This is a genomic window from Psychrobacter sp. UBA3068 (assembly GCF_002366815.1).
Taxonomy (GTDB): Bacteria; Pseudomonadota; Gammaproteobacteria; order Pseudomonadales; family Moraxellaceae; genus Psychrobacter; species Psychrobacter namhaensis.
The window spans coordinates 402-112,379 of sequence record NZ_DFBY01000022.1; the positions used below are offsets into that span (position 1 = coordinate 402).

Annotated in this window: 110 protein-coding genes and 2 tRNA genes; 77 read left to right on the forward strand and 35 right to left on the reverse strand. The window is 44.9% G+C overall.

All coding sequences use genetic code 11. The features are described from left to right. Positions 1–161: 161 nt before the first annotated feature. On the forward strand, positions 162–656 hold the full coding sequence (gene rimI, locus B2P60_RS05165; RefSeq protein WP_286739838.1) for a ribosomal protein S18-alanine N-acetyltransferase: 495 nt from the start codon (positions 162–164) through the stop codon (positions 654–656). A gap of 20 nt (positions 657–676) precedes the next feature. On the opposite strand, the gene B2P60_RS05170 is transcribed toward rimI, so the two are convergent. The 3 genes from B2P60_RS05170 to trxB form a co-directional block, all read right to left on the reverse strand. Then, positions 677–1,111 carry a MerR family transcriptional regulator gene (locus B2P60_RS05170; RefSeq protein ID WP_198335227.1) on the reverse strand — a complete coding sequence of 145 codons (435 nt, stop codon included), beginning with the start codon at positions 1,109–1,111 and terminating at the stop codon, positions 677–679. Between the two features lie 79 nt (positions 1,112–1,190). Next, positions 1,191–1,988: a leucyl/phenylalanyl-tRNA--protein transferase gene (aat, locus tag B2P60_RS05175; RefSeq protein WP_286739839.1), complete on the reverse strand. Its 798-nt coding sequence runs from the start codon at positions 1,986–1,988 to the stop codon at positions 1,191–1,193. Then, positions 1,989–3,011, reverse strand: a complete 1,023-nt coding sequence (gene trxB, locus B2P60_RS05180) for a thioredoxin-disulfide reductase (protein WP_286739840.1) — start codon at positions 3,009–3,011, stop codon at positions 1,989–1,991. A 573-nt stretch (positions 3,012–3,584) separates the two neighbouring features. Between trxB and B2P60_RS05185 the strand changes: the two genes are divergently transcribed. Both B2P60_RS05185 and B2P60_RS05190 read left to right on the forward strand, forming a co-directional pair. Beyond that, on the forward strand, positions 3,585–6,986 hold the full coding sequence (locus tag B2P60_RS05185; protein WP_286739841.1) for a DNA translocase FtsK: 3,402 nt from the start codon (positions 3,585–3,587) through the stop codon (positions 6,984–6,986). 163 nt (positions 6,987–7,149) lie between these two features. Next, entirely contained in the window at positions 7,150–8,643 is a 1,494-nt protein-coding gene (locus B2P60_RS05190) for an amidase (RefSeq protein WP_286739843.1), read from the forward strand. Positions 8,644–8,661: 18 nt separating this feature from the next. Here B2P60_RS05190 and B2P60_RS05195 read toward each other — a convergent pair whose 3' ends face one another. After that, positions 8,662–9,423 carry a DODA-type extradiol aromatic ring-opening family dioxygenase gene (locus tag B2P60_RS05195; RefSeq protein WP_286739947.1) on the reverse strand — a complete coding sequence of 254 codons (762 nt, stop codon included), beginning with the start codon at positions 9,421–9,423 and terminating at the stop codon, positions 8,662–8,664. Positions 9,424–9,651: 228 nt separating this feature from the next. Then, the gene (rlmH, locus tag B2P60_RS05200; RefSeq protein WP_286739844.1) at positions 9,652–10,140 is read right to left on the reverse strand and encodes a 23S rRNA (pseudouridine(1915)-N(3))-methyltransferase RlmH; all 489 of its coding nucleotides are present in this window, start codon (positions 10,138–10,140) and stop codon (positions 9,652–9,654) included. 260 nt (positions 10,141–10,400) lie between these two features. On the opposite strand from rlmH, the gene B2P60_RS05205 reads away from it, so the two are divergent. Beyond that, positions 10,401–10,847, forward strand: coding sequence for a DUF2147 domain-containing protein (locus B2P60_RS05205; RefSeq protein ID WP_198335233.1), 447 nt, complete (start codon positions 10,401–10,403; stop codon positions 10,845–10,847). A 188-nt stretch (positions 10,848–11,035) separates the two neighbouring features. On the opposite strand, the gene B2P60_RS05210 is transcribed toward B2P60_RS05205, so the two are convergent. From B2P60_RS05210 to dapC, 6 genes are all read right to left on the reverse strand, one after another. Further along, a complete protein-coding gene (locus B2P60_RS05210) occupies positions 11,036–11,584 on the reverse strand; it encodes a DUF421 domain-containing protein (protein ID WP_286739845.1) in 549 nt (182 codons plus the stop codon). A 135-nt stretch (positions 11,585–11,719) separates the two neighbouring features. Further along, complete coding sequence (locus B2P60_RS05215) at positions 11,720–12,235, reverse strand: ABZJ_00895 family protein (protein WP_230709124.1); 516 nt, start codon at positions 12,233–12,235, stop codon at positions 11,720–11,722. Positions 12,236–12,312: 77 nt separating this feature from the next. Continuing rightward, complete coding sequence (locus B2P60_RS05220) at positions 12,313–14,394, reverse strand: D-alanyl-D-alanine carboxypeptidase/D-alanyl-D-alanine-endopeptidase (protein WP_286739849.1); 2,082 nt, start codon at positions 14,392–14,394, stop codon at positions 12,313–12,315. Positions 14,395–14,492: 98 nt separating this feature from the next. Beyond that, complete coding sequence (locus tag B2P60_RS05225; protein ID WP_286739851.1) at positions 14,493–15,107, reverse strand: 3'-5' exonuclease; 615 nt, start codon at positions 15,105–15,107, stop codon at positions 14,493–14,495. Between the two features lie 34 nt (positions 15,108–15,141). Beyond that, positions 15,142–17,103, reverse strand: coding sequence for a DUF294 nucleotidyltransferase-like domain-containing protein (locus tag B2P60_RS05230; RefSeq protein ID WP_286739853.1), 1,962 nt, complete (start codon positions 17,101–17,103; stop codon positions 15,142–15,144). A 141-nt stretch (positions 17,104–17,244) separates the two neighbouring features. Continuing rightward, a complete protein-coding gene (gene dapC, locus B2P60_RS05235) occupies positions 17,245–18,477 on the reverse strand; it encodes a succinyldiaminopimelate transaminase (RefSeq protein ID WP_286739854.1) in 1,233 nt (410 codons plus the stop codon). Between the two features lie 266 nt (positions 18,478–18,743). Here dapC and B2P60_RS05240 point away from each other — a divergent pair, with 266 nt between their 5' ends. Further along, positions 18,744–19,445: a hypothetical protein gene (locus tag B2P60_RS05240; RefSeq protein WP_286739856.1), complete on the forward strand. Its 702-nt coding sequence runs from the start codon at positions 18,744–18,746 to the stop codon at positions 19,443–19,445. Positions 19,446–19,697: 252 nt separating this feature from the next. On the opposite strand, the gene glnD is transcribed toward B2P60_RS05240, so the two are convergent. Both glnD and map read right to left on the reverse strand, forming a co-directional pair. Then, positions 19,698–22,445: a [protein-PII] uridylyltransferase gene (glnD, locus tag B2P60_RS05245; RefSeq protein ID WP_286739858.1), complete on the reverse strand. Its 2,748-nt coding sequence runs from the start codon at positions 22,443–22,445 to the stop codon at positions 19,698–19,700. A 262-nt stretch (positions 22,446–22,707) separates the two neighbouring features. After that, positions 22,708–23,499, reverse strand: a complete 792-nt coding sequence (gene map, locus B2P60_RS05250; RefSeq protein WP_404672265.1) for a type I methionyl aminopeptidase — start codon at positions 23,497–23,499, stop codon at positions 22,708–22,710. Between the two features lie 328 nt (positions 23,500–23,827). Here map and B2P60_RS05255 point away from each other — a divergent pair, with 328 nt between their 5' ends. The 8 genes from B2P60_RS05255 (at position 23,828) to B2P60_RS05290 (ending at position 29,587) form a co-directional block, all read left to right on the forward strand. Next, positions 23,828–24,916, forward strand: coding sequence for a lipase family alpha/beta hydrolase (locus tag B2P60_RS05255; protein WP_286739861.1), 1,089 nt, complete (start codon positions 23,828–23,830; stop codon positions 24,914–24,916). A 120-nt stretch (positions 24,917–25,036) separates the two neighbouring features. Beyond that, positions 25,037–26,140, forward strand: coding sequence for a lipase secretion chaperone (locus tag B2P60_RS05260; RefSeq protein WP_286739863.1), 1,104 nt, complete (start codon positions 25,037–25,039; stop codon positions 26,138–26,140). Between the two features lie 173 nt (positions 26,141–26,313). Then, positions 26,314–26,445 carry a hypothetical protein gene (locus tag B2P60_RS05265; RefSeq protein ID WP_286739864.1) on the forward strand — a complete coding sequence of 44 codons (132 nt, stop codon included), beginning with the start codon at positions 26,314–26,316 and terminating at the stop codon, positions 26,443–26,445. 415 nt (positions 26,446–26,860) lie between these two features. After that, on the forward strand, positions 26,861–27,349 hold the full coding sequence (locus tag B2P60_RS05270; protein ID WP_286739866.1) for an META domain-containing protein: 489 nt from the start codon (positions 26,861–26,863) through the stop codon (positions 27,347–27,349). A 195-nt stretch (positions 27,350–27,544) separates the two neighbouring features. After that, positions 27,545–28,549, forward strand: a complete 1,005-nt coding sequence (locus B2P60_RS05275) for a Xaa-Pro aminopeptidase (protein ID WP_286739868.1) — start codon at positions 27,545–27,547, stop codon at positions 28,547–28,549. 55 nt (positions 28,550–28,604) lie between these two features. Then, a complete protein-coding gene (locus tag B2P60_RS05280) occupies positions 28,605–28,766 on the forward strand; it encodes a DUF2256 domain-containing protein (protein WP_193005733.1) in 162 nt (53 codons plus the stop codon). Positions 28,767–28,913: 147 nt separating this feature from the next. Continuing rightward, positions 28,914–29,060 carry a DUF2256 domain-containing protein gene (locus B2P60_RS05285; protein WP_286739870.1) on the forward strand — a complete coding sequence of 49 codons (147 nt, stop codon included), beginning with the start codon at positions 28,914–28,916 and terminating at the stop codon, positions 29,058–29,060. Positions 29,061–29,086: 26 nt separating this feature from the next. Continuing rightward, positions 29,087–29,587: a hypothetical protein gene (locus tag B2P60_RS05290; RefSeq protein WP_286739871.1), complete on the forward strand. Its 501-nt coding sequence runs from the start codon at positions 29,087–29,089 to the stop codon at positions 29,585–29,587. Between the two features lie 252 nt (positions 29,588–29,839). Here B2P60_RS05290 and metH read toward each other — a convergent pair whose 3' ends face one another. Next, positions 29,840–33,526 carry a methionine synthase gene (gene metH, locus B2P60_RS05295; protein WP_414706628.1) on the reverse strand — a complete coding sequence of 1,229 codons (3,687 nt, stop codon included), beginning with the start codon at positions 33,524–33,526 and terminating at the stop codon, positions 29,840–29,842. A gap of 670 nt (positions 33,527–34,196) precedes the next feature. Here metH and B2P60_RS05300 point away from each other — a divergent pair. Continuing rightward, entirely contained in the window at positions 34,197–34,751 is a 555-nt protein-coding gene (locus B2P60_RS05300; RefSeq protein WP_193005729.1) for a fasciclin domain-containing protein, read from the forward strand. Between the two features lie 430 nt (positions 34,752–35,181). Then, entirely contained in the window at positions 35,182–35,796 is a 615-nt protein-coding gene (locus B2P60_RS05305) for a fasciclin domain-containing protein (protein WP_193005728.1), read from the forward strand. 305 nt (positions 35,797–36,101) lie between these two features. Here the strand turns inward: B2P60_RS05305 and B2P60_RS05310 are convergent, their stop codons facing one another. Next, a complete protein-coding gene (locus B2P60_RS05310; RefSeq protein WP_193005727.1) occupies positions 36,102–37,649 on the reverse strand; it encodes an alanine/glycine:cation symporter family protein in 1,548 nt (515 codons plus the stop codon). A gap of 1,067 nt (positions 37,650–38,716) precedes the next feature. On the opposite strand from B2P60_RS05310, the gene B2P60_RS05315 reads away from it, so the two are divergent. From B2P60_RS05315 to B2P60_RS05330, 4 genes are all read left to right on the forward strand, one after another. Further along, on the forward strand, positions 38,717–39,349 hold the full coding sequence (locus tag B2P60_RS05315; RefSeq protein WP_193005726.1) for a LemA family protein: 633 nt from the start codon (positions 38,717–38,719) through the stop codon (positions 39,347–39,349). A 139-nt stretch (positions 39,350–39,488) separates the two neighbouring features. Continuing rightward, the gene (locus B2P60_RS05320; RefSeq protein ID WP_286739877.1) at positions 39,489–40,634 is read left to right on the forward strand and encodes a TPM domain-containing protein; all 1,146 of its coding nucleotides are present in this window, start codon (positions 39,489–39,491) and stop codon (positions 40,632–40,634) included. 51 nt (positions 40,635–40,685) lie between these two features. Further along, a complete protein-coding gene (locus B2P60_RS05325) occupies positions 40,686–41,210 on the forward strand; it encodes a TPM domain-containing protein (RefSeq protein WP_198335083.1) in 525 nt (174 codons plus the stop codon). A 201-nt stretch (positions 41,211–41,411) separates the two neighbouring features. Then, complete coding sequence (locus B2P60_RS05330) at positions 41,412–42,410, forward strand: adenosine deaminase (protein ID WP_286739880.1); 999 nt, start codon at positions 41,412–41,414, stop codon at positions 42,408–42,410. A gap of 137 nt (positions 42,411–42,547) precedes the next feature. Here B2P60_RS05330 and B2P60_RS05335 read toward each other — a convergent pair whose 3' ends face one another. Beyond that, the gene (locus B2P60_RS05335) at positions 42,548–43,348 is read right to left on the reverse strand and encodes an SIR2 family NAD-dependent protein deacylase (RefSeq protein WP_286739882.1); all 801 of its coding nucleotides are present in this window, start codon (positions 43,346–43,348) and stop codon (positions 42,548–42,550) included. Between the two features lie 34 nt (positions 43,349–43,382). Here B2P60_RS05335 and B2P60_RS05340 point away from each other — a divergent pair, with 34 nt between their 5' ends. Continuing rightward, positions 43,383–43,745 carry a hypothetical protein gene (locus B2P60_RS05340; protein ID WP_286739885.1) on the forward strand — a complete coding sequence of 121 codons (363 nt, stop codon included), beginning with the start codon at positions 43,383–43,385 and terminating at the stop codon, positions 43,743–43,745. A gap of 513 nt (positions 43,746–44,258) precedes the next feature. Here the strand turns inward: B2P60_RS05340 and B2P60_RS05345 are convergent. Continuing rightward, positions 44,259–45,431 carry a Fic family protein gene (locus tag B2P60_RS05345; protein WP_286739888.1) on the reverse strand — a complete coding sequence of 391 codons (1,173 nt, stop codon included), beginning with the start codon at positions 45,429–45,431 and terminating at the stop codon, positions 44,259–44,261. Between the two features lie 796 nt (positions 45,432–46,227). Between B2P60_RS05345 and B2P60_RS05350 the strand changes: the two genes are divergently transcribed. From B2P60_RS05350 to B2P60_RS05375, 6 genes are all read left to right on the forward strand, one after another. Continuing rightward, positions 46,228–48,636, forward strand: a complete 2,409-nt coding sequence (locus B2P60_RS05350; RefSeq protein WP_286739890.1) for a type I restriction-modification system subunit M — start codon at positions 46,228–46,230, stop codon at positions 48,634–48,636. Next, the gene (locus tag B2P60_RS05355; RefSeq protein WP_286739893.1) at positions 48,636–49,952 is read left to right on the forward strand and encodes a restriction endonuclease subunit S; all 1,317 of its coding nucleotides are present in this window, start codon (positions 48,636–48,638) and stop codon (positions 49,950–49,952) included. Before B2P60_RS05350 ends, B2P60_RS05355 begins: the two co-directional genes overlap by 1 nt. A gap of 92 nt (positions 49,953–50,044) precedes the next feature. Continuing rightward, positions 50,045–50,803: an abortive infection family protein gene (locus B2P60_RS05360; protein ID WP_286739895.1), complete on the forward strand. Its 759-nt coding sequence runs from the start codon at positions 50,045–50,047 to the stop codon at positions 50,801–50,803. A gap of 246 nt (positions 50,804–51,049) precedes the next feature. Then, a complete protein-coding gene (locus B2P60_RS05365) occupies positions 51,050–51,652 on the forward strand; it encodes a hypothetical protein (RefSeq protein ID WP_286739898.1) in 603 nt (200 codons plus the stop codon). Between the two features lie 4 nt (positions 51,653–51,656). Then, complete coding sequence (locus tag B2P60_RS05370) at positions 51,657–52,277, forward strand: hypothetical protein (RefSeq protein ID WP_286739901.1); 621 nt, start codon at positions 51,657–51,659, stop codon at positions 52,275–52,277. 34 nt (positions 52,278–52,311) lie between these two features. Next, positions 52,312–55,611 carry a type I restriction endonuclease subunit R gene (locus B2P60_RS05375; RefSeq protein WP_286739903.1) on the forward strand — a complete coding sequence of 1,100 codons (3,300 nt, stop codon included), beginning with the start codon at positions 52,312–52,314 and terminating at the stop codon, positions 55,609–55,611. Between the two features lie 813 nt (positions 55,612–56,424). On the opposite strand, the gene B2P60_RS05380 is transcribed toward B2P60_RS05375, so the two are convergent. The 9 genes from B2P60_RS05380 to B2P60_RS05420 form a co-directional block, all read right to left on the reverse strand. Continuing rightward, positions 56,425–58,566: a DUF3987 domain-containing protein gene (locus B2P60_RS05380; protein WP_286739905.1), complete on the reverse strand. Its 2,142-nt coding sequence runs from the start codon at positions 58,564–58,566 to the stop codon at positions 56,425–56,427. A 64-nt stretch (positions 58,567–58,630) separates the two neighbouring features. After that, positions 58,631–58,825 carry a hypothetical protein gene (locus B2P60_RS05385; protein WP_286739908.1) on the reverse strand — a complete coding sequence of 65 codons (195 nt, stop codon included), beginning with the start codon at positions 58,823–58,825 and terminating at the stop codon, positions 58,631–58,633. After that, on the reverse strand, positions 58,818–59,066 hold the full coding sequence (locus B2P60_RS05390) for a hypothetical protein (protein ID WP_286739910.1): 249 nt from the start codon (positions 59,064–59,066) through the stop codon (positions 58,818–58,820). Before B2P60_RS05390 ends, B2P60_RS05385 begins: the two co-directional genes overlap by 8 nt. After that, a complete protein-coding gene (locus tag B2P60_RS05395; RefSeq protein WP_286739912.1) occupies positions 59,059–59,337 on the reverse strand; it encodes a hypothetical protein in 279 nt (92 codons plus the stop codon). The genes B2P60_RS05390 and B2P60_RS05395 overlap by 8 nt, the downstream gene beginning before the upstream one ends. Beyond that, positions 59,338–59,589, reverse strand: a complete 252-nt coding sequence (locus tag B2P60_RS05400) for a helix-turn-helix domain-containing protein (protein WP_286739913.1) — start codon at positions 59,587–59,589, stop codon at positions 59,338–59,340. Positions 59,590–59,592: 3 nt separating this feature from the next. After that, entirely contained in the window at positions 59,593–59,868 is a 276-nt protein-coding gene (locus B2P60_RS05405; RefSeq protein WP_286739914.1) for a helix-turn-helix transcriptional regulator, read from the reverse strand. Positions 59,869–60,016: 148 nt separating this feature from the next. Continuing rightward, positions 60,017–60,928, reverse strand: coding sequence for a hypothetical protein (locus B2P60_RS05410; RefSeq protein ID WP_286739917.1), 912 nt, complete (start codon positions 60,926–60,928; stop codon positions 60,017–60,019). A gap of 187 nt (positions 60,929–61,115) precedes the next feature. Beyond that, positions 61,116–62,579, reverse strand: coding sequence for a tyrosine-type recombinase/integrase (locus B2P60_RS05415; RefSeq protein WP_286739920.1), 1,464 nt, complete (start codon positions 62,577–62,579; stop codon positions 61,116–61,118). Between the two features lie 158 nt (positions 62,580–62,737). Continuing rightward, positions 62,738–62,814 (reverse strand) — tRNA-Arg (locus B2P60_RS05420). Positions 62,815–63,172: 358 nt separating this feature from the next. Between B2P60_RS05420 and B2P60_RS05425 the strand changes: the two genes are divergently transcribed. From B2P60_RS05425 to queF, 4 genes are all read left to right on the forward strand, one after another. Beyond that, entirely contained in the window at positions 63,173–63,838 is a 666-nt protein-coding gene (locus B2P60_RS05425; protein ID WP_286739922.1) for a c-type cytochrome, read from the forward strand. A gap of 271 nt (positions 63,839–64,109) precedes the next feature. After that, the gene (locus B2P60_RS05430; protein WP_230709181.1) at positions 64,110–65,072 is read left to right on the forward strand and encodes an ABC transporter ATP-binding protein; all 963 of its coding nucleotides are present in this window, start codon (positions 64,110–64,112) and stop codon (positions 65,070–65,072) included. Positions 65,073–65,116: 44 nt separating this feature from the next. Continuing rightward, entirely contained in the window at positions 65,117–65,890 is a 774-nt protein-coding gene (locus B2P60_RS05435) for an ABC transporter permease (RefSeq protein WP_193006081.1), read from the forward strand. A gap of 120 nt (positions 65,891–66,010) precedes the next feature. After that, entirely contained in the window at positions 66,011–66,895 is an 885-nt protein-coding gene (queF, locus tag B2P60_RS05440) for an NADPH-dependent 7-cyano-7-deazaguanine reductase QueF (RefSeq protein WP_286739925.1), read from the forward strand. Positions 66,896–67,011: 116 nt separating this feature from the next. Here the strand turns inward: queF and B2P60_RS05445 are convergent, their stop codons facing one another. Further along, positions 67,012–68,730 (reverse strand): proline--tRNA ligase, encoded by a 1,719-nt coding sequence (locus B2P60_RS05445; protein ID WP_193006068.1) that lies wholly within the window; start codon positions 68,728–68,730, stop codon positions 67,012–67,014. Positions 68,731–69,322: 592 nt separating this feature from the next. Between B2P60_RS05445 and B2P60_RS05450 the strand changes: the two genes are divergently transcribed. Further along, a complete protein-coding gene (locus tag B2P60_RS05450) occupies positions 69,323–70,084 on the forward strand; it encodes a DUF4230 domain-containing protein (protein ID WP_286739926.1) in 762 nt (253 codons plus the stop codon). 47 nt (positions 70,085–70,131) lie between these two features. On the opposite strand, the gene B2P60_RS05455 is transcribed toward B2P60_RS05450, so the two are convergent. Further along, the gene (locus B2P60_RS05455; protein ID WP_286739927.1) at positions 70,132–71,760 is read right to left on the reverse strand and encodes a cryptochrome/photolyase family protein; all 1,629 of its coding nucleotides are present in this window, start codon (positions 71,758–71,760) and stop codon (positions 70,132–70,134) included. 186 nt (positions 71,761–71,946) lie between these two features. Between B2P60_RS05455 and B2P60_RS05460 the strand changes: the two genes are divergently transcribed. From B2P60_RS05460 to B2P60_RS05490, 7 genes are all read left to right on the forward strand, one after another. Beyond that, positions 71,947–72,630 carry a phosphoribosylanthranilate isomerase gene (locus tag B2P60_RS05460; RefSeq protein WP_286739929.1) on the forward strand — a complete coding sequence of 228 codons (684 nt, stop codon included), beginning with the start codon at positions 71,947–71,949 and terminating at the stop codon, positions 72,628–72,630. Between the two features lie 89 nt (positions 72,631–72,719). Then, positions 72,720–73,994, forward strand: a complete 1,275-nt coding sequence (gene trpB / locus B2P60_RS05465; RefSeq protein ID WP_286739931.1) for a tryptophan synthase subunit beta — start codon at positions 72,720–72,722, stop codon at positions 73,992–73,994. A gap of 120 nt (positions 73,995–74,114) precedes the next feature. Further along, on the forward strand, positions 74,115–74,939 hold the full coding sequence (trpA, locus tag B2P60_RS05470; RefSeq protein ID WP_286739932.1) for a tryptophan synthase subunit alpha: 825 nt from the start codon (positions 74,115–74,117) through the stop codon (positions 74,937–74,939). 300 nt (positions 74,940–75,239) lie between these two features. Further along, complete coding sequence (gene accD, locus B2P60_RS05475; RefSeq protein ID WP_286739948.1) at positions 75,240–76,193, forward strand: acetyl-CoA carboxylase, carboxyltransferase subunit beta; 954 nt, start codon at positions 75,240–75,242, stop codon at positions 76,191–76,193. 195 nt (positions 76,194–76,388) lie between these two features. Further along, positions 76,389–77,750, forward strand: coding sequence for a bifunctional tetrahydrofolate synthase/dihydrofolate synthase (gene folC / locus B2P60_RS05480; RefSeq protein ID WP_286739933.1), 1,362 nt, complete (start codon positions 76,389–76,391; stop codon positions 77,748–77,750). Between the two features lie 245 nt (positions 77,751–77,995). Further along, the gene (locus tag B2P60_RS05485; protein ID WP_193006059.1) at positions 77,996–79,180 is read left to right on the forward strand and encodes an SPOR domain-containing protein; all 1,185 of its coding nucleotides are present in this window, start codon (positions 77,996–77,998) and stop codon (positions 79,178–79,180) included. Between the two features lie 292 nt (positions 79,181–79,472). Continuing rightward, positions 79,473–80,003 carry a DUF2726 domain-containing protein gene (locus B2P60_RS05490; protein WP_198335097.1) on the forward strand — a complete coding sequence of 177 codons (531 nt, stop codon included), beginning with the start codon at positions 79,473–79,475 and terminating at the stop codon, positions 80,001–80,003. An 18-nt stretch (positions 80,004–80,021) separates the two neighbouring features. Here B2P60_RS05490 and B2P60_RS05495 read toward each other — a convergent pair whose 3' ends face one another. The 5 genes from B2P60_RS05495 to gatC all read right to left on the reverse strand — a co-directional run bounded on the left by B2P60_RS05495 (position 80,022) and on the right by gatC (position 84,752). Next, entirely contained in the window at positions 80,022–80,993 is a 972-nt protein-coding gene (locus tag B2P60_RS05495) for a DUF1853 family protein (RefSeq protein WP_286739934.1), read from the reverse strand. A gap of 173 nt (positions 80,994–81,166) precedes the next feature. Continuing rightward, positions 81,167–81,243 (reverse strand) — tRNA-Pro (locus B2P60_RS05500). Between the two features lie 114 nt (positions 81,244–81,357). Further along, entirely contained in the window at positions 81,358–82,872 is a 1,515-nt protein-coding gene (gatB, locus tag B2P60_RS05505; RefSeq protein ID WP_286739935.1) for an Asp-tRNA(Asn)/Glu-tRNA(Gln) amidotransferase subunit GatB, read from the reverse strand. Continuing rightward, on the reverse strand, positions 82,872–84,368 hold the full coding sequence (gatA, locus tag B2P60_RS05510) for an Asp-tRNA(Asn)/Glu-tRNA(Gln) amidotransferase subunit GatA (protein WP_286739936.1): 1,497 nt from the start codon (positions 84,366–84,368) through the stop codon (positions 82,872–82,874). Before gatA ends, gatB begins: the two co-directional genes overlap by 1 nt. Positions 84,369–84,437: 69 nt before the next feature. Then, entirely contained in the window at positions 84,438–84,752 is a 315-nt protein-coding gene (gatC, locus tag B2P60_RS05515) for an Asp-tRNA(Asn)/Glu-tRNA(Gln) amidotransferase subunit GatC (protein ID WP_198335032.1), read from the reverse strand. A 626-nt stretch (positions 84,753–85,378) separates the two neighbouring features. On the opposite strand from gatC, the gene B2P60_RS05520 reads away from it, so the two are divergent. The 33 genes from B2P60_RS05520 (at position 85,379) to rplQ (ending at position 105,327) form a co-directional block, all read left to right on the forward strand. Beyond that, a complete protein-coding gene (locus B2P60_RS05520) occupies positions 85,379–86,416 on the forward strand; it encodes a rod shape-determining protein (protein WP_198335038.1) in 1,038 nt (345 codons plus the stop codon). A 274-nt stretch (positions 86,417–86,690) separates the two neighbouring features. After that, on the forward strand, positions 86,691–87,548 hold the full coding sequence (mreC, locus tag B2P60_RS05525; RefSeq protein ID WP_286739937.1) for a rod shape-determining protein MreC: 858 nt from the start codon (positions 86,691–86,693) through the stop codon (positions 87,546–87,548). Between the two features lie 138 nt (positions 87,549–87,686). Then, positions 87,687–88,172 carry a rod shape-determining protein MreD gene (mreD, locus tag B2P60_RS05530; protein WP_198335030.1) on the forward strand — a complete coding sequence of 162 codons (486 nt, stop codon included), beginning with the start codon at positions 87,687–87,689 and terminating at the stop codon, positions 88,170–88,172. Positions 88,173–88,295: 123 nt separating this feature from the next. Continuing rightward, complete coding sequence (locus B2P60_RS05535) at positions 88,296–88,961, forward strand: Maf family protein (RefSeq protein WP_286739939.1); 666 nt, start codon at positions 88,296–88,298, stop codon at positions 88,959–88,961. 174 nt (positions 88,962–89,135) lie between these two features. Further along, a complete protein-coding gene (locus B2P60_RS05540) occupies positions 89,136–90,752 on the forward strand; it encodes an Rne/Rng family ribonuclease (RefSeq protein ID WP_286739940.1) in 1,617 nt (538 codons plus the stop codon). Between the two features lie 408 nt (positions 90,753–91,160). Then, entirely contained in the window at positions 91,161–91,472 is a 312-nt protein-coding gene (rpsJ, locus tag B2P60_RS05545; RefSeq protein ID WP_010196670.1) for a 30S ribosomal protein S10, read from the forward strand. A 49-nt stretch (positions 91,473–91,521) separates the two neighbouring features. Then, positions 91,522–92,160 (forward strand): 50S ribosomal protein L3, encoded by a 639-nt coding sequence (gene rplC / locus B2P60_RS05550; protein WP_057758696.1) that lies wholly within the window; start codon positions 91,522–91,524, stop codon positions 92,158–92,160. Positions 92,161–92,174: 14 nt separating this feature from the next. Further along, positions 92,175–92,777: a 50S ribosomal protein L4 gene (rplD, locus tag B2P60_RS05555; RefSeq protein ID WP_193006042.1), complete on the forward strand. Its 603-nt coding sequence runs from the start codon at positions 92,175–92,177 to the stop codon at positions 92,775–92,777. Then, positions 92,774–93,124: a 50S ribosomal protein L23 gene (gene rplW, locus B2P60_RS05560; RefSeq protein ID WP_193006040.1), complete on the forward strand. Its 351-nt coding sequence runs from the start codon at positions 92,774–92,776 to the stop codon at positions 93,122–93,124. Before rplD ends, rplW begins: the two co-directional genes overlap by 4 nt. A gap of 11 nt (positions 93,125–93,135) precedes the next feature. Then, positions 93,136–93,966 (forward strand): 50S ribosomal protein L2, encoded by an 831-nt coding sequence (gene rplB, locus B2P60_RS05565; protein ID WP_193006038.1) that lies wholly within the window; start codon positions 93,136–93,138, stop codon positions 93,964–93,966. 12 nt (positions 93,967–93,978) lie between these two features. Next, a complete protein-coding gene (rpsS, locus tag B2P60_RS05570; RefSeq protein ID WP_010196682.1) occupies positions 93,979–94,254 on the forward strand; it encodes a 30S ribosomal protein S19 in 276 nt (91 codons plus the stop codon). A gap of 10 nt (positions 94,255–94,264) precedes the next feature. Further along, positions 94,265–94,594 carry a 50S ribosomal protein L22 gene (gene rplV / locus B2P60_RS05575; RefSeq protein ID WP_021813373.1) on the forward strand — a complete coding sequence of 110 codons (330 nt, stop codon included), beginning with the start codon at positions 94,265–94,267 and terminating at the stop codon, positions 94,592–94,594. A gap of 3 nt (positions 94,595–94,597) precedes the next feature. Next, entirely contained in the window at positions 94,598–95,326 is a 729-nt protein-coding gene (gene rpsC / locus B2P60_RS05580; protein WP_193006036.1) for a 30S ribosomal protein S3, read from the forward strand. A 3-nt stretch (positions 95,327–95,329) separates the two neighbouring features. Then, the gene (gene rplP, locus B2P60_RS05585) at positions 95,330–95,743 is read left to right on the forward strand and encodes a 50S ribosomal protein L16 (RefSeq protein WP_075102274.1); all 414 of its coding nucleotides are present in this window, start codon (positions 95,330–95,332) and stop codon (positions 95,741–95,743) included. After that, positions 95,743–95,940: a 50S ribosomal protein L29 gene (rpmC, locus tag B2P60_RS05590; RefSeq protein WP_010196696.1), complete on the forward strand. Its 198-nt coding sequence runs from the start codon at positions 95,743–95,745 to the stop codon at positions 95,938–95,940. The genes rplP and rpmC overlap by 1 nt, the downstream gene beginning before the upstream one ends. Next, a complete protein-coding gene (gene rpsQ, locus B2P60_RS05595; protein ID WP_021813375.1) occupies positions 95,937–96,212 on the forward strand; it encodes a 30S ribosomal protein S17 in 276 nt (91 codons plus the stop codon). Before rpmC ends, rpsQ begins: the two co-directional genes overlap by 4 nt. A gap of 182 nt (positions 96,213–96,394) precedes the next feature. After that, a complete protein-coding gene (gene rplN, locus B2P60_RS05600) occupies positions 96,395–96,763 on the forward strand; it encodes a 50S ribosomal protein L14 (protein ID WP_010196702.1) in 369 nt (122 codons plus the stop codon). Between the two features lie 8 nt (positions 96,764–96,771). Next, positions 96,772–97,089, forward strand: a complete 318-nt coding sequence (gene rplX / locus B2P60_RS05605; protein ID WP_010196703.1) for a 50S ribosomal protein L24 — start codon at positions 96,772–96,774, stop codon at positions 97,087–97,089. Between the two features lie 21 nt (positions 97,090–97,110). Further along, a complete protein-coding gene (rplE, locus tag B2P60_RS05610) occupies positions 97,111–97,647 on the forward strand; it encodes a 50S ribosomal protein L5 (RefSeq protein ID WP_021813377.1) in 537 nt (178 codons plus the stop codon). Positions 97,648–97,659: 12 nt separating this feature from the next. Beyond that, positions 97,660–97,965 carry a 30S ribosomal protein S14 gene (gene rpsN / locus B2P60_RS05615; protein WP_193006033.1) on the forward strand — a complete coding sequence of 102 codons (306 nt, stop codon included), beginning with the start codon at positions 97,660–97,662 and terminating at the stop codon, positions 97,963–97,965. 11 nt (positions 97,966–97,976) lie between these two features. Further along, positions 97,977–98,375 (forward strand): 30S ribosomal protein S8, encoded by a 399-nt coding sequence (gene rpsH / locus B2P60_RS05620; RefSeq protein WP_193006032.1) that lies wholly within the window; start codon positions 97,977–97,979, stop codon positions 98,373–98,375. A gap of 224 nt (positions 98,376–98,599) precedes the next feature. Continuing rightward, the gene (gene rplF / locus B2P60_RS05625; RefSeq protein WP_198335026.1) at positions 98,600–99,133 is read left to right on the forward strand and encodes a 50S ribosomal protein L6; all 534 of its coding nucleotides are present in this window, start codon (positions 98,600–98,602) and stop codon (positions 99,131–99,133) included. An 11-nt stretch (positions 99,134–99,144) separates the two neighbouring features. After that, positions 99,145–99,495, forward strand: a complete 351-nt coding sequence (rplR, locus tag B2P60_RS05630; RefSeq protein WP_087040761.1) for a 50S ribosomal protein L18 — start codon at positions 99,145–99,147, stop codon at positions 99,493–99,495. A gap of 2 nt (positions 99,496–99,497) precedes the next feature. Next, the gene (rpsE, locus tag B2P60_RS05635) at positions 99,498–100,013 is read left to right on the forward strand and encodes a 30S ribosomal protein S5 (protein ID WP_193006028.1); all 516 of its coding nucleotides are present in this window, start codon (positions 99,498–99,500) and stop codon (positions 100,011–100,013) included. A 20-nt stretch (positions 100,014–100,033) separates the two neighbouring features. After that, complete coding sequence (gene rpmD / locus B2P60_RS05640; protein ID WP_057758718.1) at positions 100,034–100,213, forward strand: 50S ribosomal protein L30; 180 nt, start codon at positions 100,034–100,036, stop codon at positions 100,211–100,213. Continuing rightward, a complete protein-coding gene (rplO, locus tag B2P60_RS05645; protein ID WP_193006026.1) occupies positions 100,213–100,653 on the forward strand; it encodes a 50S ribosomal protein L15 in 441 nt (146 codons plus the stop codon). Before rpmD ends, rplO begins: the two co-directional genes overlap by 1 nt. 19 nt (positions 100,654–100,672) lie before the next feature. After that, positions 100,673–102,004 (forward strand): preprotein translocase subunit SecY, encoded by a 1,332-nt coding sequence (gene secY / locus B2P60_RS05650; RefSeq protein ID WP_193006079.1) that lies wholly within the window; start codon positions 100,673–100,675, stop codon positions 102,002–102,004. 31 nt (positions 102,005–102,035) lie between these two features. Beyond that, positions 102,036–102,152 (forward strand): 50S ribosomal protein L36, encoded by a 117-nt coding sequence (gene rpmJ / locus B2P60_RS05655; RefSeq protein WP_010196721.1) that lies wholly within the window; start codon positions 102,036–102,038, stop codon positions 102,150–102,152. A gap of 251 nt (positions 102,153–102,403) precedes the next feature. After that, on the forward strand, positions 102,404–102,760 hold the full coding sequence (rpsM, locus tag B2P60_RS05660) for a 30S ribosomal protein S13 (protein ID WP_021813384.1): 357 nt from the start codon (positions 102,404–102,406) through the stop codon (positions 102,758–102,760). Positions 102,761–102,780: 20 nt separating this feature from the next. Beyond that, complete coding sequence (gene rpsK, locus B2P60_RS05665; protein ID WP_058368279.1) at positions 102,781–103,170, forward strand: 30S ribosomal protein S11; 390 nt, start codon at positions 102,781–102,783, stop codon at positions 103,168–103,170. A 48-nt stretch (positions 103,171–103,218) separates the two neighbouring features. Then, complete coding sequence (rpsD, locus tag B2P60_RS05670; RefSeq protein WP_057758723.1) at positions 103,219–103,860, forward strand: 30S ribosomal protein S4; 642 nt, start codon at positions 103,219–103,221, stop codon at positions 103,858–103,860. 80 nt (positions 103,861–103,940) lie between these two features. After that, positions 103,941–104,948, forward strand: a complete 1,008-nt coding sequence (locus B2P60_RS05675; protein ID WP_021813386.1) for a DNA-directed RNA polymerase subunit alpha — start codon at positions 103,941–103,943, stop codon at positions 104,946–104,948. A 19-nt stretch (positions 104,949–104,967) separates the two neighbouring features. Next, on the forward strand, positions 104,968–105,327 hold the full coding sequence (gene rplQ / locus B2P60_RS05680) for a 50S ribosomal protein L17 (protein WP_021813387.1): 360 nt from the start codon (positions 104,968–104,970) through the stop codon (positions 105,325–105,327). A gap of 88 nt (positions 105,328–105,415) precedes the next feature. On the opposite strand, the gene B2P60_RS05685 is transcribed toward rplQ, so the two are convergent. Further along, positions 105,416–106,036 carry an L-threonylcarbamoyladenylate synthase gene (locus B2P60_RS05685; RefSeq protein ID WP_193006021.1) on the reverse strand — a complete coding sequence of 207 codons (621 nt, stop codon included), beginning with the start codon at positions 106,034–106,036 and terminating at the stop codon, positions 105,416–105,418. A 285-nt stretch (positions 106,037–106,321) separates the two neighbouring features. After that, entirely contained in the window at positions 106,322–107,083 is a 762-nt protein-coding gene (locus tag B2P60_RS05690) for an elongation factor P hydroxylase (RefSeq protein ID WP_286739945.1), read from the reverse strand. Between the two features lie 159 nt (positions 107,084–107,242). On the opposite strand from B2P60_RS05690, the gene B2P60_RS05695 reads away from it, so the two are divergent. From B2P60_RS05695 to lysM, 6 genes are all read left to right on the forward strand, one after another. Continuing rightward, on the forward strand, positions 107,243–107,836 hold the full coding sequence (locus B2P60_RS05695; RefSeq protein ID WP_230709224.1) for a YceD family protein: 594 nt from the start codon (positions 107,243–107,245) through the stop codon (positions 107,834–107,836). 318 nt (positions 107,837–108,154) lie between these two features. Further along, positions 108,155–108,337 carry a 50S ribosomal protein L32 gene (gene rpmF / locus B2P60_RS05700; protein WP_010196743.1) on the forward strand — a complete coding sequence of 61 codons (183 nt, stop codon included), beginning with the start codon at positions 108,155–108,157 and terminating at the stop codon, positions 108,335–108,337. A 456-nt stretch (positions 108,338–108,793) separates the two neighbouring features. Continuing rightward, positions 108,794–109,762, forward strand: a complete 969-nt coding sequence (gene fabD, locus B2P60_RS05705) for an ACP S-malonyltransferase (protein WP_193006017.1) — start codon at positions 108,794–108,796, stop codon at positions 109,760–109,762. Beyond that, complete coding sequence (fabG, locus tag B2P60_RS05710) at positions 109,753–110,487, forward strand: 3-oxoacyl-ACP reductase FabG (RefSeq protein ID WP_230709260.1); 735 nt, start codon at positions 109,753–109,755, stop codon at positions 110,485–110,487. The genes fabD and fabG overlap by 10 nt, the downstream gene beginning before the upstream one ends. 270 nt (positions 110,488–110,757) lie before the next feature. Continuing rightward, positions 110,758–110,994, forward strand: coding sequence for an acyl carrier protein (gene acpP, locus B2P60_RS05715; RefSeq protein ID WP_057758815.1), 237 nt, complete (start codon positions 110,758–110,760; stop codon positions 110,992–110,994). Between the two features lie 291 nt (positions 110,995–111,285). After that, positions 111,286–111,795: a peptidoglycan-binding protein LysM gene (lysM, locus tag B2P60_RS05720; protein ID WP_193006015.1), complete on the forward strand. Its 510-nt coding sequence runs from the start codon at positions 111,286–111,288 to the stop codon at positions 111,793–111,795. Positions 111,796–111,978 lie beyond the last annotated feature (183 nt).

A 111,978-nucleotide genomic window follows, 5' to 3' on the forward strand; every position in this document is an offset into this window, starting at 1 on the left:
TTTTGAGTTAGTCATAAAAAAGCCATTCTCTTAGAGGATGGCTTTTTTTGTGGGTGGGTGGAAGTGGTATTATTAATAATAAAGTGAAGTCTCAATAAGATTCTTTGGCAAAATTTGCCTGAGCTAAGAGCCATTAAGCGATAAATATAAGAGGAAGCGCCGTGTTTGCTATAGAAGATTTACCCATTAATGCAGCAGAGCGTCAGCACGTAATACAAGCGGTGGCGGATATTGAAGCTGTGGTACAGCCACAAGATGCGTGGTCTTATCAGACATTGCTCCAACTCCTTGAACAAGATAGTATCTACATACTAATTGTCTATGGGCAAGAGCAGCCTGCTTCTGCGAACGGAAATAAGGTGGTTGGCTACTGTTTATATCAAGTGGTTTTTGAGCAAGCAGAAATTCTACGTATTGGGACGCAGCCTGCTTATCAACGCCAAGGTATTGCCTCGCAACTTTTTGCTAAATTAAACACAGAGTTAAAGACCGGTCAGGTAGAGAGTCTGTTGTTAGAAGTGCGTGCAGATAATGCCCCTGCCATTGCTTTATATGAACAGCAGGGGTTTTTGGTGATTCATCAGCGTAAAGGCTATTATCAAGGGTTGGGCCAGCCTGCTGTTGACGCGTTGATTATGCAGCGTGTTTATCGTTAAGTGGTTCAAGACGCCTTTTGTCACTGTGAGGGTGCTTTCTTTTTGCATACTTCGATATCCAGCTGATAGTCACTGTCTGCTTTCATGCGCTCCAGCACCTCGATACGTTCGCTTAGCAACTCTACCATAATGTTGATATTGGCTTGTTGGTTTTGAACCTGTGCTAACTTTTGCTGAGTCAGTGTCAACTGCAAATCAATATCGAGTTGACCGTCGTAATAATCATTAAGATTTTCTCTGATTTCTATAAGCGTAAAGCCGATGGCTTGGGCGCTTTTGATCAGCTCGATACGTTCAATACACTGGGGGTGAAACTCCGTATATAGACGAGAACCTGCCTGCCGTTTACGGGACTTTAGCAAACCCAATTGGTCATAATGACGAACGGTATCTTTGGTTGTATTGGCTTTTTTTGCTAGGGCGCCAATTAATAAGAATGAGGTATCAGGTGCCATAATGATCTCGACCGTAGGTAAATATTTATAGAATATTATAAATAACAAAATGGAGTGTGATAGGTAGTAGCAGTCGCGCTTAACGTTGTTTGAGCTGCCAAGGCTCTACGGTATCAAGTAGCGACACTGCTAACGGTTTGTGAGAGTCGCTTTGCCATTTTACTGAGCGACCACTCAGTAGGGTACCCAGTTGATTGAGAAAATCCACTCGCGGTAAGGTGATGGCGCCTAAGCTCATAAGATGGTCATTTGGAAGCTGACAGTCAACGAGCCCTACATGGCTTTGTTCGCACAAACGCATCAATCCCCAAAACGCCAGTTTAGAGGCGTTAGAGGCGCGGTGAAACATGGATTCGCCAAAATACACGTTGCCTATTTTTAATCCATAAAGCCCGCCGATCAGCTGTCCTTTATCATCCCAAACCTCGATACTGTGGGCAAAGCCTTGAGAATGCAGCTCAGTGTACGCTGCAATCATCTCTTCATGAATCCATGTATGTTCGCCCTCAGGTAGTCCGTCGCTACGGGGTAAACTACAAGCATGGATCACCTCAGCAAAAGCGTGGTTTAGGGTCAGCTGCCACCGTGCGCGACTGGCTTGCTTACGCAGAGACTTACTCGGCTGATAGTCACTTGGCACCATCACACATCTTGGTTCAGGACACCACCAAGCGATAGGCTCATCTTCATTAAACCAAGGAAACAGCCCCTGCGCATAAGCAGAAATCAGGGTGTCGGGCGCTAAGTCCCCACCCATAGCGACGATACCAAGCCCCTCAGGATCGATAGACGTAGGATCAGGAAAGTCATAACGCCCAAGACTCTTTAGAGCCTCAGGTGTGATGGGATGATCATTATACTGTGATAAGTTAGCCATTTAGTCTTCTTGATCAGCAGTCAACGTTGACGCATACGTGTGATCAGACGCATTGGCTTCCCCAATGGCGTCCAAATATTTCTCTGCATCAAGCGCTGCCATACAGCCAGTACCAGCAGAAGTAATGGCCTGACGATACACATGATCTGCGACGTCACCGGCTGCAAATACCCCTGCCATACTGGTTTGGGTGGCATTACCATTTAAGCCGCTGTTGACGATAAGGTAGCCATCTTTCATATCGAGCTGATCTTTGAACAAATCAGTATTGGGCTTATGACCGATGGCAACAAACATGCCCATCGCTTCTAGTGTTTTGGTGCTACCATCTAGCGTAGACTCGATGACCACGCCATTAACGCCCATGTCATCGCCGACCACTTCTTTTACTTGATGGTTCCATTCGATTTTGACATTACCATTTTTGGCTTTTTCAAATAACTTGTCCTGTAGGATTTTTTCAGAACGCAAGCTGTCACGGCGATGGACTAGTGTGACCTCAGAAGCAATGTTAGAGAGGTACAACGCTTCTTCGACGGCGGTATTACCACCACCAATGACGGCCACTTTTTGGTCTTTATAAAAGAAACCATCACAAGTGGCACAAGCTGATACGCCCAAACCTTTAAATTTGGTTTCAGATTCTAGTCCCAAATATTGAGCAGATGCCCCTGTTGAGATAATCAAGGCATCACAAGTGTAGTCGCCATTGTTACCTGATAGCTGAAAAGGACGCTCATTCAAATTCACGTCATTGATATGATCATAGACCAATTCAGTACCGAAGCGTTCGGCGTGGGCTTTCATACGCTCCATTAAAGCAGGTCCCGTTAAATCATGAGCGTCGCCTGGCCAGTTATCGACTTCGGTGGTGGTCGTTAATTGTCCACCCACTTCCATACCTGTGATCATGACAGGCTTGAGATTGGCACGTGCCGCATAGACGGCAGCGGAGTAACCGGCTGGGCCTGATCCTAAAATAATAAGCTTTTCGTGACGTGGAGCTGTAGTGGCAGATACCATGAGTTGTTCCTTGCTAAAAATAAGAATGAAAAATGTGAGTTATTAGTAGAATAAAAAGATACTCTTCAAAAGTTGTGACGAATATGGTTTTTCTAATTGCTGTGTGATAATAACATAAGGGCATACGGCAAAAAGTGCAAGTTTGCTAAAACAAACACAGGTATCATTAGAATTAAAGCATGTGGGTCTTGAAAGAGGATTTTGAAACATGGCTAAAAAGATAGTGGGTATTTTATAGGGTTTACGAAATAGGGTTTACGAAAAATTGTTAGAAGTATCCTGTCAGCGGTTTTGACGAGTAGCTCGTGTTTTGTGTCTAAATCGTATATTGGCTTACTTTCTTGCATGCTTTCTTTAGAAGACTGTCGCCACTGTACCTATGTATTTGTTATTATAAGAAGTTATGCCAAGTGTGGTCGTACCTAAAAAATGACGGTTATCTATCGTTGTTAGGAGGGATAATGGCCTTTAAACACTTAGCCAGGTATATTTATGTCAGCACTTTATGTCAGCATGATTAGGCTTAGTCATGCATGGGCGACCATTTAGTATTAATAACAAGGCAGATCTTACGTGATATCAGCACCGCTTATTGAGTATTTAAAAAAGGGAATATTTACCCTCCTTGGGTTGATACTGGCCGTTTACCTGTTTGTCATTTTGATGACGTACACAGGCAATGATCCTAGCTGGTCGCACATCAGTAGTGATATGACGACGATTAATAATATGGGCGGTGAAACTGGGGCGTGGTTGTCTGATTTGCTCTATAGCTTCTTTGGTTTTGGCGCATGGTGGATTCTGGCGTTTGTGGTTTATGAGTCTATCCTTATTTGGTGGGACAATAAGCCAACGTTTTGGCTCATGCGCTTGGTTGCTTATGTGTTTTTATTATTAAGTGCCAGTGCTTTATTTGCTCAGTTTGTGTCTTTGATCCAGCAGATTACCAATCCCGCATCGACTGAGCTTGAAGGTGTGGCGGGTGGTATTATCGGCCTTGAATTACAAGTGCGTTTGGCGCAGCTGTTATCACAGTGGGGGAGTGCGCTTTTCTTGGCAGTATTTGTCATTATTACCGCCACCTTTGCCTTTAACATTCATTGGCTGACGATCTATCGCAAGGTTACGGCGCTATCATGGCTCGGTGCTGGTGTAAAAAATAAAGACAGGGACAATACCTTAGCCACGCCAGAAAATAACGCTTCCGAGAACGATGATGAAAGTACAGTAAAAGATCATACAAAAAAAGAGGCGTCAGAGTACGAACAATTACCACTTGAGCTACAGACAGTGGATCATGCTAAAACAGTAGATAACAGCGGTCGGTTCAGCAATGCGTTGTCAGATTTTTTAGTAAACTCTGGGCTTGCTGATAGTGTGAAGGCGTCCATGGCGACAGCAACACAAGCTACTACCTCTGATCAAACCGCTGTATCTAGTAATGGAAAAAGCGATTATTTAAACACAGTAGCCGTGACCCCTAGTGGCACTATGGCTCGTGATACGATGGCCAGCGGTACTACGGACAGTACTACCGCCCCCATGAATACCTCGACGTCATCGAGTCCTACTATGATGCCTGTGCGTAAAGTGGAACCAAGCTTTGCGTGGAATGATGCCAGTACCGTCGATGATTTGTTAGCAAGTGAGCAAACGAGTTATAGCGCTCATGGTGTGAATCGCGCCGATGCTGATACTTTAGTTTCTAATGATACCGACCTTGAATCACCAAATGAAGCTGCCCCAGTGTCCACACTCACCCCAGAGGCAGAGCTGGCATCGGCTCAATCAGCTGTGAATTCACAGACAAACACTATTCAGCCATCAGTTGATGACTCGTCATACAGTGACAGTCGTCGCCAAGTTACGACCGAGTCTAGCTCTGCTGAATTAGAGAGCACAACGGCAGCCGTTGATACGTTGGCAGAGGCTTGGTTAGCAGAGCATGCTGACGTCTTGGAACCTACGACTCCTGAGTCTCATGACCCCGTTCAGTCAGACAATATCGCTGAGCCGCTAGTATCAAAAAAAGTAACGTCTGCGCCAGATGTTACTCCTGATGACTCAAACACACCCTCGCAACAGAGGACTAACGAACCAGCTGAGCTGTCACATAATGTTGAAGAGCCGAGCGTGACTGAAAACCCAGCTGCTCTAGCATCGACAGAAGCTACTTCGCCCGCACCAGAGGATACTGCCTCGGTCTCAGAAGTGGCTGACATGACGCCAACCAACACGCCGCCTACCAATCCAAAAGCCGCCCCAACGGTAGAGGCAACGAGCACTAAGACAAGTACCCCATCGGCTAATGCGGTTAAACCTTTGATGAGCTTTGCCGTGCCAGAGGGTGATAGCAGCAACCGTATCACCGACATGATGCCAGATGATGACACGAGTACTGATGACGATGCCCCAGTCATGCCAGATATCAGTGATGATGCGGCCTTTAGTCAAAAATCACGCTCGATGCAAACGGCCGCCTATCGCAGCAGCTTAACCCCTATTCCAGAAGTGTCTATACTCGATAAGCCTGATCCTGACCGTAAGCCTAGCTACACCGTGGCTGAACTTGAGCAACTTTCTGAATTGTTAGAGATTAAACTGCAAGAGTTCAACGTCAAGGCAACCGTCGTTAATGCAATCCCAGGACCTGTGGTCACTCGCTTTGAAGTGGAGCTTGCCGCAGGGGTAAAAGCCAGTAAGGTCACAGGCATTTCACGCGATTTGGCGCGCTCATTATCGATGGCTTCTTTGCGGGTGGTCGAAGTCATCCCAGGCAAGCCTTACATCGGTATTGAAGTGCCCAATAAAAAACGCGAAATGGTACGCTTGATTGAGCTGCTCAGTACCGAAACCTTCAAAGACCCTAAAGCACAAATCAGCATGGCCATGGGTAAAGATATTGGTGGTAACCCAATCATCACGGATCTTGCCCGCGCGCCGCACATGTTGGTCGCTGGTACCACAGGCTCTGGTAAGTCTGTACTGGTCAACTCCATGTTGCTCTCGATGCTACTCAAATACACGCCAAATGAGCTGCGCCTTATTCTGATTGATCCAAAGCAGCTAGAGCTTGCCAACTACAATGACATTCCGCATCTGCTGACGCCAGTCGTCACGGATATGACCGAAGCTGCTAGTAGCTTGTCATGGTGTGTGGCAGAGATGGAACGCCGCTATCAGTTGATGAGCTTGCTTAAGGTTCGTAAGCTGAACGAGTTTAATAAAAAAGTCGTTGCGGCAGAAAAAGCAGGCAAGCCGATGCTGGATCCTTTGTGGCGACCGAACGACAGTGTCAGTATCAGTCAAGCGCCCAAGCTAAAAACCTTACCAATGATTGTTATTGTTGCAGATGAGTTTGCCGATATGATCATGCAGGTCGGTAAGCAAGCAGAAGAGCTGATCACACGCTTGGCACAGAAATCGCGCGCCGCTGGTATTCACTTGATGCTCGCCACCCAGCGCCCATCCGTAGATGTCATCACAGGTTTGATCAAAGCCAATATTCCAGTACGCGCGGCTTTGCGAGTCAACTCAAAGGTCGATTCACGGACGATCTTGGATAGTGGCGGGGCTGAAGACATGTTGGGTAATGGTGATATGCTGTTTTTGGGGCCGGGTCAAATCGAACCCGATCGGGTACATGGCGCATACGTCAGTGATGAAGAGGTCAACCGTGTCTGTGACGCTTGGCGTGAGCGCGGTGCACCTGACTATATCGATAATATGGCAGGTAACTTTGAGTTGTCTAGCCCGGGTGGGGGCGGTAGTACGGCTAACGCTTCTGGTGAAGACGACGACCTTTATAACGATGCGGTCGCCTTTATTATGGAAACCCGTAAAGTCTCTGCTTCTAGCATCCAGCGTAAATTCAGTATCGGCTACAACCGTGCGGCGCGCATTGTAGACTCTATGGAAGAGGCAGGATTGGTCAGCTCGATGGGCAAAAGTGGTAAGCGTGAGCTACTGATGTAAAGGTTGGTCAGTTGGACTAAATGATTCAAAAGCGAGCTGCACAAGTAGCTCGCTTTTTTAATGCCGTTTTTAAGGATTGTTAAACAAATATTGGTAGGAAGTCTGTCCGACTATGCGCTAACCCGATATACTAAGTAAAATCATTTACCATGGAAGGTTAATTATGTTTAAAGAATATACTCAGTATGATGCCATAGGGTTGGGCGCACTCGTCAACTCGGGTGAGGTGAGTGCGAAGGAGCTGCTGGACGCAGCTGTTTATCAAGCGAACAAGATGAACCCAAAGTTAAACGCCATTATTCACCGTTTTGATGAGCGCGCCTATCATACTGCGCGCGCAGGATTGCCGACAGGCGTTTTCAATGGCGTGCCTTATTTGCTAAAAGACTTGTCTTTTAGTTTCGCTGGTGAACCGATTACCATGGGCAGTCGTAGCGTCAATGTCATCTCAGAAAACGACAGCGAAATCGTTAAGCGTATGAAAGCTACCGGCGTGAATACCTTCGGTAAGACCAATACCCCTGAGTTTGGTTTGATTATCACCACTGAGCCAAAAGCCCACGGTGCCACTCATAATCCCTTTAAAAAAGGCTATAGCTCGGGCGGATCTTCAGGCGGTAGCGCGGCGGCAGTGGCTAGTGGTATGGTACCCATGGCAGGCGCGGGTGATGGTGGTGGATCGATACGTTTCCCTGCCGCTTGGTGCGGGGCATTTGGATTAAAGCCGAGCCGTGGCCGCAATCCAATGGGTCCTAGATTTGGTGAAGGCTGGGAAGGGGCAGTCGCTGATCATGTGATTACGCGCTCAGTACGTGATAGTGCTGCGATGCTCGATGCCACAAGCGGTGCAGAGGTTGGTGCGCCATTTGTGATTGGCGCACCTGACGGCACATTTTTGCAAGCTGCCATGCGTGCACCGCGGCAGTTGACCATCGCCTTACATCAGCAGCCATTGATCGCCAATACCACCGTAGATAAAGAAGTGCTTGCCGTCCTTGAGCAAACCGCAAAGCAATTAGAATCTATGGGTCACCGCGTAGTACCAGCTGAGCCGAATATCAATATCGAGCAGTTTTGGCACGACTTTATCGTCGTGGTTTGCGCACACACTGCCTTTACGATAGATAATATCGCGCGTGACTTTGGCGCTGCCCACATCAAAAATTTAGAACCGCAAACCTATAACATGGCGCTGCTAGGTCGCTCGCTATCAGCGGTTGATTTGGCGCACGCCAAACACGGTTGGCACAACAGTCAGTATCAAACGGGTTTATTACTCGAAACCTACGATATGATTTTGTGCCCGACTGTACCGACCACTGCTGTGAAGCACGGCGTGCTACCGCCAAGTCGTGTGGATGAGATGCTGATGCGTAGCGCTGAAGTGCTCAATAAAGGCATAGACATGGGTAAGTACGCCTTTAACTCAGGCATGATTGAAAAGCTGAGTCAGCCTGTGCTTGGTAAAATGGCCTTTACATTATTGGGTAATGTCACAGGATTGCCCGCGATGTCAGTACCGGTCGGCATGAGTAAAAAAGGCTTGCCCATCGGCATGCAGTTGATCGGGCGCATGAACGATGAGGCGACCTTGCTTAGTGTGGCAGGCGAGATGGATCGGGCGGGGTTATTTACCAAACCTGCTTTTGAAAAGTAGTTTTATGTTCTATGCCTTCTAATCAAAGCGATAGATATCCATACCCAAACTATGATGCGCCATGCTTTGATGAACGACAGAGACGCGCTGACCTGCCCCTAAGGCAAAAAATAGTGGGAGCAGATGCTCGTCACTTGGATGAATATCTTGATAATTAGGATATTGCTGCCAGTCGAGAGCGCTGGGTATGTCTATTTTAAGCTGCTGTAGCAACCATAACTTAAACGCTTTTGCTGTCTGATCGATGCTGTCCGCTTGCCAGCGCAGTGCTTGTAAATTGTGCGTGATGTTACCTGAGCCAATAAGCAAGATCTGCTCATCACGCAGGCGAGCAAGCTGTGCGCCCAACTGATAGCAAGCGACACTGTCATAGTGCTGCGGTAACGATACCTGCACGATAGGCACATCTGCCTGTGGGTATAGGTGTTTGAGCGGCGCCCAAACCCCATGGTCACACGCTCGCACCGGATTGACGCTACAAGTAATACCGCGTGCGGTGAGTTGATGCGCGAGGGATTCAGCAAGGGCTGGCTGACCTGCCGCAGGATACTGGATTTCGTACAACTCAGGAGCAAACCCGGAAAAGTCATGCCACGTTTTTGGCTGTGGATTACTGCTGATTTCAAGCTTTGCCGACTGCCAATGGGCTGACATAATAACGATGGCACGGGGCTTGGGTAAGTTTTGCCCAATACGTGCCAGCGCGCTGGTGGTGGCAGACTGCTCAAGCGCCAACGTGGGTGCGCCATGTGAGATAAATAAGGCTGGTAGCTTTGCCATGTTACCAGTACTGGTTATGACAGCAGATGTGTCCGCCCAAGCTGTTGCTGCCGTGATGGGCGGCAGCGTACTATCGTGATGATCGTCACATGGAGGGAGAGTCTGAGAGGTGTTAGGTGTCGCGCGTTTTGGATATTTCATGGTCTCTGTATTAGGGCGCGCGCCCTTTTTTCAATCTGTTTTGCCGGTGATATTTTTAGATTAAAAAACAGTGGGTATGTATTTTATTCAATTACCACGATGATAAGGGTGGTTGTTATTGATACTCATCGCTCGATATAACTGCTCCATTAACACCACACGAACTAACGGGTGCGGCAGTGTCAGCGCTGACAATGACCACTTTACATCGGCTTTTGCTAACACTTCTGGCGACACCCCATCTGCACCGCCAATGACTAAGGCAATGTCATCGCCTTGCTGCATGCTGTCTGCCAGTTTGCCCGCCAGCCCTTCTGTTGAAATCATCTTACCTTTGACGTCCAGTACCCATAGCTGTTCGCGCCCTGTTGCGTTATGAGCGGCCAAAATTGCTTGACCTTCTTGCTCACGGTACTGTGCTAAATTGGCATCTGAAGGGTTTTTTGCCCGTTTTGCGGCGGCAATTTCAACGATCTCTGTGCTCAGCATGGGTTGGATACGCTTAAAATACTCATCAAAACCCGTCTGTACCCAGTTTGGCATTTTATTGCCCACACTCAAAATTCTTACTTTCATAGGAAATACCATTTTAATAGTTGAAAAAAACGTAATAGCAAAACGCTACGCTTAAATTACTGTAACAAACCTGACTTTTACAACGCTTTTTTTTATGCTTTACTAATATTTGATAAACACTTGTTCTTTATATAGTCGTCTCTTAGCGCTGTTTGGTAGAGGGACGAGCAAGTACCCCATGTTGTTGTCGTGCTCCTAGCCAGCATTTTGGTCTTAGGAGTAAAAGGGATATTAACGTTTTTAAACGAAAGGAGTCGTTCATGAACCGTAGTATATCAAGTTTTCTCACGCTTACCGCAGGTGCCCTGCTATCTACCTCTGTTTTTGCCGCCTCTTTGGACGGCACGCAATGGCAAACCATTGATGATAAAACAGGAGAAAAAAAGGCCATCATTCAGTTGTACGAAAACAATGGTAGAGTGTCCGGAAAAATCATTAAGGTGCTTGACAGAGAAAAGGCCAAAGCAGTCTGTACTAAGTGTCCGGGTAGCCTAAAGAACCAACCTATCGAAGGCTTGCGAATTTTAACAGGTCTAAAGGCCGATGGTAATAACAGATGGCGTGATGGTAAGTTGGTCGATCCTGAATCAGGTAAAGTCTATTCGGGTAAGTTGACGTTAAGTGATAATGGTCAAAGTCTCGACTTACGTGGCTATGTCGGCACACCACTATTTGGTCGCTCACAAACTTGGCAACGCATCAAATAACCGTTTGACGCTAGGTAGACTGTTTATTAACAGTCACTGTTATTTGAAACCAACCATTTGAAACCAGCCATTTAAAATAAACCATTTAAAGCAAAAGGGTAGCCCATAACCATGAGCTACCCTTTTTGATTGGCCAAATATGATCGAGCCAAATCGATACTGCGTAGTTATTGAGCGTGACTTGCAGCCTACATTAAAGGCGCAATGGTTTGTGAGACGGTGCTTTCTGTCTCTTGGCTGTTGGCGCTAGCCTCAGTCGGGGTTGGCTTTGGAATAACGGTGAGCTTTGCGTCAGACTCAAAGACAATGGCTTCAACATCATCGAAGTTGTTTATCCCTTCAGAACGCATCGCACATTCGATCTCTTGCCCAGTCAACCGTTCAGCGCGCATCGCGTCGGGCAAAAACTGCCCTTGATAAAAGACAATACGTGGCTCAGATAAAATAAAACTGCTAAATTGCGGTGAGATAGAGGCGTATTTGGTGACCAAGAACTGCAATAGGTACAGCACCAAGATAGAAGCCACTCCTTCGATAAAAGGCACTTCTTTAAGAAGAATGGTACTGGCACCCAAGGAGCCAATCATCACCGTGACAACCCAATCAAAGTTGTTGAGCTGTGAAGTGGAGCGCTTTCCTGAGGCTTTAGTGACCAGCACGATCAACACATAAACCATGGTTGCCGTCAGCACAATACGCCCAAGTTTGTCTACACTGTCAAAAAAAAGCATATCCATGAAGATCACTCCTGTTATCAAAGTAAAACTGCTTTTTATTAGTAAGGTATCTACTAAACTTAGCCTAACGGATTTTGCGCGTCTATAGGAAGAAATTTGTAGTCACTTGTAGAGGCCTTAGATATCTTGTTAGTCTCAAATCATCTTGCGTTTGGGATCAAGCAAGCGATTGAACGCCCAAATACTGATTCGAGCGCTGACTAAGGTCAGTACCAGTATCATGATCAACGATGAGAGCAGGGGTAACGGGCGTTGTTTGGCCATCTCAAACAACACTTCGCGATTTACCGCATCAAATAACCAAAACCATATGCCTAAGAAATAAACGACCGTGAGTAACCACACGGCTGCGACTCCGCCAAACATCAAACGATTGATCTCTTCACTATCTAGTGCGCGCTGCTGATGTTTGACAAATTTGTGTACCGCGATGTAGGCGCCGACAATGACGGAGAGTACGGTGATGAGCTGGGAGTTTAGGGCGATTTGGGTTTGGATCATCATGAATATCACACTGGCAAGCGTATAACCAATCGCGAAAAACCCAACATATTGGGCCAGTTTAGGCTGAGCAAGTTCATGGTGTTGTGCTGCCCTGTTATGGCCTAAGTGTGGGTTGGATTTATTGAGTTTAGTTGTCTTACGTGACATAAGCTGACCTTTATAAAGGGGAAAAACAGAAGGTTCAAATTAACATTATGGTGCGATAAAAGTAAGATAAAAGGGGCTTAGTGCTGCGCTGTCCAGTCTAGCATGGCATCTAACACGGGTCTCGCGGTATAAGTGTTTAACGCCTGCTCACTATTGATGAGCCCAACCACGACATAGTCCTGTTCTGATACTCCTTTGACATACCCTGCCATCGAAGTGACGTTGTTTAAGGTGCCCGTTTTTATCCACGCGCGGCCAATGGCGGCTGACTCAGGTAAACGGTCACTATGCGCCGTAATGGTGCCGCTGACACCAGCCACGCCCAAGGAGTTGACGTAAGCGTCGAAGCTTGGACGGTTATAAGCGTACGTTAATAACTCGCTTAAGTTAGCGGCAGTGATCGTACAGTCGCGGCACAGTCCTGAGCCATTGGTCAGATGCGGTGGCGGCGTGTCTAAATGGTGCTGCCACCACTGATTGATGGTCTGTAGTGTCTGCGGATAGTCCGTCGCAGCCGCGTTGCTAACCTGATACAAGCTGCTGGTTTTCTGGAGACTATTTTGATTACCAACTATTTGCTCACGAGCCTTTTCACTGGATATACTTTTATCGGTATTGGTTTTAAGTAAAGTCTCGTGATGATAAGCGCCTATCGATAGCGCCACTTGCTCGGCCATGACATTGTTTGAGAAGTGATTGATGTCATGGACCTGCTGCCTTAAATTTAGTGAGGGGTAGCTGACAATGGGTAGTGGTGACATAGGCAGGGCGGCCAGACCTTGTGCTGGCTTAACCCTTTTGGCCGCATCGTATGGGGTTTCTTGGGTAATGACGGTGCCACTTAAGGTATTGCCCAACTCTTGCCACTTAGCGGCGATGACCCGTGCCGCAAACGCTTTGGCATCAGGGTAGGCGACATAAAAAACATGCTCTTGGCAGCGGTTTGGCAGATCGGTATTTAGTACTAACTGTTTGGCTTGCCACTTTGGGGCGAGACTATAGCGTGCTTGACCGCAGGCCGCTGCACGCACATTTATCACGCTTGGCATGTGATAATTCGCTAATTGCGGCGTGTACGTGAGGCGAGCTTGACCGTTGTCCATCGGATAGCTTTTGATACCAACGGTGCTAAAATTGACCAAAAATCCATCAGGACTGGCGTTATAAGGACGTAGTGGCGCATTATCAAAGGCGGCAGGGTCTTTAGTAACGTTGTGAAAAATAGAACTATCGACAATCATGTCCCCATTGATATGACGAATCCCTGAGGTTTGTACTTGATACAGCAGTTGTTTTAAACGCTCATGGGTCATTTTTGGATCGCCGCTTCCTTGGATAATCAAGTCGCCATACAGCCGATCTCCTATCACTAAGCCTGTGTGATAAACACGCGTATGCCAGACAAAGTCGGCACCTAGTGTGTCTAAAGCGATAAAACTGGGCACCAGTTTCATGGTGCTGGCGGGGGTGCGCGGAGTATCAGGCTGGTGACTCAGTAATGGGGAAAATGAGATTTTGATAGCAGATGCCGCTGTGTTGGTATGATTGTCTGCTGCGCCCATGCTGCCATTATCAAGGACTGCTTGGTTACCAACTGACTGAGAAGCGGAATGATGACTATCGGGGATCAGCGTTGGAATACTCTCCAAGCTTTGATAGGTATAAGGGTCGTCAGTATAAGCGTGTATTTTTTGCTCGTGTTTTTTAATCGTTCGCTTCTCGATAGTGGTTAGGGTAACCTGCGGACTTGAGTTGTTTTTACCATCGTGCTTAGCATTTTGAGTACTGTTTTGTTTGACGCTTTTAGAGTCAAAAGCTGCCTCAGTCTCTGCCGAGTCACTGCTATCGATAACTTGAATGGGAGAAGGCAGGTGGCTGGCGTTTTTATCACCGACTGGCGTGATGACCATACTAATATCAGAAGCTGATAACTCTGCACGTGATAAAGCGGCTTGTATGGCCGCTGGCAATGCTGCTTGTGCATAGAGTGGGGTTGCTAAAACTGTCACTGCAATGAATATGCTAAGTAACGATAAGCGTTTACTGGCTTGAGATGTCACACGAAAATAGCCAACAGAAGGTTTTGCTTTGGCGTCATTTTTGGTGTCAATAAGAGCGTTATTATTGAGGGTGTGGCAGCGTTTAGAGGTGGGTTGCATAAGCATCTATCGTCAGCTAAAAAAACAGCCTATGGTAACATGAGTTGCTGTTTTCGCGTAGATGCCAGGCGTTGTTTGATAGTCGCCGAAGCTTCTTATCACGAGCGCGCACGGAGATGCAAAAACGCCATTGCGGTCATAATCGCGTCATTATAAGCATCATGAGCACCCAGCTCAGGAATGTCGTAGTGCGCTAAAATGTTGCTCAAATGCTGCGATTGATTGGGAATACCTTGAGTACGATCACCCATACGCTGACTGTATAACTGACGGACATCAATGATCTTATTTGGTAGGGCCGTGCCCATGTAACGTTTGACCAAGGGGTTTAAAAACCCAGTGTCTAGCTGTGTACAAAAGCCAACGATCGGTCGATTGCCTATAAATGGCAGCAAGTACGCCAGCATCTCCTCATAGCTCATGCCATGCTCAACATCAGCGGTACGCAAACCATGAATAACAATGGTATCGCGGTCTGGCATCACAGGTGGTTTGCATATCAGATGCATACCGTTGCCTGTGTCGATCGTATTGTCATTGATATGAATCGCTGCGATAGACAACAAATGGTGTTTTCTTGGGTTCAGCCCCGTCATTTCACAATCAATCGCCACCCACTGCTTGGCTAAGGGTTTGCTAAACATAAACGCCAGCTCTGGGCGCTGTAGTTGCGTCTTTTGCCAAGCGTAAGACAACTGTTTTAGCCAACTCATATTCGTTACCCATCCATCTACGTTAGTGTTAGCCTTATGATATTTCTAATTGATAGTGCTGACGGAGCTGTGTCTTAAAGCTTTTGACCACTGCCAAGCACTCTTTTAACAAGTCACGCTCAAGCGCAGTTAAGGTCATGGGGTCGACTTGCCGTGCGTGTTTGTCATCGGTCGAGAGTGCCACTGATAAACGCTGCGCCATAAAAAATTCCAACGCTTCCAATAAGGTGTCGGCGCGCTCTTGGTTGATGACATGAGCTTGCACCAACGCCTTGAGACGGTCTTTTGTGCTCGGCACGGCTAAGATGTCATATTCTAATGCCAAGGTGCGAATTCCATGTACCAGAGGGAAGATACCGGCTTTTTTTAGGTCAATGTCTTGTGAGCTGGACTTGCCACCGAGCAAGGGCATGAACTTTTGCCACCACTGATTGACATCACCAAACTGTAGTGCTGCGCGGGCGAATTGACGAACGAACATTGGATCTGATTGCCGATGGGCGACCTTGAGGTGTTGACGTACTTGGGTCAGGAGCGACTCATCACCGCAGACGTATTCACCATCGAGTATGGCGGACAAATAAATACCATGCATCGGATCGGTGTTTTTAAACCATACGCCAATCTGGGCGTTAAACTGTTTTAGCGGCTGCCGCCACATGGGATTGGTCATCATGATATTGCCGTCACATAGGGGGTAGCCTAGGTCTGCTAAATGGTGATTAAAAGTGTCAGCAAACTGGGCCAAATCAGGATGCGTGTAGCCATCGCGTATGATGAGCGCGTTATCTTGGTCAGTACGCATGATTTGTTCGCCGCGACCTTCAGAGCCCATCACGATGAGGCAAGTGTTCTTCATGACGGCCTCAGGCACGATCAGCTGCCACAGCTTGGTAAATACCTGTGCGTTTAGTGTCTGTACCATGCGGCTAACGTTGCCGATTTTTACGCCATTTTGATGCTGAGCACGAATATAGCGACCGATAAGCTCGACTGCGGTATCTAGGCTCATTAAGTCTTTTGCTTGTTCGATTTGCATACTAATAAGCTGTGAATGGTGACTAATGTGAGCGAGCAGGTCGCTTTGTCCCAGCACGCCTGCCACGTTACCGTCACGGTTAATGACTGGCAATCGATGGATGCGATAGCGGGTCATGGTCAGTAGGGCATCACCAATCTCATCATTCGCTCTGATCGTCCGTAAATTAAAGTTGGCGTAACGCTGACAAGGTGTCGTGGCGGGGTCTTGCTGGTCACTCACAGCGCGGCAAATGTCCGTGTCGGTTAATATGCCTAATAGATGGCCGGTTCGCTGGGGCAACGCGACATCATTTTCTACAGAATGGGGCTGTATCAGTACGTGTTTTAGTCCGGCCTTTGTCATGATACCAGCGGCTTCATAGAGACTAGCGTTGGCATCGACAATATGTACTGGCAATAACTTAACCTCAATCACGGGTTGCAGCATGATTTGCTGTACTTCTTGTTGGTTATTATAATGAGAGGGGTCGATGACTTTGCCACTGCGCCGTTGTCGTAAGGCTTTTAAGCGTTCCGGCAGCTTGTCTGATAACAGCTGGCGCACCAGATGATTCTGAGCGCTGATTTTATCGACTGTGCTGCCAGCTACTTGCAGCAGCAAGGTGTCTTCAGTCGCTCGAAACTGATAGGTCTGTATAGCTTTAGGGTTGGTGCTATTTTCATCCCCTTGTTGTAAGCTGTTTTTGGGTGATGCTTCAGGCAGGCGTCGACTATCGAACCAGTCGTTGTTATTGAGATCGTCAGAGTGGTTGCTACCCAAATAAGACGCGACAAAGTCACCATCGAGTGACTGTTCAATCTGTCCTTTGATGACCACATAAAGGTACTGTAACTCTGCCACAGGTAGGCTTTCATCTTTGGCAAGGAAGCGGATTTGGGTGTTTTTTCTGATGCTTTGACGCTCAGCCAAGCTTAATACATCAAAGGGGGGCTGGGTAAAATCAAGATGGGGCATGGCATCGTCCTTGATGGCACATTTAAAAAAGACTCTTTACTATAGCACTATTAAGGCAAAAAACCTTTAATAACCACAGTTATATTGTGGCTATTAAAGGCTGAGGTCTTGCTGACCGCTTAATCTTTAGGCAGCTACCGTTTATGTGCCCAGCAGTTGACGAATGCGACTGATCGCTTCACGGCTTTCCTCGACGCTAGCGACAAGAGCAATACGCACATAACCTTGCCCAGGATTGTGACCATTTACCTCACGGGACAAATAGCGCCCTGCTAGCGCGTGAATATTGGCCTGCTCATAGAGTGCTTTGACAAATACCTCGTCATCACCGTCGAACTGATCAGGGACCTTTATCCAAAAGTAAAACCCAGCGTCAGGCATACGTAATTCTAGTAACTCGCCAAGCTCTGACATCCAGAGTGCAAACTTTTCTTGATAAAGCTGACGATTGTGTGCCACGTGTTTTTCATCTTGCCAAGCTGCAATAGAAGCAAGCTGATGCGGTATCGGCATCGCACAGCCTTGATAGGTGCGATACTGCAGGTAAGCCTGCAAAATCTTGGCATCTCCTGCCACAAACCCTGAGCGTAAACCGGGTAAGTTTGAGCGCTTGGACAACGAGTGAAAGACCAGGCAGTTGTGAAAATCGTTCCGGCCCAGAGCGGCGCAGGCTTGTAATAGACCGATTGGCGCTTTATCAAAATACAGCTCGCTATAACACTCGTCGCTTGCGATGATAAAACCGTATTGATCTGACAGACGAATGAGGTGCTCCCAGTCATCCATCGTCATGACCGAGCCTGTTGGATTATTTGGGCTACAAACAAACAACAGCTGCGTGCGCATCCAAACGTCCTTTGGCACGGCGCGATAGTTACCTTTAAAGTCATCATCGGATGTACAGGGCACAAAGTAGGGTGCGGCTTGGGCGAGTAGTGCCGCGCCCTCGTATATTTGATAAAACGGATTGGGCATGACAACCGTCGGCGGTTGATCAGACCCAGACAGCGAATGGCTCTCTATATCGATTTTTTTATGATTAATGACCGCTTGTACCACGCTAAAAATGGCTTCGCGTGTCCCCATGGCCGGCAATACCTGCGTATTGGCATCGACATGATGCAAAAAAAACCGCTTCTCTAGCCAGTGCGCGATGGTTTGCCGCAGCTCAAACAAGCCATTGGTGGTGGGATAATGGCTTATTTTGTCCAAATTTTCGTGTAGGACGTCCAGAACAAATGCGGGCGGCTCATGTTTTGGTTCGCCAATACCCAGCTTGATTTCACTGTAGCTATGGGCTGGCGTGCTATTGGCAAGCAAGGTTACCATCTTGGCAAAGGGGTAAGGGTGTAGGTGGGTCAAGTTGTGATTCATAAGTAGGGTAACTATAATGGACAATTAATAATAAAGTTATAAAGAAAAGTTACATTTAAGCAGTGTAGCATTTCTTTTGTTTTTTTTCCTTGGCTTCTTATATTAATACTCTGTGTCTTGTAAAAGACAAATAACTGTAATAAATTGAGAAGGCAGGGTTTAAAGAGGCTAAATAGCGTTAAGTAAAGCTTATCAGCTGATAACTTATAACAACGAAAAAAACCGCTATCAGACCTAACGATAGACTATTGTGAGGATAGTTTGATATGCCTAGTGCTTCGAATATTGAAGATATCAATACTAAAGAGAGCAGTGCTGAAGAGAGTATTGCCCAAGATATCAGTAATGAAAACGATGAGAGTAGCCAACAACGCACTAAATTGTATGAGCTATTAAAACAGCGGGAACAGTGCTGGTGGCAAGCGCGTCAGCAACTGATTAATCGTAAAGAACGAAAAGTGGTTTGGTACGGCGAAAACAGCTTAATGATGTGGTTGCTGTGGCAGCTGGTCAGTTATGTGGTCGTGGCGATGGTGCTGATGTTTCTCAGCAGCTTGTTGAATATACTGCTAACTTTATGGCAGTACGTTGCCTTATTTATCTTACAAACCGTGGTTTTTATCGCTATGCTGGCAGCCAAAGGGCGTACAGCAAAAACCCTGCAACGCAAAATTGATAAAGATGAGATAGTACGCGAAGAGGCGTTTAATGAGATGATTATTTTGGCAGAGGACAGTCTGTATCCAGACGTACACGCCAAATCGCCTATCTCTTTGAGGCAGTTGTATGAGTGCTTTGATGGAAGTTTCCATCTGGCAACCTTACATGGTCTACTACAAAAAGAAGTCGACGCTGGACGCCTTATATTAGGGCAACAGCAGATGGATGCCAAAATTTTACCGCCAGATCTTGCCGACGATGAGCTTGATGAGCATGCCAGCGAGATGGTGTATAAAAGCACGTTATAAGCACTGACTGACGCTAAATGCTAGAAGGATGCCTATGACTACGTACTAAATGATCACTAAGGGTAGCCATTTTCTCGCGAGCGGTCATACCTTTACAGTGCTTGAACATGTTTCTCAGCCTCCCAGTCCCACACGCCACCAGTAGTAAATAGCTTCTTTACGCTGTATCAACAGTACGATGTTTAATGACGTTTTTATTCAGTGTACTCTCTGCTAATCAACAAAATGATTAGCAGAGAGTACATTGCCATCTTAAATCACTTGGGTGTCTTTTTGGACGCTCAGACTCAGGATTAGTGCTGATTTTAAGGCCTCTAATCGATCAGCTGACAATGGCTCATCATTTTGATCACTGATATAAAACATATCCTCTGCACGCTCACCTAACGTGGTAATACGAGCAGCGTGTACCTCAATTCTCTCTTGCAAAAAGACTTGTCCCACTCGTGCCAATAACCCCGGCTGATCAAGTGTCTCCAAGCTCATGATATGTTGATCTGATGCTTCATTAAACTCAAAGTTAATAACCGTCGTTACTTCAAAATGCCTAAGTTGGCGCGGGATACGTTTATTCGTCAGCTTTAGCACGGTTGGGTCTTTAAAAGCGTTGATTAACCGCTGCTTAAGCTCTTGCTGGCTGTCTTCATCGACCAAGAGTGTCCCACTAGGATCGAGCAATACATAAGAATCCAACGCAAAATCGCGGGTGGCAGTAATGATGCGGGCGTCTAAAACGTCTAGATTCATCTGATCAAACACCGCCATGGTAACCGCAAAAAGATTTGTCTGATCTTGGGTATAAACAAAAACCTGTACCGCATCAAGAGCCAGCTCACGATGCTCTCGCAACACGATCAATGGTGGACTGTCCGCATTGGAGGCAAGACCAATCGGGGGGTGGTTCAAGATAGCTTCGGTATGCCATAAGATGTCTTCAGCAATCTCTCGCAGAAAGTACTCATCACCCAAATCATCCCATAGCCGCAAGACTTCATCGCGATTCATGTGCTGATTATTAACATTGTCTAGCATCGTGAGCGCTTGCCTACGTGTGGCACTGATCATGTCTTGGCGGTTGGTGGGCGCATCAATGTCAGCGCGCAAAATGCGCCGCGTTTGCGAGTATAACTGCTTCATCAAGGTGGCTCGCCAACTGTTCCACAACTGTGGGTTAGTGGCATTCATGTCTGCGACGGTGAGCACATAGAGATGATTGAGGTGGGTCACATTACCCACTAGGTTGGCAAAAACGGTGACGACTTCTGGATCTGAGATGTCTTTTTTCTGGGCGGTCATTGACATCAATAAATGATAGCGGGTCAGCCAGCCGACTAGATTTGCATCCGCTAAACTCATGCCATGAGCCAAGCAAAAATCAATCGATTCTGTTTGCCCAAGCTCACTATGATTGCCACCGCGGCCTTTAGCAATATCATGAAACATGGCTGCGAGCACTAAGATCTCTTTGCGCTCGATACGTTGAAAAATAGAGCTGACCAATGGAAAGTCTTCATAAAAACGTGGATCAGTGAAACGGTGCAAAATCCGAATCAAAAACAACGTATGAGCATCCACCGTGTAACGATGAAACAAGTCATACTGCATCAGACCAGTGACTTGCGCAAAAGCGGGAATATAGCTGCCCAAAACGCCACAGCGATTCATGGTACGGAGGCGATGAAAAAGATAGTTTTGTTCTTTTAAGTTGGCTAAAAAAAGCGCTTGGTGAGTGGGGTTGTCGCGATAAACCTGATCGATACCGCGTGCTGCGATTTTTAATGCCCGCAGGGTATGCGTACGGACGTTTTTGATACCGTATTGACCCATCAATAAAAACATCTCTAAAATGGCGTCAGGATGCTGGGCAAATACTCGATGATGCGCCATGGCGATTTGTTCACCCACTTGATTAAAGTGTGCGTTGATTGGCTGCTTTTTTGGGCGCTCATCATCTGGCAGTTGCGGCTCTATGATCGTCTCGTAGTAATGATTGGTCAACATCTCAGACAGCGTCGATATCTGCATAGCACAGCGATAGTAATCCCGCATAAAGCGTTCCACCGCCGCATTAGGCTGATCGTCCGGCTGCGTCTCATAGCCCATAAGCTGGGCAATCTCACGCTGATAGTCAAACAGTAGCTTGTTTTCATTACGGCCAGTCAGCACATGCAAATAATGACGTATTTGCCATAAGTAGCCTTCTGCAAAGCTGAGCTCATCAAATTCCTTTTCGGTCAAAAAGTTTTGCTGGACTAAGTCATACAGCTTGCCGACTCGAAAATAACGTTTGGTCACCCAGCCGATGATGTGAATATCGCGTAAGCCTCCAGGGGCCGTTTTGATATTTGGCTCAAGATTGTACTCTGTGGCGTTGTGCTGTAGATAGCGCGCTTTGGCTTCTGCAATTTTTGCGTCAAAAAAGGCACGGGGCGTCCACTGCTTATTGACAATCTGAATAGGCACATCTTGCAGAGCCTCATTACCAATCAGCAGCCGAGCTTCGAGCTGTGCACTAGCAATGGTATGATCAAGCGCCGCTTCTAGAGCGTCACTAACGCTACGCACAGAAAGGGCAGGCTCTAGGCCTATGTCCCAGAGTAGCGCGACCAAGCGGTCAATTTTTCCACTCGTATTTGTGTCAACTTCTTCAGGGGAGAGCAGTAAAATATCGACATCTGAATAAAGCGACAGCTCACCGCGACCATACCCACCAGTTGCAAACAATGCCAAATCGGTCTGATCCAATTCAAACCACTTGAACAACGCTATCAGTAGGCTGTCAATCGCACAGGCCCGCGCTGCCACTAATTGACGAATATTGACGCCGCGTTCTAAAGAGCGGCTAATATCCTCATTGATTTGAGCCAACCAATCAGGAATGCCAAGCAACGATTTTTCTGTTGCAGCGTTGTCTGGCAGCAGTGAGGCATTTGTCGCTATATCACTTGATAGTAAAGGCAGAGGCGTGAGATCAAGAGTCGCGACATCGCAATTAAACATGAGTGTTATCCAATTAAGAATTTAAAAATCAATCGTTAGAGCTAACAGTGGACTAAAAAAAGGCTGTAAAAATTAAGATATCGCTACGTGAAGGTACTGCTATATGGTCATTAGAATGTAACTGTATTTAATGAGCAGTATTTGATGAGCAGTATAAAGGGACATCATCGCTAAACAGTCACTAGACAATCACCACGCATAGTACGCAATATGCCTGAATTTTAGTCCAAAAAAAAGACCGCCTAGGCGATCTTTTGTAGTACTACTGGGTCAAAAAGCTTAAATCTTCTTCAGGGCGAGTGGTAAACACTTCACAGCCATTATCGGTCACGACCATTGTGTGCTCCCACTGAGCAGACAGCTTACGGTCTTTGGTAATCGCCGTCCATTCATCAGGCAAAATCTTAGTCTGCCACGTGCCTTGGTTGATCATCGGCTCGATGGTAAAGGTCATGCCTGTTTTTAGCTCAAAGCCAGTGCCTTTTTTGCCATAGTGCATGACTTGCGGTTCATGGTGAAACTCATTACTAATACCATGACCACAGAACTCGCGCACGATACTAAAACGCTCAGGTTCCACCACTTCTTGAATAGCAGCACCGATATCACCTAAGCGAGCGCCATTTTTGACGACACTCATACCTGCATATAGCGCGTCTTGTGCCACTTTGCAGATACGCTGCGCCATAATTGAGCCGTTACCCACGATCCACATTTTTGAGGTATCGCCGTAATAGCCGTCTTTAATCACCGTGACATCGATGTTGATGATATCACCATCTTTTAGCAGTTTGTTTTCGGTTGGAATGCCATGACAGACGACATGGTTTACCGAGGTGCAAATAGACTTTGGAAAGCCATTATAATTGAGCGGCGCAGGAATCGCCTGTTGCACATTAACGATATAGTCGTGAGCGATTTGGTTCAACGCCTCGGTACTGATACCGACTCGAACGTGCTCATCGAGCATAACAAGGACATCGCTGGCAAGTTTACCGGCCACACGCATTTTTTCTATGGCGTCGGCGGACTGGATAAGGGATTTTTTAGTCATCATGATCTTACTTATAGTTATGGAATTAATGTCTTGCATTATAGCATAAATGCAGCTGCTGCTGTTTTGTGAGACTGGCGTACAGAGCGTCAGTTGAGCTGACCGCTGACCTAAGAGGTTATAAGTTTATACATTCAAAGAAATGACTATATGGTCATAAATAAATTGCCTATCGTTAATAAAATAATTGAATGTTGCAAAATATAGACGTATTGTAAATTTAGTTGCTAAAAGGATTAGCCATTGTTTTGAGAGTGTTTGTATTGCCGGTAATACAAACGCTCATGCATGAGAACGACAAAACGCTAACGATAACAAGGACGTTATTATGATGCTCAAAGCTTACTTTTCGACGGCGTTTACGCCTGCTCTGTTTTTACCTTCCCTTGGTGCCATTGGTATTGGTGTGGTCATGATGGCAGTGCAAACCACCTCTGCCCAAGCCGCTGGCCAGTACTATAATTGTGCCAATCCTACGGGATGCAAGCTGGTCAGTAACCAGTATTGGACGTCAAGTCATACAGCTACCCAGTATCCCATTGTCATGGCTCATGGTCTTGGTGGCTTTACTAAGGCATTTGGGTTGGTGGATTATTTTCATGGTATCCCTGAGACCTTAATGAGTGGAGGAAGTCAGGTATATACGACCAAAACCTCATCGGTTCACAACAGTGAGTTTCGCGGTGAGCAGCTGCTGCAACAAGTTAAAACCATCAGTGCCATCTCAGGCAGCCCCAAAGTCAATTTACTCGGTCATAGTCAAGGCGGTATTGATATTCGTTATGTCGCTGCTGTAGAACCGAAATACGTGGCGTCAGTAACGGCTATCGCAAGCCCAGAGCAAGGCTCAAAGATGGGCGACTGGGTAATCAAACAAGTCGTCGAAGGGAGTGCAAAGGATGGCTATGATGAAGGCGAGTTTAATGTTGGCTCACAGATAGCCATTGGGTTTTTTAAGTTTGTGGGTGGCTTTATGGACGTCAGCGCGGGTATTGGTTTTAAAGAGATACAAGAGCAAGACGGTTGGAACGCGGTCCTTGCCTTATCGACTGACTATGCCACTCAGTTTAATGCCAAGTTTCCAGCGGCGATGCCAACCACCTATTGTGGTCAGCCTGCTAACACGGAAGTTAACGGCATAAAGTACTACTCATTCAGTGGTATTGGTCAGATCACCAATGGCCTTGACCCTAGTGACTATATGCTGGCCTTAACAGGCACCACCTTTGATAACGATCCAAACGATGGTTTGGTATCTGCCTGCTCAAGTCGACTTGGGTATGTCATTCGTGATGACTATCGAATGAATCATTTGGATTCAGCCAATCAAGTATTGGGCTTGACTGCATGGGGGCAGCCAGACCCAAAAACTTTATATCGTGGTCACGTTAACCGTTTGAAAAGGGCCAATTTATAAAGCTCATTGATAAAGCTGGCATGAGCAACCATCGGTGACCTTGAGATTACCAAGCTTATGTATAACCAGTTGATACATAAGCTTGGTCAAAAAACTGATTTATTAAAAAGGTGTTTTACTATGAGACGCAATCGCCGCCGACCTTTTTTATCTGTGTTTATTATCACTGTCATACTAGCGATAACAGTGGCGATTATTCTGTGGTTTAAGCCTAATAATAAAAAAAGCACGATGTTTCCTCACCTGCCTTTCACAACGATAGGTGAGAATGACCTAAGCAGCTCGATAGATATGACCATGTTTAGTCATAAAGTGCGCAGCGCAGCCACTCAAAATAATACCTCGTTTACCACAGGGCTAGAAAATTTACCGCGCTCTTTACAAGGTACGGAGGTGGACGGCGAAATCATTATTAATGAAAACAAGCAACTGATCGTTACTGAAGGTTTACGGCGTTTGTTTGATTATTTTTTGTCAGCGCTGGGTGAGGAGGATGACGCTGTGATCTATGCCCGTGTGGAGCATTATATTCGCAATCACACGCCTGAACCTGCGGCCAGTCAAGCAATTGCTATATTTGATCGCTACGTTGCTTATCTTAAGGCAATCCCTGAAATAGAAAACCGTTACGGCAATTTGCAATTACAAGCCACAAAAAGTGGCGAGCTGGATCTAAATGTCGTGGCACAGCAAAAGCAAGATATGGCCAAGCTACGCCAGCAGTATTTTGCCAAAGACACCATCAAAGCGTTCTTTGGCGCAGATGATGCCTATGATGATTATAGTATCGAGATGATTGGCATTAACCAAAACAAACAGCTGTCTGCTGCTCAAAAAGAAGCGGCAAAGCAGGATTATATTAGCCGTATGCCAGATAATGCCACCAAAGCCCATATTGAGCAGCAAACCAATCTGAATGAGCTAATGAGTCGTACCGCACAAATGAAAGCAAAAGGGGCCACGGCTGAGGAGCTGTACAATATGCGCCGTGAGCTGGTAGGAGCGCCTGCCGCTCAAAGGCTTGCGCAAGTAGACCAAGAAGACGCCAATTTTGACCAGCGCTTCACTCAGTATGAAACACAAAAACAACGCTTATTAAGCCAAAATCCGGACCAAGCTCAAGCACAAGTTCAGATAAATCAGCTTGAGCAGCAATTGTTTGATGAGACTGAGCGCCAACGTTTGGCAGGGTATACCGCTCTGCAAGAAACAAAGACGCAATAAGAACATTTGAGTAACATTAAATAATTTACAGTGATGTAAGAGATAGGTAAGCTAAAAATGTGAATAAGTTATGGTTACTGGTAGAAGTACGATCCAATATCTGTAGCTTTATTACAATGACATGCATACTTCCATTGAACCAAAGAACTATTAAAAACATTCTAGGAGCTAAGATGAAAAATATAACCAAAGCATTGATGACAGGTATGGTCGTGGTAACGGTATTGGTCGGTTGCCAATCTTTATCAAGCATGACGGCACCCGCCACTAACGAGCCAGAAATTACGGGTACTGACGTTATCTAAGATTGTCGCTGACACGTTTATTGATAGCGAAACGCTTTGTCTAAAGAAGCGATAAGTACAATCAGCAATAACGCATACGACTTTATTGAAGCAACAATATACAAAAACACCTCGCTATTGAGCGGGGTGTTTTGCGCAGTAACGCTTGTTTTAGAGGTGTTAGGAGAAAAACTAGAAAAGGGTTAGCAGCTAATGCGTCGCCTAGCAAGACGTGTTAGCAAAACAACCATAGAGTGGAACAAATAGGTGGGAATCTTACACCTAACCTATCAAGACAGGTAAGTATCAGATGTGCATAATAGCGACATTGTTTAGGTACATGAATAAAACCATAAATGAATCATAATAAAAACGAACATTTAGAGTGAAAAATATCTTGGTTGTTCATTCTAAATCAAACCACTGCGGAGATGATATGAAAAACATGACTAAAATAATGATGGCTGCGACCCTTGCGGTAGGGACACTTGCGGCCGGTTGCCAAACCACCCCTAATATCACGGCCCCTGTCACCCAGCCAATCACTGCAGAGGCACTGCAAGCGTATAATTGGCAACTTGTCGATGCCAAGCGTACCAATGGCGACAAAGTCAGCCAGTTGTTTTTTGATCCAGCGAAGCCGTTAACGCTAAATTTCTTTACCTCTAACGGTAGTGACCGTGTGAGCTTTATCAATACGTGTAACAATATGGGTGCGGAATACAGTGTGGTCAATGGCAATGTACAGATTAAAAACGGCATCAGTACTTTAATGGCCTGTCCTGAGCCGCAAGCGAGCTTTGATACAGCAACATTAGCGACTGTACAAGGTAAATATAGCCTAGATAAAAATGCGAATAAAACGCCTATCTTGACCATCAAAAACGACAATCAAGTGGCTTACTTCAAAGGTGTTACTAAATAATTCAGTCATCATAGATAAGGGATCTAAGCCCACTGTTTTTTTAACCTAATATTTAGTTTTAATAATGCCTCACTATTTAAGTGGGGCATTTTTTTATCTAAAATCAAAGCGCAATGTACGCTACACTAGAAGCAATACATGCCTTTAGCAAAAGACGCATAACGCGTCTCTCAAGGCTATATTGGACTTTATCTTATGTTAAAAACCTCTGCGCTAAAAGTGGCCATAAACGTGCGCCTAATAAACCATACTATCGTCATTGGCACTCTCAGCGTGTTAACGGGGTGTCAGACGCTACCCAGCCCGCCTGCCAAAACGCCTACCAATACAGTCGCGACCAATCCACTGACAGCACGTATGCTCGCGATAGACCGTCAAGGCTACATTGCTTATGTGGAGGAGCAAGGAATGGGCAGCGCTAAAATATCGACACTTTATCGCATTCGTCCTGATGGTAGCGACCGCCAACTGATCGACCAGTTAAATGGCTATATCTATGCGCCAGCGTGGTCAGCTGACGGGCGACTGCTCGCCTATAGCAAACAGGCCCCGCGTGAGCACCCCAACATTTATATTTATGATTGGAGCAATCGCACGCGCAATCTGGTGGTCAGTGCTGACGGTAGCAATCTGTCAGCATCATTCTCCCCTGATGGACAAAAATTACTCTACAGCTCCACCGTTGGTGGCAACGCCGATATCTATGAGATGCGTTTGAGTGATGGCGAAACCCGCCAGCTGACCACCTTACCCAGCACAGAAGTGCAGCCCAGCTATGCAGCCGACGGCAAGAGCTTTGTCTATACCAGTGATAAAGTCCGCGCTGGGCGTCCTCGCATCTACCGTTATAGCTTTGCCACTACCAATGCCGTACCGGTGTCGACAGGTGGCTACGCGGCCAGTCCCCAGTTGAGTCTAGATGGTCAGCGTCTGGCCTACCTAAATGGTCGCAAGGCAACGGTCATGACGCTCGCCACGGGGCAAGTGCTCAATCTGGCAGAGACAGGACTGGATGAACCAGCACGTCTATCACCCTCTGGACAGTATGCAGTCTATCCAACGCGTCATTCGAATTTAGACGGGCAAGTAGGCGGTCAAAGCGGTGGTGGTTTGATTATCCATTCACTGTCTGGCAACGCAAGCTATACCATCAGTGGTAAAGATGGCGGGGTAGTACGCTCACCAGTGTGGAGCCGTTAACATGACGGTTTTAAAAATTTAGTCACCAATCTAATCAATCTAAGGGTAATAAGGGATGGCGCACAAAAAGAAGAACGTCCGCAAAAAAGAATGTCCGGTCTGTGAGCGCGAGTTTAGCTGGAGCAAGAAGCTCGATAAAAACTGGGACAATATGGTCTACTGCTCAGATCAGTGCCGACGGATTAAAAAGTATGAGGGCGTCGAGCATCAGAAGTAAGATGATACCAAACAACAAAAATACGATTAGCTGTGTCAAAATCGCTTAGCCTACAATGCGTAGTACTTGCACTCTTTTTCCTTGCTACTCTAATTTTTGTGAATGGTATGAATAATTCATCAGTCGAATAGATAAGGTAGGGCAGTTATGGTACATAAGAAAGTAAACTTACCGCAAAAAACCTGCCCTGTCTGCCAGCGTCCGTTTACGTGGCGTAAGAAGTGGGAGAAAGATTGGGAGCAGGTGATTTATTGTTCTGAGAAGTGTCGGCGGGGGAAGGATAAAGCTGATTAAGTTAATTCAAGATAGTAAGGTAAATTATGAGTAAGCATTATGAACAATCAAGCTTCCGAGAAAAGCTTATTGAGCACTTATTTATTGGTGAAATACTAAAATTATCGTGGTTAAAAGGTGATTGTCAGTTGGAGGTTATGAAACCTGAAGTTGATCACGCAGGTTGTGATGTTGTCCTTGAAGACAATAATATTATTCGTCATATTCAACTCAAAACGTCAAAATTAGGTGCTAAAGCGTCAAGTCAAAAAGTTAATGTTCGTTTAGCCAATAAACCTTCAGGATGTATTGTTTGGATAGTATTTGATGAAGATACTTTAGAGTTATGCTCGTTTTATTTTTTTGGTGCTGAGGCTGGCAAGCCATTAACTGGACTAGAGAATGCTAAAGTTGCAAAACATACCAAAGCCAATGCGGATGGCATAAAAGCTGAAAGGCCTAATATCCGCACTATTAATAAAGGAAAATTTGATCGTTACGATAGCATTGAAGCTTTATATAACGTCTTGTTCGTTCCAAAAAGCTAAGGTCAGTCATTATTCATTTTGATATGCTGGAATATGGCTTGACATAATTCTCTTGCTGATCTTTTAGCAAAAATATTCGCAATTAACGTATCGCTAAAGTTGTGCCATACATTAAAGCGCGCACTGGGTAAGACAGCGACAGGATTGAAGTGAAAATCTGGCTATGACTCTATAAAAATGGCTTACTCATCGTAAATGAGTAAGCCAGCAGACAGCCAAAAAATGGTTAGGCGTTAGCTGACTTTCACACCTCTACAAATTCGGATTTAACCATTTCTCAGCCGTTTTCATATCCCAGCCTTTACGCTCCGCATAGCTCTCTAACTGATCGCGACTGATTTTACCAACGTTGAAGTACTCACTGTCAGGGTGCGAGTAATAGAAGCCGCTGACCGATGACGCAGGCCACATCGCATAGCTTTCGGTCAAGGTCGTACCGATGGCATCGACTGTACCAAGCCAATCAAACAATTTGCCTTTTTCAGTGTGTTCAGGGCAGGCAGGGTAGCCGGGCGCTGGACGAATACCAACGTATTTTTCTTTGATCATCTCATCATTGGTGAGCGATTCGGTTGGTTGATAGCCCCAATAGTCTTTTCGAATCAGCTCGTGCAGGTGCTCGGCAAAGGCTTCTGCTAGTCGATCAGATAACGCTTGTACCATGATGGCGTTATAATCATCGCCTGCGGCCTTGTACTTTTCTGCCAGCGCTTCTGTACCGACGATGGAGACAGTAAAGCCGCCCAAATAGTCATTATAGGCGTCCGAGGGCGAGATGAAATCTGCCAAGCTCAGGTTCGGCTTGCCACTGGATTTGTCGCTTTGTTGGCGTAAGTGCTCAAACTGATGGGTCGGTTGACCGTTTTGTTGCGGATCGTTGTCGTAGACAGTGACCGTGTCTGCACCAGTACGACGGGCGGGCATGAGTTTAAACACGCCTTTGGCCACGATTAACTTTTCATCGATCATCTTTTGTAGCATGTCTTCTGCATTGGCAAACAGATCGCGTGCCGCTTCACCAACCACGTTATCTTGCAAGATTTTGGGGTATTTACCTGTCAGTCCCCAGGAGATAAAGAATGGTGTCCAGTCAATATAAGGGAGGAGGTTGGTGATGGGATAGTCGTCAAATATCACTTGTCCGAGGGTATTTGGGACAGGCGGTACATAGTTTTCCCAATCATACTGAAAACCAATCTTAACCGACTCAGCATAGGTCAACTTGGCCGCTTTCGGTTGACGCTTGGCGAGACGCTCACGTACTTTGACATACTCTTCACGTGTCTCATCGATAAGCGCTTGACGGTGCTCTTTTGACAGCAGTTTGGTCACCACGCCGACTGAGCGCGAGGCGTCTGAGACATAGATCACACCATCGTTTTGGTATTGTGGCTCGACTTTGACAGCGGTATGGGCTTTTGAGGTGGTGGCACCGCCAATCATTAGCGGTAAGGTCATACCGCGCTCTTGCATTTGTTTGGCGACGTAGACCATCTCATCAAGACTTGGGGTAATCAAGCCTGATAGACCGATGATATCGACTTTTTCTTTGATGGCGGTATCGAGAATTTTTTCACAAGGAACCATCACGCCCAGATCAAGGATGTCGTAACCATTACAGCCCAGTACCACACCGACGATGTTTTTGCCAATATCATGCACGTCACCTTTGACCGTTGCCATCAGGACTTTACCTTTGACTTCACCCTCGACCTTTTCGGCCTCAATGTACGGGTTGAGCCAAGCGACCGATTGCTTCATGACGCGCGCCGATTTTACCACTTGCGGCAAAAACATTTTACCCGCGCCAAATAGATCGCCGACGATATTCATACCGTCCATGAGTGGTCCTTCGATGACCTCTAGCGGTTTGGGGTATTTCTCCCACGCTTCTTTGGTATCGGCTTCGATAAAGGTGGTGATGCCTTTTACTAACGCATGAGCAATACGCTCTTCTACCGTGCCTTCACGCCAGCTCATATCAACGGTGCTGTCTTTTTTCTTACCACCGTCTTGGTAGTTTTCAGCGACAGTCATGAGACGTTCAGTCGCATCTTGCCCCGTGTCACCTTGATTGCGGTTCAGCATCACATCTTCAATGGCCTCACGCGCCTCGACAGGAATGTCATCATACACTTCAAGCATGGCGGGATTAACGATACCCATGGTCAGACCGTTTTTGATCGCATGGTATAGGAACACAGAGTTGATCGCTTCACGGATAGGGTTACCACGGAAACTAAAGGAGACGTTAGAGACACCGCCTGACACCATAGCGTTCGGCAGGTTTTCAGTGATCCAGCGCGTGGCATTGATAAAGTCAGCGCCATAGTTGTTATGCTCTGTGATACCTGTTGCGACCGCAAAAATATTGGGATCAAAGATAATGTCCTCGCTAGGAAACCCCAATTCATTGACCAACACATCATAGCTGCGCTGACAAATCTGAATTTTACGCTCGTAGGTATCGGCTTGACCATCTTCATCAAAGGCCATGACAATCACAGCCGCGCCATAACGCATACATAACTTAGCGCGTTCGACGAACTCAGCATGGCCTTCTTTTAAGGAGATGGAGTTGACGACAGATTTACCCTGCGTGCGTTTGAGGCCTTCTTCAATGATGTCCCATTTAGATGAGTCAATCATTAAGGGGACACGGCTGATATCAGGCTCACCTGAGACCAGATTGACAAAATGGATCATCGCTTGCTTAGAATCAAGCATGCCCTCATCCATGTTGATATCGACGATTTGCGCGCCGCCCTCGACTTGATCACGAGCGACATCGAGCGCCTCAAGATAGGCTTCGGTTTTAATCAAACGCAAGAACTTCTTTGACCCAGTGACGTTGGTACGCTCACCCACGTTGACAAACAAACTCTCAGGCGTGATGGTAAAGGGCTCAAGTCCTGATAGACGGCAGGCAGGCGGTGTCTCAGGAATGACGCGAGGCGGATAGTTCGCCACCATGTTGGCAATCTGGCGAATGTGCTCAGGTGTGGTCCCACAGCAGCCGCCGACGATATTTAAGATACCAGCCTTGGCAAAACCTTCGAGTAGGGCAGCCGTTTCCTCAGCGGTTTCATCATACTCCCCAAACTCATTAGGCAGACCGGCATTTGGATGCGCAGAGACAAAAGTGTCCGCGATGTTTGACAGCGTCTGAATGTGTGGACGTAGCGCATCGGCCCCCAGCGCACAGTTAAAACCCACAGATAATGGTTTGGCATGGCGAACAGAGTTATAAAACGCCTCAGCCGTTTGACCTGATAGGGTTCGACCCGAGGCATCGGTAATCGTCCCTGAGATCATAATTGGTAATTCAAAGCCGATATCATCAAACACACCCGTGATCGCAAATATCGCCGCCTTGGCATTGAGCGTATCAAAGATGGTTTCAATCAAGATAATATCCACGCCGCCTTCTATGAGTGCCAAGGTCGCTTCACGGTAATTTAGCACCAGCTCATCAAAGGTAATATTACGAAAAGCAGGATCGTTGACATCAGGCGACAGCGAACATGTGCGCGAGGTTGGACCCACGACACCAGCGACAAAGCGCGGCTTATCAGGCGTTTTGGCGGTAAACGCATCCGCCGCCGCACGTGCAATGTTGGCCGCCGTCTTATTCAGCTCGGGGACCAGATATTCCATATCGTAGTCGGCCATCGATAGGCGCGTACCATTAAAGCTGTTGGTCTCAATGATATCTGCCCCAGCCGCCAGATGATCGTGATGAATCTCTTTAATCATGTGCGGCTGCGAGAGTACCAGCAGATCGTTATTGCCCCTGACGTCTTGACTGATATCTGCAAAACGCTCACCACGATAATCCGCTTCTTCCAACTTGTAAGTTTGAATCTGGGTACCCATCGCGCCATCTAACATCAAAATTCTTGAGGTCATCTGCTCAGTGATGCGGGCACGTGCCGTCAGTTGTTGTTCTTTATAAGGAAATACAGCAGGTGGCGTTAGCACAAAGCCGTCAGTAGAGTGTGATGAGCTAGGAGTGGTATCAGGTTGAGAGGAAGTCTGTGAAGTCGTTGTTTGAGTCATAGGAGCGCTGCTTATATCGTCAATATTATAAAAGGAGGGAGTAACAAATAGGGTGCAAAATTTTATAAAAGGCGTCGGCAAATCCAGATTATTTTAGCATGAAAATCATACAGTACGCCGGATAGTCCTTATTCCTCTTTGGCAATTTGATAAACCTGATGTCAGTTTAATGACGAACGGGCATGGCATCAAAGTCTATGGCATAAAATGGTTTAGTACAAATGAATATCATTTCGCTAAAAGATTACAGAAAGCTTTGCTTTTATAAATGAAAGCCAACGGGCATTCGTAAAAGTCAGACAAGGTTTACACCGATACTACAAAAAATAGCGGAAAGAGGAATTGATAAAACGGCTTTATATGTTAATTTAATTTCAGAAGAGTTGGTTTTTTATAAGTAATACTTACTAGTAAATGTTAATGATTGCTATTCGCTATTTGTCAGTATTAATCAGTAACAGCCAAGCAAGTAGGTATTCTAGAAAATCAATTTGATCTGTAAAACAGTAAGATCGTAGTCAAAAAATACTTAATCATTAAGGACAATGTTATGAAAATTAGTAAAATTGCTACCATCGGTACATTAGCAGTTTCAATCGCAGGTCTAAGCGCTTGTAATAATATGATGCCTCATAAGAGCGCACATATGAAAGCGCCTATGCACAGTCAATCGATGGCAAAAATGAACGTGGTACAAGTTGCCCAAAGTAACGCTGATTTCTCATTGCTCGTAGAAGCGATACAAGCGGCTGGGCTAACGGGTGCGCTGGCCAATCCAAATGCCAATTACACCATATTTGCCCCAACCAACGCCGCCTTTGTGCAAGCTCTACAAGAAACAGGGATGACGAAAGCGCAACTATTTGCCAATAAGCCATTGCTAACCAAAATCTTAGGTTACCACGTGATCAACGGTGATATGGCGATGTATGCCAAAGACGTGAAGCCAGGCAACGTCATGACCCTGAGCAACGATACATTAATGGTGACTAGCCAAGGCAAGTTGATGGATGAAAACGGTCGTACGACGAATATCATAAAAACCGATATCGCAGCTAATAACGGTGTGGTACACGTCATTGACAGAGTATTACTACCGAAATAAGGGTGAGTAAAAACTTTGGTTGTTGGGAGTAGGAAACGATCCCCTGATTACTTTATACAACGCATGTTATATGACGAAGCTGGTCTAGGTACTGGCTATCGTCTTTTTTGCCCTAAGTGTCAGACAGAGGTCATTGTTTAGGCGGCATTGTTTTCGATGCCCATTCTCAAGTGGTACACGTGATTAATACAGTGGTACTACCTAAGTAAGCATCAATCTAAAAATAATAAGTTACACTCATAGTAATTGGTATAACAGGTTTGAGGTAGTTGAAGCTGGCTAACGTGCCATGTTTGCAATTAATAACGTATTTACTGTTATATTCATTGGTTACATACATACATTCATTCATTCATTAAGAGATACTATTTATTTAGCAAAATTATTTGTTCAATCAATAGTCTAATCATTCATTTATAAGGAAATACTCATGTTAAAGAAGAAGGTACTATCTATCGCGGTTGTTACTGCTGCCATATCATTGGCGGCCTGTAATGACACTGAAACTGTCGCAGATCCTGTGGAGCCTGAAGTCACTACTGAAGAAGTGGTGGTAGTAGATCCAGCTGTTGAAGCTGAACCAATGGTGGAAGCTGAGCCAATGGCTGAAACTGACGTAGTCGGGACGCAAACCATTGGCGAGATGGCAGCGAGCAATGAAGATCTAACCATTCTTACGGCTGCACTACAAGCCGCTGGACTGGATACAATGCTGATGGCTGATGACAAATACACGGTATTTGCCCCTACTGATGAGGCGTTTGCTGCTTTGTTAACCAAACTGGACATGACCAAAGAAGAGCTATTGGCTGATGAAGCGACGCTAAAAAGCGTTCTGCCTTATCATGTCGTTCCTACGGTCGTGACAGCGTCTGATATTCCTTATGGTACTGATATTGAAACGGCAAATGGCCAAGCCTTCATGATTAGTGAAGATAATGTGATCACTGATGCGAGTGGCAACACGGCCAATATCGTTGGCACAGACATGATGGCAACCAATGGTGTGGTCCATGTAATCGATACCGTATTATTACCAAAATAAGCCTGTGTAAACGATTGCTATAATTTGCAGATGTTACCTAAAGAGCCTAGCGATGAGCTGGGCTTTTTTGTGCTTGGCTGTTATCCAAGAAACTCTCAGGAATGGTGCCACAGAGACATTAGAAGCGCGCTTAGCATGGCCAGCCATACCTAGTGGGGAGGTATCAATGAGAGAATGCCGATTTAACGCCACATTTCACTTTGCTATGCTTTAGCTTTACGCATTCAACGTTCAAAATGAACAAAGCCCGAGACGATGGCCTCGGGCTTTTGCTTAAGATACTTATTTAGTAACCGCTGTCGTGATTACTTACGCTCTTTACGTAGTGGGTCAGCCGCCAGTCTTTGTTGCTCTAGTAGATGACGCTCTTCCCAATAAGGCGCATTTTTGATACCGAATTTTGCAGGATCAAAACTGTAGCGTGCAACGCCAGCTTTACGCTGTGCTTCATAGTCTTTAAGCATAGTGAGTGTTGGACGCGCCACGATAAAGATGACCAAGATACCAACAATATTGAGCCATGCCATGAGGCCAACACCAATATCACCAATAGCCCAAATGTAACCCGCTGAGTTTAGACCACCGTAGGCAACCATCACCATGATGAGGACTTTAACTAAGAATAAGCCCGTCTTATTGGCACCGCGACTGAGAAAGCGAGTCAAGTAAGCCACGTTCACTTCAGCGATGTAGTAGTAGGCCAAGATAGTCGTAAAGGCAAAGAAGAATACAGCCACCGCGATAAAGGTATTACCAAAACCACCGTATACAGATTCCATTGCCATTTGCGTAAATGCAGGCGCGTTGATCTCAGTGGTAGCAGCGACATTCTGTACGATGAACTGACCGTCTGGTAGCGTACCTTGGATGTTATAAGTACCCATCGTCAAGATCATAAATGCAGTAGCAGAACATACTAGCAATGTATCAACATACACTGAGAATGCCTGTACCAGACCTTGCTGTGATGGATGCTCAACTTCAGCAGCAGCAGCAGCGTGAGGGCCTGTCCCTTGACCTGCTTCGTTTGAGTAAATACCACGTTTGACACCCCAACCAATAGCCGCACCGAAACCTGCTTGTGCCGTAAAGGCATCGCTAATGATGAGACCGAATACTTGTGGAATCATGTCAAAGTTAGTGAACATAATGATGAGGGCTAGCACGATATAGCCTAACGCCATAAAAGGGACGGCAAACTCAGTAAAGGTTGCAATACGTTTAATACCACCAAAGATGATGATACCTAAAACCACTAGGATGATAGCTAGAGCGACCAAACGCATAGAACCGACTTCTAATGCGCCGATACTCATGACAGTGCCTTCACCCATTACCTGTGCGAACGCATTGATCACGCCGTTGGCTTGAACGCCTGGCAAGAACATACCACAAGACAAAATTGAGGCGATGGCAAAGAGGATACCGTACCATTTTTGACCAAGGGCACGCTCAAAGTAATACGCAGGGCCACCGCGGTACTCGCCAGTGACCGTGTCTTTTTCTTTATAAATCTGTGCAAGTGTCGACTCAACGTAAGCCGTAGATGCGCCTAAGAAGGCCACGATCCACATCCAAAACACGGCACCCGGACCACCAAAGCCGATAGCCGCAGCAACACCTGCAATGTTACCCATACCCACACGGCCTGCGAGTGAGACGGCAAGTGCCTGAAATGATGAAATACCTTGTTGGCTGGACTTACCAGTGAAGAGCAATTTGATCATTTCACCGAATAAACGCACTTGTACAAAGCGCGTCAGAATGGAATAGAACAGGCCCGCGCCCAAACACAGATAGATCAGTGCGGGGCTCCAGATAATTCCGTTTACTAAGTTAACTAAACCTTCCATATGTATATTCCTAGTACTGTCTCAAAGTGGCTCTGTATGCTAGGAGTAAGCTAACTGGTTAACTTACTTATTTAAGTTAAGCAGTTAAATTAGCTACATTGACTTATACATCAGATAAGTCTCATACGCGCTTAGCCACTAAGAATGGACTGTAGTTGTCTGTATTTATCCGCTTGGCTCATCAGCAACATTGACGGTTTGCATAACACCTACTGACGCCAATATTTCTATCAGCGACATTTGCCACGCTTTTGCTGTCTTTATTACTGGTGCATCTTATTATCACATCATAAATAAGATAAGTTATAAGTAGACCAGCGGATAAAATAGGCGGCTAATCATTAAATACTGATCGTATTTAACTTGTTATGAGCCGTACCGATTGATGACAGGACGGGCGTGGATGATTGAATCTGTGAGCAACTGTCTAATAATTGATTGACACTTTTATACATCAATCAACGATTGGCTAGTACTAATCAAACGATAAGTCCACTACCAAATGTATTCAAACCGTACGGCTACGTAACTGCAATTTGCCATATTTTTTTACCAATTACTAGAATTTTCTTTGTACATAACCATATATATTCTTTTTGCGTGAGGTGGTCACTGTCATAAATAACGCTAACGTGGGGGCATATAACGCTGCTAGGTGTGGCAAGACCGCCTACTAAAAAATGTATCACCTAATGAGAACGCTAACGTTGTCACGGCTTTTACCACGCTCTATCTATGAATAGCAAGGGACGGAAAGCGGCATCAAAATAAGGGTTTGCGGTTGTTTTTTGGTAACGGTGAATTGTAAAAGTGCCGTTATCACGCCATTATTGTTAGGATAACTTATAGGCTATAAACCTGAGTATAACTTGAGCGTATGATTAGTATTTAATCCGCCAGCGCTTGTGTTTTGCATCTGCACTTATGTTTATATTTTTTGAATAAAAATACAGCCCCACAGAACGTTACTGACAGTAGTCAGGAGTTCCAGTAGTCAGGCGTTCTGAAAACAAGATTAAAAGCTGTGACTGGTTATTTGTTATTTATCATCATTAGGAGAGACATCGATGACGCGTCAATCAATTGTAAAACCCATGTTGCTTGCAGCAGTATTAGCAACTTCTACTGTTGGTCTAAGCGGTTGTGGCTATAATAACCTTCAAGCCCAAGACGAGCAGGTGACGGCGTCGTGGTCAGAAGTGGTCAACCAGTATCAACGCCGTTCTGACTTGGTGCCAAACTTAGTCAAAGTGGTACAGCAGTATGCGGAGCAAGAACAAGAGGTGTTTACTCAAGTGGCTGAGGCTCGCTCACGTGCTGGCAGTATCACCGTGACGCCTGAGGTACTCAATGATCCAGAAGCGATGGAGCGTTATGCGGCTGCGCAAGAACAAATGACGGGGGCGTTATCACGTCTGATGGCAGTGTCTGAGCGTTATCCTGAGCTAAAGTCAGATGCGTTGTTCCAAGATTTACAAGCACAGCTCGAAGGCACTGAAAACCGGATTGCTGTCGCTCGTAACCGTTATATACAAGAAGTACAAGCTTACAATACCACTGTGCGCCAGTTCCCAACCAACATCACGGCGAAAGTGTTTGGTATGGATGCTAAGCCAAACTTTAGCGTGGCGAATGAAGAGGCTATCTCAACTGCGCCAAGTGTCGACTTCGGTGATGATAACGCAGCGACAGCTGAGTAACCTTAATTAAATGCATGAGTAGCGAGGTATTTGCCTGGTTGCGGGTTTAGAGGGCACTGCCAGATTTGTTTTAAAGGTGTCGATAGTTATGAATGCCTATTAATTTAGTACCGATGTCACTTGAGGTGGTATAGAGTAGATGAATAATTCCAAAGCAATCTTATCAACATTGTTGTTCACCCTAAGCATGAGTAGTGCCTCTGTGCTGCATGCTGCGCCTGCTGACACGGCTGTGGCGACAAAAAATAACCCCTCAAGCATACAAGACCGTAGCGTCGAGGATTTGGTGGCTATTGCCAAAGCCGGTGAGTCCAATGAAGCCATCAATGACGCTGTACTGGGCAATGATGCCATTAACCCAGTGGCGGCCAACAGTGAGGCCACCACTGAGACCTCAGCAGCCACTCGCCCTTCTGTACAATCAAGCGCGCCTAGTGTCGATGCAGACAAACTGATATTAAATAAGCCAGTGATTGATCAGGCCAATATTTTAAACCCGCAAGAAAAACAGCGCTTGGAAGCACAGCTTAGAAATATCTACCAGCAAGGTCTAGCACAAGCAGCTGTTGTCATCGTACCGACGACAAATGGTCTGCCTATCTTTGACTATGCCTTGCAAGTGGCAGAAAAATGGCAGCTTGGCGATCAAGACATCGATGATGGTTTGTTAATTGTCGTTGCGGTCAATGACCGTGACATGTATATTTTAACGGGCTACGGCCTAGAGGGCGTGTTGCCAGATGCTGCGGTCAATCGTATCATTCGGGAAGAGATCACCCCGCTATTTAAACAGGACAACTATGGCGCTGGGATTTTAGCTGGGGTTGAGGCCTTAAAAGCGCGTCTGAGCGCTGACCCTGAGGTTTTGGCGCGTGCCGATGCGCAAGCAGCCGAACGTAGTCAAAATCCAAACGATGTCGGTGACAACTCATCACCCGTTTTTTTATTCGTCATGGCGATGATATTTGGTAGTTTTATTACCAGCATCTTTGGCCGCGTTTTTGGCTCGATCCTGACGGCCGGAGGTTTTTTTGCCGGCTCATTGGCGCTCGGCGGCGGCTTTTTTATGACGCTGATTATGGCGATATTTATCTGGATGTTCCTGATTTCACGCGGTGGTGGTGGCAAAGGCGGCGGCGGTAAAGGTGGTCGCAGAGGCGGCGGCATGATTTTTCTACCCGGCATGGGCGGCGGTGGCGGCTTTGGCGGTGGTGGTTTCGGTGGCGGCGGCTTTGGCGGCGGTGGTGGTGGCTTTGGCGGCGGCGGTGCTGGCGGCTCGTGGTAGACCCATTCACTAAATGAACGTCAGTAATGACGTACTTGAGGAAATAATATAATGGCAGAAAACAGCGCTTCAAATTCCAGTTTTGCCCGCTGGTGGCGTCAAGTCTTGTTTGTCCCTTTATTGCATAGTAAGTGGCTGACAGCAGACGCCAAAGCACGTTTAACAGATAAAGTAACACGCGCTGAGCGTGGACATCGGGGTGAGGTGTTTTTGATTGTAGAAAACCATCTACCTATCCAAGAGGCCTATCACATCGGCTGCCGCGACCGTGCGATTGACTTGTTTAGTGAGTATCGAGTTTGGGATACCGAAGAAAACACCGGTGTTTTGATCTATGTCAATATTTGTGAGCATCAGCTAGAGATAGTCGCTGATCGTGGCATCAGCGCGCACGTCAGCCCAACGGTATGGCGCGCGATGTGTGAAAAAGCGCTATCAGGTATTGCGAATAAGAAAACAGAAGAAAGTTTGACTGAATTGTTAGATGAGGTGGGACAATTGCTGCGTCAGTACTATCATCTTGAGCACAATCCGGCTGGTAATGAGTTGTCTGATACGGTGGTGTTTTTGAAGTAAGTACTATGATTGGCTATTTCTGCAAGTATTCTTATTGATAAAGGGTACATTCATCGCATTAAATGGTTTGCTTTTAGCCTATGGGGTTTTGAGGGTAATTCAAATATAATACGCGTCTAGCCACAGAAAATGACTGATGTGTGTCGCATTTAAGCCCATGTATCGTCTGCCTGTCTTGATAAAAAACACTACTGGAACACTATGATTGAGTTAATAAAGAAACTACCGAAAGCGGAACTGCATCTACATATTGAAGGCTCACTAGAACCTGAGCTGATGTTTCGATTGGCCAAAAAGAACGACGTAAAGATTCCTTATGAAAACATAGAAGATGTACGCAAGGCTTATAACTTCACCAATTTGCAAACCTTTTTAGACATTTACTATGCGGGTGCAAATGTTCTGCTCACCAAAGATGACTTTTATGATTTGACTTGGGAATACATTCTTAAATGTGTTGAGGACAATGTCATCCACACGGAGATCTTTTTTGATCCCCAGACACATACAGAAAGAGGCGTGCCTTTTGAGGCTGTAATAACGGGTATCAAAGAGGCACTTGCGGATGCTAAAGAAAAGTACGGCATCACCTCTTGTATTATTATGTGCTTTTTGCGTCATTTATCCCAAGAAGAGGCCTTTGAAACGTTAGAGCAAGCCTTGGCATTCAAAGACGACATCATTGGTGTGGGTCTTGATTCATCAGAGCTGGGCAATCCGCCATCGAAGTTTAAAGAGGTATTTAAAAAGGCCAAAGAAGAAGGCTTTAAATTGGTGGCCCATGCAGGTGAAGAGGCAGATTTTTCGTACATTTACGAAGCGCTAGATTTATTGAATATCAATAGAATCGATCATGGTGTGCAATCTATAAAAAGTCCAGAGCTGATGCAACGACTCAAAGACGAGCAAATGCCGCTGACCGTCTGCCCCAACTCAAATATCGAACTGAAAGTTTTTGAAACCTATAAAGAGCACAACATCAAAGAGCTGTTGGATTATGGTCTAAATATCAGTGTCAACTCAGACGATCCAGCGTACTTTAAAGGCTACGTCAATCAAAACTTTATCAACTTATATGAGAATCTACCGATCACGGAAGATGATGTCATAACCTTGGTGAAAAACTCTTTTCGTTCGGCATTTATAGATGATGAGCTAAAAGCAGCGTATTTAGCGAAAGTTGATCTAGCGTTACAATAAGACCTGATCAGATCGTGGTCTCGTACAAGGCTTAATGGTTGATACAAACCGTTAAGCCTTTTTTGGTCTGATAAAAATTTAAACGAACTCAGCACCCAAGCTAGTGTTAGATTTTATGATTCTTCACACAGCCATAATTATAACTCAGTGATTGCTTGTATGAGTGCTGGCATTATCACCCCCGCTTTTTCTGCTAACGTGATATCAACGACAGTATTTGGCGTCGGATTTGGATTTATTTCAATGATTTTGGCGCCATTGTGCTTTGCTAACTGGGTCAGTCCCGCAGCAGGATAAACGAGGCTTGAGGTACCAATACTGATAAACACTTCACAGCTGGCAGCGGCGTCCTCTGCCGTCTGCCATGCCTGTACGGGCAGCGCTTCCCCAAACCAAACGATATCTGGCCTGATGTAACCGCCACAGTGCTGGCAAGTGATTAACGTATCAGCAAAATCTGTGTCATCCTCACTATTAGATGAGCCCTCTGGTTTGCTTTGATAAGGTGCTTCACATTGACTACAACGATTACGCCACAGATTTCCATGCAGATGAGACACGGTACTGCCAGCTTGTTCATGTAAGTCATCGACATTTTGAGTGATGAGCGTTAACTGCTGATGGTTTGCTTTGATATGTTGCTGCCACTGGGCTAAGGCAACATGCGCGGGATTTGGCGTTTTATCCGCTACCAACTCTCTGCGCCATTGATACCACGACCATACCAGTTTTGGGTCACGGGCGAACGCAGTTGGTGTGGCCAAGTCCTCTGCATGATAGTTTTCCCATAAGCCTGTTTGCTTATCTCGAAAAGTTGGAATGCCGCTTTCTGCTGAAATTCCTGCCCCCGTTAAAACACAAATACGCTGTGAGGAAGCCAATAGTTTCGCTGCATCCTGTACTTCTGCTATTAACGCTGGTGATAATTCTGCTAACATAAGCCAACCCTTGCTAATAATGGATACTCTTCTTATGATAGATGGAATTTGGTGGCTTGTCATATTGTTTGCCGTTATCGCCGCCTTATGGCTGGTGGCAAAGTCACGTGGGGCAAAAGTAGGAGAGCAGAATGGGCACACACAGTCAAAAAAAGATAAGTCTCATGATGGCTTACAGAAGACCTCTGCATTATTAAAAAAATATTTCCCTAATTATCGAGTGACCCGTAAGGCAAATCATTTATTACTGAGTAAGCAAGATAAAAAAATTGCCATGATTACCATTGACAGGAAGCTTGCCACAGGGCAGCGCCGTCTTGGTAATGTGCCAGTGATTAACTACCACCGTGTCCCTAGCCGCGCGCAACTAACGGCTAATTTGCAAGAGGCAGAATAAGCTCACGTTATAAGCAAAACATTCAGAAAGATAGGCGCAGAGCAACAAACACAAATATCTTTAAAGACATATTTGCACAAGTGTGAGCGATGTAAGGTAGTGCTAGGGAAGGGGGAAATACAATGATTGGTGCGCTCGGCGGGAGTCAATCATATCGCCATAAGCCTTATATATCATGGTTTTTATTAATGTTGTAAATTAATTTAACATCAAATTTAACAACATTTCGTTATCGCTAATGATCAGACTTTATGCACAGGTTGGTACAACTTAAAGACATAAAAATGTCTGAGCAACCAATCCCTGATAACTATTCAGGGGCTTGCTCAGACAAATTAAATATATCAATGAGTAATGGTAATGTCAATTAAGCTAAAACCCCAGTTAAATGAATATTAGCCAACATCGCACACTTTACACGCATATTCACAGAAAGCTGCGCGTTTAATCATTTGAATTGAAAGTATAAGCTTTGTACTGCGCTTAGAAGCAGCTGTATATTCAAAAGCTCTCTTAAATCGCTAAAAGCAGTTTTCCATCTTGCTCAAACAGAAAGCCTTCATCTATCAAGGATTCTATATCCCTATAAAAGGTTCTTTCCGTACGATTACTATATAAAGCCTTGATTTGCGGATTACGCAATAATGCAGCAGGGGTATAAGTATCACTAAAGCCCATCATGACCATAATGGCATTAAACTGTCTTTCAGAAATTGCTTTGTTAAACCTAGCATTATTCAAACTACCTTGGTACAGCAAAAAACCAATCAGTTGATTACATTGGTCATGTAAGTCATTAATTGTTTGCAGCATGCCATCCATTGCAAAATCAATAAACAGTTTATTTGGCAGCTCCTTTTTGTTTTTAGCTTGTTTACGACAATGGTTAAATAAAGCAAAGTATTCATGAATATTTTTTTGATAATAATGCCATATAGCCGATGATGACAGTCTATATCCTGATTGCTCATATATTAACATTTCAATCAATCGACCCGTTCTACCATTGCCGTCCCAAAAGGGGTGAATAAGCTCAAAATAGTAATGAGCCAAACTCGCCCGAATGATCACATGCTGATTAATAATAGCAGGGCTATTCAACCATTCAATCCACGCTTGTAACAGGTATTCAATATCTTTAAGGCACTTGGGTGGTTGATAGCGTCCTCCATGCTCTGCATTACCGACATAGGTCTTTTGCCATTTTTCATTATCTCTAAACTGTCCGACTGGGTTATGCCCCTCATCTAAGCCTTGCGATACTAAAGCATGTAGATGTGTAATATCTGCTAATAAGAATGGTTTGCCTTGTGTAGGCTCAAATTGTGGATTGCGCTGCTTATTCACCCATAGCAAAGCATCTTTTAGATTAAACAACCGTTTTTCGGCTGATTTTTGAATATCTTTTGGGGCAGTATGTAAGATATTACCCGTTTCTTCTTCGCTAAATTCTCCACCTTCAATAGTATTGGTACTGTAAACACTACTGACCAAAACCTTCTCTTGGATTTTGTCTAGAATTTGTGCTGCTTTTGGCGTTTTATTAAAACGTAATTGCGCATCATCAATGCGATTTAAAAGGGCTTCATCAGGTGAGCAGCCCAACGTAAATGTGAATGAGCCAGACCGATAGGTCATGACTCTAAGCGTGCTATCATCAATCCACTCTTTAGATTGCTCTGCCATAATAATGAACCGTAATTTGTCAAAGAAAATGTCAAAATAATTATCAGCTAAAGCCATTATAGAATAAAGGGTGTAGAAAAATATAGACTAAAAATGTCAAAGAAAATGTCAAGCTTTTTGACCAGTCAAGATGCAAAGCGCTTAAATGGGTGCAAAACAGGCGCAAATAATGTGCGTTTTTCGTGCGTTTTCTTGCACTGTGCCTAATGGGTCTTATCCGACTTGCCAGCTTATCGCGTGTCTGTGGCTGATCCTGTAATGCGATGATTTCATCTGTTTTCTTGGTGCCTTGGTGCTTGCTTGGTTCCGCTATAACGGTGTGCTGATATCGGTTTGCGAGTTTGGCACCAAGAGCAAAAACGCCTTTTTTGGTGCTTAACTTTTCGCTTCTTGGTGCCACATTTCCCTAATTAAGTTTCCTGACGCTGTTAGGTTTCCGTCCTCACGCCTTTGTGCATATAGGTATTTCCACTTTATGGACTTCTAAAACTGACAAAAATATTTCCTTTTTTTCGTCAATTTCCTGTATTTTCCCTCACCTTTAACAGCGTCAGTGCTGATACCAAAATCAAATTGCACTTTGCTTGCATGGGGTTAAATTGCCGCGCGCATCATACATTGAATTTTTGCACGAAGAAAAAATGACCGATCTTCCTTATAAATCTCACATACAGACTTGCCGAGTAATGTCGAATACCCTTATGATGGTCATATTTTATCTAAGATGGGTATCACCTCATTGCTAACGTACCATCTAAAAACTCTATCCTTGCTCAACAAACAATAAGACAATTCCATGACCAAAAATTTCTCTCAAACAGCGGCTTTCATCTGGTCTGTCGCTGATCTATTACGCGGTGACTTTAAGCAATCTCAATACGGCCGCATCATCCTGCCATTTACGCTATTGCGCCGTTTAGAGTGTGTATTAGAAGATACTAAAGCCGCTGTCGTTGCAGAGAGTCAACGTATCGCTGAGAAAGGTTTGCCAGAGGAAGCACAAGAAAAATTCATCATGCGTGCCAGCAAGCGACCGTTCTACAATACCTCGCCGATGGATCTCAGCAAGATGGGTCAAAGCGATATCAAAGATAACCTCAATACTTACGTGCAATCTTTCTCTAAAGACGCACGTGAGATATTTGAGCACTTTAAGTTTGAAGAGTTTGTCGGTCAGCTAGCCGATGCCAACTTGCTGTATAAAGTCGTGCGGATGTTCGCCACTACTGATCTTAGCCCTGAGACGATATCTAACCATGAAATGGGCTTTGTGTTTGAAGAGCTGATCCGCCGCTTTGCTGAAAGCTCGAACGAGACCGCAGGGGAGCATTTCACCCCGCGCGATATCGTCCGCTTAACTACCTCACTGGTATTTATGGAAGACGATGACGCCCTGACCAAAGACGGCATTATTCGCACCATCTATGATCCTACAGCAGGTACGGGCGGCTTCCTATCCTCTGGTATGGAATACGTGCTAGAGCTGAACCCTGATGCGGTCATGCGTACCTATGGGCAAGAGCTAAACCCTGAGTCTTATGCCATCTGTAAAGCTGATATGCTGATCAAAGGGCAAGAGGTGAATAACATTAAGCTGGGCAATACTTTGTCTAGTGATCAGCTGGTCGCTGAGAAATTCGACTATATGCTATCGAACCCGCCGTTTGGGGTCGATTGGAAAAAAATATCAGGTGAGATCAAAGACGAGCACGAGCAAAAAGGCTTTGATGGTCGCTTTGGGGCTGGCTTGCCGCGCGTGTCTGATGGTTCGCTATTGTTCCTGATGCATCTGCTTAGCAAGATGCGTCCGATCACTACTAATGAGCAAGAAGCTAGTAATGGTCAAAATAGCAACCAGAATAACAACCAAGGCAGCCGTATCGGTATTATCCTAAATGGTTCGCCGCTATTCACGGGCGGCGCAGGGAGTGGCGAGAGCGAGATTCGCCGTTATATCCTTGAGGCCGATTTATTAGAAGCCATCATCGCCCTGCCTACCGATATGTTCTACAACACGGGTATCGCGACCTATGTATGGGTACTCAGCAATAAGAAAGCGCCTGAGCGTAAAGGCCATGTGCAATTGATCGATGGTAGTAACCTATACAGCAAGATGCGTAAATCATTAGGTTCTAAGCGCAATGAGATGAGCGATGACGATATCAAGACCATTATCCGTAGCTTTGGTGACTTTGAAGTGGTTGATGCGCGTGTGTTAGATAAGCCAGAAGCCGTGAAGTCTAATCGTGGTCGTCAGTCTGCCAGTCCTAAAGCTGAGCCTGCTAAGACTTTCGCCAGTAAGATATTTGCCACCCATGAATTTGGCTATCGCCGCATCACCATTGAGCGTCCGCTACGTCTATCCGCTCAACTATCTGATGATGCTATCGAAACCTTGCGTTATGCGCCTAAACCGTTTGATATGGTCATGCCAGCGCTGTATGAGGCATTTGGTAGTCACTGGACGACTGATAGCGAAAATAATACTGACAATAATAACTATGGCGACTTATCAGCGGTCACCTTAGAAGCGCGTGCAATGATTAAGGCCGACTTTAGCGAGCTAAAAGAAAAGCAAATTAAAGATGTGCTTGATGCCAAACTTTGGCAGGATCAGCTTGAGATTATGAATAAAGCCAAAGCCTTGCAAGCGGCTATCGGTGAAAATCAATTCGATGACTTTAATGAGTTTGAAAAAGTGTTTAAACAAGCGTTAAAAGATACTAATGTGAATCTTGATGCTAAAGAAAAGAAACAGCTGCTAGATGCGATCACTTGGAAAAATTCTGAAGCAGAACCCGTCATCAAAAAAGCGGTCAAGGTTGCCAATCCGCTCTATGGTGCGTTTAGCTATAAGCCTACCGCGACTAATCAAAAAGCAGACAAGCCAGCCAAAATTGTAGAGTTCCAAACCGACAGCGACTTACGTGATTATGAAAACGTGCCGCTGAATCCTGAGGTGACGACCACTGAGTTGATCGAAAGTTACTTCGCCCGTGAAGTACAGCCACATGTGCCTGAGGCATGGATCAATGCCGATAAGACAGATACTATCGATGAAGAGATTGGCATTGTGGGCTTTGAGATACCGTTTAACCGTCACTTCTATGTCTATGAGCCACCGCGCCCGCTGGCTGATATCGATGCGGACTTGGATGCTGTCAGCAGCGAGATTATGCAGTTATTGGGTGAGGTGCATTCGTAATGGCTAGGCTTCTTGAATATGAAAACTATAAAGATTTAAATGGTGTAAAAATTCCTGATTCATGGGAGTTAAGCAAAGTAAAGCACCTAGGTAATTACTTAAATGGATTTGCTTTTAAACCTACGCACTGGACTGATAAAGGCATTCCAATTATTAGAATACAGAATCTAACTAACCAAGATGCAGATATAAATAGAACCTCTTTTATTGCTCCTGAGCGCTATCATGTTTTCAAAGGGGATATATTAATTTCTTGGTCTGCAACTTTAGATGTATATATTTGGCAAAAGGAAGAGGCTTGGCTAAATCAGCATATATATAAAGTCAAAGTAAATAGAAATAAAATTATAGAAAAGTATTTCTATTGGACTGCAAAATGGTTTATGGGAGAGTTGAACGAATCATCGCATGGCTCAACTATGCAGCATTTGACGACAGATAAATTTGGTAGTTTTAATGTGCCGCTTCCACCTATTAGTGAACAGCACTTAATTACCAATTTTCTTGATTATGAGACCGCCCAAATCGATACCTTAATCAAAAAGCAACAAACCCTTATCCAACTGTTAAAAGAAAAGCGCCAAGCGGTTATTAGTCATGCCGTGACTAAAGGCTTAAATCCTGATGCACCGATGAAAGGTTCAGGCGTTGAATGGTTGGGGGAAGTGCCTGAGCATTGGGAAGTAACCAGAATAAAATATATTACCTCTATGTTTGAACAGGGTTGGAGTCCTCAATGTGATTCTCGTCCAGCGACAAGTGATGAATATGGCGTTTTGAAAGTGGGCTGTGTTAACTATGGCAGTTTTCACTCAATTGAGAATAAAGCTTTGCCGCCTGAGTTGCAGCCAAGGTTACAGTACTTGATAGAAAAGCGTGACTTATTGATTTCACGAGCAAACACGAAAGAACTTGTTGGAAGTGCGGCAGTAGTTGATCAAGACTACAACAATCTACTTCTATGCGATAAGTTATATCGTTTGCGATTCAATTCGAATATACAGCCTGAGCTGATAGCACTATACCTTTCTATTGAGCCTGTCAGAGAACAGATTGAGCTACAAGCTTCAGGGGCTAGTTCTTCTATGCAGAATATTAGCCAAGATATTATTAAAGAGTTGCCATGCTTCTTATTACCAAATGAAGAAGCTCATGAGTTATTAGATTATATTAATGAAAAAATGAAGGTTTTTGATAATCTAGTTTCAGAAGCACAAAAAGCCATTCAACTCATGCAAGAACGTCGCACTGCTTTAATATCGGCCGCCGTCACGGGGAAGATTGATGTTCGGGGCTGGGTTGCGCCTGATATTTAAAATATTGTAAGTTGAAATCCATTTGCATTTTATATTAATAAACTATAGTAGCTCGTAGTGTGTTTATAGAATAAAGAATAATAGGAAATACAATGAGTAATATTTTACGTGACTTACCAACGCTTTATGATAAAGCTCAAGGACTTCAAAATATCTTGATTTCTAGAGCTACTGGTGGAGATGGTAATAATAGCGATTATGCCATATTAAGAAAAACGATTTTAGAATCGCAATTTAATACTTTAGTGCCAGACTTCGTTAGACACGCAAGGGATTTAAACCAGTTTTGGCAGATGATAAAGCATAGGTATGGCTCATATGCGGAACGTAGAGAGTTTATCTATAGCGAGTTTCAAAATTTAATTGAAGCAATAGAATTTGATAAGTCAGGAATGAGTCCTGCCTTTGAGAAATCCATTGAAGTTATAAACTCTGGCTATATCGATGGAATGTGGAAGAAAGCTATAGACCGTAAAGTCAATGACCCAGAGGGTGCAATCACTTTATCTAGGAGCCTTATTGAATCTGTCTGTAAACACATTTTAGATCTTGAGCGCGTTTCATATGATAAGAATTCTGACTTATCAGAACTGTATAAAAGAACCTCTGAGCTGTTAAAAATGTCTGCTAGCCAATATGAGACAAACTTGATCTTCAAACAAATTCTTGGTGGATGCTCAGGTATAGTCAATGGTTTGGGTCAATTGCGAAACAGTGTTGGTGACGCTCACGGACAAGGTGTTATTAATATTAAGCCAAAGCCAAGACATGCAGAATTAGCAGTCAATCTAGCAGGCTCAATGTCACACTTTCTATTATCTAGCTATGAAGAAAGTTTTAAAGGTAGATAGTTATTTAAAAGCACTTTTCGAAAAAAAATAATACTATAAACGGACTTAACATGACCGATACCACCTACGAATCTGTCTTCCAAGCCGATATCGTCACTCAAATGCAAGCACAAGGCTGGCAGTTAGGCAGTCCTAGCGGCTATTAGGTAGCGCCGCTAGTATTTGGTGGCTATGAATAATTAATCTAAATCATGCAAGAACGTCGCACCTTTGAAGGCGAGTGAGGTTTCAGTGTGGAGTATACCTATGGATGCTAGTGTTTGGACTCAGATAATAATGGCATTCTGTGCATTTATTGGTATTAGCTATAAGATAATAACTGATAGAATTTCTGAAAAAAAAGGCGATTTAGAGAAGACAAAGAGTGTGCTTGATAGACAGGAGTGTATTAAGAACAGTAAGAAGTATCTGCAAGACTTAGAGATAAATAATATAACGTATCTAAAAGGCTTTACGTGGGAGCAGGTTGAAGTACTTTTGAGGAAAGATTTGCGATTAATAACCATTTCAGAATTAAGATTTCTAAATAAAGATAAGTTAGTCGTCATTCGTAACGACGAAATTATCATACCGACCAAGATGTATATTTTGAAGAAAAAGTGTTTAAGCATTCGTGCTTGTATGATTGTGGGAAACTTCATATTCAGTGTTATAGCGGTTGGTTGGGCAATATTCAACTACTCTTTATTTTCTATCGTATCTGCTTCATTTTATATATACATGTTATTTGCTGAAGTAATAGCTATTCATCACTTTGAAAGCTTGACCAGTTTTGACTTAATTAAAAAGTCTGGAGATATGGCAAGAAATACTATCGTGGTCTCTACAGATTTTGATAGAGAGGTATAGTGAGATGAAAAAGCAGAAAATTAAATATCGCAAAATACGCGGCATCAACCGCCGTAAGCGTGCTATTGAGCAATGGGGTGATAGCCGTAAGAGCCTTAATACTGATCTACTAACTCAAGAAAAAAGAAACTACGTTAAGTTTAGAGTACAACCATGGTCACGCTTGGCTTTAGGTAATAGTATTTATCCTGAGCCAACAGGCGACTGTGAGTATTTACTGATTAAAAACTTGCAAAAAATCTATCAGTCATGGCAAAACACTTTAGAGAGTATGCAAACTCATTACTATCTACAAATCTGGCTATATGAAGAGTACATTAGTCGCTCACAAGTGGTTTGTGCGATAGAAGATTATAAAGACTTTTATATAAATACCTTTGAGCCAGTAGATGAACAGCCCAAAAATGGTATCCAAAGCTCTATTCACTACAATGCAAACACTGCTAAGTACTTAGATTGCCATATCTGGCAGCTTAGTCGGCATATTGGAGCTTATGATATGACCGATGAGTACGACATAGAAATACTGCAAGAGACTGACCCTAGCAGAATTATAAGAACAGAAGTTATCGAAGGTAGAGAGTATCAGATCATTGAAATCAATAAAGTGTGGCTGATCTCATAAGCCCAACTTATAACTTAATAATAAGAGTCAAACCATGACCCAGACCAATACTGCTATGAATACGCAAAATGTCACCTACGAATCTGTCTTCCAAGCCGATATCGTCACTCAAATGCAAGCGAAAGGCTGGCAACTGGGTCATGCCAGCGGCTATACGGCTGAGACCGCACTATATGAGCAAGACGTGCTCGACTTTGTGCAGAGCACCCAGCCGCAGGAGTGGGAGAAGTTTTGTCGTACCTTTCCTATTGATTCTGAGCGCCACTTTATCAGCGCATTGGTGAAGCAACTGAACAAGGCCGATGAGCAAGCTACCGATAGAGCCTCGCGCACCTATGGCACGCTTGGCATACTGCGTCATGGCCTCAAGATTCGTAATGCGCGCTTTTCGTTATGTCAGTTCAAGCCTGAGCACAGCCTCAACCCTGAGATCATGGCACGCTACGAGGCCAATATCTGCCGCGTGGTTCCTGAGGTGGTGTATAGTCCGCATGCCAGCCTAAAGGGTAGTCCAAAAGGCGAAACAGACGGTAAAGTCGCTAAGCGTAACCGTATCGACATCGTGCTCTTCGTCAATGGTTTGCCTGTGACCACGATGGAGCTAAAGTCGGAGTTTAAGCAAGCGGTACAAAATGCCATTACTCAGTATAAGCGTACACGCCTACCTAAAGACCCTGATACTAAAAAATCTGAGCCGCTACTGACGTTTAAGCGTGGCGCACTGGTTCACTTTGCAGTCAGTCAATATGAAGTCTATATGACCACGAAGCTGGCAGGCGAGAACACGTACTTCTTACCGTTTAACAAAGGTACAAGTGAGGGCAGTGCGGGTAATGACGTGCCAGCCGATAGCAGTCGCTATGCCACCGATTATCTATGGAATGAAGTATTAACGCCTGATAACCTGCTGGCAATCCTTGGGCATTTTATGCACTTGCAGATCGAAGAGGAAGAGGACGCGATTGGCCGCAAGTCCAAACGCGAGACCATGATGTTTCCGCGCTATCATCAGTGGGATGTGGTGACTAAGCTTGTTAATGCGGCCATTGATGAGGGGGCGGGTCAAAAGTATCTCATTCAGCACAGCGCTGGCTCGGGTAAGTCTAACTCTATCGCATGGACTGCCCATCAGCTATCCACCTTATACAACAGTGACGGCGATAAGCAGTTTCATTCAGTCATTGTCATCACCGACCGTACCGTGCTTGATGACCAATTGCAGGACACCATTTATCAGTTTGAACATGCCGATGGCGTGGTCGGTAAGATCAATAGAAAAGAGAGTGACGGCTCAAAGTCTGAGCAGTTAGCTAGCGCATTGGTGAACTCACAGCCGATCATTATCGTGACCATTCAAACCTTCCCGTTTGTACTCAAAGCCATTGAAGACTCAAGTGTGCTTAAGTCGCGCCGCTACGCCATCATCGCCGATGAAGCTCACTCGTCACAGACAGGCTCTACCGCACGCCAGCTCAAAGAAGTGCTGGTCTCAGGTGATATAGAGAGTAAGCAAGGTCATACTACTGAGAATGACGCGCCGCTATCTAGCGAAGATATATTAGACGCCACACTTGCCGCCCGCCGTAGCAGCCCTAACCTAAGCTATTATGCCTTTACCGCCACGCCTAAACCAAAAACCATTGAGCTGTTTGGCCGTTTGCCCAATCCTGACTTGCCAGCTTCTAAAGATAACCTGCCAGCGGCTTATCATGTCTATTCCATGCGCCAAGCCATCGAAGAGGGCTTTATCTTAGATGTGCTTAAAAACTACACCAACTACAAAGTGATGTATCAGCTCACCCAAAAGCTGGCCGCTGCTGATGATGAAGTTGATGCTCGCCGCGCCAAGATTAAGCTGAGTAGCTGGGTGCGCCTTCATGAGCATAATATTGCGCAGAAAGTTAAGATCATCATTGAGCACTTTAACGACAATATTAAAGGCTTACTTGGCGGACAAGCCAAAGCCATGGTAGTAACAGGCTCACGTAAAGAAGCGGTACGCTATAAGATAGCCTTTGATAATTATATTGCAAATAGTGGCTATCGCGGCATCAATGCGATGGTTGCGTTCTCAGGGGAAGTCACCTTTAATGATAATGATCCTGATAGCGACGCACTGCTTGGCGAGAAGTTCACCGAGCATAATATGAATATTGGCCTCAAAGGCCGTGATATGCGTAAAGCCTTTGACAGTGATGACTATCAAGTGATGCTAGTCGCTAACAAGTTCCAGACGGGCTTTGACCAGCCCAAACTGTGCGCCATGTACGTGGATAAGAAGCTCACAGGCGTGGACTGCGTACAGACCCTTTCACGGCTGAACCGTACTTATAAAGGCAAAGCAGAGAGCGGTACGTTTGTGCTCGACTTCTTTAATGATCCTGACGATATTTTGGAAGCCTTCCAACCATACTATGAGACCGTAACCTTAGTGGATGTGTCTGACCCTGATCAGGTGTTTGATCTGTATGAGAAGCTGCGTGCCAGCGGTATCTTTTTATGGAATGAGGTAGAGCAATTCGTTGATGCTTTCTATAGTAAGCACAAGTCTAACGCGGCCATTAGCAATATCTGCAAGCCAGCGGTCGAACGTTGGCAAAAACGCTACAGCCAAGCACGTGAGCAAGCACAGCACGCCAAAGCAATGCTTGAGCGTACCAAAGCCACGGGCGATGTGGTACTGATGACCAATGCTGAGAATGACTACAAAGGCTTTAAGGCCGATCAAGATGCGCTAGAAATCTTTAAAAAGGATTTAGGCACTTTTACCCGCCAGTATGAGTTTATGTCGCAAATCGTGGACTATGACGACAAAGAATTAGAAAAGCTGAGCCTATACGCGCGTAACCTACAGCCGCTACTACGTGAAAGTGTGGACAATGAAGATGATATTGATCTAACCAACATCGTCATGAGCCATTACCGTGTCTCAAAACTGCACCAGCAAGATCTAAAGCTACAAGAGGGCGGCGGCGAGCTGGAAGCTGGCGGCGGTGCTGGTACTGCCAAACCTAAGGATAAAGAAGAAGAGCTGTTGTCAAAAGTCATTAATCGATTGAACGAAGTGTTTGCTGGCGAGGACTTTACCGATAAAGACATGATCAATTTCCAAAACACCATTTGGGATAAGGTCACAGAAAATGAGATCGTGGTAAAGCAGTTTAGTAATAACAGTACCGATCAAATCATGTTAGGTGGCTATCCTGATGCCGCTATGGACGCGCTATTTGAGAGCCAAGAAGCCTATGAAGGTATGACCATGCACCTACTGTCTCATCCTGATCAGTTTAAGAAGTTTATTCGTTTGATGCTTGATACGAAGCTGAGGGCTTAGGACTCAGAATAGGTTCTACAGAGAATAAGAGGTGGTTAAGGATAGTGTTTGTCTAGACGCATAAAAGCCTTTTTTCTGCTTCCTCTTGCTTCCTTTTTCATTCCATTATTCCGCTGTACGTATTGTACAATAAGCGATTGACGTGATTCCAATATTTCACAAAAGTCGTTTCTTGCTTCCTAATTCTCTTGCTTCCACGGTTTTGCTTCCTGATTTATGGGATCAGAGATAGTAAATGACGGCAGTTAGGAGGGGTAATCCAAGTTTGGATTAGGGTTTAGTTATCAATAAATATACCGTTATCAAGAAAAAAGGCAGACGATACACATCTGCCTTTCATTATTAGATTGGGTTTGGACATAATACGAAGATACTACATCTAAATTTGTCAACTTACTCATTTTGTTATCTAGCGTCTCAAGATATGCTTAATAGATGCTTTCGGCTATTGGCATCATTCGCTCATAAAAATGCTTGTCACCTGTTTTATCACTACCACATAGCACTACTGCTTGCCTATAGGGTCGAATACATAAAGTGCCTTGTATGGCTTACCAGCGTGTTGAATATCTAAGAACAGCTGCTTAAGCTGCTTAAGTTGGCTGTAACCTACAATAGGTGTGCGATTGGCTTAAGATAGGTGTTTGCTTAGCGTTGCTTAAACTGCTTAAATTCGTTTCAATTTGGCTTGCCTTAAATTAAGTTTAAGCACTTTGAGCAAGTTTAAGATTTAAGAGTCTTAATTAGAAATCCCTAACTATAAAGGCTAAAGGTTACTTAAGCAGTTTAAGCAAGTTTTCTTAAGCGTTAATACTATTCGTGTAGTTTAGGGTTGATAAATATCACCTTGCTACGACCTTCCATTTCTTGCGTGATGTGTTTGGCAGACTCTAATTTGTCTAACTCAATCTGTAATAACTTTGTGCTTTTACGCATAGGATTAGGTGCATTATTAGCAATATAAGTTCTATTTAACTTATTAGTATTTTTAATCTTAGCTTTATCTACTAGCCAGCTACTTAGCCTCTCGCTATCGTTCTGCTCACCTGTTGATGGTGCATCTAGGTAGCGTAGGCGTTCGACTGTAGAATACTCTACCAACATAAAGGCGCGTGTTATATCGTCTATAGTGATAGTATTACGCCCCTCAAAGAATACTATCAACGATGCGATTCGGCTTGCGTTTTCTGCCATACGTGAGGCATAGGCCTTTAAATACTCTAGTTGTTGTCCATTTGCTTGACGGTTTTCTATACCTTGTTTAAGGTTACTAAATACTTGTTTTGTGTGGTCGTTTTCCCATTGTATTTTGATGCGCTGCGGCGTGCCTGTACTATCATTCGGCTGGCTTGCTGGCAATGGGTCAAGTAAGGCATGACAGCGTGACCAGTATTCTATTAAATTAGAATTGTTATACGGATTGTCACTATTGCGCTGCTCATCATTCCAAACCCTTTTGCCGCGTAAGTCCTCAGGGCAAGCGATAAGCGCCCGTGCCAAAAAACCTTGCCCGTTCATTAGTGGGTCGGTCAATGCTGGCTCCAATATCACGCGCTGACCTTGAAGCAATAGTGTCATACGAACGTCATAAGCATCGGTGCGCGGTGTAGCGTGGGCTGACTTTTGAGAACGTTGTCTTGATACTCTGCCGTCACTATGTAACTTGGTGATAGCGCCTAGTGCATTACCTGCAGTATCACCTTTCATAGTGTGACCGTTAAAAAATTGTCCTGCTTCATCGGTTGACCATGACGCGTTACTAATCTCACCATCAACAAACTTATCTAAGATAGGTTCAATCGTTGCATCATCAAAAACGGTTTTGGGGTTGGTAGGCTTTGGCGTATTGTTTAGGTATTCTTTTAATTCAGCACCCTTTAATCCTACCTTGTCATTTTCCCATACTTCTAGGTCTTGCAGATATTTCTCATACTGTTGGCGCTCATGCTTCTCTATTTTAAAGTGAGTTAAACCCATTACTTGCGTTTTACCGCTACCGCTTTCCCCCTCTGTGATTAATATAAGGCTGGCTGGTATGTGACCATGCCCCATAGGTGCATCAATGAAACGTTGTCCCATGTGTGCCAACGCCCCCAAAACGCATTGACCTGCCATCGCAAGCGGTACTTGTGCGTAATACGCCACGGCTTCAATGACTTGTCTTAATAAGCCCGTGAACGCGTTTATAGGATAGGGTGTTGGCCTGCTTGGATCATTGGCTAAGGGTTCAGGTTCACCCCATGCCAGCACTTCAAGCTCGATAGTGTCCGCATCTGCAATAAGGTTTTTTATTAAGTCACCCTCATTCAGTCTGCAAATAATGTCATCTATGGTTATATGAGCAATAGCATTTATACCTGCCAGCCGGTTAACAAGCCTATCCTTGTGCTGGGCTGTGTCCATAATATGAATGGTTTTGACTTCGCTAAAGTGTCTTAACGTCATATCAAACATGTTAGGGTTGAGGCACGCTAAAACAGTGAGATTAGGGTCGCTGCTGCTTAAATTAGCGTATAACGAGACGGCATCACTTAAACTAGTCACTAGCCACCAGTCACTGTCACGGCTCATTGAGCCGATAGCATAGGCACTAGCTTGTGTGTTGTCGGATATAATAGGAAATTTGTCGCTGTTGGGCTTATGCGCTGCTATGTTTACGGGTTCGGCTTTATTGTTGACCATGATAAGCCCATAACTGCCTTTAGTATCAGGTAACTTTCCGCCTTTGCTATTGCCACCTCTCATGCTAATATCATCATCTAGATAGCGTGTTTTATCGATGTGATTGGTTGGTAGCCTTAAATCATCCTGCAAGCTGTCTAACTGGCTCAAATCAGCATCTTGAGCGCGTTGTTCAGGTGTTGCATTATCAATATCAGCAATATAGCCAATGAAGCCGCCCATGTTGTCCGCATGGGCTTTTTCTTGGCTGTCAATTTGTAGTGTAGTGGTCATCTATTCCCCCTTGCTTGCGACTGGTTCGGCTGGCATGTGGCTCTATATCTCTTGTAGTAGGTTTTCATAGGCTGCTTATCCCTATAATGGAGATTACAGGTTGGTTTGGCTGGCAAGCTATCAATGACAGTAGCAAGCCAATACCTGCTACCCATACCATGAATATGATAAAGCTAAGTAGTGAGCCACGCTTATGTGGCTGGCTGGTGCTGGGTTGCCCATGGCGGGGCTTTAGATTGGTTTTGTTATCATTACTCATGGTCTGTTGCCTCCTGTAGTGCTGATAATATGCCGTCTAATTGGTCGCTTAAGTCTTCACTGATAGTGGCATTACCTGATAACGCCATGATGACCGAATTAATCACACCACCTGATACCGCGCAATCTACTTGTACGGCTTGCAGCGCCATTGCTAAATGACCTGCATCAATACCCAATAACACTATCTGCTCATTGATACTTTCTAACTGGTCGGCTGATACTACTATTTGATTACTCATTGATTGCTACCTCGTCTTGTAAGATTAGCTTACCCATGATGTCCGCGCTTACTTTGCTGGCGTGCTCGCTTTGAGCAAACAAGGCAGACCTGACAGCAACGATTATTCCCTTACTTGCTGGGTCGGCTGTCTCGATAAGGTTCAAGGCATAAGCAAGGCTTTCACAATCATTCGATACGTCTTGTATGTAGTCGTCCACATGGCACAGCGTATAAGTGTCCACTGCCACTAGGCGCGGAGCTAAGACTTCTAATGGTTCGGTTATGCTCATTTAGTTCACCTCGCTGTCGGTAGTATTGGCTGGCTGGGCTATCCAATAACGCTTAAACCGTTTGCCATTTTGCGTGACCATTTCATCATCAATGCTCACACCACTAGCGCGTAACTGACTGATCCGTTGAGCCAAACAAGTGATTTGATAAAGACGGATAGAGTCCCATATGGTGATAGTTGCGCCTGTCATTAGGTGCGCCATAATAATTTGACTATAGGTTTGTTTAGTTGGCTGTTTTGAGGTAGTCATGGCTTATACCTCGCTAGTAGTTGCGGCATGGCTGGCAAGCCATGCATTAATATCAGACAAGCGCCATAGACTAGCCCGTCCGATTTTTACGGGGGCTGGGAATTTATCTTGATTGATTAGATGGTAGATGTGCTTAGCACTAAAGCCTGTGATACCGCGTGTGGCGGCTTTTGCGGTGATAGTGCGCTGTTGGCCTGATCTAGTGGTATAAGTTTTGGCTTTACGCTCAGGTTGATTGGCAAGGTCTGCCATTCTTAGATGTTGATCGACTAAGTTCATAATAGTTCACTCCATAGCGGGGTTAGTTATAGCCAGTAATTGGCTTCGCTATGAGATGAATGTTAAGGGGTGGGGGTTTTTGCAGCACCCTAGCTGAGGTGGTTTCACACCTCAACTGAGGTATGGATTTATTTCGGGGTAGTAGCTATCAAGGTTTAAATGCTTTCTTTTTTGTTTGCTCTAAAGTCGTTTTTACATCTCTAAAACGCATTTCTAAAGTGGTTTTACCTTGCCCATAAATTGATTTATCAGCAATCTTACCAATAATTACCGCTTCACTGGTAAATGGTGGTCTATCGCCTTCTATCTTTGGGACAGTCATCAATTCTAGTAGTAACCCTATAGTCGTTTGATAGCTCTTTTCGTTGCGGTCACTTAATATATCGCTGGTATCAGCTTGCTCTTTTAACTGGTCATTAAGCCTATTTACCTCTTGCTCTTGCTGTTTTATCTTCTTATTGGCGGCTGTTAGTGTTTCAGTATGCTGATATTTTAGGTTAGCCTTTTCAGCTTCTAACTGTTCGATTGTAGACTCTAATATTTCTATTTTGGTTTTACTATCCATGTGCTCAATCTGCATCTTATTTAAATACTCTTCTAAATCCTTTTTAAGTACACCAACTTTATCATTATCAATCTTTATAGTATTTTGAGTATTCAGATTGCTAAACAAGGGTGATCGCCCACCAGTTGTAAATAAAAGAGCATCGCCTTCTTTGGGCGTGATACCTTCAGGCGCATTATTACGAATGTAGCAAGAGTTCAATTGATAAATAATAGCTTCGCCTATATTCATCTCTTCTAAAAAACCTTTAAAAATTCCTACGGCTTCGCTACTATTTCGAAAATTAAAGTAACCACTCACTTGTATATGACGTGATTGATATTCGCTTTTATGTTGAAATTCCCATGTTGCCCATCCTTCATATTCGAAAACTATCGGTATATTTTTTTCCTTTATGAATTTAAGGGTTTTATCTTGGTTGAAGTCTCTATCTGTCTTTTCATTCAAATACTCAACCACTTCTTCAATACCCATCAAACGACTATATAAGTCCACATTCGCACCCTCACACCCCTAAAGAAAAAAAGGTGCAAGGCGCTGACAGCTAAGGGTGCGGTTGCTGTCGTTCGGGTAATTAGTCCTAGCCTTGCAATCGGTTGTGACAGCAATTAACGCTATCAAGTTCGGCTTGCCAGCCCAATGCTGGCGATCATGAGTAAAGCGATGTTGTTAAATGTTGTTGTTAAAGCTGCTCGGCAAGTTTGGCCAGTACCTCAGGTGATACGCCTTGCGTCTGTAAGCTCTTTATCAAAATATCCTTGTCATGCAACGCTATATCAGTGGCTTGCTCACTTCTACTATCCATTTCTTTAGCCAGTTCATCAGGAGTCAGTAAATCAAAGCTGATCGCCTTGCCAGCACGTAGGTCATCAAGATAGTTTGCCCATCGGTACATCATCATTTGGCGCTCAGCTAGATGCTCTGATAAGTCATAGCGCCGTCTGACACTCGATTGCTCTAAATGGGCGAGCTGTATCTCTATCAAACTTTCAGAAAATTGCAGCTCATACAACCCCGTGCTGGCAAGCTGCCTAAAACCGTGGCCAGTCATCTTAGGGTAGGGATCGCCTGTGTAACCCATACGTTGTAATGCCTGATTAAACCATGCTTCACTATAGGGTTTGTTTGACTCAAAGTTATAGAATACATAGCCTGTATGTTCGGTTAAGGGTCGCATACGCTCGATGATAGCCATTGCTTGCGGTGACAGAGGGATAATATGATCTTGTCGCATTTTCATCTTAGCGGCTGGAATACGCCATACGCTTTTATGATAATCAATCTCTGACCATTCAAAGTGCCTAAGCTCTTTGGTGCGCACAAAGCACAGTGTCATCAGCTGTAAACCTGCTACGGTCTGCTCATGAGCGTTTGGGTGATTACTAATATATTGATCAATATTGCGGAGTAGGTCGGGGAATTGGTGCTGCTCTACCGCTTTCATACGTTCGGCTTTATGCGGTCTAAGTGCCTTGTTACGTCCAATAGCAATATTAGTAATATCATAACCTAGCGTATTAATAGCATACTCAAAGATGGCGCTAATCAACCCCATACACTTATGCGCGGTCTCTGAGGTGTGTTTGCCTTGCTGCTCGAAAGTCACTTGAATAGCAAGCCCTGTCTTAATGATGTCTTGCGCGGTGATGGCACCAATAGGGTATGCGCCTAAGTGCTTCAAGATATGATTGTCCAAAAACCCTTGTAGCTTTTGTACATTCTTGGTCGTGGTCTTAGACTTTTCATCTATATAGCTTTTGGCAATGGCTTTGAATAGGTCCTTTTGCTCAAAGTTATTTTTCTCGATGCTTTTATGGGCGGTGGGGTCGATACCATCAGCAAGCAATGCTTTTGCCTTGTCACGTTCGATACGCGCTTGCTTGAGCGATACTTGCGGCTTGAATGAGGGGTCAATGGCTTGCTTTGATGATTTATAGATACCGATTTGATAGGTTTTTTGTTTGGGCTGAATATCTTTGTCCGATTGATAGCGGTATGACATTTGCCAAAATAATGAACCGTTAGGGTGTTGTATCAGATATAAGCTATTGCCATCACTGTGACGGGTGACCTTATCGGGTGCTGACTGCTTGGCGATAGACTTTACGCCATTGTCAGTGAGTAGGTAGTCTTTTCTCTTATTCATGCCAGCCCCAAAAGATGTTAAATGTTTTAACAACAGATTTAACAACATTCTATAGGTGCTACTAGGTAATGACAAGTAATAGTTAAAGACTTGATGTGTTGATAATAAAGGGTTTTGGAGGTTTGAGGTAATGCTAGGGAAGGGTGAAATACAATGATTGGTGCGCTCGGCGGGAATCGAACCCACGACCCTCGGCTTCGGAAACCGATACTCTATCCAACTGAGCTACGAGCGCATCATAACAACGGCATCTTGTATTAAACAACATAACGCTTAAACGAGGTTATAAGCGGTATCAGGTGTCGAAAAATAAAGACCGCTTAGTCTAACAAATAAAAGTCATAAAGCCAATAAATGAAGACAAGGATTGATGTTTTTTAAGAAAAAACAGCATAGTCATGAAACAGGCATGGCAATTTACCTGCCTTTTCCCTTATAATGACAGGGAGAATTCATATTTATAATCACCGATTACAAGTGTGCTGACACGCGGGATGGCTGTTTGCTATTGATGACGAGAGGTCATTAAAGGAGGACAGACAGAATGTCCGAGCCGTGCCAGCCTTTGTACATGTAATAAGAGAACGTGACGAATGAGAAAAGTAGTTATGTTATCGGCAGCTGCCATTCTAGGAATCGCTAGTATCGCGGTGAGCCAAGCTGAAGATGTGGCAGGGCCTTCTGTCACTGTTACTGACGTAGCAGAAGCGCAGGAAGTGGTAGAAAATGTTCCTCAAAAGCTAGGTAATGACACCCAAGCTGCGGCAGTGACGACAGAGAGCGAAGTTTCTCCTGATGAAGCCGCGCAAGTAGATGGCGCAGCTGTTGAAGAAACGGCCGCTGCAGCGCCTGCTGCTGAAGAAGAGCCCATTCCGCAAGATACACCGCAAGTGCAAAAACTGATTGCTTTATACCCTAATCTGATCGCACGTATTCAGCCTGTTGCCAATGTGTGCTTTGAAGATGATGACGTTTGTGATGTGACACCACGTGCCGCTGGCCCATCAGCAGGTGACGGACCTCGTGATGGTAAAGCTGTGTACAATGCTGTGTGTCAGACTTGCCACGGGGCAGGCTTACTTGGCTCTCCTATTTTTGGCGATGCTGGCGCTTGGGGGCCACGTATAGCAAAAGGTAAAGACACGTTATATACCCATGCTATCAATGGTTTTAACGCCATGCCTGCAAAAGGTGGTGCTGATATCCCTGATGAAGAAGTCCAAAATGCGGTGGACTACATGATTGATGGAGCAAGCTAATAAAATTTGCGATGTCTGTCTGTACAGCGCCTATTTCATTTGATGAGATAGGCGCTTTTTTAATGGTAACTGTTATTAATATACGCCTTCCAAGCCGCTGCAGTTGAAATTCATCCTCAACAGCCTCATTTCATGACAGTATCTTTTCTAGATAGTAGAGTGTGTTAAATATTTCACGGCGCTTTTGTCAGTGTCGTCGTTGAATGTTCAACACGGCCTATTATTCTAAAACCATTTTTTATATAAGTTTATAACAAATAAAGAGGTCTTCATGTCTGAGGTACCAGCACTTTCTATCCAGAACTTATCCAAAACCTATGACAATGGGTTTTCGGCGCTCAAGGATGTCAGTTTGACCGTCCCCCAAGGGGGGTTTTTTGCATTACTTGGGCCAAATGGTGCCGGTAAGTCAACGATGATTGGCATTATCAGCTCATTGTTTAAGCCCACCACAGGCAGCGTGAAGATTTTTGGCACCGACCTGCTAGAAAATCCTTCCATTGCCAAGCAGTATCTGGGCGTGGTGCCGCAAGAATTTAATTTTAATCAGTTTGAAAAAGTACAAGATATCTTGATCACCCAAGCAGGTTATTTTGGTATTCCTGCCAAAGAAGCGCGTCCACGGGCGAAGCGGCTACTGACAGCGCTTGGTCTATGGGACAAACGTGACAACAAATCACGTGAGTTATCAGGTGGTATGAAGCGCCGTTTGATGATTGCTAGGGCTTTAATTCACAAGCCCAAGCTGTTGATTCTTGATGAGCCAACCGCTGGGGTTGATATCGAGCTGCGCCGCTCTATGTGGGAGTTTATGCAGCAGATTAATATTGAAGAAAAAACCACGATTATTCTGACCACTCACTATCTTGAAGAAGCTGAGCAGTTATGTAAGCGCATTGCTATTTTGGATCATGGTGAAATTCGTATCAATACAGAGATGAAAGACTTATTGGCGCAGTTATCCGTTGAAACATTTGTTTTTGACTTAAATACACCGCTCACCCGTCAGCTGGCTTTGACAGGAGTGACGGGGATAGCACAACCAGATGATCAGACGCTGGAAGTCACCTTGACAGAAGGTGAGTCGTTAAACGGTGTCTTTGATCAGCTGTCTGAGCAGGACATCAGTGTGGCGAGTATGCGGAACAAAGCCAATCGACTAGAAGAGCTGTTTATGCGTTTAGTGGATAAAAACATTCAAAGTTCAGACAGTATGAAGGAGGCAGGGTTATGAGTCAGGAACTGATAGATCGCAATAAAACGGATCTTAGCAAAACCATGTCATGGAGTAAGAAGTGGATCGCTTTTCGTACTATTTGGTTTAAAGAGATTCGTCGAATCCTACGTATTTGGCCACAGACCTTGCTGCCGCCCGTTATCACAATGAGCCTGTATTTTGTCATCTTTGGTAAGATGATTGGCTCACGTGTGGGTGAGATGGGCGGTGTACCGTATATGCAGTTTATCGTGCCTGGCTTGATTATGATGTCTATCATTACCAACAGCTACTCCAACGTGGTTTCAAGTTTTTTTAGTGCCAAGTTTACAGCCAGCATCGAGGAGCTTTTGGTATCACCAGTCTCTAAGCATGCGATCTTGATGGGTTATATCAGTGGTGGTATCTTTCGCGGACTGGCCATTGGTGTCATTGTCTCAATAGTGGCGCTGTTCTTTACTGATCTTGGTATCGAGCATTTATTCGTGACGGTATTTACTGTACTTGGCACCTCTATTTTGTTTTCACTGGGCGGTTTTATCAATGCCGTATTTGCTCGCTCATTTGATGATATTTCTATCATTCCAAGCTTTGTGCTCACACCATTGACTTATCTTGGTGGTGTTTTTTATTCGATGGAAAATCTCTCACCATTTTGGCAAAATATTTCGCTTTTGAACCCTATTGTCTATATGGTCAACTCGTTCCGTTACGGCATCCTAGGCTATTCGGATGTCAATGTTTGGTATTCGATGGCCGCTATTTTTGTCTTTTGTGCGATATTTTATACCATCGCCTATCGCTTACTGAGTAGTGGCTCACGCGTACGCTTGTAAGGTTTTGGGCCAAAAGGTAGTGTGACTCATGTAAAGTTTGGGTCAAGGTACTCTCTATCGGACTGATTCGTAAAAGTTAGAGTACAATAAATTTTTAACGGTTTAATATTAGGAAGGTAAATGAGTATTCACGGCATCTTGGGTGAGCAAACCACCGACTATCCAACCACGTATAGCCCAGAGACGCTATATCCTATTGCACGCAGTATGGGACGTGACGCTATTGGCTGGCAAACAGATAAGTTAACGGTGGGTGTTGATTGGTGGCAGGCTTTTGAGATGTCGTGGCTTAATACACAAGGCGTCTCGCAGGTTGCTATCGCGCGCTTTAGTATCCCTGCCAGCTCACCATTTATCGTAGAGTCAAAGTCACTTAAGCTATATCTGAATAGTATTAATTTTACTGAGTTTGCCAGCTGGGACGACGTACAAGCGTTGATAACTAAAGATTTGTCTGCCTGTTTGCAAGCAGATGTGCAGGTCGCGCTGTTTGGCTTAAATGAGGATCTAAATGACAAAGCATCTGAGCTTTTAATTGCCCAGCCTGAGGGGGTTTGTATTGATGATGCGTTGTCAGACAGCACTGACAAAATCGCGTTAACTGAGCACCCTGATGCGTCGTTGCTGCGTCATCATGACACAGAAGTGAGCAGTACGAGGGCAGTAAGGGGGAGCAGTCAGCCTTATGCGTTCTACTCCAATCTACTGCGGAGTAACTGCCCTGTGACCAATCAGCCAGATTGGGGCACTTTAGCCGTTTCGATCAGGAGCGAACACCCCATTAATGAAGCCAACATGCTGCGTTATATATTGAGTTTTCGTCAGCATAATGGGTTTCATGAGCAGTGCGTTGAGCAGATATTTGCTGATTTGAGCAGATGCTATGCGCCAAGTGAGCTGATGGTGCGCGCTTGGTATACACGCCGCGGTGGTATCGATATCAATCCTTGCCGCGTTAGCGATATAAGCTTGCTGCCTAAGCCCAGCCGTTTGATTCGTCAATGAGTAAGTGCTATAGAGTTGGTGATAAATAAGCAGATACGATCAGCTTTATTAATAAAAAAGCGCCTATCTCTTCAGTGAGATAGGCGCTTTTGCTTGAGCAGTCTGTATTGAAAGGGCTACTTACCGCTTACTTTTGCCAATACGTCTTCACGGCTTAGCATTTGCTTCTCGGTCTCACGGCGATTGACGTACTCGTACTTGTCTTCTGCCAGATTGCGGTCAGAGACGACAATACGATGCGGAATACCAATCAATTCTAGATCTGCAAACTTAACGCCTGGGCGCTCGTTACGATCGTCAAGTAGCACATTGACACCTTGAGCTTTTAGCTCTTCATAGAGTGCCGTTGCCGTTTGCATGACTGTTTCTTCTTTTGACTTCATCGGTATGATGGCCACTTCAAAAGGCGCAATAGAGTCCTCAACGGTCGGCGTGGTTGGCCACATGATCCCGTTTTCATCGTTGTTTTGCTCGATGGCAGCGGCAATAATACGACTAACCCCAATACCATAACAGCCCATCATGAGAGTGACGGGCTTGCCGTCTTCACCCGATACCGTACAGTTCATCGCTTGTGAGTACTTATCACCCAACTGGAAAATGTGACCCACTTCGATACCGCGTTTGATTTTTAGGCTGCCTTTGCCATCGGGAGAAGGGTCGCCTTCTTGCACATTACGCACATCAACGATGCGAGTAATGCGCGTGTCGCGTGCCCAGTTCATACCGATTGTATGCTTATTGACTTCATTAGCACCGCAGACAAAGTCTGACAAGGCGGCGGCCGAGCGATCAACGAACACAGGCATGTCTAAGTCAACACCAATGTAGCCTTTATGCAGGCCAGCTGCCTTTAGCTCTTCATCTGAGGCGAGCGTTAATGGTACGTTGGCTTCTTCGATTTTTTCAGCCTTGATGGTGTTGAGCTGATGGTCACCGCGCAATACGACAGCGATCAGTTGTGGCTCATCGGCTTCGGTATGACCATGTACGATCAAAGTTTTAACCGTGGTCGCAAGTGGGATATCCAAATGCTCAGCAACCATTTTACAGCTGGTCATGCCTTCTGTTAAGACGTCTTCACGCTCCATTCTAGGCGGTTGACGCTCAGCTGTGCTCACAGATTCTGCCAGCTCAACATTGGCCGCATAGTCAGATGAGTCAGAGAAGGCAATGTCATCTTCGCCGCTGTCCGCCAACACATGGAACTCATGTGAGGCAAAACCGCCGATAGAACCTGTGTCTGCTTGTACCGCGCGGAAATCCAAACCCAAGCGGGTAAAGATGCGGGTATAGGCGTCATACATGTCATGATAAGTCTTAGCCAATGATGCTTGATCAAGATGGAACGAATAGGCGTCTTTCATGGTGAACTCGCGAGCACGCATCACCCCAAAGCGCGGACGAATCTCATCACGGAACTTGCCTTGAATTTGAAAGAAAGTTATCGGCAGCTGCTTATAGCTACGTAGCTCACCTTGAGCAAGATTGGTGATAACCTCTTCGTGAGTGGGACCAAGCACGAAGTCACGATCATGACGGTCTTTAAAGCGAAGTAGCTCAGGACCATAATCGTCAAAACGTCCCGTCGTCTGCCAAAGCTCTGCAGGTTGAGTCATGGGCATCAGCACTTCTTGCGCGCCGACATTTTGCATCTCTTCACGAACAATACGTTCGACCTTTTGTAAGACACGCAGCCCCATGGGCAACCAAATATATAACCCAGAAGCGATTTTGCGAATGAGGCCGGCCCGCACCATCAACTGGCTTGAGGCGATGTCGGCATCACTTGGGGTTTCTTTTAGTGTGGCAAATAAAAATTGACTGGCTTTCATAAATAAAGCGTAACCTTATCAACGATAAAAAAATAAGAAATAGTAGGATGTTGAGCGTATGGCTAATCGTTTCATGGCCGCCGCAAGCTTACCTTTATCACTTAGCAATAATCTAGGGTGTGTCCTAGAGACTAAAATGCTTGTAAAAAAGCACATAAGTAAACCGCTCTTATAAAAGAGGGAAAGTTATGATTGACATATCAATATATCGAGCGGTTGAATGGGTAATTTCAGGCTAAAATCCTGATAAGTATACCTATGCCGACATTTTATCCATGCAATCTGACTATGTTAGGTAAAGTTTGTCTAAGACGCAATGACTTTTTGTTTTTTCAGACCGAACGGGCGTTAAAGTCTTAGCTGAGGCAGCCATAACGGCACTGTTTGCTTGTTTTAAGCGTGTTTACAGTCAGTAACAGCGAATTTTGGTGGGCTAAGAGGATTGGGGCTTATGTAGCATATTAGTAGCCATGACTTGAAGTGAAGGCGCAAAAATAGCATTTATCTGATAGACCGATGTTTGTCATGTAATTTATAAAAGTAAGCGGTATAAACGATACAGTATAAATGATGAAGTATTGAGGTGGCCTATATGAACAGTCCTGATGAACGCTCTCCTCTTGAGCACAAGGGGAGAAGTCCGCAAGCGAAAAAACCGATAGCCATGATGTCATGGGTTATTTTGCTCATTGGTTTGGCCGCGATTGTTTTTGCTATTTATAGTACGCAGAATCTAACAGAAGAAGAGCCCATAGAAACCATCACTCGCGAGGGTGTGGTCACGCAAATCCAGCAGCTTAATCGTTTGCATACCGTTGCGTTTAGCGTCGATACCGTGATTACAAGCGAGCGTCCCGGTAGCTGGATGAAGCTGTGGCAGGATGAACAAAAAGGCTTGTTTATCGCTCGTGGGCGGGTAGAAGCGGGTATTGATTTAAGTACGTTGACACCTGAGATGGTACAGGTAGTACCGCCTGCTGAGGCTAACACTGATGTAGACGGGGAGCAGGTAGCCAATACCAGTACACCAGCCTCAAGCATGCCAAAAATCAATATTACCTTACCGCCCTCAGAGATATTCTCCGTGTATTTGGATGATATTGAGATTTATGATTGGCAAACGGGCGCTTTTGGCCTGATGCAAGTCGATCCAAAAATCTTAGCACAAGCACAAAGTATGGCCAAAAAAGAAGTCTTAGAACGGGCTTGCCGAGGAGACGTAATGAATATGGCGCTACAAAACGCGCAAACGCAAATCCAGCAGCTGTTTGCTTTGACAGGAGCTGTGGTAACAGTGACCACTCAGGGCGCAGGGGCGTGCCAAATGCCACTGACCGTGTCGGCAAATGGTTAAACCTATATATAGCTAACAAGGCTAGTCTTACTTGTTAAGCTTAGCTGTTATTTTTTAAATTCTGCGATGGCAAGCTGGCGTGCTTTTTTATGCTCGACCATGGGCACAGGGTAGTCAAGGTCGGCAAATTGCCCCCCTTTACCGAGCGCCTTGCGGAGTTTGTCTTCTGAATGCAAGACATTGGTAGGGATGCTCTTTAGTTCAGGTAGCCACGTCTTAATAAACTCACCGTTAGCATCATGGGTCTTAGCTTGGCTAAAGGGATTCATAATGCGAAAATAGGGGGCAGAATCCGTACCAGTCGAGGCACTCCATTGCCAGCCGCCATTGTTGGATGCAAAGTCGCCATCGATGAGCTGCTGCATAAAATAGCGCTCACCCGAGCGCCAGTCAATGAGCAAATCTTTAGTCAAAAACATCGCTGTGACCATTCGCAGGCGATTGTGCATAAAGCCTGTTGCATTGAGGCAGCGCATGGCAGCATCGACCAGTGGTACACCCGTTTTTCCCATACACCACGCTTTAAAATTCTCCTCATGGTATGACCAATTAATTTGTTTGTCCGTTTCATCCTTGTAGGCTTGGTGGCGGATTAGTGCTGGCTTATCGACCAGTACATGACGATAAAAATCTCGCCACGCAAGCTCGCTGATCCAGCGGTTGATATCGTCATTGTCGCCATCATTGCCGTGAAGTTTTTCTTGTACTTTGCTTGCTTGAACATAGCAAAGTCTAGGGCTGATTGCCCCTATCGCGAGATAGGCGGATAGTTGACTGGTTGCCTGTAGATGCGGCACATCGCGACTCACATCGTAATTGTTGATATCTTCAGCGACAAACTCCTCTAACCGCTGGCAAGCGGCGGTCTCACCAGCAGGATAAGCATCTCTTGCCTGACTGAGCTGTGCCGCCATATTGACATGCTGTAATGCTTCCGTACTTTGCAGTGTTTTTTGGTAGTTATTAGTAATCTCTCTACCGAGATTTTCTATCTCCTTAACAGAGCTTGCACTGTTTTTTGCTAATGTTAGCTCACCGTTTTGGTTCTCATTTACCCCTGATGCTGTATGTAGTTGTATATCGCTTACGTCCAACGTATGCCGCCATTTTTTATAAAACGGAGTAAATACTTGATACATGCTATCGTCATTGGTGGTAATGCTTTGCGGTGGCAAGATACATTGGTCATGCCAACGGACAAATTCGATAGCTTCTTTTGCGATATCGTCTTTTGTCAGTCGCTCGTTTAATTGTTCATCACGGTTGATTTCATTGCCTTCGTACTCGTGATTGGCCATGATGCAGCTAATGGCATTGTCCTTACATAAAGTAGTTAGCGCATCTATACAGTCCGAAAAACTGGGACAGACCTGTACTATTAGAGTGATATTCAATTGCTCTTGTAGGTGTTGTGCAAGTAGCGGTAAGGTACGAGCGATATGGTCAACCTGTGCAAGTGACATGTCATGGGCTTTCCACTGAGCGGGCGTTAGAAAAAACACCGCGCTGAGCTGAGCGTTGTCTGTGTTTGCCCGCTCACACAAAGCCGCTAGGGCGGTATTATCATGAATTCGCAGATCACGACGAAACCACATCAAATAATGGGGCGGATTTACGCTTGTATTTTTAGCGTTGCTATCAGCGTTGTTAGCCGTTGCTGACGTGGTCTTAGACATTCAAGTCGCCTTATGTCAATCATAAACAAAATTAGGAATAAAAGTATGCTAGGATAAGTTTTTGGATGCAATGGATTTGCCATCTGATTAACAAATTATCATATTTACTTGGTAGCGCTAGCGATTGGCATTTTTCGCGAGTCCGTTTAACCCTGTCATGCTAAGTTTCTTATTTAAGGTCATGTCATGCACGTTAAATTTTGCGGTTTTACCCAGCTTAGTGATATTCATACTGCTGTACAATTGGGTGTGGATGCGGTCGGCTTGGTGTTTTACCCACCAAGTCCGCGTGCTGTCACGCTTACGCAAGCGAAGACGCTAAGCGCGGCGGTGCCTGCTTTTATGAATGTGGTGGCGTTAGTGGTCAATATGCCTGAGGATGAACTGGTTGAATTGGCCAATAATGTACCTTTTGATCTTATTCAGTTTCATGGTGATGAAACGCCTGAGCAGTGCGAGCAGCTAGCCAATACCGTCAATAAGCGCTGGATTAAAGCGCTGCGTATCAATGCTGATCAGCATACCACGGCTAGCGTGCGCGCCCAGATTGATCAGTTTGCCGCAGCAGGGGCGAGCAGTATTTTACTCGATGCGTATCATCAGTATAAATATGGTGGTACTGGCGCCCGTTTCGATTGGAGCTTGATACCAAAGGACAGCGCGCTACCCATTATCTTAGCGGGTGGACTCGATGCCGAAAATGTTGTGGCGACTTTAGAGCTACCTATTTATGCAGTCGATGTCAGTGGTGGTATCGAGCAGGATAAAGGCAAAAAAGACACCGCCAAAATGCGCGCCTTTATGAAGGCAGTCAAACGCGATCGATGGCAAAATGAGACGCTTAGCGAACCTTCGAACCTGAGTAGCTAGCTTTGTATGACCGTTACATAGCCAACTCCTTAAACCGTTTTTCCCCATATTTATACTAAAAAATACCACTTATTACAGTAGGAATTACCATGAGTCATGTCGCGAACAAAGATTTATCTGCCACTGCGCAGTCTGTCAATACTTTTACCAATCCTGAAAACGTAGCCGACTTCAACCAATATCCGGATACGCGCGGACATTTTGGTGTACACGGTGGTCGCTTCGTCTCCGAAACCTTGATGGCCGCGCTTGAAGAGCTAGAGACGCTCTATACCAAAGTCAAAGCCGACCCTGCGTTTTGGGAAGAGTATCACAACGATTTGGTCAATTATGTCGGTCGTCCAACACCGCTGTACCATGCCAAACGCTTGAGTGATGAGATTGGCGGCGCGCAAATTTACTTTAAACGTGAAGATCTCAACCATACGGGCGCACACAAGGTAAATAACACCATCGGCCAAGCACTGCTTGCCAAAATGTGTGGTAAAAAACGGATCATCGCTGAGACGGGCGCAGGACAGCATGGCGTGGCGACAGCAACAATTGCTGCGCGTTTGGGTCTAGAATGTATCGTCTATATGGGTGCTGACGATGTTGAGCGTCAAAAGATGAACGTCTATCGTATGCGTTTGCTTGGCGCGAAAGTTGTCCCTGTCACGTCAGGCTCACGTACGCTCAAAGACGCCATGAATGAAGCGATGCGCGACTGGGTCACCAATGTCGATACTACTTATTATATTATCGGTACGGTGGCAGGCCCGCATCCTTATCCGCTATTAGTCCGTGATTTTCAAGCGATTATCGGTAAAGAAGCGCGTATTCAGCATTTAGAAAAAACGGGTAAATTACCGGATGCCCTAGTCGCTTGTGTCGGCGGGGGCTCAAACGCTATTGGTTTGTTCTTTGACTTCCTAAACGACACCGACGTTAAAATGTATGGCGTTGAAGCAACGGGTGATGGCATTGAGTCAGGTCGTCATTCCGCGCCGCTAGCAGCAGGTCGTATCGGCGTGCTACACGGCAACCGTACCTACCTGATGGCAGATGATGACGGCCAAATTCAAGAGACGCATTCTATCTCAGCGGGACTCGATTACCCCGGTGTCGGTCCTGAACACAGCTTCTTAAAAGACATGAAGCGCGTTGAGTACGTTGGCTGTACTGATAAAGAATCACTAGAAGGCTTTCATGAGTCCACGCGCAAAGAAGGCATTATCCCTGCACTTGAATCAGCTCACGCAGTCGCTTATGCCTTAAAGCTGGCTAAGACGATGACACCTGATCAGACCATTATCGTCAATATGTCAGGTCGCGGTGATAAAGACTTGCATTCAGTGATGAAGGCGGAAGGGATTGAGCTGTAGCAGCGACTACTTTTGCACGCTTATCCAATCTATTGCTTATAAGAAAAATTGCTTAGCGCCCTTTGTTATTTAATAAAGGGGCAAGCAAGTAAGCTAATTTATATGAATTAAGAGACTCCTATGACCCGAATTGAAAGCACGTTTGCAACCTTAAAAGCACAAAATAAAAAAGCCCTCATTCCTTATGTGATGGCAGGCGATCCCAATCCTACAACGACCGTAGACTTGCTCCATGATTTGGTTAAGCACGGCGCGGATATGATCGAGCTTGGCTTGCCGTTCTCTGATCCAATGGCAGATGGTCCAGTCGTCGCGTTGGCGGGTGAGCGCGCATTGGCAGCAGGGACCAGTACCCGTGATGCCCTAAAAATGGTCGCAGAGTTCCGTCAACAAGACACGCAAACGCCCATTATCTTGATGGGTTATCTTAATCCAGTGGAGATTATCGGTTATGATAACTTTGTCGCCTTATGTGAGCAGTCAGGCGTCGATGGTATCTTGATGGTGGATTTACCACCAGCAGAGGCGGGCAGCTTTACCCAACATTTGACTGAACATTCGATGAATGAGATTTTCTTACTGTCGCCAACGACTCTGCCTGAGCGCCGTGAGCAAGTATTGACCCATTGCGGCGGCTATATTTATTATGTGTCTTTAAAAGGCGTGACAGGCTCAGCCACGCTAGATACGGATGATGTGGCAACCCAAGTGCAAGCGATTAAGGCAAAGACAGATTTGCCAGTGTGTGTGGGCTTTGGTATTCGTGATGCCGCTTCGGCAAAAGCGATTGGTACTCATGCAGATGGCGTGATCGTCGGCAGTGCCTTGGTACAGAACTTTGCTGATATAGATGCTAACGATGCCGATGCTGTCGCAAGCGCTCAGCAAAAGATAATGACTAAGATGGACGAGCTGCGGGCGGCACTCGATAGTTTAAGTGCTTAACTTTAGTAAGGGGTAGTGGCTATACTGCAAATAGCACCTTCAGCAACCAGATTATATGAGTATGCGGCCTTATTTTTTAGAGTATCAATAGCCGAGTTAAGGTATCGTCACATTGTTTATAAAGACACCAACAAATGACTTTGCTAAAGTTAGTTTACGTGTGTAAACTAACCTCACATATAAATTGTTACAGTTGCACGTAAGTGTGCCTTATAACTGCTCATGTTATGACTGTATGTGACTCTTAAATCTACTCTTAGGGACAAGTGAATGAGCCAACTTGCCGATAAGCCTTTGATAATGGCGAATAATATGACTGATACGATGACAAAACCTGACTCTAACAACGATAGTGCTGCTAGCCTTGAGCAAAATAACAAGACGGCTGGACAATCATGGTTTAATCGCCCGATACCAGGGATCAAGCAACAGCTGACGGCACCATTGACTGCGGTCGAGACCGAGCCGTCAACGGAATGTAGCAGCTGCCACTCCATGATTACCAATACGGCGCTGATTTTTAACTGTTATGTGTGCCCACATTGTGACCATCATTTACCGATGAGTGCTCGTGAACGCTTAAACTGGCTACTCGATCAAGTAGATGGGGAGCTTGGGCAAGAGTTTACCGCCAAAGATCCGCTAAGTTTTGTGGACAGCAAACCCTATCCACAGCGTATGATGGAAGCACAAGAGAAAACAGGCGAGACTGAAGCACTGATTGTGATGCACGGCAAATTGCGCAATCTAGATGTGGTCACTTGTGCATTTGATTTCCGTTTTATGGGTGGCTCTATGGGGTCAGTGGTTGGCGATCGTTTTGTCCAAGCGGCCGAAAAAGCCCTTGAAGACAAAGTCCCTTTAGTGTGCTTTGCAGCCTCGGGCGGTGCCCGTATGCAAGAAGGTCTGCTGTCATTAATGCAAATGGCACGAACCGCTGCCGCCATTGAACGCTTGCGCTTAGCTGGCATACCTTATATTGTGGTATTGACCAACCCTGTTTATGGTGGTGTGACGGCTTCTTTGGCCATGATCGGCGATATTCACTTGGCAGAACCAAAAGCGATGATCGGCTTTGCTGGCAAGCGCGTGATTGAACAAACCGTCCGTGAGACGCTAGAAGAGCCGTTCCAACGGGCAGAGTTTTTGTTAGAGCATGGCGTGGTTGATGAAGTGGTGCATCGTCATCAGTTGATAGATACGATTTACCGTCTATTGGCCAAGTTATGCCGTGTGCCGAATGTTGACGCTTAGTAGATAAACGGGTCTATTACGGTATGTATAACGGTTTCTTGTCGTGCTAATATCTACCGCATAGGTAACCCTAACGAATAGCATTTATCGTCAATCACGGTAAATGCTATTTTTTATTGTTATTTAGCTCGTTATACTATTTTAGGCTTTTATCAAATTTGAGCTTTTATCAAAATTTTTATATAGGTTTTGTCCATGTCTGATTCTTTAACTTCTCGTACTCATAGTCCCAATAACAAAGCCAGCCTAACTGAGTGGCTTGATTATATGCAGCAGATACATGTCTCTGCGATCGACATGGGTTTATCGCGAGTATTGCCAGTCGCTGAGTCGCTAGGCGTCGTGCAATCAGCGAAGGATGACGCCTACGTATTTACGGTGGCAGGTACCAACGGCAAAGGGTCAACCACCGCCGCTATCGCACAGATGTGTCAAGCTGCCGGTTATAAAACCGCTCTGTATCAGTCGCCGCACCTGAGTGTCTTTAATGAGCGCGTGCGTATCAATGGCGAGATGGTCAGTGATCAGACGTTGATTGATGCTTTTAGCAAAGTAGAGTTGGCACGGTTAGAATGCGCGTTGACCCTATCGTTTTTTGAGATGACGACGCTGGCAGCATTACTGATATTTGCTGAAGCAGACTGTGATGTTTGGGTGTTAGAAGTAGGCTTGGGTGGCCGTTTAGATGTGGTGAATATCATCGATCCTGACATGGCAGTGATTACCAACATCGGCATCGATCATGTCGATTGGCTAGGCGACAATGTTGAAGACATCGGTCGCGAGAAAGCGGGTATCTTACGTGAAGGTATTCCCTTAATTTACGGTACGACAGCGATGCCAGATAGTGTGCAGCAAGCCATCAATAAGCATAAAGCGACTTGCTACCAGTTTGGGCAAGATTTTAGTTACCGCGAAATCGACGCAAAAACGTGGCAGTACAGTAATGCCGCTGTCACGATGCAACTACCACGGCCCGCACTGTCACTGACCAACACCGCCAATGCGCTGTCAGCAGTACTGGCAAGTTCGTTAAATGTAGACACTCATGCGATTGAGCAAGCACTACAAAAGGTCAAGTTAGCAGGTCGCTTTGACTACCGTGAAGTGCAAGGTCGTCATTGGCTATTGGACGTGGCGCATAACGAACAAGGCGTTGATTTTTTACTGGCGCAGTTGTTGTCTTTTTGGCAGCAGCACGTAGTAGAACAAAACAATCACAACCGCCACGCTCATATCGCGCCGCCAAAGATAAAAATGCTGTTTTCAATGCTAGGCGATAAAGACATCAATAAAGTCGTGCAGTGTTTGACCGAAGCAGATCTGCCAATTAGCGACTGGTTTATCGCTGAAATTGACTATCCGCGTGCTGCAAGTACCGAGCGTCTGCAAAATATCTTAGCTGAGTATGTGGATAGCGCTCAGATACATGAGTTTGAGGGTTTGCAGGCAGCGACGCAGGCGGTGATAAACGCCAGTCAACCACAAGATCTCATCGTGGTCTGTGGCTCTTTTCACACGATTGGAGAGGCACTGGCTGCTCTTGAGGTAGCGTGATTTAAGTTAAATCGTCCGCTATTTCACATAAATTTTAGTGATAGGATGATGGCAGACAGCATGAAAAATATGCTTTATAATCAAAGTGATTTAGCAGACTGGTATTAGAAAGTCGGCATAAATTCTGCGCACGAATAGATGTAACCGACGGCCGTTACTGCAGATTAAAGCTATCTATAGTATAGTTTTGAGACGATAGCTGCGGCGCTCAATCAACCTTATTACCAACTAAGAGACGTAAACGGATGAACTTTTCGAGACAAGCCTTATTGGGCATTGGGATGATTATAGGCGGTAGCGTGATGCTATACGCAATGGTACAACAGATTGGTGATAGCAATAAACCTGCGCCAACGTCAGCGATGATAGAAAAGCCAGATACCGAGCAAGAGTCGCTGCAGCCACTGACGACTGATATTGAGACTGAAAAACGTATCCTCGCGCAAAAACAAAGAGAACGTGCCGCTCGCGTTGCCGAGCAAGAAAGGCGTGCTCAGCAGTTCTTAACAGAGCAAGAGATTGCTGAAGCGCAAGCATTAGCAAAAGCTCGGGCGGAAAGTCAGCAGTATGTCGAAAACATCGCTGCGGTAAGTGAGCAGAGTGACAGTTCAGCAGAGGAAAAAAACACGGAAAAGAGTGGCAAAAGTAAGGAAGTGCAAGATGCTGAGAAGTTAGTTAAAGCCGCCGACGATGCAGTGAAAGAAGCTAAAGCGAAAAAGCAGGCAGATGAAAAGCAACAGGCTGAAGCAAAACAAGAAAAAGCCGCTGCTGAAAAACTAGCAGAAAGTAAAAAACAAGCAGAAGCAAAGAGACAAGCTGACGCACAAGTTGCGGCTGAGAGAAAAAAAGAGGCAGCGGAGGCCGCTAAAAACGAGCCACCAAAATCGCCTTCTGACTATCAAGTCAAAAGAGGGGATGGACTCATTAAACTGGCTAGGCAATACAACATGCCAGTTGAAGTTTTGGCTCAAGCAAATAATATCTCACCGTCTACCTCATTACAGCTGGGCCAAAACATAACCATCCCGTCGCGTGATCAAGTGCAACGTCTAGAGCGTGAAGCAGCGGCGGCTGAGCAAGCACGTGAAGAAAAACGTCAACGAGAAGAGGCGCTAGCAAAGAAATCTGCCGATGCTAAGCGTGATGCCCAGCAAAAACTCAGCGAGGCACGCAAAGAAGCGAGAGAAACGGATGCCAAAGGTAGCTTTGGGGTGCAAGTGGCATTAGCAGATAACCAAGCCAAAGCAGACGCACTAGCAAAAAAACTCCAAGCGGCGGGCTATCAAGTGAAGACCAGTCCTACCAGTCGCGGTGTCCGAGTAATCGTGGGGCCTGAGCGCGGTAAAGTGGCCGCGTTAGCCCTAAAAGATAAGATTAATAGCGATCCTAAAGTCAATACGACCAACGCTTGGGTGCTTTACTGGCGCTAAAGTACAGATGCGGCAATTGTCATCAAAGGCTTATATTGAGATAAATAGGAGCGCTTTTATGAGGTTGGTCTGACTTTTTATTTCCTAACTATCAAAACACGACATCTACTGTCGTGTTTTTTGTTTTATAGTTTGCTGATTGGCGCGTGTTTGGTTACGATGAGCAGCATTTTTATTCTCTCTTTTTATATAACCTGTCAGCCTACAAGGGCTGCCCTGTTGTGATCAGTTAGTGATCTTAATAAGGTCGTGACGTCTAGCCGCTCACTCTCATATTGTATAAGGTAAAACCATGTCATTTGGCGTTATATTTTTAATATTGGCCGTTGGATTTTTAGGGCTGATTACGTTACCCAAGCTGTTATCAAAACGTCAAAGCACTGAGCCGGACCCAAAGCCAGTTCGCGGCGATGAGCTGGCGATTTGGCCGTTTGCGCCAATGCCCATCATGACCGATACGGAAGTGATTTTTTTTAATAAGCTCAAAAACGCCCTGCCGGAATATCACATCTTTGTGCAAGTTCAGCTGTCGCGAATCATTGAAGCCAATAGTAATGAGACATCCGAGCGTAGCTTTTGGTTTAACCGCATCTGCCGTCAGAGCGTCGATTATGTGATCGTGGATGTTGATGCACAGACCACGCTAGTAGCGATTGAGCTGGATGATTGGACGCACAGCAGTAAAGCGCGGCAAAAGGCTGATGACAAAAAAGATAAAGCCCTTGCGAGTGCAGGTATTGCCATCGTCCGTTTTCACGCTGAGCGTATGCCCAGTGCAGATATGCTCAGGTATGAGCTGATGCAAGTGATTGAAACATATTGACGGTTTTACGAGTGTGCATTAAAAGCTATTGTGAGCTTGGTCGCGCTGATGGGGGTAAATAACGATGGGTCTATCACCTTCAAAGTACAATCCTGTTTTGAGTGACTCGTTATCAGAGTAGGTGAGTGGCGATGGATGACCATCATCGCGATCGTAAAAGCGGCGTTTGCTAAACCATTCAATATAATGTGCAGCTCGTAATGTGGTCGTATCAATCGTAGCGAGGTTAACCGTATCATTCTTATCACACCATTCATGTAGCGGAAAGCTTGGTGTGAGCCAAGTAGGCCAATCATAGCAGCCAAAGTGTTTGGTGTTTATGGGTAAAAAGAACCGTCCTTTTATAACGCCATAACGCTTATCAATTTTGATTTGACCTCGATCCTCAGTATCTACCCACACCGCTCGAAATTGCTTGGTTTGCATATGGGTCATTTTACGCTGTAGATTGTCATTGGAATTAATACCTACCCAGTTCATAGGTTCAAACGGGGCTGAGCCCATAAAAAACTTAATGGCCAGCTCCCAATGCTCGACAAGCTGCTCTTCATGATTGTATAAAATCAAATCAAGCTCGCCGGTTGTCTGTTTGCCGTTGTACAGTTGCACGTTGTTAGCCAACGTTTCGTATGGATGCAACTGACGCGCAAAACCATCCTCTAACCAAAATGATAACAATCCTTCGAAGTGAAAGCCCAAGCGATTGGGACTGGGACGCTTGAGTAAATAGCGAGTGAGCGTCTGGTAGGCAGTGGTGGTGTCAAGCTCTTCTAAACGCTGTTGATACGCTGCAAACTGTGCTTGCCAGAAGCTTGCGCTATGTACTTCAACCTTATGCGTATTTTGATGCGGCACAAAGTCCAGCCACGTCGTCAAGACGTTGGGGCACGCCAGCACATATGCCAAATCACGCACATAAGGACGTCGGTAACGCTCCCAAGGTGCGTCATCTGTAAGGCTAGGGACGGGCTTGGCAATAGGCTCGGACATAGGATAAACCATCATCACGGTAAAGCATTTACCCTAACTGCTCGCTCTATAAAAGTCTATAGATGGCAAGTATCTGCTATTGTGTTTCAGTACTAGAAATATATTTAAACTGATTCCAAAAAAAAGCCAACCATTGAAGATCAATGATTGGCTTTTCTTATAACTACTATGTTTGGTCGGAACGGCAGGATTTGAACCTGCGACCACTACACCCCCAGTGTAGTGCGCTACCAGACTGCGCTACGCCCCGAATGACTGACTATTTTACGCAAAATTATGCATATTGCAAGGGCTATTTGTCTTTGGCAAAAGATACAACAGCGTTTTACCTATAATAGTCAGCCTAACCAATGAGCAGACAACCTTAACCCAATAGCTCTTTTAGGATTTGATTGACTTGCTGCGGGTTAGCACTACCACGGCTGGCTTTCATAACTTGACCGACCAGACCATTAAAGGCTTTTTCTTTACCGCCGCGATACTCTTCGACCATCGCTTGATTTTTAGCGATAACCTCTTCAACGATTGTCTTAATAGCACCCGTGTCGGTTTCTTGCTTGAGGCCTTTTTCTTTGATGATCTTGTCTGCTGCATCGTCAGCGTCGCCGCCTTCTTGCTCATATAGTGCAGTGAAGACTTTTTTGGCCATCTTACCCGACAGCGTGTCATCATTGATACGTTTGAGCAGTCCTGCGAGCTGCTTGGCACTGATAGGCGCATCAATGATGTCTGTGTCGTCTTTATTGAGGGCGCCCAGTAGCTCACCCATTACCCAGTTGCCCGCCATTTTTGCGTGCGTCTCACCCACATCAGCGACAACATCTTCAAAGTAATCGGCAAGCTGGCGGCTACCAGTTAAGATGCGAGCGTCATACTCTGACAGCCCAAGCGCCTCTTCAAAGCGTGCACGACGCGCAACAGGTAGCTCAGGCATAGCCGCTTTAATCGCATCAACTGTATGCTGCTCAATGTGGACAGGCAGCAGGTCAGGATCAGGAAAGTAGCGATAATCGTTGGCATCTTCTTTGGTACGCATGGTACGAGTTTCATCGCGTTCTGGGTCATATAGCATCGTTGCTTGGACGACTTTACCGCCGTCCTCGATGATATCGATTTGACGCTCAATTTCACGATTGATCGCGCGTTCGATAAAGCGGAACGAGTTCAGATTTTTTAGCTCAGTACGCGTACCAAGCTCATCGCCAGGCTTACGCACAGAGACGTTACAGTCACAGCGGAAAGACCCTTCGGCCATCACCGCATCTGAGATACCAAGCCACGTGACCAGCTGATGAATGGCTTTGATATAAGCAAGCGCTTCATGGGCTGAGCGCATGTCTGGCTCGGATACGATCTCGATCAGCGGCGTACCAGCACGGTTGAGATCGACGCCAGTCATGCCATCGATGGCATCATGGACAGATTTACCCGCATCTTCTTCTAAATGCGCGCGGGTGATACCCATGCGTTTCGGATATTCGTTTTTTTCGCCTTCATTGACCACAACATCGATGTAGCCAACGCCTACGATAGGATTGGCCATCTGGGTGATTTGATAGCCTTTTGGTAAGTCAGGATAAAAGTAGTTTTTGCGGTCAAAAGTGTTGTACAGACCCAGCTCGGCATTAACGCCAATGCCGAACTTTAGAGCGCGATCAACCACGCCGCTGTTTAGAACGGGCAGTACACCCGGCAGACCTAAATCAACGATACTGGCTTGGCTGTTTGGCTCATGACCAAAATCAGTCGGCGCGCTTGAGAATATTTTACTTTCAGTATTGAGCTGGCAGTGGATCTCAATACCGATAACCACTTCATAACCATCGACAAATAGCTCTTTACGGACGGCAGTGTTGTCAGTTGTCGTTGCTGTGTTCATTATACCGTCTCCTTGGCGATAGTAGAGTGTTGCAGATGATGGTCTGTGTGTTGCTGAAACAGGTGGGCTGTAGACAGTAGCTTACTTTCTTGCCAATACTGACCAATCAACTGCAAGCCAACCGGTAGACCTTCTGACGTCAAGCCAACTGGTTGACTGATCGCAGGCAGACCGGCTAAGTTAACCGCAATAGTATAAACATCACCTAGGTACATGGTCGCAGGGTCGAGGTTTTCACTGAGTTTATAAGCCGCCGTGGGCGCGGTTGGGCTAGCAATCACATCACAGCTGGCAAACGCTTCATCAAAGTCGCGAACGATTAAACGGCGGACTTTTTGTGCTTTGGTGTAATAAGCATCAAAGTAACCTGCAGACAGCGCATAAGTGCCTGTCAAAATACGGCGCTGTACCTCAGGGCCAAAGCCCTCAGAGCGTGAGCGCGTGTACAGATCGATAAGATCGGTTGGGTTTTCACAGCGATAACCAAAGCGCACGCCATCGAAGCGTGATAGGTTCGATGAGGCTTCTGCTGGTGCTAGCATATAATAAGTCGCAAGCGTAACCTCAGGATCGGTAATGTTTACTTCTACAATGGTGGCGCCCAGCTCTTCATATTTTTTAAGTGCCGCCCGTACCGCTTGCTCGACTTCGTTGTCTAGCCCTTTACTAAAGTATTCTTTGGCAAAGCCTATACGCAGACCGGCAAATGGTTTGTCACCAGCACTTGCTTCTGCGTCGTTAAGGTCTTGCACATAATCCGGAATGTCGTGTTTGATCGATGTCGCATCGCGTGGGTCATGGCCGATCATTGGTTGCAATAGATAAGCGCAGTCTTTAGCGCTGCGTCCCATGCTACCAGCTTGGTCGAGACTTGAGGCATAAGCAATCATGCCAAAGCGTGACACGCGGCCATAAGTCGGTTTGATCCCCGTCAAACCGCAAAATGAGGCAGGTTGACGAATAGAGCCACCCGTATCACTACCTGTTGCTACAGGGACAAAACCTGCGGCAACGGCGGCAGCACTACCACCTGATGAGCCACCAGGAACACGCTCTAGGTTCCAAGGGTTTTGTACCGTGCCATAATAAGAGCTGCTATTGTCCGAGCCCATCGCAAACTCATCCATATTGAGCTTACCTAAACTGATCATCCCAGCTTTATCGATGTTAGAGACGATCGTGGCATTATAAGGTGAAATAAAATTGTGTAGCATTTTCGAGCCACAAGTGGTCAGCACGCCTTGGGTACAAAAGATGTCTTTATGCGCCATGGGCACGCCTAATAATGGGCGCTGATCGCCTTGTGCGCGCATCTCGTCTGCCGCTTTTGCTTGGGCGCGTGCCGTCTCAGAGGTATGAGTGATAAAGCTGTTGATCTTGCTGTCTAGCGCGTCTATACGTTTGATGTAGTGTTCAGTCAATTCCACGCTGCTAAATTGTTTGTCTTGCAAGCCAGTGATAAGCTGCTGGGTACTTAATAGATGAAGTTCAGACATAAGGTGTCGTCCGTCAAAGTGTTAATAGCATTAATAAAGTGAGATAAAGGCAAAAATAGCGAAAGCGGCCTATTCAATCACTTGTGGCACCAAATACAAGCCGTCTTCGACCGCGGGTGCAACCGACTGATTACGCGCGCGGTTGATATCGTGTTTGGCGACGTCAGCACGCAATTCTTGGCAGGCTTCATGGATGTTTGCTAATGGTTTAACGCCCGCCGTATCAACGTTGCCAAGGGTGTACATCAGCTCTAATACTTTACTGATGTCATCGGCATAGCTATCGGCCGTACTTTCATCGATACCTAAGCGGGCAAGGTTAGCAATGTCTAGGATTTCTTCACGGCTGACGTTACTGTCAGAGGGTGTTGGTTGCTGTGACATGATTTCTCCAGTTAAGGACATTTTTTGTTAAAGGTAGTAGTAGGTGAACGCTAAGACCATTGAATACTAAGACAAGCAAAGACAAAAAATAAAACAGGTTAGTACGAAAATAAAGTCTTATATACAGTTGGCTTATTATAAAGCATCTGACCCAAGTTTACAGAGCATGACGCTAGATTGATGCACAATATCCGCCAAGACAGAAGGATTTGTAAAATTGACCGTATAATTCACGATTGATTCTTAATTGCCCACCCATTCCGTTCTGAAATACGTTACAGTATGCACCTGCTGTAAAGCAAAACTCTCATCTGCCTGTAGAACCTTGTTAGTTATTGAATTAAATGATGTTTCATTCCGTTGAATGGCAATGGCTGCTATTTAAACTTTGTAACAACTTTTAGCGTTTAAGACCAAAATCCTGACTTACTGATGCAAATATCTGTGTTTTTTTTGAGCTAAATCGGTATAATTTAGCTCAGTTTTGTCATTTCATCATTATTGCTTAGGTTTGACTTGTTGCGATGTTCAATTTTCGCGATAAGTAATGTCTATCGACGACCTGCTCAACACTGACGAGTAACCCCTCAGTCAATCTCATTCGCCTCATTCGTAAGACGCTGGATATATTAGTCATGAACCTGTTTGGATTTTTATCAAATAATATCGCTATCGACCTCGGTACTGCGAACACCCTCATTTTTATTCCTAATAAAGGCGTCGTGCTTGACGAGCCTACGGTGGTCGCGCTACGAAGTAATCGTACTCAGAACCCTACCGTTGCAGCTGTTGGTATCGATGCGAAGCAGATGCTTGGTCGTACGCCTGCCAATATTACGGCTATTCGTCCACTAAAAGACGGCGTGATTGCTGATTTTGAAGTGACGCAAAAAATGCTTAAGCATTTTATTGGTAAGGTAAAAGCCAAGCGTTTTATGGCCCAGCCTAATGTGGTGGTTTGTGTGCCTTGTAAGTCTACTCTGGTTGAGCGTAAAGCGATTCGTGAGGCGGTCTCATCAGCAGGCGCGAGTAAAGTACTGTTGCTAGAAGAGCCAATGGCGGCAGCAATTGGTGCGGGTATGCCGGTGCATGAGGCGAGCGGTTCTATGGTGGTTGATATTGGTGGTGGTACGACTGAGATTGCGGTGATCGCGCTATCTGGTTGTGTCTACGCTGAGTCGATTCGTATTGGCGGTGATATGTTTGATGAAGCCATCATTACACACGTTCGCCGTACCCATGGCTGCGTGATTGGTGAGACGACGGCTGAGCGTATCAAGCAAGAAGTCGGCTCTGCACTCAATGAAGACAGCCAGCTTGAAGTAGAAGTTCGTGGTCGTAGCATGGCAGAAGGCGTACCAAAAACCTTTACGGTCAATTCAGAAGAAGTACAAAAAGCGCTGAGTGACCCATTGAGTGGTATCGTTAGTGCCGTAAAAGCCGCACTTGAGCAAACCCCGCCTGAGCTGTCATCAGATATTGCAGAGCGTGGTATTGTCTTGACGGGCGGCGGCGCGCTACTACGTGACTTGGACAAGTTAATCTCAAGAGAAACGGGACTACCTGTGACTGTGGCTGAAGATCCGCTAACTTGCGTCAGCCGTGGTGGTGGTATTGCGCTTGATTTTATCAATAACAAAAGCTTGAACATGATTTTTGTGTAGTCTGTTTTAGTTGAGCGTACTGTATTGTTATAGTACTCGTGCGCTCGCTTACAGTAAGCGTAAAATATCTGGTTAAAAAAGCATAAAATTAAAGGTAGCCAGTTGCGCTGCCTTTAATTACATTGGCAAACGCTAGAAGCCATTTCTGTCTGTACATAGTGCTGCGCTCGACTGTGAGTAAGCTATGTGCAACGCTAACTGTGTTAGTAAACGGATAGTCATTATACCCAGTACTGGCTACTGATTATTTTATAACTCCTGAGTTAAAAGACTTATGACCCCAAGTATTTTTGCGCGCCAGCCGTTGTCACTTCGTAAGACTGCTATTGTACTGATAGCAGCCTTGATACTGATGTGGTTTGATAGCAAAAACTCAGACTGGTTTAAACCATTACGTAATAGCAGCCATGCCGCTATGCAGCCTATCTATGAGCTATCATTGTTGCCAAGCTATGCTAAGCATTGGGCGAGTGGTAGCCTGCAATCTAAAGAAGCAATACGCCGCGAAAACATCCAGCTAAAATCACAACTTATTTACGCACAAGCCAAACTGCAGCAGCAAGATTATATCTTGGCTCAAAATGCCCGGCTGCAAGGTATTTTGTCCACCACCAAACCTGAGCAATTTGATCTTAATCTGGCTCAAGTCATTGGTACAGATACCAATTTACTCAGACAAATTGTGGTGCTTAATAAGGGTATGCAAGATGGCGTACAGGTTGGACAAACGGTCATCGACGAAGACGGTATCCTAGGACAGATCATTAATGTCTATCCCAACACCAGCCGTTTACTACTTATTACTGATGAACAGCAATCAGTGGCGGTCACTGTGAAACGCACAGGCCAACGTGCTATCGTGACAGGGCAGGGAATACCAACCGCCTTAAGCCTCGACTATGTATTCAAAACCTCAGACGTGCGTGTGGGGGATGAGCTGGTTTCGTCAGGATTGGGCGGGCGTATCCCTGCAGGTTATCGGGTTGGCCGCATCGCGCATATTAAAGATGCCCAAGCCGCCAACTTTAGAAGCATAGAAGTGACGCCAGCGGCAAACTTTATCAATAATGCTTATGTATTGGTGCTCCAAGACAAGCTGATAAATAAAAATACGCTTGCGGCTAATGAATAAGCGCCATTGGCGTTACGTGTCGCCCCTAGCGCAAAGTAACATGACTGTCATCGCTCTCATCTAGCGCATGTATCCTATCATCAACGCTCAATCATGCTTTTATAGCAGCAGCCCGCCCATTTGCTAAGGTAAGTACCCATGTCGTATCCTGATTCTGAGAATGCAAAGGTACTACTGATTGCTATGATTATTATAAGTTTTGTCATTGCATCATCGCTTAATGTGTATCCGTTAAGTCCTAGTATGGCGACATTGCGGCCTATGATTATGATCATGGTGCTGATTTTTTGGTTGTTATTTCAGCCGCGTTATGTGGGTATCTTCACGGCATTTACCATTGGTCTTATTGCCGATCTATTGCTGGACACCCATTTAGGCGAGCAAGCCTTTGCTGCGGTGGTGGTCGCTCTTGTGATCAAAATCAGCAGTATCTATGTTAGACAACTAAATACCATCAGTGCGTGGCTCATAGCGAGCCTAGGGTTGATTGTGTTCCAGTTAAACCTATGGATATTACAGATGGCTATCCAAAATACCTTTGTTGCAAAGTCCGCCTTATCCTTGTTGATGAGTATCATCAGCTGGCCATTGGTGCTATTAGCGTTACGAAAATTTGTGCGTTAAGTAAGGCTGCTCCTATCGCGCTGGTGGTGACGGCAATCACTGTCATGAATGGCCTGTTTTGGCGTGCCAGCCTACAAAAAATCAAAATGAAAAACACACAATCTATAGGGTAAGAGAATAGCGATGGATATCATTTTAGCGTCTGGTTCGCCGCGGCGTCGAGAGCTGCTCGCAAGAGCGCAGCTGGATTTTAGTGTATTGCGCGTGGATATCGATGAAACGCAATATGATAATGAGTCGCCAAAAGACTATATTGAGCGTATGGTTGCCATGAAAGCTGAGGCTGCGATACAGCAGCTAAATGAAGCCTTTAAAACAAACAAAGACACTCGTGCTCACCACCTTATTGTCTTAACTGCCGACACTATCGGGGTACTAGCAGATGGTCAAACCATACTGGTTAAACCCGTCGATCGTGAACACGCTTATAGTATGTGGCAGCAAATGTCGGACAGCGTCCACCAAGTATGGACGGCGGTTCAGGCAACCCAAATAGCGTTACTTCCAAATAGTGCCAACACAGCGAGTAACGAGCCAGCGTATCAGATAGTCAATCAACAACAAATCACTGAGCGTACAGAAGTGCGTTTCATCCCGCTGACGCCAGCAATGATGAGCGACTACTGGGATAGTGGCGAGCCTACTGACAAAGCGGGTGGTTATGGCATTCAGGGTTTGGGGGCGGCATGGGTCAGTCGTATCAATGGCAGCTATACCAATGTCGTGGGCTTGCCACTTGCACAAACGCTGGCATTGATCAAAAGCCTCACAGACGTCAGCGATAGGTAAAGAGATAAGACAGATGAAGGCAAAAGCTATCAATTGATCACAGATTGGTTGCTAAGCTTTTGCACATAATGACACGGTAGGGTCATGGGCAAGAGTAAGTCGTATTTGTTACACTGTAAAGCTAATAGGCGATAAACGCCTAATAAGAAAGCTGAGAGATAAGAGAAAAACATTATGTCCGAAGAGCTGCTGATTAATATTAGTCCAATGGAATCCCGTGTCGCGGTGTTAGACAACGGCATCTTGGGCGAAATTTATATTGAACGTCATCATAAACTGGGTCTGGTTGGTAATATCTATCTGGGGACAGTCGTGCGTGTCTTACCTGGTATGCAGGCGGCGTTTGTGGATATTGGCCAGTCGCGGACAGCGTTTCTACATGTCAATGATATGCAGCGTGAGCCGCGCCCAGTCGCAGAAAGCAAAAATAAAGCGGCCCAAACGACCAAGAAAGAGACTGACACAGATATTAATAAAGACGGTGGCGTGCTAGATGACTCAGCCGACAGTTTGGCGGTCATGCCTCCTGTGGTCAGTACCCAAAGTACTGACGTTGTACCAGTGACTAAAACCCTTATTCAGCACCGCTTGCACGAAAGCCAGCGTATTTTAGTACAAGTGACCAAAGATCAATTGGGTAGCAAAGGCGCTCGCTTAACCACCAACATATCGCTACCATCGCGTTATTTGGTCTATCTACCTTCCAGTGAGCATATTGGTATATCACAGCGAATTGATGGGGAAGAGGAGCGCACGCGTTTAAAGACTGAGCTGAGTAGTTTGATGCAAACGGTCAATCTAAAAGGCGGTCTCATTGCTCGTACTGCAGCAGAGCGTGTTCCTGTCGATAAGCTAGAAGAAGATATTTATTACTTATTACAGCTTTGGCGTACCATTTGTGCGCGCCGTCAAGAGATCAACCATCATCAAAGCTCAGAGCTGATCTATCAAGAGCTATCACTGCCACTGCGCTCCATTCGTGACTTAGTACACGCCGATACCGAAAAAGTCATCATCGATAATACGCAAGTTTATGAGCAAGTAAGGTACTTTGCCAAAGAGTTTGTGCCTTTTGTCTACGATCGAATCGTACATTACACTGCAGAGCAGTCGTTATTTGATGTACACCGTGTCGAAGACGACTTACGTGATGCCCTAAAACGCCGCGTGGATCTAAAGTCTGGTGGTTATCTGATTATTGATCAAACTGAAGCGATGACCACCATTGACGTCAATACGGGCTCCTTTGTTGGCGGCCGCTCATTAGAAGACACGGTCTATAAAACCAACTTAGAAGCCACTCACGCTATCGCTCGGCAGTTGCGTCTGCGCAATCTAGGCGGCATTATTATCTTAGACTTTATCGATATGCTGGAACAACAGCATAAAGACGATGTACTTGAGAGTTTGCAAGCGCAGCTGGCACAAGATTATGCCAAAACCAAAATCACGCAAGTAAGTGAGCTTGGGTTAGTAGAAATGACACGTAAACGCACGCGCGAGTCTTTAGGGCAGCAGCTTTGTGAGCCATGCTCGACCTGCCAAGGCCGCGGATTCGTAAAAACCGCAGAAACCGTCTGTTTTGAGATATTTCGTGAGATCATGCGCTGTGCCCGTACGTATAACTCCCCTAAGAAATTCACTGTCGTCGCTCATGCGGCGGTTATTGATTTACTGTTAACGTCGGAGTCCGACACCGTGGCAGACTTAGAGTACTTATTAGGTAGGGTCATTACTTTTGATGTAGAAAACCTGTACACCCAAGAGCAGTATGATATTGTTTTGGACTGATGGCGTAACTCACTGTTTATGTGTGCAAGTTGCCTCTCTGTTTATGGATAGCGCCGTTCAACAGGGTAGGGTGTTGCACCGCCCCCTATATTGCGCTTGCAATGAAAAAAATACTATGTATAATATACACCACTGAATTATATACGCGCAGCCGATTAAAAAGCTGGCGCTATGACAGCTAGAGCATCGTTTCTAGCACTATTTCATTATGCCTTTGCTGACATCCATATTAATAGGAGGGTTGGCGGGGCTTTAAACTATTTTGCTTTTAGCACGCTGCTGGTTCTCTTGAAGAACAGATTCTGTAAAGAATGGGAAGCCGCTTGAAGTGAATCTTTAACCAAACTGCCTTTGATCACAAGCTTGCAACGCAAGAATGACAAAGGCACATATTAGGAGCTTGCTGGCATGGCTAACCAGAGAATCCGTATCCGTCTCAAGTCATTTGATCATCGTCTGATTGATCAGTCGGCGCAAGAGATTGTCGATACTGCAAAGCGCACCGGTGCGCAAGTTTGTGGTCCTGTACCGTTGCCGACTCGCATTGAGCGCTTCAACGTTCTAACCTCACCACACGTTAACAAAGACGCTCGTGACCAGTACGAAATTCGTACTCATAAGCGTATGGTTGATATCGTTCAGCCTACTGACAAAACTGTGGATGCGCTAATGAAACTAGATTTAGCGGCGGGTGTTGACGTTCAAATTGCTTTGGGTTAATGCACATTACACACCCAACCCATTAATATAAGATATAAAGAGGTCTAAAATGGCGATCGGTTTAGTCGGTAAAAAATGCGGCATGACCCGTGTCTTCACTGAAACAGGCGCATCTATCCCTGTGACAGTGGTTGAGGTCGATGCAAACCGCATTACTCAAGTAAAAAATACTGATGTAGATGGCTATCAAGCTATCCAAATTACCACAGGTACCCGTCGTGACAGTCGCGTAACAGCCGCACAAAAAGGTCACTTCGCTAAAGCTGGCGTTAAAGCTGGCCGTGGTGTGTGGGAATTTCGTGCCAATGAAAGCGATCTTGAAGGTCGTGAGATTGGTGGTGAGATCCTAGCTGACTTATTCGAACAAGGTCAGATGGTTGATGTGACAGGACAGAGTAAAGGTAAAGGTTTCCAAGGTCCTGTAAAACGTCACAACTTTAGCATGCAAGATGCTACTCATGGTAACTCAGTATCTCATCGTGCACATGGTTCAACTGGTCAAAACCAGTCACCAGGTAAAGTATTCAAAGGCAAAAAGATGGCGGGCCAGATGGGTAACAAGCGTGTTACTGTTCAAGGCCTAGAAGTGATCTCGGTTGATGCCGAGAAAGGGTTACTTGTCATCAAGGGTGCTATCCCAGGTGCCACCGGTGGCGATGTTATCGTACGTCCGTCAGTCAAAGCCTAAGCAAGGGGATTAACGTGGATTTAAAAACAGTTACAGGTGCGGCGGTTGAGCTTTCTGATACGGCATTTGGTCGTGAATTCAACGAAGCACTAGTGCATCAAGTCGTCACCGCTTATTTAGCTGGTGCTCGCCAAGGTACACGCGCACAAAAAACCCGTGCCGAAGTTTCTGGCGGTGGTATCAAGCCATGGCGCCAAAAAGGTACTGGTCGCGCTCGTGCGGGTTCTATTCGTAGCCCAATCTGGCGTTCAGGTGGTCGTGCATTCGCTGCAAAACCACAAGATTGGTCACAGAAAGTAAACCGTAAAATGTATCGCGGTGCGATGCAGTGCATCCTAGCCGAATTGATTCGCCAAGAGCGTTTGATTTTGGTAGAAGAGTTGAGCGTTTCTGGGCCTAAGACTAAAGAGCTGATTGCAAAGTTAAATGAGCTTAATGCACCTCGTGCACTAATCGTCACCAAAGAAGTTGACGAAAACTTATACTTAGCTGCTCGCAACATTCCACATGTCAATGTACTTGGTACAAATGAAGTGGACCCAGTGAGTTTGATCGCGTTTGATAAAGTGATCATGTCAGTTGAAGCTGCGAAACAATTTGAGGAAGCACTAGCATGAATAACGCAAGACTTTATCAGGTCTTAAGAGGGCCTGTATTCTCAGAAAAATCTCAAATGCTTGGCGACTCACTTGGTGTGCAGGTATTTAAAATTGATTCTAATGCTACTAAGCTTGAAGTCAAAAAAGCAGTTGAGTTGATGTTTGAAGGTGTTGAAGTTACTAAAGTAAACACTTTGAATGTTAAAGGTAAGACAAAGCGTTTTGGTAAGAGTATCGGCCGTCGTAACGACTATAAAAAAGCCTATGTTACCTTAAAAGCTGGTCAAGATGTACAAATGGCTGATGCTGGTGAAGAGGTCGCGAATACGACTGCTTCTGCTAGTGAAACAGCGAACAACGAATAAGGATTACACTCATGCCTATCGTAAAAGCAAAGCCAACATCACCAGGCCGTCGTTTTGTTGAAAAAGTGGTGCATCCACACCTTTACAAAGGTCGTCCTTATGCAGCGCTTCTCGAATCAAAAAGTAAGTCAGGTGGTCGTAACAATAATGGTCGCATAACTACTCGTCACATTGGCGGTGGTCATAAGCAACATTATCGCATCATCGATTTCAAACGTACTAAAGACAATATCCCAGCTGTGGTTGAGCGTATTGAATACGATCCTAACCGTACTGCACATATTGCATTACTTAAGTACGCTGATGGCGAACGTCGTTACATCATTGCTGCTAAAAAACAAGCAGTTGGTGATACAGTAATGTCAGGCGAAACTTCTCCAATCCGTCCAGGTAACTGTCTACCGCTGAAAAACATCCCATTGGGTACTGTGATTCACAATATCGAGCTTAAAATCGGTAAAGGTGCACAGATGGCTCGTTCTGCGGGTGCTAGCGTTCAGTTACTAGGTCGTGACGGTATCTACGCAATTTTACGTATGCGTTCAGGCGAAACTCGCCGTGTACATGTGAATTGCCGTGCTGTTATCGGTGAAGTCTCTAACACTGAAAACAACTTGAAATCACTTGGTAAAGCCGGTGCTTCACGTTGGCGCGGTGTTCGTCCTTCAGTTCGTGGTGTCGCAATGAACCCGGTTGATCACCCGCATGGTGGTGGTGAAGGTCGTAACAAAGGTCGCCATCCAACCAGCCCTTGGGGTCAGAAGTCTAAAGGACTTAAAACGCGTCACAACAAGCGTACTGACAGTATGATCATCCGTCGCCGTCGCGCCAAGAAGAAATAAAGGAAGAATTTCATGCCTCGTTCATTGAAAAAAGGTCCATTCATAGACGCGCATTTGTTTGCCAAAGTTGAGAATGCATTAGACACCAACTCACGCAAGCCAATTAAGACTTGGTCGCGCCGCTCGATGATTCTGCCACAAATGGTTGGCCTAACTTTATCTGTTCACAACGGCCGTACACATGTACCGGTTATCGTGAGTGAGCAGATGGTTGGTCATAAACTAGGTGAATTTGCCCCGACTCGTACGTATCGTGGTCATGGCATTGACAAAAAAGCTAAGAGATAAGGTGCTTACCATGGAAGTAACTGCAAAATTACGCGGTGCCGCCATTTCGGCACAAAAAGTTAGACTCGTTGCTGATGAAGTTCGTGGCAAATCTATCGAGCGTGCTTTGGATATCCTAACGTATAGTAATAAAAAAGGCGCTGTATTTGTTAAGAAATGCCTTAACTCAGCCATCGCCAATGCCGAACATAATCACGGCTTAGATATTGATGACCTAAAAGTCGCTACTATCTACGTTGATGAAGGCATTACGCTAAAACGTATCCTACCACGTGCTAAAGGTCGCGCTGATCGTATCAGTAAGCGTACTTGTCACATCACTATAAAGGTAGGAGAATAAGTTATGGGTCAAAAAGTACATCCAATCGGAATTCGTCTTGGTGTTGTAAAAAAGCATAATGCAAATTGGTATGCTAACCCTAAACAATACTCAGAATACCTCATCAACGACATCCAAGTTCGTGAGTATCTACGCAAAAAGCTAGATAATGCTATGATCAGCAATATCATGATCGAGCGTCCTACTGGTGCTGCTAAGATTACCATCGCCACTGCGCGTCCTGGTATCGTTATCGGTAAAAAAGGCGAAGATATCGAAAGACTTCAAAAAGAGTTGACCAAAATTATGGGCGTACCTGCTCAGGTCAACATTGAAGAAATCACTTCACCTGATCTTGATGCACGTTTGGTAGCAGACGGTATCGGAAGCCAGCTTGAGCGTCGCGTTATGTTCCGTCGTGCCATGAAGCGCGCGGTACAGAACAGCATGCGTTCTGGTGCTAAAGGTATTAAAGTTGAGTTGTCTGGCCGTCTTGGCGGTGCTGAGATTGCTCGTACTGAATGGTATCGTGAAGGTCGTGTGCCATTGCATACACTCCGCGCTGATATTGACTATTCGTCAGTACGTGCAGAAACAACTTACGGCACTATCGGTGTAAAAGTTTGGATTTTCCGTGGCGAAATCCTTGACGGTATGAACAGTGTTTATAATCCCGTCAACGAAGAGAAGCCTCGTGCGCCAAAACGCCGTGGTCGTGGAAACGGAAACCGTCGAAACTCAGACAGAGGTTAAACTATGTTACAGCCAAAACGTACCAAGTTTCGTAAAATGCACAAAGGTCGTAACACAGGTCTTGCTCATCGTGGAAGCACCGTTGCATTCGGACAAATTGGTCTAAAATCGTTGACTCGTGGTCGTATGACTGCCCGTCAAATTGAAGCAGCACGTCGTACCATCACTCGTAAAATTAAGCGTGGCGGTAAGATTTGGATTCGTGTATTCCCAGACAAACCAATTACCAACAAACCATTAGAAGTACGTATGGGTAAAGGTAAAGGTCCAGTCGAGTATTGGGTATGCGAAATCAAACCTGGTAAAGTGCTATATGAAATCGAAGGGGTCTCAGAAGAGCTTGCTCGCGAAGCCTTAACGCTTGCTGCAGCAAAACTGCCCTTTAAAACTACCATTGTTAAGCGGACGATAATGTAATGAAGATCAGTGAATTACGTGATAAATCATTAGAAGAACTGACCCAGTTACTTGATGAAAAGCAACTTGATGCTTTCCGTATTCGTATGGCTAAAGCAACTGGTCAGTTGGGTAATACCCATGAAGTCAGAGGCAATCGTCGCACGATTGCTCAGATTCAGACTTTGATTAACGAGAAACAACGAGGCGACTCATGAGCGATAACAATCAAACAGCTACCAATGCTAGCGTATTGACAGGACGAGTTGTCAGCGACAAGATGGACAAGTCCATCACAGTTTTGATTGAGCGTCTGGTTCGTCATCCTTTGTATGGCAAACAGCTTCGTCGTTCTACAAAAATCAAAGCACATGATGAGAATAACGTTTGCCAACAAGGCGACCTTGTCCGCATCAAAGAAACGCGTCCAATCTCTAAAACCAAGTCTTGGACTTTGGTTGATGTGGTTGAAAAAGTAGAAAAAATCTAAGTAAATTGCATTAAAAGCCAGAAGCTGTTAAAATAGCCGCCTTTTTAAGGATGCTGATTGCGCCGAGCGTATATCACTCACATTAAGAGTAAGCAGCGGTTATTAATATTAAAATGCCGACTACTCATACTGTGCTAGCGGCAGCAACTGGTTTTTATTGCTCATACGTGTGGAGTAACGCTATGATTCAGGTTGAGTCAATGCTGGAAGTTGCAGACAATAGCGGTGCAAGGCGAGTTCAGTGCATTAAAGTACTGGGTGGTTCTCATCGTCGTTATGCATCAGTTGGCGACATTATTAAAGTAACGGTTAAAGAAGCCATTCCGCGTGGTCGTGTTAAAAAAGGCGACGTGATGAATGCTGTAGTTGTACGTACCAAAAAAGGCGTTCGTCGTCCTGATGGTTCTGTGTTGCGTTTTGATGACAATGCTGCGGTATTGTTGAACCAAAACAAAGCGCCGATTGCAACTCGTATTTTTGGACCGGTAACTCGTGAACTACGTGGTGATCAGTTTATGAAAATTGTATCACTAGCACCAGAAGTATTGTGAGGTAATCCATGTCAAAATTACGTAAAGGCGATACAGTTATCGTGATTGCTGGGAAAGACAAAGGCAAGCAAGGTACTGTACAAGCTGTAAAAAATGATCGTATTAAAGTTGAAGGCATTAATATTGTTACTAAACATCAGAAGCCAAATCAGGCAACTGGCGTTGAAGGTGGCATTCTTAAGCAAGAAGCTTTTCTGCATATCTCAAATGTCGCAATTCTAAATGCGCAAACCCAAAAAGCTGATCGTATTACTTATCAGTTCGGCGAAGACGGCAACAAACAACGCGTCTATCGTTCGAACGGTGAAGTAGTGGCGACTGCGTAAGACACTAAGGGTGTAATGGTAATGGCAAGATTAAAATCTTTATATAACGATGAACTAAAGCAGCAAATCAAAGAAGAGCTTGGTTTGGCAAATGTGATGCAAGTGCCTAAGATCACTAAAATCACACTTAACATGGGTGTAGGCGGCGCGTCTCAAGACAAGAAATTGCTTGAAGGTGCTGTGGCTGATATGACTGCGATTGCTGGTCAAAAACCTGTTGTCACCAAAGCGCGTAAATCAGTTGCTGGCTTTAAGATTCGTGAAGAATGGCCAATTGGCTGTAAAGTAACGCTACGCGGTGAGCAAATGTACGAATTTTTGGATCGTCTCATTGCCATTGCAATTCCTCGTATTCGTGATTTCCGCGGTTTTTCACCTAAAGCCTTTGACGGACGTGGTAACTACTCTTTGGGTATCAAAGAACAAATCGTATTCCCAGAAGTAGATTTTGACAAGATTGATCGTATCCGCGGTATGGATGTGACAATCACCACGTCAGCTGGTACTGATGAAGAAGGTCGTGCGTTGCTTAAAGCATTCGGCTTCCCATTTAAATAAGGTAAAGACGTTATGGCAAAGAAGAGCATGATTAACCGCGAATTAAAGCGCGAAAAAATGGTTGCTAAATATGCTGAAAAGCGTATCAAGCTAAAAGAAACTATCAGTGATATGACTGCAAGTGACGAAGCTCGTATGGAAGCGATGTTAGAGCTACAAGCTTTACCACGTAATTCATCACCAGTACGTCTACGTAATCGTTGTGCTATCACCGGTCGTCCTCACGGTTACTTCCGCAAGTTTGGCTTATCACGCAATATGCTGCGTGAGCGTGTCATGCAAGGCGATGTGCCTGGTGTTCGTAAAGCAAGCTGGTAAGGAGTAACTATATGAGTATGCAAGATACCGTTGGGGATATGCTAACCCGTATTCGTAACGCACAAATGGCTAACAAAGTATCGGTAGCAATGCCGAGCTCTAAATTACGTAAATCAATTGCTGATTTACTAGTTAGCGAAGGTTATGTGGCGAGCGCCGTTGTTACTGAAGAAGAAAACAACAAAGCAACCCTTACTATTGAATTGAAGTATTTCGAAGGCCGCGCTGTCATCGAAACTATCCAACGTTATAGCCGTCCTGGTCTACGCCAGTTCCGCGGTAAAGACGCTATCCCTACTGTTAAGCAAGGTATGGGTGTTGCTATCGTATCGACTAGCCAAGGTATCATGAGCGATCGTGCTGCACGCGCTGCTGGTATCGGTGGTGAAATCGTTGCATTTGTTGCCTAATTAGCATTCTTTGCTTTAGGCAATAAAACGATAAAGTCTATTTGGACCCCTTTAAGCTTTGTTAAATTTATAAAAATTTATAATAAGCTTGAAGAAACCTAAACATTCGATGTTAATAAAATTGAAAGATGTTTAATGGGAACAACTATGCTAAACTAGCAGGCTTTTTAGCCTGTTAGTTTTTTCGCTAATATAAAGAAGTTAATTTTTTAAGGAATATTCCTATGTCTCGTGTGGCTAAAGCCCCAGTGACGCTGCCAAATGGCGTAAGCGTTACTTTGAACGATCGGCAGGTCGAAGTTAAAGGCAAGAACGGCAATTTGTCTTTACGCCTGCATGAATTGGTCGAGCTGAAACAGGAAGATGATGCTATCATTTTCTCACCTACAGTCGATTCAAAAGAAGCTATGATGCACACTGGCACCATGCGCGCTCTGCTTAACAACTATGTTACGGGCGTGAATGAAGGCTTTGAAAGACGTCTTCAACTGATTGGTGTTGGTTATCGCGCACAAGTTACTGGTAATAAAGTAACTTTAAACGTCGGTTACTCTCATCCAGTAGAGTATACGTTGCCTGAAGGTGTGTCAGCTGAAACCCCAACGCAAACTGAAATTGTTTTGAAATCAAACAATAAACAGCAGCTTGGTCAAGCAGCGGCTAATATCCGTGGTTTCCGCCCACCTGAGCCTTATAAAGGCAAAGGTATTCGTTATAGTGACGAACATGTGATTCGCAAAGAAGCTAAGAAAAAATAAGGTGAGTTGAAATGTTTGATAAAAAAGCAGCTCGTCTGCGTCGAGCTAAGAAAACCCGCGCGCATATCCGTGTCTTAGGCGCTCATCGCTTAACGGTTAATCGCACGCCGAAACATATTTATGCCCAGATTATCTCTCCGAACGGTGGTGAAGTGATTGCTCAGGCATCTACCTTGGACGGCAGTTTGCGTTCAGGCGCGACAGGCAATACTGATGCCGCAACGTCTGTGGGTCAATTGATCGCAGAACGTGCAAAAGCAGCTGGTATTACTAAAGTTGCCTTTGACCGTAGTGGTTTTAAATATCATGGTCGAGTAAAAGCTTTAGCAGAAGCTGCTCGCGAAAATGGATTGGAGTTTTAATCATGGCTAGAAATGATAAAAATGATAAGAACGAACAGACTGACGGTCTAGTAGAACGCCTAGTTACCGTTGATCGCGTTGCAAAAGTTGTTAAAGGTGGTCGTATTTTCTCATTCACTGCGTTGACCGTAGTGGGCGATGGCAATGGTCGTGTTGGTTTTGGTCGTGGTAAAGCACGTGAAGTGCCAGCTGCTATTCAAAAAGCACTAGAAGCTGCCAAACGTAATATGATCACTGTTGATCTTAATGATGCAACTTTGTATCATCCAATCAAAGCACGTCATGGTGCTAGTAAAGTCTACATGCAACCTGCATCTGAAGGTACTGGCGTAATCGCTGGTGGCGCAATGCGTGCTGTATTAGAAGTTGCTGGTGTCAAAGATGTTTTGACTAAATGTTATGGTTCTACCAATACTGCTAACGTTGTTCGTGCAACGTTTAACGGTTTACGTGATATGTCAACTCCAGAGAAGATGGCAGCTAAACGTGGTAAATCTGTAGACGAAATCTTGGGTTAACTTAGACTAGGTGAGTTACGATGAAAAAAATGAAAGTCACTCAATTTAAATCGGGTGCCCATCGCCTAAAGAGCCACAAAGCGAGCTTGAAAGGATTGGGTTTACGCCGTATTAATCATACTGTTGTAGTAGAAGACACTCCTTCAACACGTGGTATGGTCAATCGCGTCAACTACATGGTAAAAGTGGAGGAAGCGTAATGGGACTTAGATTAAATGAATTATCACCAGGTGTTGGCGCAAAGAAAACTGCCCAACGTCGTGGTCGTGGTATCGGTTCAGGTCTTGGTAAGACTGGTGGTCGTGGTGTAAAAGGTCAGAAATCTCGTTCAGGTTCTAGCATTCGCTCAGGATTTGAAGGTGGCCAAATGCCTTTATATCGCCGTCTACCGAAATTTGGTTTTACCAGTAAAATGGCAATGAAGACTGCTGAAGTGCGTCTGTCTGAACTGAATAAAATTGAAGGCGATGTGGTTAGCGTTGAAACACTGAAAGCGGCTAACCTAATCCGTCATGATATGAAGCGTGCCCGTGTTATGTTGTCAGGCGAAGTCACTAAAGCTTATACTTTTAAAGGTATCAAAGTGACTAAAGGCGCCAAGCAAGCAATCGAAGCTGCTGGTGGTAGCATCGAGGAGTAGTAACGTGTCAAAACAATCAATGTCATCGGCTGGTATACCGCTTAATCCATTTGCGTTCATACGTAAGTATGATGAACTATGGAAGCGTTTATTATTCTTAATCGGCGCATTGATTGTTTATCGTTTAGGGTCACACATTCCTGTACCAGGTATTAACCCAGTTAATCTGGCTGATCTGTTTTCGCGCAACGAAAATACCATCCTGAGCATGTTTAATATGTTCTCAGGGGGTGCACTAGAGCGTATGTCTATCATGGCGCTTGGCATTATGCCTTATATCTCAGCGTCCATTATTGTACAGATGATGTCTGCGGTATTGCCATCGCTTGAAGCCCTCAAAAAAGAAGGTGAAGCGGGACGACGTAAGCTAAATAAGTACACCCGTCAAGGGACACTTGCTTTAGCACTGGTACAGTCATTAGGAATGTGTGCGGGTTTAATCAGCCAAAATCTTACCTTATCTACTGGTCTTACCTTTTACATACCAGCGGTTACTTCTTTAGTAGCAGGCGCAATGTTCTTAATGTGGCTTGGTGAGCAGATTACAGAACGTGGTGTGGGTAATGGTATCTCAATGCTTATTTTTGCAAGCATTGTGGCCGGTACGCCAGGTATGATTTCGCAGTCTATTGAACAGGTCAATCAAGGGCAGATGAACTTGATTGTACTATTTATTTTTGTGCTACTAGGCATCGCGGTTACCGCAGGTATCGTTTATATTGAACGTGCTCAGCGCCGTGTTCCTGTAAACTATGCACAAAAACAACAACAGGGACGCAAAATTTATGCTCAGCAGCAGTCACATTTGCCGTTGAAGCTGAACATGGCAGGGGTTATCCCAGCTATTTTTGCCAGCTCTTTATTGTTGTTTCCCGCAAGTTTGGGGCAGTGGGTGGGTCAATCTACCGATCCTAGCTTCACACAGAAAATATTGCAAAATATGGCACTCGTGTTGTCTCCTGGACAACCGCTGTATCTAGTACTGTTCGGTGCAATGATTATTTTCTTCTGTTACTTCTATACGGCATTGGTATTTAGTCCACGTGAAGTAGCTGAAAACCTTAAACGTAGTGGTGCGTATATCCCCGGTATTCGCCCAGGACAACAAACTCAGCGTTACCTCGATCATGTATTAAACCGACTGACCTTTATTGGCGCGATGTATATGACGGTTATTTGTTTAATGCCAATGGTCGTCCAGTCATCGTTTGGTGTACCGTTCCAACTTGGTGGTACGTCTTTACTGATTATGGTGGTTGTGGTAATGGATTTCATCTCGCAGATACAAGCGCATTTGATGACCCATCAATATCATGATCAGACGTTAATTCAATCGCCCACTCAACCTTAAATGAGCGGTACGATATTTCAAGGAGCATGCTATGAAAGTTCAAGCATCAGTTAAGAAGATTTGCGGTAGCTGTAAAGTTGTGCGCCGTAAAGGCCGTGTACATATTATCTGTACAGCAGAACCGCGCCACAAGCAACGTCAAGGTTAATATTTGGTACCATAAGTTTTTTAACTTTTGTTACTAAATAAATTAATACTTGAAAAATAACGGCGGATGGGATATCATCCGCCACTTGCCGTGTTTATGCAGAATGTTTTATAATACTGTCAGTCGATAGGCTTGTAATTGAGTCAAAAAGCGACAGTAATCATAAAAACTCTAGTATTAACAGCAACAAATCTGAAGAATAATGCCTTATTGATAAATAACGCTTATTTTTCTTTAATGGAGAGAAATCAATGGCTCGTATTGCCGGCGTAAACATTCCGGATAATAAGCATGCTGTTATTTCACTAACTTACATCTTTGGTGTAGGTCGTACCACTGCTCAGAAAATCTTAGAAGCAGTTGGCATTGCCCCTACTACTAAAGTTAGTCAGTTAGATGATACACAGTTAGATGCTATCCGTGCACAAGTTGCAAATTACATGACTGAGGGTGACCTTCGTCGTGAAGTTTCAATGAATATCAAGCGTTTAGTTGATCTTGGTTGTTACCGTGGCATCCGCCATCGTCGTAACCTACCGGTTAGAGGTCAGAACACCAAGAACAACGCTCGTACTCGCAAGGGTCCGACACGCCCTCTCAAAAGATAATTAACTTAGGAAGCTAAAAGATGGCTAAAGACACTCGTAGTCGCAAAAAAGTGACTCGTCGTTCAGTATCGGAGGGCGTTGCCCATATCCATGCGTCTTTTAATAACACCATTGTTACGATTACCGATCGTCAAGGTAATGCACTGGCTTGGGCCACTTCAGGTGGACAAGGCTTCCGTGGTTCACGTAAATCTACACCATTTGCAGCTCAGGTTGCAGCTGAAGTCGCTGGTAAAGCGGCTCAAGAATACGGTGTTAAGAATATCGACGTTTTGGTCAAAGGACCAGGACCGGGTCGTGAGTCTGCGGTAAGAGCACTAGGTGCATTGGGTTATAAAGTTAATAGCATCTCTGATGTTACCCCAATCCCACACAATGGTTGCCGTGCGCCGAAAAAGCGCCGCGTCTAATATTAAAGACGAAGCTTTTTATCCCAAAAGCTTATAGGAGACATAACAATGGCCCGCTATATTGGACCAAAACTCAAATTATCACGTCGTGAAGGTACAGACTTAGGCCTTAAGTCTGGCGTAAAACCATATGACGTAAAAACAAAAAAAGCTGGTCGTCCACCAGGTCAACATGGCGTTAGCCGTAACAAGACCTCTGAATATGCTTTACAGCTGCGCGAAAAGCAGAAAGTTAAGCGTATTTATGGTGTATTAGAGCGTCAGTTTGCTAATTACTATAAAGAAGCTGCTCGTAAGCGCGGTGCTACTGGTGAAAACTTGTTAGCTATGCTTGAGAGTCGTCTAGATAACGTTGTATATCGCATGGGCTTTGGCTCAACTCGCGCAGAAGCACGTCAGCTAGTCAGTCATCGTACTGTTATGGTAAAAAAAGCTGGCCGTGATGAGTTTGTTCGTGTGAATATTCCTTCAATTCAGCTTCAAGATGGTGATGTCATCGCTATCCAAGAGAAATCTCGCGAACAACTACGTATTAAAAACGCTATCGAATTAGCGACACAACGTGGTATTCCAGAATGGCTTGATGTTGACCACAGCAAACTACAAGGCACATTTAAACATGCGCCTGATCGTATTGATCTACCTGCTGAAATCAACGAAAGCTTGATCGTTGAGCTATACTCTAAGTAATGACGTAATGCTCAATGTTATGAAAATGGCATTGAGCAATTAACGTTAATTAAACCAGTTTAATAAATCGAGGTGACATCATGATGCTAAATGCAACTGAGTTTCTAACGCCGAATGCCATTAATGTGGATACGGTTAACGAAACGATTGCGAAAGTCACGCTCGAACCGTTAGAACGCGGCTTTGGGCATACCCTAGGTAATGCTCTGCGTCGCATCTTGTTATCTTCATTACCTGGTGCTGCAGTCATTGAAGCTGAGATTGATGGTGTTGACCATGAATACTCAACGCTTGAAGGCCTGCAAGAAGACGTACTTGATTTGCTTTTGAACTTAAAAGGCTTAGCAATTACGCTTCATGACCAAAATGAAGTATTTTTGACCTTGGATAAACAAGGTCCAGGCACTATTACTGCTGCAGACATCGCGTTGCCGCACAATGTTGACATCATCAATCCAGAATTGGTCTTGGGTACATTGAGCGATCGTGGTCATCTTAAGATGCGTTTGCGTGTAGTGATGGGTCGTGGATATGAGCCAGCAAACCAGCGCCGTGAAGATGGTGATACTAAAGCAATTGGACGTTTAAAGCTTGATGCAAGTTTTAGTCCTGTGCTTCGTGTTGCTTATCAGGTTGAGAACGCTCGTGTAGAGCAGCGTACTGATCTTGATCGTCTTATCATTGAGCTTGAAACTAATGGCACTATAGATCCAGAAGAAGCAATTCGTAAAGCAGCCACTATTTTACAACAACAGATTTCTATCTTTGTTGACCTAGAAGCTGAAGAAGCGCCTGAGCCTGTGAAAGAGAAAGAAGAGGTTGATCCGGTGCTATTACGCCCTGTGGACGATCTTGAACTAACGGTTCGCTCAGCCAACTGCTTGAAAGCTGAAAACATTTACTATATCGGTGATTTGGTACAGCGTTCAGAGACTGAACTTCTAAAAACCCCAAATCTTGGTAAGAAATCATTGACAGAAATCAAGGACGTATTAGCGTCTAAAGATTTAGAGCTCGGTATGCGCCTAGATAACTGGCCACCAGCTGATTTACGTGTTGATGATCGCTTTTCTTATCGTAGCCGTTAAACTTTAAGGATTTTTGACTATGCGCCATCGTAAGAGTGGAGTCAAGCTGGGTCGTACCGGCAGTCATCGTAAGGCAATGTTTCAGAACATGACCAACTCATTATTTGAGCATGAACTGATCAAAACAACTTTACCAAAAGCAAAAGAGTTACGCCGCGTTGCCGAGCCATTAATCACTATGGCTAAAGAAGACAGCGTTGCTAACCGTCGTTTAGCATTCAGCCGTATGCGTAGCAAAGCTATGGTAGGCAAATTATTTGGCACGTTGGGTCCTCGTTACCAAACACGTCCAGGTGGATATTTGCGTATCGTAAAATGCGGTTACCGTGATGGTGACAATGCGCCAATGGCTTATGTAGAATTGGTTGATCGCGACTAATTTTATACTGACCTATAAGTATATAAAAAAAGCTCCAATAAATTGGAGCTTTTTTTTGTGCGTCACATTTGTCATTATTCTTCGTTAACTATAGTAGCAAGGAAGCAACGTCAGCAGCACCTTGTCTGATAATCTCAGGTTGGCCGCTAGTCATATCGACAATGGTGGTGAGCTTAGTGGTCTTGATACCCGCGTTAATGAGACCATCTATCTGATTGCCCAACAGCTCTTCAATCTCAAATGGATCATCGAGGATATCGTCTCTATTAGGTAGTATGAGGGAGCTGGTCAAGATTGGTTCATCCATTGCCTCTAAGAGTGCCTGAGCAATAGGGTTACTCGGTACGCGAATACCTATGGTTTTTTTCTTGGCGTGTGCCAGTTTTTTTGGCACATCTTTTGTAGCATTTAGAATGAATGTAATAGGTGCGGGGGTATGGGCTTTTAGTTGTTTAAACTGTACATTGTCTACGGTGGCATAATTAGCAATTTCACTTAAGTCACGACACAATAAAGTAAATTGATGCTTGTCATCCAGTTCACGAATTTGCTTAAGCTTCTCTAGTGCCTCTTTTGCCCCTAGGCGGCAACCAAACGCGTAACTGGTATCAGTGGGATAGATGATTAATTGGTCCTTGCGTAATAGATCAGCGGCTTGTTCAATAAGACGCGGCTGTGGATTGTCCGGATGAATATAGAGTACTTGCATAATAGATCCTTATTTATAATTATTGGGTTTTTGTCATTAGGAGAGATTGTTTTTATTGACACTACGAATCAAATCTATACAGAGTTGTTCAAATACTTGTTTTGTTTACTGCGCAGACATTGTATAAGTAGGGTGGGTGATACTATATGAGTCTGAGAGATCACGCACCGCTTTATACTGCGTTATTCATTAGACCCAGTATAGCGCACAGCAAATATAAGTTTAGTGGCAAGACGTTACTATCCGTAGAAAATCGTTAACGAAAGATCATAGAGAGTAGCAAGGCTAAGCCCATGTACCGTCGTTAGCGTCGCCAGTAGCACAGACCGTCAGAAGGGCATGTAATAAGACTTTAGCATCACGGGGTAGGGTATGAGGCTTTGCGATGTATTCCTCAACCTGTCGATAAACGTCATTTTCGAAGGTACTACTGCTGGTATCAAATGTTGCAAATAAATTGTCTTGTGAGACTTGAAAAGAGCGTCCGCAAGCTAGAGTGAATAGACACTCAAGCGCCTGTGGTTTGATCTCTACACGCTCAAACGCTTGCTGCTGAGCGACTGATCGTCCATCTGGTGCGTACCAATAGCCAAAGTCAGGCAAGCGTCTACGAGCGTCCCCTGCTATGCACCAATGACTCGCCTCGTGCAGCGCACTAGCAAAAAATCCATGGGCAAACGCTATTCTGGCAGGCTCATTATTTTGTGCAGGGAAGTACTCTGGTTCGCTTTCACTACGGACCAAGACGACTTTTTGCGCGGCAAATAGGGTATTGAATAATTGGATAAGCCAGTTTGTCGCTGCGCGTTCCCTGTCATCAGATGTTTGTATAGTGCTATCAGATGCTTTGCTAGGAAGTAGACTGTACCATTCATCTTGCCACTTCTTGAAACACTCATTTAAGTACTTATTTCTTCGAATGCTTCCTGACTCAGGAGAAAGTAGGTTGTTATTACTGGTCAGATTGGTAAGACGTTGCAGTAGTTCTTTGGTTTTGACAAAAGGGAGTAGATTAGAAAAATCAACTTTATTTTTAACTGGATCCATAGATAACACACTGACCAAATAGAGGATAAAAAGTAAGAAGAGATCGGCTGAGGAAAAAGAATACCAAAAAATATTAACATACTAGCGCTAGCACAGCACGGTGCTTTCCGTTAGTATGGCAGGCAATATTATACACCGTTTTGACGAATGAGGTCGCGCATGTCAAGCACTCCAGAAAGTAAACCGTCAGCATTGAACCCTGACAATAAAAAAGCGCCTGTAACGAATAGCATGCCTGAGCACATCTCTTTAGATAAATGGGCAGACACGGGTTATGAGTGGGCAGGAGAAGTAGAGCCGAGCTCTTTTCAACGTCTCGCTACTGTTTTGTCCACCGACCATGAACAGACAAAAACGCAGCTCGATGCTAACCTATATCGCCGCAATAATGTCTTACATCTGGCTTTTACACTGACGGGTAACGTCTGGCTAACTTGTCAACGTTGTCTACAACCAGTGGCTATTGATTTGTCTGATGATTATGACATTGCCTTGCTAGAAAACGAGAGCCAAGTGCGCTTAGTGAATGAAGAGCAAGACTATTTGCTACTTGATGAAATCATCACGGAGCAATCACCAGAGCGTTTACTACCCTTTAAAAAGCTGGTTGAAGATGAAATCTTGCTCAAGACCCCAATGGCGCCAAAGCATGATGACTGCGAAATGACGGTAGAGCAATTTGGTGAGATACCAGAAGAAGAGGAAAGTGAAAACCCATTTGCGGCTTTAGCCTCCTTAAAAGGCAAGCTCTAACCGTATAAATGCTCTGCTCTTTAGATTTATAATGCCTTTTATCTGCTTTGTACAGAAGAGTGAAAGGCAGGGCTTTATTAATCCATTAAACATGCGTATAATGTCCGGTTTATTGCATTCTAGCAACAAGTTACTTGCTGATAGACGCTGACTGGGCAAAATTTCTGTGGATTTTAGACGCAGTCAGTATTATATGTAGGTGACAATCTATTTAACTAATGATGCTTAAGACTTAGGTTGTGGTGATTATATAGCCTCTGTCAGTATCGACTAAAGCTGAATTTTAAGCTTATCCCTTTTAAGTATAGGAGCTATATCATGGCTGTTCAAAAAAGTCGTAAAAGCCGTTCTCGTCGTGACATGCGCCGTTCACACCATCGTATGGAAGTGGCTGAGCTAAGCGTAGATGCGACCACTGGTGAAAAACATCGTCGTCATCACATGACTAAAGATGGTTTCTACCGTGGCCGTCAGTTATTCAAGGTCAGTCAAGACGCTTAAGTCATTGACTATTCAATAGCTAATACATAAGTAATGATAGTACTGGTGATTGTCATTACTTGTGTGCAGCCGTTATTAGACAATATGTTTTAAGCTAAAAAAAGCCAAGTTATTTCGCTATCATATATTATGTGGCTGGATAACTTGGCTTTTTGCTATATGTTTTTTATCAACCGTGTTTTCACATCCTTTTATCTGTAGCTTTTGGTAGATATGAAGATGAACTAATACAATTGATCACTTTGTTCCGAGTAGGGTTCTTTGCTTGGTGTGTTTGGTTGTCATCCGCTATGATAATAGTGTGCGTCAGTGTATAGTTTACCGATGGTTTGTTTTCTTAGACAAATAATGAAAGGATCGGCTGATATCGTGTCTAATAACGGTATATAGTACCTAATAACATCATTACCCCCATTATTTTTAGGGATATTTCCAATTAAATAAGGAATGTTGGTTATGGCCTCTGCACCCGATATGGTAAAAAAGCAGCCCACGCGTATTGCGGTAATTTTTCCGGGACAAGGATCACAAGTGGTCGGGATGACTAGTGAGCTTGCTGAAACTTATCCAGAGATTCGTGATACTTTCACCGAGGCGAGTGACGCACTTGGTGAGGATTTATGGGCAATCTGTCAGGATGAAGAAAAGCTCAATCAAACCCAGTACACTCAGCCTGCACTACTGACGGCTAGCATAGCAATTTGGCGTATTTTAAAACAAAAAATAGACACACCCCCTTGCTACTTGGCTGGTCATTCTCTAGGTGAGTACAGTGCGCTTTGTGCAGCGGGCGTATTATCGCTTGGTGATGCGGTAACCTTGGTACATAAGCGTGGTCAGTTGATGCAAGAGGCTGTCGTTGGTGTCGATACAGCGATGGCAGCAGTATTGGGGCTTGAGGACAATCGGGTCGAAAATCTGTGTGAGCAAGCGACTGAACATGTGGCCGATGCGGTGGTTGATGCCGCCAACTTTAATAGCCCAGGCCAAGTGGTCATATCGGGCAATGCTGCTGGCGTTAGTGCGGTGATTGATAAAGTGCAAAATACGGGCAAAAAAGCGATCTCTCTAAAGGTAAGTGTGCCGTCACATTGTGCGCTTATGGAGCCCGCAAGTAGTGCGCTCGCTGAGATATTGGCCGCAATCAAATTTGATCAAGCGACGATTCCTGTTATTCAAAATCGTCATGCGCGCGTTGAGAGTAGTGCTGTCGGTATCAAACAAGCATTAACAGAGCAGTTAAGCCAACCTGTCTTATGGTCAAAGACAATGCAAGAGCTGGCTGACAAACAAATTAATGTTTTAATTGAATGTGGCAGTGGTAATGTATTGAGTAATTTGGCTAAGCGTCAAGCGCAACCAATTACCAGTTATCCTACGGATAAACCTGCCCGTCTCGATAAGTTAATGGAGGTATTATCATGAGTCGTACGATTACATTAGTGACTGGCGCTAGCCGTGGTATTGGAAAAGCTGTCGCCAAACGCTTTGCCAAAGAAGGACATTTTGTTATTGGGACTGCGACCACTGAAAAAGGCGCTGCACTCATCGAAGACTATCTCCATGATAGTGGGGGCATTGGTCGCGTCTTAGATGTCCGTGATACGGCACAAATTGATAAGCTGTTTGAAGAGATTGAAAGCGTTTATGGAGCGGTACAAGTGCTCATTAATAACGCTGGTATCACGCAAGACGGATTATTGATGCGCATGAAGGATGAAGACTGGGAAAATGTCATTGATACTAATTTGACGTCAGTTTATCGTATGAGTAAACGCGCGGTCCGCGGTATGATGAAAGCGCGTCGCGGTCGTATCATCAATATCACCTCTGTTGTCGCTCAAATGGGCAATGCAGGTCAATCTAACTATGCCGCGACCAAAGCAGGAGTGGAAGGTTTTAGTCGTACCCTAGCGCGTGAAATTGGCTCACGCCAAGTGACCATCAACTGCGTCGCCCCAGGTTTGATCGAGACCGATATGACGGATGAGCTGGATGAGCGCCTACTAAACTCCATGTTAGATGCCGTGCCAATCAGTCGTCTTGGCCAGCCAGAAGACATTGCAGCCGCCGTCCATTTCTTAGCCAGCGATGAGGCAAGCTATATCACAGGCGCTGTCATTCCTGTCAACGGTGGCATGTATATGTAACGCGCGAGCCTGCGTTACACAGTTATAATAAAAAACTCTGTGAACGAGTGTAAACTATATTAAAGGGTGCTATAATGACGAATACTTTTATGTCAAAGCCCTGTATGATAGCAAGGCTTTACCAGACATTGGTCAAAACGTATAACCCGTTATAAAGCACTTAGACAGCGACGCTAGTCTGAAAATACCATTTTATAAACAATGCCATAGGCTCTGTTAATAGGGCCATGGAAGTTTGTCAAAATAATAGATCAAAAAGGAGAAATCTACATGAGTAACGATATCGAGCTAAGAGTTAAAGCGGCAGTAGCTGAGCAATTGGGTATGAACGTTGAAGATATCAACAACGATGCTTCATTCATGGAAGACTTAGGTGCAGATTCACTAGACCTAGTAGAATTGGTTATGTCATTCGAAAGCGATTTTGGCATTACTATTCCTGATGAAGATTCAGCAGAATTAACGACTGTTCAAAAAGCAATTGACTACGTACAAGCGCAGCTATAATTAGCGATTGGCTTATCCGATTTTATGTCATTATATGACCGCTTATCTTAGTAGATAGGCGGTTTTTTTATGCTCATTGTTTGTCAGAATAGGGTTTATTCATGGGATTAGCCCGAACGTTAACATAAGCTACGCCAAGTCAACATTACACAACATACTCTTACTATCTACCGCCATGCCTGTTGTTTATACTCATAATGGTAAGCCGCAATAAGTGGTAAACCGTATATGTGTTTGCCACTAAAAAATAATGATGAATAATAAAATAATGATATTTTAAGGAGTCACTCTATGGGTATGTTCAGTTTTGCCAAAGACATTGGAGACAAAATTTTTAATCGGGATGACGATAAGCATGATGCTAAATCAGAAACCAAAGCAGATGCCAATACACCAGTACAAAGCAGCGAGCCTTCTGCCCAGTCAGTTGCCAATCTTTTACTGCGCCGTATCCAGCAGCAAAACCTCAATATTAGTAACTTAAAAATTAAATATAACGGTTCTACCGATACCGCAGAAATCAGTGGCAATGCTAAGACTCAGGCTGATCGCGAAAAAGCCATTATCGCTATTGGTAATGTACAAAATGTCGCAAAAGTCATTGATAACATCGATATTGAAGAAGATGCGCCTGAATCAACGATGTACACTGTAAAATCGGGCGACAGTTTGTCTAAGATTGCCAAAGACGTTTATGGTGAATCTGGTGATTATATGAAAATATTTGAAGCCAATCAGCCCATGCTGTCTGATCCCGATAAGATTTATCCAGGTCAAGTATTACGCATTCCTAAACCATAATATTGCTTTTACATTCTAAAGTATGCGTGAATAAAAAATGCCTCTTAATTGAACTGACCCCCATAAGTTGAACACAACTTATGGGCTATTTTTATGCGTTACGATCTGGACTTTAAGATGCAAGACATCGCATACTATCGGCAAGGACATACCGGAGTCGCAACAGCAAAGAAGTTTGGACTT

Excerpts from the sequence above, each read along its gene's own strand:
- B2P60_RS05170 (WP_198335227.1), bottom strand. The coding sequence starts at position 1,111 with ATGGCACCTGATACCTCATTCTTATTAATTGGCGCCCTAGCAAAAAAA.
- aat (WP_286739839.1), bottom strand. The coding sequence starts at position 1,988 with ATGGCTAACTTATCACAGTATAATGATCATCCCATCACACCTGAGGCT.
- trxB (WP_286739840.1), bottom strand. The coding sequence starts at position 3,011 with ATGGTATCTGCCACTACAGCTCCACGTCACGAAAAGCTTATTATTTTA.
- B2P60_RS05190 (WP_286739843.1), top strand. The coding sequence starts at position 7,150 with ATGTTTAAAGAATATACTCAGTATGATGCCATAGGGTTGGGCGCACTC.
- B2P60_RS05195 (WP_286739947.1), bottom strand. The coding sequence starts at position 9,423 with ATGGCAAAGCTACCAGCCTTATTTATCTCACATGGCGCACCCACGTTG.
- rlmH (WP_286739844.1), bottom strand. The coding sequence starts at position 10,140 with ATGAAAGTAAGAATTTTGAGTGTGGGCAATAAAATGCCAAACTGGGTA.
- B2P60_RS05205 (WP_198335233.1), top strand. The coding sequence starts at position 10,401 with ATGAACCGTAGTATATCAAGTTTTCTCACGCTTACCGCAGGTGCCCTG.
- B2P60_RS05210 (WP_286739845.1), bottom strand. The coding sequence starts at position 11,584 with ATGGATATGCTTTTTTTTGACAGTGTAGACAAACTTGGGCGTATTGTG.
- B2P60_RS05215 (WP_230709124.1), bottom strand. The coding sequence starts at position 12,235 with ATGTCACGTAAGACAACTAAACTCAATAAATCCAACCCACACTTAGGC.
- B2P60_RS05220 (WP_286739849.1), bottom strand. The coding sequence starts at position 14,394 with ATGCAACCCACCTCTAAACGCTGCCACACCCTCAATAATAACGCTCTT.
- B2P60_RS05225 (WP_286739851.1), bottom strand. The coding sequence starts at position 15,107 with ATGAGTTGGCTAAAACAGTTGTCTTACGCTTGGCAAAAGACGCAACTA.
- B2P60_RS05230 (WP_286739853.1), bottom strand. The coding sequence starts at position 17,103 with ATGCCCCATCTTGATTTTACCCAGCCCCCCTTTGATGTATTAAGCTTG.
- dapC (WP_286739854.1), bottom strand. The coding sequence starts at position 18,477 with ATGAATCACAACTTGACCCACCTACACCCTTACCCCTTTGCCAAGATG.
- B2P60_RS05240 (WP_286739856.1), top strand. The coding sequence starts at position 18,744 with ATGCCTAGTGCTTCGAATATTGAAGATATCAATACTAAAGAGAGCAGT.
- glnD (WP_286739858.1), bottom strand. The coding sequence starts at position 22,445 with ATGTTTAATTGCGATGTCGCGACTCTTGATCTCACGCCTCTGCCTTTA.
- map (WP_404672265.1), bottom strand. The coding sequence starts at position 23,499 with ATGACTAAAAAATCCCTTATCCAGTCCGCCGACGCCATAGAAAAAATG.
- B2P60_RS05255 (WP_286739861.1), top strand. The coding sequence starts at position 23,828 with ATGATGCTCAAAGCTTACTTTTCGACGGCGTTTACGCCTGCTCTGTTT.
- B2P60_RS05260 (WP_286739863.1), top strand. The coding sequence starts at position 25,037 with ATGAGACGCAATCGCCGCCGACCTTTTTTATCTGTGTTTATTATCACT.
- B2P60_RS05265 (WP_286739864.1), top strand. The coding sequence starts at position 26,314 with ATGAAAAATATAACCAAAGCATTGATGACAGGTATGGTCGTGGTAACG.
- B2P60_RS05270 (WP_286739866.1), top strand. The coding sequence starts at position 26,861 with ATGAAAAACATGACTAAAATAATGATGGCTGCGACCCTTGCGGTAGGG.
- B2P60_RS05275 (WP_286739868.1), top strand. The coding sequence starts at position 27,545 with ATGTTAAAAACCTCTGCGCTAAAAGTGGCCATAAACGTGCGCCTAATA.
- B2P60_RS05280 (WP_193005733.1), top strand. The coding sequence starts at position 28,605 with ATGGCGCACAAAAAGAAGAACGTCCGCAAAAAAGAATGTCCGGTCTGT.
- B2P60_RS05285 (WP_286739870.1), top strand. The coding sequence starts at position 28,914 with ATGGTACATAAGAAAGTAAACTTACCGCAAAAAACCTGCCCTGTCTGC.
- B2P60_RS05290 (WP_286739871.1), top strand. The coding sequence starts at position 29,087 with ATGAGTAAGCATTATGAACAATCAAGCTTCCGAGAAAAGCTTATTGAG.
- B2P60_RS05300 (WP_193005729.1), top strand. The coding sequence starts at position 34,197 with ATGAAAATTAGTAAAATTGCTACCATCGGTACATTAGCAGTTTCAATC.
- B2P60_RS05305 (WP_193005728.1), top strand. The coding sequence starts at position 35,182 with ATGTTAAAGAAGAAGGTACTATCTATCGCGGTTGTTACTGCTGCCATA.
- B2P60_RS05310 (WP_193005727.1), bottom strand. The coding sequence starts at position 37,649 with ATGGAAGGTTTAGTTAACTTAGTAAACGGAATTATCTGGAGCCCCGCA.
- B2P60_RS05315 (WP_193005726.1), top strand. The coding sequence starts at position 38,717 with ATGACGCGTCAATCAATTGTAAAACCCATGTTGCTTGCAGCAGTATTA.
- B2P60_RS05320 (WP_286739877.1), top strand. The coding sequence starts at position 39,489 with ATGAATAATTCCAAAGCAATCTTATCAACATTGTTGTTCACCCTAAGC.
- B2P60_RS05325 (WP_198335083.1), top strand. The coding sequence starts at position 40,686 with ATGGCAGAAAACAGCGCTTCAAATTCCAGTTTTGCCCGCTGGTGGCGT.
- B2P60_RS05330 (WP_286739880.1), top strand. The coding sequence starts at position 41,412 with ATGATTGAGTTAATAAAGAAACTACCGAAAGCGGAACTGCATCTACAT.
- B2P60_RS05335 (WP_286739882.1), bottom strand. The coding sequence starts at position 43,348 with ATGTTAGCAGAATTATCACCAGCGTTAATAGCAGAAGTACAGGATGCA.
- B2P60_RS05340 (WP_286739885.1), top strand. The coding sequence starts at position 43,383 with ATGATAGATGGAATTTGGTGGCTTGTCATATTGTTTGCCGTTATCGCC.
- B2P60_RS05345 (WP_286739888.1), bottom strand. The coding sequence starts at position 45,431 with ATGGCAGAGCAATCTAAAGAGTGGATTGATGATAGCACGCTTAGAGTC.
- B2P60_RS05350 (WP_286739890.1), top strand. The coding sequence starts at position 46,228 with ATGACCAAAAATTTCTCTCAAACAGCGGCTTTCATCTGGTCTGTCGCT.
- B2P60_RS05355 (WP_286739893.1), top strand. The coding sequence starts at position 48,636 with ATGGCTAGGCTTCTTGAATATGAAAACTATAAAGATTTAAATGGTGTA.
- B2P60_RS05360 (WP_286739895.1), top strand. The coding sequence starts at position 50,045 with ATGAGTAATATTTTACGTGACTTACCAACGCTTTATGATAAAGCTCAA.
- B2P60_RS05365 (WP_286739898.1), top strand. The coding sequence starts at position 51,050 with ATGGATGCTAGTGTTTGGACTCAGATAATAATGGCATTCTGTGCATTT.
- B2P60_RS05370 (WP_286739901.1), top strand. The coding sequence starts at position 51,657 with ATGAAAAAGCAGAAAATTAAATATCGCAAAATACGCGGCATCAACCGC.
- B2P60_RS05375 (WP_286739903.1), top strand. The coding sequence starts at position 52,312 with ATGACCCAGACCAATACTGCTATGAATACGCAAAATGTCACCTACGAA.
- B2P60_RS05380 (WP_286739905.1), bottom strand. The coding sequence starts at position 58,566 with ATGACCACTACACTACAAATTGACAGCCAAGAAAAAGCCCATGCGGAC.
- B2P60_RS05385 (WP_286739908.1), bottom strand. The coding sequence starts at position 58,825 with ATGAGTAATGATAACAAAACCAATCTAAAGCCCCGCCATGGGCAACCC.
- B2P60_RS05390 (WP_286739910.1), bottom strand. The coding sequence starts at position 59,066 with ATGAGTAATCAAATAGTAGTATCAGCCGACCAGTTAGAAAGTATCAAT.
- B2P60_RS05395 (WP_286739912.1), bottom strand. The coding sequence starts at position 59,337 with ATGAGCATAACCGAACCATTAGAAGTCTTAGCTCCGCGCCTAGTGGCA.
- B2P60_RS05400 (WP_286739913.1), bottom strand. The coding sequence starts at position 59,589 with ATGACTACCTCAAAACAGCCAACTAAACAAACCTATAGTCAAATTATT.
- B2P60_RS05405 (WP_286739914.1), bottom strand. The coding sequence starts at position 59,868 with ATGAACTTAGTCGATCAACATCTAAGAATGGCAGACCTTGCCAATCAA.
- B2P60_RS05415 (WP_286739920.1), bottom strand. The coding sequence starts at position 62,579 with ATGAATAAGAGAAAAGACTACCTACTCACTGACAATGGCGTAAAGTCT.
- B2P60_RS05425 (WP_286739922.1), top strand. The coding sequence starts at position 63,173 with ATGAGAAAAGTAGTTATGTTATCGGCAGCTGCCATTCTAGGAATCGCT.
- B2P60_RS05430 (WP_230709181.1), top strand. The coding sequence starts at position 64,110 with ATGTCTGAGGTACCAGCACTTTCTATCCAGAACTTATCCAAAACCTAT.
- B2P60_RS05435 (WP_193006081.1), top strand. The coding sequence starts at position 65,117 with ATGTCATGGAGTAAGAAGTGGATCGCTTTTCGTACTATTTGGTTTAAA.
- queF (WP_286739925.1), top strand. The coding sequence starts at position 66,011 with ATGAGTATTCACGGCATCTTGGGTGAGCAAACCACCGACTATCCAACC.
- B2P60_RS05445 (WP_193006068.1), bottom strand. The coding sequence starts at position 68,730 with ATGAAAGCCAGTCAATTTTTATTTGCCACACTAAAAGAAACCCCAAGT.
- B2P60_RS05450 (WP_286739926.1), top strand. The coding sequence starts at position 69,323 with ATGAACAGTCCTGATGAACGCTCTCCTCTTGAGCACAAGGGGAGAAGT.
- B2P60_RS05455 (WP_286739927.1), bottom strand. The coding sequence starts at position 71,760 with ATGTCTAAGACCACGTCAGCAACGGCTAACAACGCTGATAGCAACGCT.
- B2P60_RS05460 (WP_286739929.1), top strand. The coding sequence starts at position 71,947 with ATGCACGTTAAATTTTGCGGTTTTACCCAGCTTAGTGATATTCATACT.
- trpB (WP_286739931.1), top strand. The coding sequence starts at position 72,720 with ATGAGTCATGTCGCGAACAAAGATTTATCTGCCACTGCGCAGTCTGTC.
- trpA (WP_286739932.1), top strand. The coding sequence starts at position 74,115 with ATGACCCGAATTGAAAGCACGTTTGCAACCTTAAAAGCACAAAATAAA.
- accD (WP_286739948.1), top strand. The coding sequence starts at position 75,240 with ATGGCGAATAATATGACTGATACGATGACAAAACCTGACTCTAACAAC.
- folC (WP_286739933.1), top strand. The coding sequence starts at position 76,389 with ATGTCTGATTCTTTAACTTCTCGTACTCATAGTCCCAATAACAAAGCC.
- B2P60_RS05485 (WP_193006059.1), top strand. The coding sequence starts at position 77,996 with ATGAACTTTTCGAGACAAGCCTTATTGGGCATTGGGATGATTATAGGC.
- B2P60_RS05490 (WP_198335097.1), top strand. The coding sequence starts at position 79,473 with ATGTCATTTGGCGTTATATTTTTAATATTGGCCGTTGGATTTTTAGGG.
- B2P60_RS05495 (WP_286739934.1), bottom strand. The coding sequence starts at position 80,993 with ATGTCCGAGCCTATTGCCAAGCCCGTCCCTAGCCTTACAGATGACGCA.
- gatB (WP_286739935.1), bottom strand. The coding sequence starts at position 82,872 with ATGAACACAGCAACGACAACTGACAACACTGCCGTCCGTAAAGAGCTA.
- gatA (WP_286739936.1), bottom strand. The coding sequence starts at position 84,368 with ATGTCTGAACTTCATCTATTAAGTACCCAGCAGCTTATCACTGGCTTG.
- gatC (WP_198335032.1), bottom strand. The coding sequence starts at position 84,752 with ATGTCACAGCAACCAACACCCTCTGACAGTAACGTCAGCCGTGAAGAA.
- mreC (WP_286739937.1), top strand. The coding sequence starts at position 86,691 with ATGACCCCAAGTATTTTTGCGCGCCAGCCGTTGTCACTTCGTAAGACT.
- mreD (WP_198335030.1), top strand. The coding sequence starts at position 87,687 with ATGTCGTATCCTGATTCTGAGAATGCAAAGGTACTACTGATTGCTATG.
- B2P60_RS05535 (WP_286739939.1), top strand. The coding sequence starts at position 88,296 with ATGGATATCATTTTAGCGTCTGGTTCGCCGCGGCGTCGAGAGCTGCTC.
- B2P60_RS05540 (WP_286739940.1), top strand. The coding sequence starts at position 89,136 with ATGTCCGAAGAGCTGCTGATTAATATTAGTCCAATGGAATCCCGTGTC.
- rpsJ (WP_010196670.1), top strand. The coding sequence starts at position 91,161 with ATGGCTAACCAGAGAATCCGTATCCGTCTCAAGTCATTTGATCATCGT.
- rplC (WP_057758696.1), top strand. The coding sequence starts at position 91,522 with ATGGCGATCGGTTTAGTCGGTAAAAAATGCGGCATGACCCGTGTCTTC.
- rplW (WP_193006040.1), top strand. The coding sequence starts at position 92,774 with ATGAATAACGCAAGACTTTATCAGGTCTTAAGAGGGCCTGTATTCTCA.
- rplB (WP_193006038.1), top strand. The coding sequence starts at position 93,136 with ATGCCTATCGTAAAAGCAAAGCCAACATCACCAGGCCGTCGTTTTGTT.
- rpsS (WP_010196682.1), top strand. The coding sequence starts at position 93,979 with ATGCCTCGTTCATTGAAAAAAGGTCCATTCATAGACGCGCATTTGTTT.
- rplV (WP_021813373.1), top strand. The coding sequence starts at position 94,265 with ATGGAAGTAACTGCAAAATTACGCGGTGCCGCCATTTCGGCACAAAAA.
- rpsC (WP_193006036.1), top strand. The coding sequence starts at position 94,598 with ATGGGTCAAAAAGTACATCCAATCGGAATTCGTCTTGGTGTTGTAAAA.
- rplP (WP_075102274.1), top strand. The coding sequence starts at position 95,330 with ATGTTACAGCCAAAACGTACCAAGTTTCGTAAAATGCACAAAGGTCGT.
- rpmC (WP_010196696.1), top strand. The coding sequence starts at position 95,743 with ATGAAGATCAGTGAATTACGTGATAAATCATTAGAAGAACTGACCCAG.
- rpsQ (WP_021813375.1), top strand. The coding sequence starts at position 95,937 with ATGAGCGATAACAATCAAACAGCTACCAATGCTAGCGTATTGACAGGA.
- rplN (WP_010196702.1), top strand. The coding sequence starts at position 96,395 with ATGATTCAGGTTGAGTCAATGCTGGAAGTTGCAGACAATAGCGGTGCA.
- rplX (WP_010196703.1), top strand. The coding sequence starts at position 96,772 with ATGTCAAAATTACGTAAAGGCGATACAGTTATCGTGATTGCTGGGAAA.
- rplE (WP_021813377.1), top strand. The coding sequence starts at position 97,111 with ATGGCAAGATTAAAATCTTTATATAACGATGAACTAAAGCAGCAAATC.
- rpsN (WP_193006033.1), top strand. The coding sequence starts at position 97,660 with ATGGCAAAGAAGAGCATGATTAACCGCGAATTAAAGCGCGAAAAAATG.
- rpsH (WP_193006032.1), top strand. The coding sequence starts at position 97,977 with ATGAGTATGCAAGATACCGTTGGGGATATGCTAACCCGTATTCGTAAC.
- rplF (WP_198335026.1), top strand. The coding sequence starts at position 98,600 with ATGTCTCGTGTGGCTAAAGCCCCAGTGACGCTGCCAAATGGCGTAAGC.
- rplR (WP_087040761.1), top strand. The coding sequence starts at position 99,145 with ATGTTTGATAAAAAAGCAGCTCGTCTGCGTCGAGCTAAGAAAACCCGC.
- rpsE (WP_193006028.1), top strand. The coding sequence starts at position 99,498 with ATGGCTAGAAATGATAAAAATGATAAGAACGAACAGACTGACGGTCTA.
- rpmD (WP_057758718.1), top strand. The coding sequence starts at position 100,034 with ATGAAAAAAATGAAAGTCACTCAATTTAAATCGGGTGCCCATCGCCTA.
- rplO (WP_193006026.1), top strand. The coding sequence starts at position 100,213 with ATGGGACTTAGATTAAATGAATTATCACCAGGTGTTGGCGCAAAGAAA.
- secY (WP_193006079.1), top strand. The coding sequence starts at position 100,673 with ATGTCATCGGCTGGTATACCGCTTAATCCATTTGCGTTCATACGTAAG.
- rpmJ (WP_010196721.1), top strand. The coding sequence starts at position 102,036 with ATGAAAGTTCAAGCATCAGTTAAGAAGATTTGCGGTAGCTGTAAAGTT.
- rpsM (WP_021813384.1), top strand. The coding sequence starts at position 102,404 with ATGGCTCGTATTGCCGGCGTAAACATTCCGGATAATAAGCATGCTGTT.
- rpsK (WP_058368279.1), top strand. The coding sequence starts at position 102,781 with ATGGCTAAAGACACTCGTAGTCGCAAAAAAGTGACTCGTCGTTCAGTA.
- rpsD (WP_057758723.1), top strand. The coding sequence starts at position 103,219 with ATGGCCCGCTATATTGGACCAAAACTCAAATTATCACGTCGTGAAGGT.
- B2P60_RS05675 (WP_021813386.1), top strand. The coding sequence starts at position 103,941 with ATGATGCTAAATGCAACTGAGTTTCTAACGCCGAATGCCATTAATGTG.
- rplQ (WP_021813387.1), top strand. The coding sequence starts at position 104,968 with ATGCGCCATCGTAAGAGTGGAGTCAAGCTGGGTCGTACCGGCAGTCAT.
- B2P60_RS05685 (WP_193006021.1), bottom strand. The coding sequence starts at position 106,036 with ATGCAAGTACTCTATATTCATCCGGACAATCCACAGCCGCGTCTTATT.
- B2P60_RS05690 (WP_286739945.1), bottom strand. The coding sequence starts at position 107,083 with ATGGATCCAGTTAAAAATAAAGTTGATTTTTCTAATCTACTCCCTTTT.
- B2P60_RS05695 (WP_230709224.1), top strand. The coding sequence starts at position 107,243 with ATGTCAAGCACTCCAGAAAGTAAACCGTCAGCATTGAACCCTGACAAT.
- rpmF (WP_010196743.1), top strand. The coding sequence starts at position 108,155 with ATGGCTGTTCAAAAAAGTCGTAAAAGCCGTTCTCGTCGTGACATGCGC.
- fabD (WP_193006017.1), top strand. The coding sequence starts at position 108,794 with ATGGCCTCTGCACCCGATATGGTAAAAAAGCAGCCCACGCGTATTGCG.
- acpP (WP_057758815.1), top strand. The coding sequence starts at position 110,758 with ATGAGTAACGATATCGAGCTAAGAGTTAAAGCGGCAGTAGCTGAGCAA.
- lysM (WP_193006015.1), top strand. The coding sequence starts at position 111,286 with ATGGGTATGTTCAGTTTTGCCAAAGACATTGGAGACAAAATTTTTAAT.